Origin of the sequence: Nonomuraea rosea, from assembly GCF_039539705.1 — a bacterium.
GTDB lineage: Bacteria > Actinomycetota > Actinomycetes > Streptosporangiales > Streptosporangiaceae > Nonomuraea > Nonomuraea rosea.
Genome location: NZ_BAABDQ010000046.1, coordinates 1 through 115,343, shown reverse-complemented (window position 1 = coordinate 115,343; position 115,343 = coordinate 1). Strand labels below are relative to the sequence as shown.

Below are 115,343 nucleotides of genomic sequence, written 5' to 3'. Positions count from 1 at the left end.
GCATCGACCCCCACAACGTCGGAGAGCAGCGGGGATCTCATCAGCAGCGCACTGTCACCCACCCGCCACAGGGCCACCCACCCCCCACCTCGCGTCCCAACTAGGAACCGGCCGTCGGGGCTGAACTCCACTCGTTCGGGAGCCGGAAGCAGCGGGGGTAGGGCCTCCTTGCCCGAGGAAACGTCGAACAGCCGGATGCCGTTGTTGGTGGAGATAGCCAGGCGCTTGCCGTCTGGACTGAACACGCCTTCCGTGGCGGTTCGCGGTAGCCAGGGGGCCCGGAGCGGCTTGCGTTTCTCGAGGTCCCAGATCTCCACGCGCCGCCCCGCGTTCGCCACATCGACGGGGGACTGCGGGGTGGTGTTCGCTTCATTGGCGTCCGCTGGGATGACCAGCGCCAGCCGGCCGTCCGGATTGATGGCGCTGACCGGCTCGTCGAGCACGCGTGTCCGGTCCGCGACGCTCCAGGCCTCGCTCCTGCCGTCGTAGAACCCGATGAGAAAGCGTCCGTCCGGGCTGAACTCCGCAGGTTCGAGGCCGGGGAATGTCACGCCGAGGTCGGTCAGGTGTCCGCCGTCGACGGTCCACAGGTGTGCGCCGGTCCCGTCGATGTCGTTCAGCGCCAGCGTACGGCCGTCGGGACTCCACATCAGCTCCGTAACATCCTGGCCCGTCCATCGGGTGCTCGCGACCTCTTTCTTCGTGGCCAGGTCGAGCACGCGCAGAGCGCCCGGTTCGGTTGCCGTACCAGCTGCGAACACGGCCAGCCTGGTGCCGTCCACGCTGAGCGCATGCACCAAAGCTGTGGTGTCGTACGGGATGGTGACGACGTCCACCAAAGGCAGCGCCATCGAGTCGATCAGCTCGCTCCTGGCCTCGGGGACCGGGGCGATCCGCCACGCCGCGGCGCTCAAGCGGCGGGCCAGCTTCGGGTCACTCATCCGCAGCGCGGCGGCGCGCCGGGCGACCAGCCGGGCGGTCGCCTCCTGCAGCCGGTCGTCGGCGAGGTCGGCCTGCCGGGTGGCGACGCCCGCCGCGATTATGGAGGCGATCAGCAAGACCACCAGGACGGCCGAGACGGCGACCCGGACCCGTGAGGTGCGCCGGGCCAGTGCCGCGCTCGCCTGCACGAAGTCCCGTTCCAGGGGTGTGAGGTCGTCGCGGTCGCCCGGCTCGAGGAAGAGTTTGTCGGCGACGGCCAGGCGGGTGCCCCGATACAGCAGCCCGGTCTCGCGGCCGTGCGCCTGCCAGGCTGTGGCCGCGTCGGTCAGCTGCCGGTGTGTGCGCAGCCGGTCGCGTCCTTCGTCCACCCAGCCACGCAGCCGCGGCCATGACTCGATCAGCGCCTCGTGCGCGAGTTGCACGCCGTCCTGGTGCAGCGTGAGCAGCCGGGCGGCGGCCAGCTGCTCGATGACCAGGGCGGTGTCCGGCTCCCCGTACGGGTCCAGCTCCGCCCGGGCGGCGGGCCGGCGGGTGTCCTGGGCCTGCTCGCCCGGCTGGATCAGCCTGAGCAGGATCCGCCGGGTGATCACCGCCTGGGCGGGCGTCAGGCCGGCGTAGAGCTCTTCGGCGCTCTGGCTGATCGCCCCCTGGATTCTGCCCACGCTCTGGTAGGCGTCCAGGGTCAGCATCTTGCCCGTCCGGCGACGCCAGACCTCCCGCAGCGCGTGCGACATCAGCGGCAGCGCCCCGGGCTCCTCAGCGACGTCGGCGATGATCGCGGCTGTCAGCGTCCGCTCCACCGTCATGCCCTCGGCCATGGCCGGCCGGACGATCGCCTCCCGCAGCTCCTCCTGGTGCATCGGCCCCACGAGCAGGTTGGCCTCGCGCAGCGCCGCGGTGAGCTCGCGGTGCTCGGCGCAGCGGCCGTAGAAGTCGGCGCGCACCGCGATCACCACCCGCATCCGACTCTGCGGCTGCCGCGCGCCGAGCAGCAGGTCGATGAACCGCACCCGCTCGCGCGGGTCACGGCAGAGCGTGAACACCTCCTCGAACTGGTCGACCACGATCAGCGTCTCGGAGTCCCCCTCGCCTGGGAGGAGCTGTTCGGCGTGCTCCATCGGGTGCTCCCCAGGCGTGAGGATCGCGGCCTTCGCGAAGGACCCACCCGAGGACGCCGTCTCCCCGCGTGCGGCAGGCACGAGCCCAGCCCGCAACAAGGACGACTTTCCGCCGCCGGAAGGGCCGAACACCGCGGCGAACCGATGCCGTCGAAGCAACTCGTGCAATTCCTCCACGAGCTGATCCCGGCCGAAGAAGCGATCGGCATCGCGGGTGCCGTAGAAGGCCAGGCCCAGGTACGGCCCGCCGGCACCGTCATCGGCCTCTCTCTCGCGGGCCAGTTCCTGGACCACCTGCTGCCAGCGGCGTTCCCAATCGGAGACGTCGCCGCCGCAGGTTTGCACGAACGCCAGGACGACGGGCAGGGAAGCCAGCCGTTCACCCGCCGCCGCCTGCGACAGCGTGGTGACCGAATAGCCCGCGCGTTCGGCCATCACCCGATAGGTGAGCCCGCCCGCTTCCTGACGCAGCTTGCGTAACTCGGCGGCGAAGCGTTGCACCGGTCCGGCTGCCGAATCCACCGGCCTTTCGCGACGACCTGCCACCGTTACAAGATTCCCTTCGCTCCAGGAGAGGAGCCACTCGCTGAGAAAAGCATTGTTTGCCTGCCTGATCAGGGGTGCCGAACAATGTCCGCCGCCATGATCCTGATGCCATCGGCCCCGGCGGGCAACGGGTCGCTCCTGGGAGCCGCCGGGCCGGCCACCTGGACGTGTGACCGGTCCGGCCTGCTTGCGGGGCCGGTGCTGTTTCTCATCCCCACTCGAGGAAGGACATCCATGCGTAGGAGTTCCAAGACCGCCGCCGTGGTGGTGAGCGCCGTGACCGTGCTGTCGCTGTTGCCCGCTGTGCCGGCACAAGCCGCCGTGGTCTCCGCCGGGCCCGGCCGGGCCTACGTCAACGGCGCCACCGGCATGTGCCTGGCCGTGGGCCGGGGCGAGGTGAAGGCCGGCAAGCGAGTGATCCAGTGGCCCTGCATCGGGAGCAAGTCGCAGCGCTGGATCTACCGGTCCGACCGGCGGCTCGTGAACGTCAAGACCGGGCTGTGCCTGGCCATCGGGCGAGGTGAGAAGAAGCCGGGCAAGAGCGCGATCCAGTGGCCGTGCACGGACGGCGGCCTGGCGCAGCAGTGGGACTACGACGGGCGGCGGCTGCGCAACAGGGCCACGGGCATGTGTCTCGCCATCGGGGGCGGCGAGAAGCGCAAAGGCAAGAACGCGATTCAATGGCCCTGCAAGACCACCTCCTCGCAGTCCTGGCTCCGGTGATGACCGTCCGCTCCGTACGTCCTGCTCAGGGCCGCACGACCAAGCAATGGAGAGCCAAGGGAGCTCGGAACAGGTAGGCGCACCGCCTCCCCGGCTGTGGCGGATCACCTGGCGAGATGGTCGCTGCGGGCCGGGATTACGGTGGAGATTGGGGCCCTGCCGAAAAGCAGCTGCTTCCCGCCGAGATCGTCCTTGGCACGCTCCGCGTGGGCCTGCCGGACGTGGAACGGCAGGGCTCGGCCCGTAGGGTCTGCATCGCCCTCACCGGGACCGCGAGCAGTCTGCGCTTGACCGTCAGCAATGACGGCGACGGGATGCCGGCGGAGGCGTCCGTGGCCCGGCTATGCGGCCGGCGGGCCGAAATCGCGGGGCCGGGCGGCCACACCACACGGCACTGGGCGTACGGGGAGAAGGCACCCCGATAAGCGCTCCCGTTCCCTGAGAAACGGCTCTCTTCGCCTGATCCAACACCCGGAAACCGAATACGAAAGGCGCACGTATGCATGCTGTTCATGCTCGTCTGCCACGGCGAGCCGTCACAGCGGTGGCGACCGTACTCATCCTGCTGATTTCACTGATGATGGCGGCCTCGTCGATTCATCCGGCCAGAGCCGACGCGGCCCCGGACAACCAGTTCGTGGCCGTATCTCCGGCCGTGCTCGCAGACACCCGCAATGGGACCGGCGGTGTCGGCTCCGCCAAGGTCCCGGGCAAAGGCCAGGTCACCTTTCAGGTGGCCGGCCAGGCGGAAATCCCGGCTTCCGGGGTGTCGGCGGTGGTCCTGAACATCACCGCGATAGGCGCGGAACAGGCCGGCTGGTTCACCGTTCACCCCTCCGATGCCCCGACCACCGTGTCAACGCTGACCTTCTACCCGGGCGAAAATGTCACGGGCGAGGACTTCACCCGCCTCACCAGCACCGGCATGGTCTCTGTCGTCAACAACAGTGACAGTCCGGTGCACATCGTGGTCGCGGTCCGCGGCTACTTCCTCAGCGCCGCGGACATTCAGGCGGGCAACGAGTACTACCCGGTCGGCGCCGAGTATGTGTACGACACCCGGCCCGGGCATGTCACGGGATCCCCGGTCCACGACGCCACCGCCATCCCGGCCGATTCGTCGGTGACGATCGACGTCGCCGGACAGGGGAGCGTCCCGGCCGCCGGTGCCACCGCGGTCGCGCTGAACGTCGTGGCCTGGTCCCAGGGGCAACAAGGCTGGTTGAGCCTGCACCCATCCGACCAGCCGGGCAACAACGTGGCGACGGTGGACTACGTCCCCGACGAGACCAACAGCAGTTTCACCGTGGCCCAGTTGACCCCTAGCGGCAAACTGATCCTCGACAACCGCGGCAGCGGCACGGTACACGTGGCACTCACCCTTCGCGGCTTTTTCGAGGCGACGGCGGAAGAGGACGGGGCGGGTTACGTCACCGTCCCGTCCAAGGTCATCGTCGAGACCATCACCGGGGCCGGCGTGCCAGATGGAAGCACTCAGGCCCTTGCCCCAGGCACGTCCGTCACCTTTGACGTCACGCAGGGCATCGACCTCGGCGACAAGACCGTGGCCTCCGCCGCCCTCACCATTCAAGCCCGACGCCCCACGGACAAGGGCTGGCTCACCGTCTATCCGGCCGAGGACGGCGACTCCGACATCTCCAGCGTCAACTACGACCAGGCGGAGAGCACTACCGGATTCGACCTGGTCATCCCAGACTCCCAAGGGCATGTGACCATCACCAACCGCGGCCCGGGCACCACCCACATCCAGGTCTCACTGCGGGGCTATTTCATCGACCCGCCGATGCCCGTTGAATACGACAACCCACCGGAGCTGCCCATCACGGAAACCATCCCCGAAGAAGACGAAGCGGCCACCGTAGGTGCACCCGGCCGCAAATTCAACGCCAAGGCGCGATTGGGGTTCGACCGACTCACACTTCCTGGCCTGTTCGAGGGAAAGGTGTGGTGGCATGGACGAGCACCTTATGAGATCTACATCAACGCCGAGGTATCCGACAACCGGAAGGACGGGCGATGCATAGGTGCGCTTGTCCGGATGGACGGCAAAGTCTACTCAAATTGGAAATACTGGGTGGCTTGCGGCAGCCAGAAACCCCCAAGAAAGCTAAAAGGATGGTTTCCGAGAACGGCTAACCGGATCGACTTCAAGGCGTGCCAGGTCAACCCGAAGACCCGGCGCTACGCCTGGTGCACCACCGAATGGAAATAGAACCGTAGGTTCTCGATAGGGGCAGAGGTGGCGGTGCCGCCGGGTGTGGTTGCGCAGCTTTGGCAGCCCTCAGGTGATCACCGCCACCGTCACGGTGGTGAGCAGCCCGCCGACATCGACCGCCACGCGACGGTCGAGGATCGATAAGGACTGCTGGAAAACTGGCCGAACACGCCGAGCTGATCGGCCCGCAGACCCTGCAGCGGCTGCTGCGCACCGTGCGCTGGGACGTCGATGTGGTCTCCGATGACGTCCGGGACTTCGTCGCCGACCGGCTCGGCCGGCGTACTGATCGTCGATGAGACCGGCTTCGTCAACAAGGGCACGCTGCTGACCTGCTGGCGTGCTGAAGCGTCGCTCCGCCACCAGGATCTTGTAGGCGCCGTCACGGTTCGGCATGATGCAGCTCCGTGATCCGACGATCAGCGTCCGTGCTGGCCCTGCTGCTCGCCCTCACCGCCTGCGAGCAGGCTCCCCAGGGGACAGCGCACCGTCCGGCGAAGGGCGTAGCGATCTGTGACAGGGCCACGCCGCGCGACTTCGACGGCGACGGCGCCGACGACGTAGCCGTTGGGCAGCGGGACGGCGGCAGCCTCCATCTGCTCACCCGCGACCGCCTCGTTCCGATCACCGTCCCCGGTGCGGTGCCGAAGGATCTCGGCCACGCGGTCGCGCTGGCCAGGGTGAACGACGACAGGTGCGCCGACCTCATTGTCGGCGCGCCGGCCACGCCGGTGAACGGCGTGCCCTCGGCGGGTGCCGTCTACATCGTGTACGGCGGCAACGCCGCACGCCCATTGAAGATCGAGGCTCCCCGTCCCACCTCGTACGGCAGTTTCGGTTGGTCGGTCGCCGGTTACGACGGCTTCCTCGCCATCGGCGCTCCGGCTGAGAGGGTCGACGGCTTGTGGGGCGGGGGCGCCGCCTACAGCGGCAAGCCGCAGCAGCTCCGCAGGATCATCCAGGAATCGCCCGGCATCCCTGGTAGCAGCGAAGAAGGCGACGAGTTCGGCTCCAGCGTCGCGATCGGCCCGCTGTGGGACGGCCGCGTCCAGCTCATCGTCGGCGCGCCGGGTGAGCGTACGGACGGCGCAGGCCGCCAGGCGATGGGAGAGCAGGACTCCCTCCACGCGCCGGGAGCGGTCACGATGATCTCCGATGTACGGGCGGACGAACTCGACGCCAGCAAGCACAATGGGCAAGGCACCTGCCGTGTCGGCCAGGAGGTCGCCTATGTGCCGGGAGCGGGACGTCGGCGTGCAGTTTCGCGCATCCTTGGACCTTTCCGGTTTCCACGATGCATTCGAGGTGAATGAGCGACCAAGTTCAACGCCCTGGCCGCTGACCTGGTCATGTATCAGGTCGGCAAGCGACCGCATTCTCCTCAGCCCGGCAGAGCGTCCTCGAGCTGCGCCAGCTCCTCTGCACTCAGCGTGAGCTCCGCGGCCTTGGCCGAGTCGGTGATGGAGAGCGGGCGGCTGGCTCCCGGTACTGGGATCACTGCCGGAGAGCGGGCGAGTAGCCAGGCCAGGGCGATCTGCTGGGGGCTGACGTCGCGCTCGGCTGCGATGCGGTGGAAGGCGGTGCCGACGGAGGTGGGGCCGGAGGGGCCGTCGAGGGAGCTGCGGGTGATGCCACCGAGTGGGCTCCAAGGCAGAAAGGCCAGACCCAGCTCTGTGCTCAGCCGCAGCTCGGGCTCGCTGTCACGGACGGCGGGCGAGTACTGGTTTTGCACAGAGACGAGTCCCTCACCGAGGATTTGATGCGCCTGGCGGATCTGGGCGGTGGTGACATTGGAGATTCCCGCGGCGCGGATCGTGCCGGCCTCCAGCAGTTCGCGCAGAGCGCCGACGGACTCCGCCCAGGGCACGGCCGGGTCCGGCTTGTGCAGCTGATACAGGCCGATCGCGTCGACGCCCAAGCGCTTGGCAGAGGCCTCGGCAGCCTGCTTGAGGTGGGCGGGAGTGGCGGTGATGGTCCAACTGCCGTCGCCGGGGCGGCCGCGGCCGCCCTTGGTGGCCACCAAGACGCCGGAGGTGTCGCCGCCGTAGCGGGCCAGGGCGCGGGCGATCAGCAGCTCGTTGTGTCCCGCCTCACCTGCGTACCAGTGGTAGCTGTCGGCGGTGTCGATGAGCGTGACGCCGGCGTCGAGGGCGGCGTGGACGGTGGCGATGGCCCGCGTCTCGTCCGGGCGCTGCTCGATGGACAGCGGCATGGCGCCCAGACCGATGGCGCTGACGGCGGTATGGGCGATGGTGCGGTACTGCATGGTGGCTCAGTTCCTCGCGGTGGGTGACGGCTCGGCGGTGAGGGTTTCGGCGACGGCCCCCGGCAGCCAGTCGGTGGTGTGGCTGAAGGAGAAGCCCAGTGCCTTCGCGCGGGCGTTGCTCATAACGTAGTGGCGGTCGAAGGAAAACGCCGAAGCCTCCTCGCCCGCAGCGACGGTCCTGTAGACGGGCTCCTGGCCGGCCTGCGTGGCGATGATCGCGGCAAGGTGGTGTACATCGAGTGGGCCATCGGAGCAGGCGTTGACCGGACCGGTGAAGTCGGCTGTGGCAGCCCACAGCAGCAGGTCCGCCAGCTCCTGGTAGTGGATGAAGACCGTGGGCAGCGCCTTGGCGTGCACAGCGATCTCATCGCCCTTGGTGATGCGCCCGACGTAGTGCGCCAGCCGGCCGGTGAACTCCTGCGCACCGCCGCCGAGTACATGGGCGCTGCGTACACTGGCGAACTCGAAGCGGCCGGCGCGGGCGAAGACGGCCTCCGCCTGCCGCTTGCCCTCGGCGTAGTGCGCCTCCAGATAAACGTCGTCGTGCCAGGGAAGGTCCATGGCCACCAGCCAGGTGGCCGGATCCACGATCTCCTCCGGCACCGGCATGCCTGCAGGCACCGCCGGCAGCGCGGCGGTCGCGGGGTCGTAGACCTCGATCGTGGAGGTCATGACGTAGCGCCGGGCGCCGGCAAAGGCGCGGGCGGCGATGGCGGCCTGCACCGGTGTGTAGCAGACCTGGTCCACCACGACGTCGAAGGTGCGGGCGTCGAGCGCGGCCATCAGGGCGGCCTCGTCGTTTCGGTCGACAACGAGGTGCTCGACGCCGGCGGGCGGCGGCGTGGAGCCGCGGTTGATCACAGTGACCCGGTGGCCCGCGGCCTGCAGGCGCTTCACCAGGAGCTTTCCGAAGTACCGGCTTCCGCCGATGACGCAGATCTTTTGCATCCCCTTATCCTGGAGCCCTATCGTCATCAGCAGAAGTCCTGGCTTACTGGATAGATATTAAGGAAAACTGTTGATCGATGTGCAGCGGCTCCGCGTCCTGCGGGCGGTGGCGGAGCACGGCAGCTTCAACCGGGCGGCCACGGCTCTCCGCCTCACTCCCTCGGCCGTCTCCCAGCAGGTGGCCGCCCTGGAGCGCGGCCTCGGCGCCCAGGTCGTCGCCCGCAGCACCCGCGGGGTCACCCTCACACGGGCCGGCCAGATCATGGTCGGCGCCGCCGAAACCGTCGCCGCAGAGCTCGAACACGCGCAACAGCAGGTCGCCCAGCTCAGCACCGGCCGTACCCAACTCACCGTCGCCACCTTCACCAGCGGCGGCAGGCTCCTGCTGCCCGCCGCTCTCGCCCGGCTCATGGCAGTCCATCCCCGCACCGTGCTCCACGTCAGAGAGGGCGAACCCGAGGACACCCTGCCGCTCGTCCGCCAGGGCGCCGTGGACCTCGCCCTTGCCTACCACTTCGACGGCCCGCTACCCGTTGGGCCGGGCCCCAGCTCCAGCCTGGAGTGGACACCGCTCCTGGAAGACCCTCTGCATGTCGTCCTGCCGCAAGGGCATCGACTCGCCCACCGCGACGCGCTCGACCTTGCCGAGCTGGCGGCTGAACCCTGGGTGCTCGGCTGCCTGAAGACCGAGACATACCTGCGCCGCTACGCCGAGCGTGCCGGCTTCGATCCGGACGTGCGCGGCACCACCACCGACTACTTCTTCGCCCGCTCGCTTGTCGCCGTAGGCGTGGGAATCTCCCTGATCCCCTCTATCGTGCTCGCCCCGGAGATCCCTGGCCTATGCGCCGTCCCGATCAAGTCGCCGACGCCGATCCGGCACATCGGCGTCGCCGCAATCAGCCGTAGCGACCGGCCCCACGTCACGACGCTCATCCACGCCCTTCGCGAGCAGGCGATACAGCAGCACAAGGGGCGTTGATCCCGCCATGGGTAGCCCCGGCCGAACGCCGACCGGACCGGCGTTTCACAAACCCTGACACAGCACCCGCTCGGCGACCGCCCCTTTTCAGCGCGCAGCGACTACCGCACGCCGGGTCGACGACGCGGTGCGCGGTGGCTCCACCATCGCCCGCGCCGACCTCGCCGACGCCGTGCTCCGCGTCCTGCCCGACTCAGGCACCCACCGCCACACCGTCGACGTGGTCTGCTGATCAGCGTGGTCGGCTGAGGGCGGCCTCGGCCAGATCCGTCCATTTCTCGGCCGAGGAGTGGGGCACGACCACCCAGTCCTTTATCGCCCTGCCCTGCCCCGAGGGGTCGAACAGGGACGCCCCAGGCAGATCGAGCGCGGCCGTGTGCTCGGGGGTATCCCTGACCAGCCGGAACACCATCGCGCCGTCGCGCTGCAGGCTCGCGAACACCTTCCCCGCCTGATCTTTGAGCGCGGGACTCCCCATCATCCTGGAGACCCGTACACCCAGGTCGGCCAGCTCGGCGCCGACCTGCTTGAAATCGTCTTTCGCGCTCATCGTCAGTCGGTCCCAAACTTCATGGCGGCGTGATCGAGCAGCTCGTCGTGGTCGGGGCTCTTCCCGCGTGACGCGATCGCCTCGGCCCTGCCCTCTGGCGGCACGGCGATCAGGCTAGTCGTCCTGACGGCACCGATCAAGGCCGGATGCGAGGCGCCGCCCAGGCCGGGTCTCGCCGCCGGTCCTCGACTCGGCACGATAGATAACCATCAGCGCCGGCCCAGGGCAAATGTGAAGATCAGAGGTCAAAGACGAGCTCAGAAACCCTCTATCCAGATGTGGAATGCAGCATCGGTCTCCCATCACGCCGCGGATGCGCCGCCAGAGTGTCCTGCCGCGAGGCGGCCGACTACTTGCCGACGATCAGCGAGATCCAGCGCTCGCCGGGTCATCCCCAGCCTCGCATCCGCTCCAGGTCGGCGCGGAGCTCCTTTTGGCAGGGCGAGGTGCCGAGGTGGCATTGCGAGTGCCGAAAATCACGTCCGACGGACTCTGCGCCTGCCGAAAACTGCATGTGAGTATTCGTGGAGGACGCCGCCGAGCCGGTCTCGTCGCCGTATGTTCAGGTCGGTGATTCGCTCGGGGTCTGTGATCGGGTCCGGGACGGGACGCAGCGGGGCGGCTTGGTCCAGGGCTTGGTGGGCTCGGTGCTGGTTGTACAAGTGTTCGTACTCGCGCAGGGCGTGCCGCGGGTGGTGTTCGTTCCATATGAGGCAGCGGTCGAGGAGTTCGCGGCGGCATGACGGCACCCACCGTTCCATGATCGAGTTCATCCGCGGCATCCGGATGCCGGCCTCGGTGAGGATCTCGTCCATGAGGGCGGGGAACTTCCCATCCCGATCTCGGATCAGGTAGCGCGCTCGACAGCCCGCATCGTCCAGGTCCATCGCCAGATTCCTTATCGCCTGGGTGACCCAGTTCGCGGTCGGGTGAGCGGTGGTGCCGAGCACACGAATGCGCCTGCTGGCGTGCTCGATGACGGCCGGCATGTACTGGCGTTGCCCCTTCAAGGTGATGGTCTCGATGAAATCGCAGGCCAGCGGGGCGTCGGCTTGGGAGCGCAGGAAGTCGGCCCACGTGCTGGATGCCCGTTCGGGCGCCGGATCGAGGCCTACCGGTCTGAGGGTCTCCCAGACGGTGGAGGGCGCGACCTTGATGCCGAGGGTGGTGAGCTCTCCATGGATCCGCCGGTAGCCCCAGCCGGGTTCTCCCGGACCAGGCGCAGGATGAGGGCGCGGATGGAGCGGACCGTGGGCGGGTGCCCAGGCCGTTTCGGCCGGCAGGTACGGGCATGACGCTGTCTCATCAGATCGCGGTGCCAGCGCAGGACGGTGTTCGGCCGGACGAGGAGTCGCAGCCGGCGCAGAACCTCGCGTGGCAACGATGCCAGGAGGGCGGTGAGGAAGGTCCTGTCCTCCGGGGTGAATCTCACCTTGGTGTCGGCGCCGAGTTGCCGTTCAAGAACCGTGATCTGATGACGCAGGGCCAGTATCTCGACGTCCTTGTCCCGATCGCTCATCGGTGGCAATCGCAGCGCAGCGAACGCGTTCGTGACGGTCAGGTAGGCCAGGCGAAGGAGCACAGCCGGTCATCATGCCGCAACCGCCTCCCTCTCCTGATGGCCGGAACTCGCGCATGCCACGCGAAGACCTGGGCGGATGCAATTATCGGCAGGCGCACTGATGCTGTCAGCACCGAACCGATCGGGAAGGTGCGACTGCGCCGGCTCCACTTCACGCTGCCGCGCTGACGGCAGGTGCGGGGAACGTGAACTGCCGACGGTGATCGAAGAGCTCGAGGCCCTGTTCCCGGACGCTCAAGCTGAGGACGGGCTGGTCGGTTGCGGCGGTAGGTGCAGGTCTCCGATCTCGACCGCCCACAGGAGGTCGGTGAGCTGTTCTAGTGCCTTCACCAGGTAACGGCGGTAGGTGCTGAGTGGCAGGTCGAGGATCTGGGCGGCGGCTTCTTGGGTGGGGGTGGCGCGCAGGTAGGTGCGGTGCAGGACGGCCTGGAGTTGTCCGCCTTTGGGTTGGTGGCCGAGGTAGGCGACGGCGTCTTCGATCGTGGCGCGTAGCCGGTCGGTACTCGGGCCGGCGGGGCCGGCGGCCAGTGCGGAGGCGATGAGCGGGTTCGCGGCGAGCTGGTCGGATCGGTGCAGGGTCTGCAGTGCCGCTTTGACCGCCGCGCCGAAGCGGGCGCGGTCCAGTGGCGGCGGGCGTATCAGCGTGGCCGGTGGTGGTCCGGTCTCCCCGGAGTGCGCGCGTTCGCAGAGCAGATCGAGCCAGTCGTCGACGGGCAGGCGGCGCCTGTCGACGCCGTAGGCGACGTGTCGCAGGCCGGCGACGTCGGCTTCGACCAGCGGCGCGAAGGCCAGGTAGCGGGCGAAGGGTGCGGCTTCTTCGGTGTCGATGACGATGTGGACCGACCAGGCGGGCGGGCTGGTCAGATCTTGGATGAAGCCGGAGACGTATGCGGCCAGCAGGGCGTACCGGTCGCGTTGGTGGTGGCGGGCTCCGCCGCAGAAGCGGACGATGCGGACACGTTCCCCGGGGCGCAGCGGTCCTTCCCGCGTGACATGGTCGAGTACGGCTCGCACGACCGGGTCCCGGTCCTCCAGCGCCGAGCCGCTGGGGCACAGCACGTGGCAGGCGAAACCGGCGATGCCGTCACCGGTACGCACCACGCTGAGAAGGCCGGGCTGCTCGGAAAGCCAGGCGCGGGCGAGCCGGGCACTGGCCGTCCCCTCGAACTGTTCGATGATCGTGCACACCTGGTCGTGTTCGTCGGGGCGGCCTGGGACGACGGTGACGGAGCCGCGCGTCCGCAGAGCGGAGATCCCGCTGCTGAGGGGGCTGTTTCGGGTCAGGAAGAGCAGCTGCTGGGCGTGCAGCTGCTGGTCAAGGCCGGTGCCGGCGCGCAGGCCGGCCACCGTGTGGGCGTGGATGGTCCGGCGATAGGAGCGGTACCGCTCGGGTGAGCGACGTTCGAACTCCGCGTCCAGTATGTCGCGGGCCAGGTCGTGGGCGAACAGCCCGCGCGGGCCGCTGGTGACGAACGGCCGCCGGGCCAGCCACTGCCACACTGCGGTGGCGTCGGCGCCCACCATCTGCGCGAGGAGGTCCTCGGTCGTCAGCCAGGCGATCGCGCAGGTGGCTATGCCGATCAGGTGCGCGTCGTCGGGCACATCGCGCAGGAACGACGCCAGCAGCGCCGAGATGAGATCCGGTGCGTCGGCGAGGGCGTCGGGCACCTGCCCGGCCGTGGCCAGGTCGGCCAGCAGGGCCATGGTCAGCGGATGCCCGCGACCGAGCATAACCAGATGCGGTCGCACCGGCGCTTCCACGTCGGCGTGGGCGAGCAGTTGCTCGCTTTCCGCCGCGTCGAAGTGGTCGAGGCGATGGACGGTCATCAGCTGCCGCCATCCGGGGTCGGTACGCCAGGGAGCGGCGGGCGGGTCGCGGCCGGCCAGCACCACGACGGTGTCGGCGCTCAGGCCGGGGATCAGCTCGTCGCGAAGCCAGGCGTCGATCGGGGCGAGCTCCTCGTAGCCGTCAACGAGCAGGACGGCGCCGGCGAGCAGCTCCGCGATCGGCCGGCCGTCAGGCTCGCGGCTGGGCTGGTGGTTCAGGGCGTGCCGGACGGCCCTCTGCGCTCCCTCCGGTGAGGGGTCGACATCGCGGCCGTCGAGCAGGACGACGCGACGGCCGGCCGCCCGGGCCCGGGCGCGGAATTCCAGCAGCAGTGTGCTCTTGCCGATGCCTCCCTGGCCGTGCACGAACAGCACTCGCCGTCCAGAGCGGCGGTGCAGGCGTCGTCGAAGCCGGTCAGCTCGCGCCGGCGTCCCACGAAGCGCTCGCGCCGCGCGGTGTCCAGCAGATCGCCGAGGTGCGTAGACACGCAGGCACCTCACCTCCAGCGGTTCGGGCAGCAGCGCAGCCGGGTCAGCCCCTAGTGTCCGCCGCCGGGCCGCGATTGGACAGCGATTAACGACCAACTGACCTGGAGAGTGAGCGCCTGTTCGACCGATCCTGGGCGTATCGCTTCACCGATCGGAAGGGCACGGGGATCAGGTATTGCGGCCGGCCTGCCGACCGCGATGCTGCTCGCCCACGACGGTCATGAGGTGACGCTGTGGAACGCGATCCGGCCCAACCGCCGCCGCTGACCAGCTAGTTCGCTCGACAACCCAGACAAGGGCCGCAGCGCCGTAGTGGGGTCATCGGGCACCGATCGACGGAGCCCGATCATTCACCAACCAAGGGGACAGATGAGTACACGGGGAAACGACAGACGCTCAAGAACCACCATCGTGCGCTGGTACGGCGTGCGTGCGCTGACCGCGGGAGCCGCGCTGACCGGCACGCTGCTGGCCATCACCGGGCCGGCACACGCCGTCACCGGCGTGAACGTGGCCGGCGGCGGCACAGTGCTGCAGATCATCGCGGGCAACGTGCCGGACAACATCACCGTATCCGTCGTCGGCGGCACGCTGCACGTCAGCAATTCCGCCGACACGGTTCCGGCGGCCGCGCCGTGCGTGGCGGTGACCGCCAACGAGGTGGCATGCCCGGCTGCCGGGATCCTCCGGATTGGGGCGGCCACGAGCAACGGCGACGACACGTTCATCAACGACACCGCCCTGCCATCGAGGGTGGACATGGGCTATGGCGACGACACGTTCTTAGGTGGATCGGCCACAGACGAGGTCCGCGGCAGGGACGGCAACGACAAACTCCTCGGCCGGGCAGGCAACGACAGACTCTTCGGCAACCCCGGCGACGACATCGTCGACGGCCAGGGAGGCAACGACCTCGCCAATGGCGGCACCGGCGTCGACGCGTGCACTGCCGAAGTCACGGTGCTCTGCCCCTAGCAGATCGGCGGCGCCGTACTGGTCATCGGGCACCGATCTACGGAGCCCGATCATCCATCCACAGGGGAACCGTCGAGTACACGGGGGAACGACAGACGCTCAAGAGCCGCCATCGTGCGCGACTCCGGGGTATCTCCGTGCACTGCCCGGCCCCATGTGAGAAGCGGGGGCATGATTGTCCCCCTTTACCCAGAATGAGGACCTGCTGTGGCACATCTCAACATCACGAACCTGCACTGCGTCAAGACCCGCGACGGCTTCGGAGGGGGCGGCGACGAGCTCGACATCTTCCTCAAGATCGACGGTGGGGCCGAGCGGCACGTGTCCGGCCCGCACCGCCTGGACAAGTCCAGGAACGATGAGAACGTCACGCTCAACATCCACGAACCGTTCCGCACGGAGGTCCTGGTCCGGCTTCGGGAGCGCAACGGCGCCCTCGGCGGCGCCAACGATCTCGACCTCGGGATCCAAGACATCGGCCCGGCCCTCCAGAGCGCCCGTGACCTTTCCTTCAGCGGCAACAACGGGCGGGTGGTCTACACCGCGAGGATCGGCGTCTCGGCCTGAACCCTGGCCGGGAGACACTGCCGCCCCGGCCGCCACCGGCGGCCGGGGCGGCTGGACGTGATCACGCTATCTGTCCCGCTCGGCCGGACCCCTTCGTCCGATCGCATCGAATCATGAGCCCCACACGAGCATGATCGCGGGAACCAACGCCCCAACCGTTGCCATGCCGATTCTCTTCAGGAAATGGCCCTTCCGTGAAGTAATCTGGCGGCATGATCGCGCAGACGCCCAGCTCGGCCGTTTCGGCTGTCCCGTCTCACTGGACTTGAGGCAGTCTCATCGATCACGAGGCATCCTGCCGTTGTCTCACCTATGTGAGTCATGATCGCAAAGGTGTTGGTCACCAACACGGGCAATCTTCGCGACGGATGAGGTGGGCGATGCCGCACGGGCCGTCGCGGACGGTGGGGGTTCGAGCTGCTGTCCATGGTGACCGGCGCCGCGGCGTCGTTTGCGGTGGGAGGTGACCCGACCGCGGGTTCGGATCGTCGCACCGGTGCGACCCGGATTGCTTGATGACGGGCGGTCGGACGCTGTCCAAGGCGTACGGCAGAATGCGCGGCATGGATCTCAACGAAGCGCTGCACTGCCTCGCGGAGACGGACGGGGACCGGTGCCGGCCCGAACTGTGCGGCGGCGGCTACCTTGCGATCGCGTACGGCGAAGGCCTCGAACTGGACGTCTCGCGCCTCCGCGCCCGAGGTGTGGAGGAGTTTGCGGCCCGGGGCGGCGCCGCGTCCCTCTACGATGCGCTAGACCTACTGGTCGACGACATCGTGGCGGCCAGCGGCGACACTGTTGAGGAGCTGCTTGACCGGCTGGACGACGACGGGCCAGCGAAGGACGACGAGACGCTGCTCGCCGGCATCGTCTCGCCGCGGCGCCGCCTCCTCGCGCTGCTTCTGCTCGGCTTCGGCGGCCCGATGGACATCGTCACGGAGCGGTTCGAGGAGGAGTTCTACCTCGGCGGCGCCTTGGCCGACCTCCCGGACGCCCGATTCGTCCTGCTCGCGAGCGCGGACCCCCCGAACCAGGACTTCGCCTTCGGCGTACTCGAACTAGGGCACGGCGAAGGCGAAGCGTCCACGGGTGAACAGCCATAGCGGACCAATGCGGAATGAAGCTGATTCGTCTCATGAGCGACGAGCCGGTTCCTGTGCCACTTCGTCTCATCCGTTCTGAGGCACCGCAGGTCAGGGGCAGGACATGCCTCAAGCCGAACGAGACGGGACATCGGCCGAGAGGCGGGGACGGCGCACCCGGGCACGGCGCGACTCGACCTGCTCGGTGGTGTGTGCATCGGCTGCTTAGGCCGCATTCGAAGCCTTGTTTCTTAACCGCGCACGTTCCCGCGGCGATGGTGCCACCGAAGCCGGACCCGTCCACCTCGATCATGCGTCCGGGCCCTGCAGGCTCCACTCGCCGTCTTCACGCCTCAGGCACAGGTCGCTGTCCCCGCCTGGTGGTCCGGGGCCCGGGACCACCAGAAAACCGTTCGCGGAACCCGGCTGGCGGCCCGCACACTGGGCGGCGTGGAGAGAACCGTGACCGCCCTGGTCACCTGTGGTGATGAGGATCTCGGCGTCGTCGGCCCGTTCCCGGTGGCGGTCCCGTGGTGGGCGATGGTCGAGCCGGTGGTCGAGTATCTCGAAGCCGTGCTGGGCGGGCCCGTCGTGGTCCTGCGTCTGGTGAGCGTCGAAGGCGGCCATCCGCCGCGCGGCGGCCACGTGACCTATCACGCCGAGTTCCTCGGCGATTCCCGGCGAGCTGCGTCGCGTGCCTGTAAGAGGCCTTCCCCGAGCGTCCCGGCTGACCTGCGGGACATCCAGGCAGGGCGCTCCGCGTGGGCCACGCCCCACGGCGTACGAGACGCCCTGGCCTGGGCCGATGACGCGCTCCGCGCCGCCGGACGACCCGCGCTCGGCCCGTCCAGGCAGGTCAAGACGTGGAACCTCGCGGGGCTGTTTCGCATCCCGGCGCTCGGCGGCCCGGTCTGGTTGAAGATCACGCCGGAGTTCGCCGCCGACGAAGGCAGCGTGATGGCGGCGTTCGCCGAGGCCGACCCGGCGATCGTGCCGACCGTGATCGCCGCCGACTCGGCCGGCCGCCGGGTCCTGCTCGATCACGTGCCGGGCGAGGACTGCTGGAACGCCTCACCCGATGTCATCCGTACGACCATCACCCGCTTCGTCGCCGCCCAGGCAGCGGCCACTCCTCCTGCAAGCCTGCCCCGCCGTACGCCGGAGGGCCTGGCCAAGCGCGTCGGCGAGGTGATCGACCGAACGGATCTCACGCCTGAGGAACGAGAGCAGGCCCACACGCTCGTCCACGCCCTGCCCGCTCTGGTCGCGGAACTCAACGCGTGCGGGTTACCCGAGACCGTGGTGCACGGCGACTTCCACACGGGCAACTGGCGCTCCAACGGCGGGACCACGGTCGTGCTCGACTTCGCCGACGCGCACGCCGGCCATCCCGTCCTGGACGGCCTGCGCGCCCGGATGTTCATGCCCGAGGCCGACTGGCACCTGCCGACCACGGCCTGGATCGACGCGTGGCACAAGCACGCGAGCGGCTCAGATCCGGCCCGAGCCCTCGAACTTGCCGAGCCCTACCAGCATCTGTTCCACGCGGCCCGCTACCAGGAATTCCTTGACGGCATCGAGCCCAGCGAGCACGTCTACCACGACGGAGATCCTGCCGGCGAACTCCGAGAAGCCCTCCGCGCTGCCCGTCCTTGAACGGCGTGAGCACGGTCGTCCCTGGACGGCTCTCACGCGCCTCAAACGATTTTGAAAAACCGGAACCCTGCTCGCTTGGGGCCCTGAAGGACTCTGCTGGTTAACTCGGATTGGTAGCTCCGGTTCATGATCTGATGGCGCCTGTCCTGATCATGAGCGGTGTGGCAGCAGTCGTCGGTGTCTTCGTCCTGGCTGCCGGGGGTGGATGGAGGCGGCGATGTCGATGCAGCCGATGCCGTGGCCGGAGCCGGCGCCCGAGGTGGCCGCGGCGATCCGGGCCATCTATCGAGGCAAGCGGCAGGTGCCGTTACCGGTCCGGGTGCGCGATGAGCTCGGCGAGGTGTTCGCTGATGAGTCATTCGCGGGCGCCTTCGGCAGGGAGGGCAGGCCGGGCTGGTCGCCGGGGCGGCTGGCGTTGATCACGGTGTTGCAGCGGGTGGAGAATCTCACCGACCGGCAGGCCGCTGAGGCGGTGGCCACCGATGTGACCTGGAAATACGCGCTCGGCCTGAGCCTGGACGATGCGGGTTTCGATGCCAGTGTGCTGAGTGAGTTCCGCTCCCGGCTGATCGCCCATGAGCTGGAGGAAAAGCCGCTGGATCTGCTGCTGTCGGCGTTGCAGGAGCGAGGGTTGCTGGCGGCGGGTGGCCGGCAGCGCACCGACTCCACACCCTGCACCCACGAGCGATCCAGGAAACCCTCGACGCCGCCCGCACCGAACAGACCACCCCCGCCTGGCGCGACCAATACGTCATCCGATGCGGCATCGAGGCCACCATCCACCAAGCCGTCACCGTCACCGGCCTGCGCCGCGCCCGCTACCGCGGCATCAAGAAAGTCCACCTCGAACACATCGTCTCCGCCATCGCCATCAACCTCATCCGCCTGGACGCCTGGTGGAACGGCCACCCCCGGGAACGGAAACGCACCAGCCACCTGGCCCGACTCGAACCAGCCCTGACCGCCTGAAACGAGTTAACCAGCAGAGTCCTTCAGGCGAATCTGACTCTGGTGTCGGCGCCGAGCTGCCGTTCAAGGACGGTGATCTGGTGGCGCAGGGCGAGAATTTCCACGTCCTTGTCCCGATCGCCCATCGGCAGCAATCGCAGCGCGGCGAAGGTGTTCGTGACAGTGAGACAGGCCAGTCGAAGGAGCACGGCCGATCATCATGCCGCACTTGGTCCCTCTCCTGGTGGCCGGAATCGCGTCACACCGCGCCCAGGCCTGAAGGCCATGGCCTGGGCGGATGACATTATCGGCAGGCGCACACACGCTGAGCTCCCGCCTGAGCTTGGACGCCGCTCTCAGCACCAGCTCCGCCGTCTCCCGGGCAGCTTTGTGGGCCACCTCAGGCAGCACCGAGACGTAGGAGTCGGTCGGTCAGCATTCGCGCCAGTGCAGTATGTCTCCTAAGCCAACGCGAGTCAGGTCGCGCGCCAGCGCAGTAGGTCTCCTGCGCTGATGAGCCGGCCGGCATGGGCGGTGATGGGGCCGTCGGCCGTGCCGTACTCCTTCCAGAGCGAATCGGGGGGCAGTCTGGTCAGCAACCGTCCGGTTATGTCCACGCCCCACAGGCGGCCGTTCGCGGCTGCCAGCCAGATCACGCCGCCGGCTGGGCCGCAGGACTCCCACTGGCTTGCGCCGAAGTCCAGCCGCCACATGACGTCGTCGGCCACCACATAGAACGCGCAATCAGCCGTGGCCAGGGCCATCGCGCCGGTGGGTGCTTCGCCCATCACCTGCCACGTTCCGTTGTCCCGAAATTTCAGCATGCCGTTGGGCGTCACGCCGAACAAACCCTGCGGCACCCCGGCCATGGCTTCGCGCGGTGCGGCCAGCGCACAGACGCCGCCACCGGAGCCTGTCGCGCGCCAGGGCAGGTTCTGCCCGCACAGCTCGCGCTCGACCAGCTCACCTTCCTCGTTCACCCCGTAGAGCGTCCGGCCCAGCACGGCCATGGCCCGTACGCCGCCTGGACCGATGACCTCCCAATCGGGTCGTGGTTCCGACAGCCGATCCAGGACGTTGCGCGTGATGCGGGTCACGACGGGGTCGCTCAGGGTGTTGCCCCAGTTCACTGTGGCGGCCGTGAACACCGTGCCGAGTCCGCTGGTGAATACCCCCATCGTGGCCATGCCGCCTTGGCCGTACCGGTTCCAGTGCCGTAGGTCGGCGGTGGCCAGTACGACGAAGGAGGCGGGTGTGCCGTCGCGTCCCGTCACCCGGGGCACCCCGTCGATCTCCTCGAACTCGGCGGCGTCGGTCTCGTAACCCAGGCAGCCCTGGCCGAACGGGGAGCCGTCAGCCAGCCCGGTGCCCTCGAACACCCAGTGGTCGGCGAACCGTGCCATGTAGGACTCGCGCAACATCAGCTTCATGTACGGTCCCCACGCGCCGGCCCCGGCACGGAAGCTGACGCCGGTCAGCGTGTTCTCCGGTCTGCCCACGGTCGACCACTCCGCGGTCGCCAGGCGGCGGTCGCTCACCGGGTCCGCGTGCGGATCGCGATAGCAGATCATCGTGCGGCCCTCCAGCCGGATCTGCCACCACGCGGTGTTGCCGGCGAAGAAGGCCACGTTTCCCCCGCGACGGACGAACTCCTCGACGGTGTCGCGCATTCCGGCAGACCAGTATTCGTCGTGGCCGTTGACCACCAGCAGGCGGTGGCCCGACAGGAACTCCAGCCCGTCGTGCAGGTCGAGGTTGGAGCAGTAGGCGACGTCGTAGCCCGCTGGGCGCAGCCAGCGCATCAGGCCCTCTTCCCAGCGTTCCGGCGGCGGCCCGCCGCCCGGCCGGTCGAAGCTGACGCAGCTCGCCCGGGTGGGAGACTCGGTCCAGTAAATGCTCTGGCCGGGCTCCCCTGCCCGGTTGTAGGCCTGCCATGTCGTGAACGGCACGCTCACCAGGATCGGAGAGGTCGGTACGGCCTGCCGTACTACGAAATAGACCTCGTTGTCCGGGCACGGGGTTTCGCCGGGGAGCCCGTACGGCCAGGCCACCTCCTCGCCGAACACCGCCCGGTAGAGCGAGCTGGGCCAGGAGTCGGGGATCGGCAACTGCCAGTCGGGGGTGGCGTGGCCGGTGAAGACCACCCGGTCATCCGTCGCGTCCCGCACCACCACCGGCACGGGGCCGGAAACCTGGAATTTCAGCGTTTCGCCCTGGGCACAGGAGGTGGCGGTCGCATACGCGCTGACGCTCACCTGACGGCCTCGATGAGGGTGCTCTCCAGCGAAAGAAGGAACCGCTCCATCTCGGGTTTGGGCAGGAACCGGGTGTCGGCGGTCACGGAGATGTTCAGCGGATCCGTGATGTGCACGCAGAAGCGGCAGTTGAGCATGTCCTGACTGAGCGGCCAGGACAGGGTGGACAGGGGCCGCGCGACTGCGATCTCCTCAGGGGAGACGTCGATGGGTTCCGGGTGGCTGGATCGCATGTCGTTGAAGCAGGCCAGGGGCTGTACCCAGGATCCGTTCGCCCGGTCGGCCGGGTCGTGATAGGCGCTGCTGTACGCCCGCAGCGCCGCGGGGCCCGCCGCACGGAACCTCTCACCGAGGTCCTCATGGATGTCGAGGGTGAACAGTCCTTCTTGAGACAGGGTGCTGACCATGCGGGCCGTATCGGATCTGAACCTGTTGTGCACGATGGGCAGGATAGCGACCTTCGCGCGGCCGGTGACCTGCCCGACGAGCGCGGCCACCGCTGTCAGCGCGACCGTGGAGGTGCTGGTCCTGTGGCGGTGGGCCAAGGCGCGTAAGGCCAGGTCCAAGGCGGGGGACGCCAGGTCGGCCCGCCAGATCGGCGGGCTGGCGGGAGCGCCGGGTGGGTTGTCGAACATGACGACCGGTTCGCACGCCTCCCAGTGCTCGGCCGCCGTACGGGCGACCTGTCTGCCCTCGGGACTGATCTGCCAGCGGGCCAGGTCCAGCGGCTGCGGCGGGAGTGGCCCGGAGACTCTGCCGCGAACCAGTAGCATCCGAAGATCCCGCAGCGCGATGTCGCCGCCCAGGCCATCGGTGGCCATGTGGCAGAAGACCAGCACGATGCGGGTGACCTCGCCGCCGTCGGTGACCAGGCCGACGCGAAGCGGCCACTCCTTCTCGTAGTCGAAGGCCGGAGCCTCCAGTTCTTCCGGCGCTGCGCCCGGCCAGATCTCGGGTTCCGCGTGTTCTTCCACGATCTGGTACGGCTCGCCGTCGAAGCCCAGCCGGGTGCGCAGCGCGGCATGCCTCGTCACCAGATCCTCGACGGCCTGGATGGCGCGGGCGGTACTCAGCGGCCTGGCCCGTTCTGGAACCTCAAGGATCTTGGTGAAGTTGAAGTAGTGGTCATCCGGCCTGGTGCGTTCTACGGCTTGCCATATCGCCTTCTGGCCCCAGGTCAATGGTCCGTTCATGATCGCTCCTTCCGATCAGGTCGTCGGGGGTCGCGTCCGGGACGTGGGTGTCGAACCTGGACAGAACCCTCATGCGCAGCGCTCCGGCGACCAGCAGGGCGATGAAGAGGCCGAAGGCGAGGTAGATGAGGGCGATACCACGGCCGGGTCCCGTCCCGATGATCTGGCCGACCGTTGTGGCGAGTGCCCCGCCGGGCAGCAGAAGGGGGTCGAAGGCCCTTTCCGCCAGCGGAGTCAGCACCCCGACGCCGAGCGGGATCGTGGACCAGGCCACCATCTGGTTGAGGGCGAACACCCGTCCATGGAACCGCTGAGGGACCTTGACCTGGATGATCGTGGCGTAGACGCCGTTGACCAGAGCGAGGCCGAGCGACACGCCGAATGCGCCGATCCCGATGAGGACCAGGTCACGGGTGAGGCCGATCAGGACGCAGCACACGGCGATGATCAGGGTGAGCAGCAGCATGCCGGTCATGCGTCTGCGGCGCGGCCCGCCCCACACGCTCATGGCCAGGCCGCCGGTGGCCGCTCCTGCACCGCCGCACAGGGCGATGACACCGACATCCTGCAGCGTGGCGAACGACAGGACCAGTGGCGGATAGAGCATGAAGACCGGGGAGAGCACCAATGCCAGCAGGGCGAAGAACACCACCATGGCGCGGAAGTTCTCGTTGCCGATCGAGATGCGGAAGCCTTCTTTGATCTCTGTGACCACGGGTTCCCTGCGCCGGCGGGCGAGAGTGGCGGGGAAGGCGGTGACGGCCAGAATGGCGGCTGCGATCACATATCCCGAAATATCGGCGATGAGGATGCCTTGTAGGCCGATGGTGGACATCAGGCCCACGGCTGCCAGGGGTGCGACGAACTGGGCGACACCCGCCGCCATCTGGGCGACACCATTGGCGTGTCCCAAGTAGCGCTTGGGCACCAGCTGCGGGATGGCCGAGTTGTAGCCGACCCGTTGGAAGGCCAGTGCGATCGACAGCAGGGTGAGCAGGGGGTACAACGCCTCCACCGTAAGATTTCCGGTGAACAGCAGCCCGGCCGCAGTGGACTGGATCACCAGCCCGGCCAGGGTCGCGGCCAGCATCACGCCCCTGCGGCTCGACCGGTCCACCACTGCGCCTACCAGGGGAGCGGCCAGCACGCCTGGGATGACCGCCAGCACGGTGAGAAGCGCCATCTGAACCAGCTGCCCGGTTTGCAGATAGATCCAGATCGGCAGCGCGAACTCCGTGATGGTCCCGCCGGCGATCGTGGCCATCTGCCCCAACGCCACCACCAAGAACCGCCCCACACTCGGGTCCGGCAGGTCCGACCCTTGGCGGCTCCCCGGGCCCAAGTGGGTGCCGGGGGGCGCGGTGAGGATGGCGGCCAGCTCAGCCGTCCGGTACTTCTGGAAGTAGTGGCCGGCTTCGGGAATCACCGCCAGGCCGGTCCGATCGGTCAGGAACCCCCACTCCTGGTAGCGCTCCTCGTAGTAATCCGTCGTCGGATCCCGGTCGCCCACCACGGAGATGATCGGCGCGCTCAGCGGACGGGCACCTGACTCGAGCAACTCGGTGAAGTACGTCTCCGCCTGCCGCCCGTCGTGGCGCATGTTCCTGATGACGAACGCCTGTTGTTCCTCATCCAGGTCACTCAGGTCGGCGCCCATCCCGGTCAGCCAGTTCAGCTGTCCCCGGTCGCTGCGCCAGCGGTCACTCCCGGTCAGGCGTGCCCATACCCCCAGGAACCCCCGCGTGGGTTTGGCGAAGGGGAACACCCCGCCCAGGTAGACCGCCTCAACGGGCCGACCGGCGCTGTCCAGCAGGCGCGCGATCTCCACGATCAGCGCGCCGCCCACTCCGCAGTGGCCGTAGAGGAAGAGTGGGCCGGAGATCTTCTCCAGGATCTCGCTCACGCAGCTCTGTGCCACCTCGGCCAGCGGGCGTGGCTCTTCGGCCAGGCCGAGGTCGTGCCCGGGGACCGCCACCGAATACAGCGCCGTGTCGTCGGGTAGCCCATCGGCCAGCGGCTGGTAGACGACCGCGCTCGCGCCGCCGTACGGAACGCAGACGAAGGTCCTGTCCACCGCGCGGGGTGGTGTAAGCCGATACAGCAGTCCGCGCGGCCCTCCGCCGCCTCCTGCGATCCCGGCCAGCCCACGGACCGTGGGGTGCTGGAAGAGATCCATGACGCTGACGGGCACACCAAGCTCCCGCGCAAGCCGGGCGATCACCCGCATCGCCAGCAGTGAGTGCCCGCCCAGGTCGAAGAAGTCGTCCAGCACGCCCACGCTGGACACGCCGAGCACCTCGGCCCACGTCGCCGCGATGACCTCTTCCACGCGGTTGACGGGCTTCTCGTACGGCGCCGCCTGATCGGGCCGATCCCCGGAGGGCTCAGGCAGCGCGGCCCGATCTACCTTGCCGTGCGTCTTGAGCGGCAAGCGGTCCAGCCAGACATACCGGGTGGGCACCATGTAGTCGGGGAGGCGGGCGCCCAGCAGCTCGCGTAGTTCGCGGGCCGGCCTTTGCTCTCCGACCAGGTAGGCGACGAGCTCCTTGGCGCCAAGCTCGCCGCGCGCGTCGACCACCGCGTGCGAGATGCCCGGCACCTTGGCCAGGGCCTCGTCGATCTCGCCGAGTTCGACCCGGTAGCCGCGGATCTTGACTTGGAGATCCCGGCGGCCCAGGAACTCCAGGTCGCCTGAGGGCAGCCAGCGGGCCAGGTCGCCCGTGCGGTAGACGCGCTCGCCGTCGTGCTCGACGAACTTCTCGGCGGTGAGGTCCGGCCGCTTGAGGTATTCGCGTGCCAGGCGGTCGCCGCCTACACACAGTTCGCCCGCCACGCCGATGGGCACGGGTCGCAGGTTCTGGTCCAGGACCATGATGCGGGCGTGCCCGAGCGGGCGGCCGATGGGCGTGATCGGGCCGCTTACGTCGTCGTTGGGTTTGACCGTGTAGGTGGTGACCCCGACGGTCGACTCGGTGGGCCCGTAGTGATTGACGATCTCGCACCCGCCCAGCATGGCCAGATCGCGGGCGTAGGCCCAGCTCAACGCCTCTCCGCCGAAGATCAGCAGGCGCCGGGGGAGGAGGCGCTCGGGGGTCACGTCGGAGGCGAGGGCGCCGAAGTGCGATGGAGTGATCTTGAGGTAGTCCAGCCCGTGATCGGTGAGCTCTGGGCCGGAGATCCGCGGGGGATACAGGTGGAGGGTGCCGCCCGTCATGAGCGCCAGGTAGAAGACGGTGATCCCGAAGTCGAAGGACAAGGATTGCAGCAGGCCGAAGCTGCGGCCGTCCTCGACACGGAAGCGCTCCTGGACGTCCGCGAGGTAATTGAGCACCTGCCGATGCTGGATGGCCACGCCCTTCGGCTGTCCGGTCGACCCGGACGTGTAGATCACGTAGGCGAGATCGTCGGGCCCGGCTGTCCGCTGCGGTGCGGATGGTGCCACCTCTTGCGGGATGCCAAGGACCGGGCCGGAGAAGCCGCCCACCGGTCCCGTTGCGACCAGCGCCTTGGCAGCGGAATCGGCCAGCAGATAGGCCAGCCGCTCGGCGGGTTGTTCTGGGTCGATGGGGACATAGGCCGCGCCCGCCTTGAGCACGCCGAGCACCGCCATGGCCAGCTCCGGCGACTGCTCCAGGCAGACCGCGACCCGGTCATCACGGCCGATGCCCAGTTCCCGCAGCCGGTGCGCGAGCGCGTTGGCCCGGCCGTCCAGTTCCTCGTAGCTCACCCGGCGGGAGCCGTACACGAGTGCGGTCTTCCCCGGCCTGACGGTGATCAGCTCGTGCAGGGTGCGTGCGGCGGGTGGGACGGGTTTGCCGCGGCCCCACTGATCGAGCAGCGCGAGTTCGGCGTCGTCGGCCAGCCGCAGGTCGGACAGGCGGATCCTGGGGTCGGCGGCGACCTGGCGGAGAACGCTGGTGAAGTGCGCACAGAACCGCTCAGCGGTGGCGCGTTCAAACAGGTCGGTGCTGTAGATGAGGAAGACCCGCAGGCCGCGCGGTCCGGCCGCGACCTCCATGGCCAGGTCGAACTTCGCCCTGGCGGTGCCCGGGTCGTACGGCTCGGCCCGCACTCCTTCGAAGTCCAGCCCGCCTGCCACGTCTTCACCCATGACGAACTCGACCTGGAACAACGGCGTCCGGCTCAGGTCCCGTGGCACGTCCAGGGCGTTCACCAGCCGGTCGAACGGCACGTCCTGGTGACGGTAGGCGGCAAGACACGTGCCGCGCACGCGGCGAAGTACGTCGGTGAAGGCAGGGTCATCGGTCAGGTCGGTACGCAGCGCAAGCGTGTTGATGTGGAAGCCGATCACCGGCTCCAGTTCCTCGCTGGTCCGGGTGGATGCCGGTGTGCCGATGCAGATGTTCTCCTGCCCGGTGTACCGGGACAACTGGGCGGCAAAGGCCGCGAGCAGCGTCATGAACAACGAGCAGCGCTGCCGCCTGGCCAGCGCGGCGATGTCACCGGCGAGCCCGGCGGGCACAAGCATCTCCACCCGGTCTCCGGCGGAGCTCTTGATCTTCGGCCGTGGCCGGTCGGTGGGCAGTTCCAGCGGCATGACTCCGGCTAATCGGTCGAGGAGTTCCTGCGGCGGATCGGTCGGCTGAACGTATGAAATTTCCGGCAAAGGGGGAAGGAGGGCTTCTGTGCCACGGACGGTGGCGTTGTAACAGGCGGAGAGCTCGCGCATGAGGATGCCGAGCGACCACCCGTCGGCGGCGATGTGGTGCATGACCACGATCAGGATGTGGTCCTCGGCGCCCAGACGCAGCAGGCTCGCCCGGATGACCGGATCTTCGGCAAGGTCGAAGGGGCGGGAGGTGCGGTCGGCGACCGTCTCGGCCGTCGGCGCTTCCACCACTTCGAGGGGAATGCGGGGAAACGGGTCGACCACGGCTACGGGCTCGCCGTCGTCGTCGGTGTAGCGGGTGCGCAGCACCTCGTGGCGGGCCACGACCGCGTTGAGCGCATTCTGGAGGGCGTCGTGGTCGAGCGGCCCGATCAGCCGCTCGGTGATGAACATGTTGTAGGCCGCGTTGCCCGGATCGAGCCTGCTGAGGAACCACAGACGGCTCTGGCCCGACGTCAGCCCCTTGAGGCTGGTGGTCATCGTCCGGCCGCCCCCTAACTGGAAACCTTGTTTCCTATTTTGGTCAGGGTCAGTGTGGCATTTGCGGAACCTAGTGCGCAAGGCGCCCAAATTCCCTAGTTTTACGGGCTTGCGGCCACGTTTGTGATCATGCAACACTGAACCAAACCCAAATAGTAAAGATTCTTTCTGATTATGACGACTCTCCTCCAGCTCCTCGACACCCGGGCGGCCTCCGAGCCGGATCGGGTGGCCTTGATCGTTCCGGGTGCCGAGCCGCTGACCCATGGACAATGGGCAGAACGGTCGCGCCGGGCGGCGTCCGGGCTGGTGGACAGGGGCGTCAAGCTAGGGGATCGGGTCGGCCTGGTGTTCGGGGCCGCTGATTGGCCGGACTACGCGGTGGCCTTCATGGCTGTGCTCAGGGCGGGTGCGGCAGCCGTACCACTGTCTGCTCGTTTGGCCCCTGCCGACCTGCGGTTCAAGCTGCACCACTGCGACACCGCCGGTGTCATACACACCGGCGGCGCTCCGGACGCTCCAGGCTGGACGGCCAGGCTTGATGACCTGTGGGGGTCCGCCGAACTGCCGGATCCCAAGCCGGCGGATCTCGCGCAGATCCTCTACACCTCAGGCACCACGGGGAGCCCCAAAGGGGTGACCGCCACGCATGCGAATCTGGTCTGGGGACGCGGCGGGCGGCGCCGGCCCTTCGCTCACTCCCGGCATCTGGTCCACGGCTTCCCCATCGGGACGAACGCCGGCCAGCAGATGTTGACCAATGCGCTCGACGCGCACCCGGCCGTGGTCACCTTGCCGTGGTTCACACCCGACCGATTCGCCGCACTGATCGAGACTCACCGTGCCGGTACGGTCTTCCTCGTTCCCGCGATGGCCATCGAACTGCTCAGCGCCCGCGTCCACGAGGAACACGACCTGTCCAGCGTGCTCCTTCTCGGGTCGGCCGCCGCGCCGCTGCCCGGCCGCGTGGCCGCCGACCTGTGCCGGGTCTTCCCGAAGGCGACGATCGCCAACTACTACACCTCGACCGAAGCGGCGCCTGCCCAGACCGTCATGATCTACGACCCAGAGCGGCCAGGGAGCCTGGGACGTGCGGCGGCGGGATCCGCCGTGAAGATCGCCACTGCCGACGGCGAACCGCTGCCGTCCGACACCACCGGCGAGGTGTGGATGCGCTCGCCCGTCTCCCGCTCCTACTACGGCGACCAGGGGTCGAAGGTGTTCCAGCGCGGCTGGGTGCGGATGGGCGACCTGGGATACCTGGATGAGGAGGGCTACCTCTACCTCGTCGACCGGGAGAGCGACGTGATCAAATCGGGGGGATTCAAGGTCTCCACCATCCAGGTCGAGGAGGCCGTCTACGCCTGCCCCGGCGTCGTCGAGGCCGCTGCGGTCGCGATCCCGCACGCCACGCTCGGTAAGGCGGTCATGGTCGCGGTCGTCGGCAGCGTCACGCAGAAGGACCTACGGATCTTCCTCAAAGACCGGCTGGCGGCGCACGAGCTGCCTGTCAAGGTGATCACCGTCGACTCCATTCCCCGCAATCACAACGGCAAGGTCGACAAGCTCGCACTGCGTGAGGCTGTCACGTGAGCGAGGTCAGCTTCATCCAGCACGGCATCTGGATCAACGAGCAGTTGGGGGCGGGTACCGCCTACCGGATGCCCATCGTGATCACCTTCGCCGCGGCGCCCGAGCCCGCAGCCCTGGCCAAGGCCATCGACCAGCTGGTCGAGCGGCACCCGATGCTGGGCTCGGCGATCGAGGAACGAGACGGCGTGCTCCACCTGGTGCCCGCGGCCCGCAGACCCGCACTGGGCGCGTCGTACGAGCTCGACATCGACACCGGGCCGCTGATCACCTTCACGCTCAACGGACGGACACTGACGATCGTCGCCCACCATGTGATCTTCGATGGTGCGTCCAAGGAGATCCTGGTCGACGACCTGGCCGCATTCCTCGACGGCACTCCGCCGCCGCCTCTTGCCGCGCACGACCACGCGGCCGGCCTCCGGCAGCGGGTCGCTGCCCGGCTTGAGGCCGCCAAGGAGTTCTGGGCGAGCAGGTGGCGGGAGCCGCAGGAGATAGTCGTCGCAGGGAAGACGGTGCGCGGCCGGAGGTTCAGCGCAGGCCACGAGCACAGGTTCTCGCTGGAGGTGCCCAGGGTGCCGGGGCTGACGCGGTTCGAGGTGTTTGTGGCGGCACTGCACACGCTGCTTCGTGAGTACGGCAACGCCGAGATCGTCACCGCCATCGACCTGTCGACGCGCTCCGTCGCCGAGGAGGGACACATCGGTCCCTTCGTCAACGAGGTGCCGCTGTTCTCCTCGCTTGATGGACCTTTCGAGAATCTCGCGGCCGGGCTGCGGACCGAGCTGCGGCAGCTGTACCGCTTCCGCGAGGTGCCGCTGGCCAGGGCCGTCCCGCGCATCAGGCCGCACGCCTCGCTGGCGCCGATCTCGGTCAGCTACCGCCACGGGGGACGGCAGCCGCCGTGGGGAAACGTGGAGTGGCTGGCGTTCAACGGCGCTGTACGCGGAGCCTTGCAGCTCCAGCTCCTGGATGCGCCGAACGGGCTGCTGGCCGGCCTCCGCTACAGCCAGGAGGCAGAGGATGTGGCGGAGATCTTCTCCAGGGATCTGGCTGACGTCCTGGGGCGCGTCGCGGCCGGTTCTCCCAGGGAGCTGCCCGCATTTCCCGAAATATCCGACAAGTCAACGGGTGGGTTCTGTGCTGGACAACGCTGTCGTAGATCCGCGAACTGAGGAGATCCGGTCCATTTGGGAGGAGGTCCTGGAAATCTCGCCGATCGCCTTGGACGACGACATTTTCGACCTTGGCGCCCACTCCCTGACCATCACGCAGATCATCGCGCGCATGCGCAAGCGCCTGGGCGTGGAGGTGAACATCGAAGACTTCTTCGACAACCCCACCATCCGCGGCGTGCTCGAGGTTCTGAAGTGACCGAGCTGCTGGATCGCAGCGTCGATGAGGACCTGGAGCTGATGCTCACGATCAGGGCCTTCGAGCGCAAACTCCTGGAGCTGTACGGCCAGGGCCTACTCAACGGCACCACCCACACCTGCCTGGGCCAGGAGTACGTGCCGGTCGCCTTGGAAGCCCTCCTGCTTGCCGACGACTACGTCTTCAGCAACCACCGAGGCCATGGCCACTATCTGGCTCGGTTCGGCGATCTCGAGGGGCTGCTGGCCGAGATCATGGGCCGCCAGGGCGCGGTCTGCGGTGGCGTCGGCGGCAGTCAGCACATCAAGCGGGGCCGCTACCTGTCCACGGGAGTCCAGGGGGAGTCGCTCCCGGTGGCCGCGGGGGTGGCGCTGCACCTGAAAAGAACCGAGCCAGGCCGCCTGGCCTGCGTCTACATCGGCGACGGAACGCTCGGCGAAGGCGCGGTCTACGAGGCTCTCAACATCGCCGCCCTCTGGCGGCTACCGCTCCTGGTGATCGTGGAGAACAACGGCATCGCCCAGACCACCCCCGCGGGCATGCACCTGGCAGGCAGCGTCGCGGGACGGGCCGCCGCCTTCGGGATCGCATATCAGCGCGTAGACACCGTCGACGTGGCCGCGATCCGTGACCGACTTGCCATGCCGGTGGCCGCAGTCCGAACCGGATCGCCGCTGGTCGTCGAGTTCGTCACCCATCGCCTGGGCCCGCACAGCAAGGGCGACGACACCCGGCCGCCCGAGGTCCTGCGCGCGGTCGAAGACTGGCAGGCGGCGGTGGATCCGGCGCAATCGGAACGCCTGGAGCGCCGGGCACGCGCCCGGGTGGAGCAGGTCGTCGCCGAAGTGATCATGCGGGGACCGGCATGAGAGTGGCCGAGAACCTCAACGCGGCCCTGCACTCGCTGCTGGCCGCCCGGCCCGACCTCTACGTGCTCGGTGAGGACATCCTCGACCCGTACGGCGGTGCCTTCAAGATCACAAAGGGATTGTCCAGTAAGTTTCCCGACCGGGTGCTCGCCACCCCCATCAGCGAAAACGCCATCACCGGCGTGGCGGCAGGGCTGGCCCTGGCGGGCGACGAGGCGATCGTCGAGATGATGTTCGGCGACTTCATCGCTCTAGCCTTCGACCAGCTCGTGAACTTCGCCAGCAAGTCCGTCACCATGTACGGCTCGCGCCTGCCCTTACGCATGGTGGTACGCTGCCCGGTCGGCGGTGGCCGCGGATATGGCCCCACCCACAGCCAGAGTCCGCAGAAACACTTCATCGGGATCCCGAACCTGGCGCTGTACGAGGTTTCGCCGTTCCGCGACAACCTCGAGGTGTTCGCCGAGATGCTGGGCCGCGGTGAACCATGCATCCTGTTCGAGGGCAAGGTGCTCTACACCCGGCAAATGCACGCGGTGCCCGAGCCGTTCACCGAACGCCTCGATGACGGGGTGGCAACCGTCTTTGTCGAGAAAAATCCGGATTTCGTGCTTATCGCTCCGGGTGGGATGGCCTATCAAGCCCTCGAGGCGATGCAGACGTTACTCATGGAGGACGATCTGCTCGGCACCTTGATCGTGCCCTCCCGGCTTTATCCGTTCGAGGTGGACGTGCCGGACGTGCCGTACCTCTTCGTGGTGGAAGAGAGCACCGCCGGGGGAACGTGGGGGGCAGAGGTGGCCCTTGGCCTGAACCAGGAACGCTGGGGCCGGCTGGCCCAGCCGGTCACGGTGATCCACTCGCAGGACAGCATCATCCCGGCGGCGGTCCACCTGGAAGACCAGGTCCTGGCGAACGAGGCGGCCATCCGGCGCGTGATCAAGGAGACCCTCCGTGGCTGAGCTTCGCATGCCCAAGCTGAACTCCAATGACGCCGCATATCTGGTGGTGGAGTGGCTGGTCCCCGACGGAACAGAGGTCAAGGCCGACGACGTGGTGGTGTCGGTGGAGACCTCCAAGGCCGTCGAAGAACTCACCGCGGACGCCGACGGCCCCCTTCACCAGATCGCCGCTCCTGGCACCTGGTGCAAACCCAACGAACTCATCGCCAATATCGGCCCCGCGCCGTCCCTATCCCCTGCGCGCCCGTCCGAGAAGGCCTTGTCCAGCACTGGGACTTCGCTCATTACCGCACCCGCGCAGGCCCTTATGGACGAGCTGGGTATCTCTCGTGAACAGGTCGAAACACTCGGTCGCAAGGTGATCCGCAGGACGGACATCGAGCAGTTGAAGCCGCACGGCATCAAGCTGTCCAAGGTCCAGCAGGCTGTGGCCAGGGCTGTGGAGCTGTCTCACCAGGCGATCCCGGCGGCGTACACCGTCGTTGGGATGAACCTGTGCCCCGCGCTGGAGAGAGCGGCCGCGGCAACTCGCGAAATCCGCCGCCCGGTCGGTGTCGCAGAGCTCTTCGTCCAGGCCGTGGCCACGATGCACGCCGACTTCCCGCTGTTCTTCTCCCACATCGATGGCGATCAAGCCATACCCGCCACAAGCCCGAACGTCGGCATCACGGTGGACGTGGGCGAGGGCCTGTACGTCCCGGTCCTGCATGACCCGGGCGACCTGAAGGAGATCGCCACCACCCTGATGAAGTACCGGGTGGCCGCCGCGTCCGGTTCGTTCAAGGAAGCCGACCTCAGCGGCGCCAACTTCGTGATCACCCTCCACACCGAAGGCGAAGTGGTATTGGCGATCCCCTTTGTTTTCCCCGGCACCACTTGCGCGCTGGCCGTCGCCTCTCCCGGCGAGTCCACCTACGTCGGACTCGCCTATGACCATCGCCTGATCAACGGCCGGGAGGTCGCCCTCTTCCTCGCCGAGCTCCGCCGCCGCATGGAAGCGCTGTAGAGCGGCCTCGCCGTCGTTGGCCATACCTGGCCGTGGCTCCGCATCTCAGCCCCATGGAGTTGTCCGTCACCCTGGAGATCTCGTGGCCGCCCAGCAGGAGTCACCTGGCCATTTGCCGGGAATGACATGTCCGTCCACCTGGGTATCCACATGACCGCTCGCGCTCCATGTCCGAAACGGTGCTGGCACTGACCCCCGAAGCCTTGGCGAGCTGCTTCAGGGTGAGACGTGTCGCGCCGGCGCAGTAACTCCGCGAAGCTGGACGGGGTGGTGCTGGCTCGCTCCTTGTCCGCGCCCTGGTGCAGGCCTTTCCGAGCTTACAGCTCAAGCAATGACCTGCAGCGGGTCGAAGGCGATCGAGGTGGCGAACCCGTCGGCCGTCCACCGGATCGTGAGCGTGTCGCCGTCCGCGTGAAAGGCGACGGCGGAGCTTGGCACGGGTTCGGTGGTAAGCGACACCAGAGAGGCAAGAATGCGTGTGCCGGTGATGTCGGCAGCAAGCCGTGGGACCCGGGCCGATCGTGTGAAGGCGGTCCCGTAAGGCGCGGGAATGTTGTCCCGCTCAGCCCAGCCGTACAGGGACTGGATGTCTGAGAAGTCACTTGCCCAACCCGTCTCCGTCACGCGGGTTCCGGTCGGAGCACCGACGATTCGGTGGACGCGCACTTCGAGCGGTCCGCGGACGATCGTGACGCTCTCCACGCGCAGGCCGGGCAGCATGGGCGAGCCCGTAGGGAAGACCGGCCGGTGCCAGGAGGCGGCCCAGCCCCAGCCATCGCCGAGCGGATGGATTCGCCTCCTGACGCTGGTCGAGCCGGAGAACTCGATGCCCAGATGGTTGTCCGCGACATTGCCGAGCGCGGTGGGACCCGTCCGGGTGGAGTAGGCCAGTCGGCCGTAGTGCGGGTCGTCGCCGTCGGCGGTTTCGGCTTCGTGCGGGCGGACGTGGTCGCTGCCATGGTTGTGCAGCCGCACGATCCCATCGGCCCGCGTGCTCTGGATGAGCAGGCCGGGACCCGGTAGGGCCAGCACCCGATCGCCGATCTCGTTCGGGACGGGTTCCTCAGGGGCGGTCCAGAGCGGATGGCCAGCGGGGGCGAGGAGCGCGACGAAGGCCTTCGAGGCCCAGTACGGCGAGGCGGGCCCGGAGTAGAACTGCAGCGTTGGCTCATGAGGGCCGTGCCAGCCGGGAACGAGCAGGCCGTCGCTGTCAACGGCGCCGCGGTCGAGAAAGTACCGCAGGCAGCCGTTGATCAGGCGGCGGGAGGCGCCGGGTGAGAGCGGGGTGTGCCCGGTGACGGCACCCAGTGCCACGGCGCCGGCGGCGGCGAACCGGTAGGTCAGCGAGCGGCCGAAGTGGATCGGTGCGCCGTCGCCTCCGAAGAGCAGGGCGTAGCTCTCCAGGTGCTCCCGCAGACGCTCCCCGAAGACGTCCGGGCTGTCGAGCATCGGGTAGAGGTGCAGAGCCCAGCCGTTGTAGTGGTCGAAGGCGCGACCGTCGCCGTCGGAGTACCAGCCCTGCCCCTGATACCAGTGGTCGAGCAGATCGAGCGCCCGCTGCCGGGCACGGGCCGTCTCCTCGTCACCCCGGCCCACGGACTCCAGGAAGCCCGCCACGGTCAAGGGGAACAGGTACCAGTTGTTGGGCGAGGGCAGGTGTCGCAAGGCTCCGCGCAGCCACGTCTCGGCTTGGTCCTGCACGTCAGGGTCGAGCCGGTCCCACAGCCAGGGCCGGGTCAGCCGAAGGCCGAGTGCCACCGAGGCCGACTCGACCATCGGCTGGCCCTGGCCGTAGTAGTCGCCGATGGCGGGCCAGAGGCGGGGCCCGGCGGCCAGGCCGGAGGCGTAGCGGTCGAGCCAGCCGTGCGGATCATCACCCTCCGCACCAGCCACCCGGAAGGCGGCGGCGAGGAAGGTGCGAGCGTAGCCTTCGAGCCCGTCTGAGAGCACGCCGTTGGCGGAAGGCTTGCCGGGCAGATGGAGGAAGGCCTGGTCCGGGCTCGCCCATCGCCAAGCCGCCCGGAGCAGGTCGTCGGCGACCCTCTCCCAAGCGTCACGGTTCATGCCAGGAAGGCCAGCTTCTCGCGGAGGACCGGGTGCGTGAAGCCCTCGCCCGCGGCCCATCGGCCGATCTCGGCCACGGCCAGGTCGCCCAGCCGCTGCCACTCGTTCTCGGTGACGTCCAGCACCGCGTGGATCCTGCCTGTCAGGACGGCCTCGATCCCGCGGACCTCCTCGACCGAGTCCCGCACGGATGGGGTGAGTACGGCTGCCGCCGCGACGTCGGACATGGCGAAGGCAGCACACGGCTTGGTGCGCATGGGTTCTCCGAAAAGGGTCAGGCCGAGTCGCGGATGACCAGCTCGGTGGGGAGGATCAACGAGGTGGGGCGCTCGTCCCGGATGAGGGCGAGCAACATGCGGGTCATCTCGCGGCCGAGCGCCTCGATCGGCTGGCGGACGGTGGTGAGCGCGGGCTGGGTGTACTGGGCGGTGACGATGTCGTTGAAGCCGACACCACGGCGACCTGTTCCGGCACGTCGATGCCGCGCTCCTTCAGCAGCACGAGCGCCCCGGCGGCCATGATGTCGGAGGCGACCATGACCGCGTCGAGGTCGGGGTGTTCCGCCAGCAGATGGGCCATGGCGGCCCGGCCGCCGTCCTCGGTGAAGTCGCTGTGGACCACACGCTGGTCGGACAGGCCCGCGAGCGCCATCGCCTCGCGATATCCCAGGTAACGCGCGACACCGGCGTGCATGTCCTGCGGTCCGGTGATCGTGGCGAAACGGGTGCGGCCGGCGGAGATGAGGTACTCCACCGCCTGGCGGGCGCCGCCCCGGTTGTCGGCATCCACGTACCACGGGGGATCGACGTCGAGTGAGCGGCCGCCGTGCACGACAGGTACGCCGCTGCCCTCGGCGATTTTGGTGAGGGGGTCGTTCTCGCGGAGCGCGAGCAGCATGACGCCGGCGGCCGCACGCGACTGAAGGATTTTGGACAGTCTGCTCCGGCCCCGCTCCGAGGCGGCGAGGACGAGCATCAGCTCCAGGTCCGACTCCTCGATGACGGCGTTGACCCCGGAGATGACCTGGGCGAAGAAGAGGTTGGCGAACAGCGCGGGATCGTCGCTGGAGATGGCGAGCACGACGGCGCCGCTGCGCTGGCTGGCCAGGGAGCGGGCGGCGACGTTGGGGACATACCCGAACTCCTCGATGGCCCGCTCCACCACGTCCCTTGCTTTGCGGGACACGTGGGGCGCGTTGTTGATCACTCGCGAGACGGTCCCGACGGATACGCCGGCGAGCTTGGCCACCTCGCTGAGCGTGGGCTGGCGGTTCGTCATCGTGCGGTGTGCTCGCTCTCGACAATCTCTCGAAGAATACGCTGGGCGTACCACTTGGCACTGTCCTTGGGGGTGCGCACCTGGGTCTCGTAGTCGACGTGGACGATGCCGAAGCGCTGGCTGTAGCCGAAGGCCCACTCGAAGTTGTCCAGCAGCGACCACGCGAAGTATCCCTGCAACGGCACACCCCGGTCGATGGCCTTCTCGCAGGCCCGCAAGTGTGCGTCCAGGTAGGCGATCCGTGCCTCGTCGTGAACCGGTTCGTCGTAGGCGGCGCCGTTCTCGGTGATGTAGATCGGCAGTGGCGGATAGTCCCGCGTGAGCTGTACCAGCAACTCGAGCAGCCCGTTCTCGTCGACTTCCCAGCCGATCGACGTCTTGGCCAGGCCCCGGTCGATGAAACGCACAGACTCTGACCCAATAAAAGGGGAAATTTCTGGACGCACGATCCCGGGCTCCACCACCGCAGGTGTGTAGTAGTTGACCCCAAGGAAGTCCAGCGGCGCGGCGATCGTCTCCAGGTCCCCGTCAAGCACGTGCCCGAAGCCGGTGATCTCCGCCAGATCGGTCACCACATCGGCGGGATAGGTACCGCGGAAGAGCGGATCCAGAAGAATCCGGTTCTGCAGCCCGTCGATCCGCCGTGCGGCGTCGGCGTCCTTCGATATCACGTGCGTGGGATTGAGCACGATCCCGACCGTCCCAGACCTGGTGGGCCGCGATTTCACCGCCGAGGAACCCAGAGCCAAGCTGGTCGGCGATATGAGATCAAGACTGGAGAAGGGCCTGAAGGGAGTCAGAACTGAGCCCAAGGCGCTGACCTGGCTCCTTCATGACGGCGCCCCGTCGGTCAGCTCGCTCGCTGGTATTCGTTGATCAGCCCGCCGAGGACTTGGCGGCGCTTGACCAACCGGTAGACAAGCGATAACAACACCTCGAGATGGTCGCAGTCGCCGCCCTGATGACGCAGCAAAACCCCAGCTCACAGCACGCAACCGTATTTCCGAGCGGGGCACCTGTCGGACCATATTGGTAGCCAGAGATCTGACAGAACCACAACTCTGATTCGTTCTAACGAGTGATGCGTAGGGCCCACTCGACCGAGTCGGGGGCCTGAATCCGTACCGTCAAGGTTTTCCTCTGGCCCAAATCTAGACGGTTCATGATGGGGCTTATCATGTCGTCGAGGCAGGTGAAGGGCATGTTGATGCCTGGCTCCAGAATGATTTCCGCCTTGCCTTGCCCTCGACACCTGAACAGGACCCACAATTCATCCCGGCCGGGTGGGATATCCCCGACCACCATGGACCCTGTCCGGGGGCCCGCCTTGAGGACGGTGTTCGTGCCGGCGTCCATGCCCGGCAGGCGCAGTGGCGCACGTTTGGGCGGCGGTGTGGTCGCGGGGGTTTTGGTCGGAGCGGCCGACGGGGTGGCGTCTCGCTGCTGCGTCACTGGATTGGCCGGAGGTGAGGCTGCGCAGGCCACTGTTATGGAGACGAGGACGTAGGAAACCAGGAGAGACGCTGCCCGTCGGCTTGTCATGTTGAGATCACCTTTGCTTGATGTACCAGCCGACGCGCCACGGACTCCACGCGGTCACGTTTCTCGGCCTCTGGCCGCATACCTGGTAGACGCCTTTTGTCTTCTTTCGCCAGACGCCGTACGTGGCGGTGGTCGTCTTGCGCGCCGGGGTGGGGACCGCGATGCTGTTGCCTAAGGAGGCGGTCATGCTGGCAGTCAGGTTGACGCCTGTGGCCACTTCGGCACCTGCGATGAGTCTGTCCACCTTCAGGCTGCCGGAGACGTTCCAAGAGACCGAGACAGTCCCGGAGATGGTGGCGGTGAAGGTCGACGTCGCAGTGCGGGAGGTTCCGTTGTGATTGGACTGCGTTGGGCCGACCGCTTTGTGGCTGTTGCTGTACGTGGAGACCCGGTAAGAGACGTCTCCGCGGCGGCAGGCCATGGTCAGCGTAGGAGGGGTGGTTTCCGCGCGGAATACCTCCGTCTCGTTTTCGTAGCCGACGACAATGTCAGGGTCGCCTGGAAGGGGCTGTGGATCATCGGCGAAGGCCGGCGTCGCGCCCAGCACCGCGAACGGCGCGATGAGCACGGATGCCGAGAGCGTGCGTTTCAACGACATTGCAGGTAGGCTCCCTTTGCATCGAATGGTGCTCCACGGGCGGGGATCGTTGGTTGCGGCACCCGTCCGTGCAGCTCGTAGATCTTTCCCCGGCTCGCTGCCGGGTATTAGCCGACAGTTACTCATGCTGGCGCATGGCAGGCAACCTCTTGTGTTGTGCCGACTCGCCTGCTAGGGGACATTCGCAGGGCCGTATTTCGGCTACATGCGCAGCTCGGAGGCGCGATTAACGGTCGTTTGCAGATTTATCAATTGCTATTCTTGTTGGGTTATGGGCGTACATGTATCGGCTATCTATAACGAAACTGCTCACTGTTGCCGGAATTGATAGGCAGCATCCCGTTTCTGGTTGGGTGAGCGCAGAGGGCGGCATCGACTAGCTGATCTACAGCGTCGCCCCGCCGCACGGCACTGACCCCGCCGCCGGCACTTCTAATTCGACGGTCGCAGGTTCGAATCCTGCAGGGCGCGCTTCTCCACCTGCGGAAACTCCAGTCGCGGTCGCGACCGGTGGCGGCATGGGGCAAATGTGAGGCAAAGCTGAGTCAGCCGCCGAGCGGCCGCCCCCAGCGCGGACGCGGCGCTGATCACCAGCCGAGCCGTTTCCGGGCGGCTTGGTGGGCCACTTCCGGCAGTACCGAGACGTAGGTGTGCCACTCGAATATTGAGTTACGTGGTCTGAGCTCCGGTTAAGCGGTGTGGCGGCATTCGTTGATCGTGCCTGTGGCGACGGGTTTTTCGGCGGATGGGTCGTTGAGGTCGGTCACGTCGTGGGGGGGCTGCGTTGCGATATCCGCGGGACGCTGTTGCCGGGACTGGTGTGGCCGGTGCCCGTTGTAGCTGCGCCATGAGGCGCTCTGTCGTATCCCCGGTTCAGCCGGGAGGGACTCGGAGGGAGGTTCCTGGGCCTGATGGCTTTGCGTCTGCCGAAAATTCCATCCATGCAGGTCAAGCGGCATGTGAGTACTCGTGGAGGACGCCGCCGAGTCGGTCTCTCCTACGTAGGTTCAGGTCGGTGATTCGCTCGGGATCCGTGATCGCGTCCGCAGCGGGGCGGCTTGGTTCAGGGCTTGGTGGGCCCGGTGCTGGTTGTAGAACCGTTCGTACTCGCGCAGGACGTGTCGCAGGTGCCGTTCGTTCCATACGAGGCAGCGGTCGAGAAGCTCGTGGCGACACGACTGCACCCACCGCTCCATGATCGAGTTCATCCGCGGCATCCGGATACCAGTGAGCACCGTCTTGATGCCGGCCTCGGCGAGAATCGCATCCATGAGGGCTGGGAACTTTCCATCCCTGTCTCGGAGCAGAAAGCGCGCCCGGCAGCCCGCATCGTCCAGGTCCATCACCAGATTCTCCATCGCCTGGGTGACCCAGCTCGCGCTCGGGTGCGCGGTGGTGCCGAGCACGCGGACGCGCCTGGTGGCGTGTTCGATGACGGCCAGGATGTACTGGCGCTGCCCGTTCAAGGTGATTGTCTCGAAGAAATCGGCGGCCAGCAGGGCGTCGGCTTGCGAGCGCAGGAAGTCGGCCCAGGTGATGGAAGCCCGCTCGGGCGCCGGATCAAGACCTTCCTGCTTGAGGATCTCCCACACCGTGGACGGCGCGACCTTGATACCGGGTGTGGAGAGTTCACCGTGCATCCGCCGGTAACCCCAGCCGGGGTTCTCCTGGACCAGACGCAGGATGAGAGCGCGGATGGACTGGACGGTGGGTGGACGGCCAGGCCGCTTCGGTCGGCAGGTTCGGGCGTGACGTCGTTTCATCAGATCGCGGTGCCAGAGCAGGACCGTGTCCGGGCGGACGCGGAGCCGCAGCCGGCGCAGGACCTCGCGCGGCAGTGAAATCAGGAGCGCGGCGAGAAAGGCCCGGTCCTCGGGAGCGAATCTGACTCTGGTGTCGGCGCCAAGTTGGCGTTCGAGGACACTGATCTGGTGGCGCAGGGCGAAGATCTCGATGTCCTTGTCGCGATCGCCCATGGGCAGCAACCGCAGCGCGGCGAACGTGTTCGTGACGGTGAGGTAGGCCAGGTGAAGGAGCGCAGCCGATCATCATGCCGTACTCGTTTGCCCTTCCTGGTGGCTGGAGCTCGCGTCGCCACGCGAAGCCATCGCAGAGTTATGACCTGGGCGGATGTGGTTATCGGCAGGCGCAGAGCTGGTCGCGGGCGGTCAGCGAGGCGTTGAGCGCGGCGATCACCTGGGCGCGCGGGTGCGGGGATTTCGTCCAGGCCGTCCAGAACGGGCAGGATGTGGCCGCGTTCGGCGAGCGCGGCGGCGGCGCCGGCACCGAGCTGCGGGGCGGCCAGCGCCGGGTAGTCGGTGGCCAGGCGGACGGCGAGCCAGTCCTGCAGGCGGGGATGGGCGTCGGTGTCCCAGCCGGAGACCGGCAGCAGCACCGGCACCGGCACGATCTCGCCTTCGGAGGCGCTGGTCTGGTCGGTCGCGCGGGTGGACAGCAACTGCAGCAGCAGCTGGATCGCCAAGGTGGTCTTGCCCATGCCCGCGCCGCCGGTGATGATCAGCCGCCGCCGGGTCAGGGTGCGAAAGTCGCGCGCGAGGGTGGCGATGTCGTCGCTGCGGCCGGTGAAGGTGAATGCGGTGGCGGCGCTGATCAGCCGAGGGGTGCTCATCACCGCCTGGTTGGCGGTGAGGTGCCAGCGGACCGGGATGGGTTCGGGGTCGTCGAGCAGCCGGTTGCGGGCCTCGTCCTGCCATTGGCGGCGCACCAGATCGGCCAGCACATCGACGGCTTGTGTCACGTCGGCGGGATGGCCGGCGGCGGTGTTGCGGCGCCTGGCCCAGGTCACGACGGCGGCCGCGGCGACCGCTGCGGCGATCGCGACCGCAGCCAGATCAGCCACATTGACCTTGTCGGTCCGGTCCAGAGCGCGCCCCACCAACACCACCGTCGCGACCAGCGCGACGATGGCCAGCAGCGCGGCTGGATTCCACCAGGGGATGGGACGTCGGCTCACACCGACATGATCGCCGCCGTCCCTGCGGCGACCAGGACGTTCTGGCCGGCCAGGCCTGGGTCGATTGCGTCAGGAGACCTTGGACGAGGCTGCCGCCCAGGTGTTGCAGGAGGCCGGGTCGGCGGTGCGGAAACCGGCCTTGACCCATCGCTTGCGGTTGGCGGCCTTGCCGTACTCGGCGGAGTCGCGGTAGAAGGACGATGCGACCCTCTCCCAGTCCCGCGCGGTCTTGCCCGGCAGCGGCCAGACGCTCTTGGTGAAGGCCGCGCCCAGGCATTCGACCTGCTGGTACTTGCGCCGCCCCTGCTCGAGGTGCTCGGCCTTGCTGCCGGCTCTGAGGTCCTCGCCGGCGTCGTAGAGACCGGCCTGCTTCTGCACGTGGTAACCGTACGTGACGGCGATCGTGTTGAAGAGATCGAGGGTGGGAAGCCCGAGGAGCCAGTACTTGCCGATCTTGAAGGACAGGGTGCGGTCCCAGTCGCAGTACCACACCGAGGACGGCTGGATCGTCTCGCCGTCCTCGGACGCGCAGTAGTTCTTGGGCAGGCGGGTCACGTACCGCACCTTGACCGGCTCATAGGGCAGGCCGGCCTTCTTCAGGTGCTGTCCCCACGTGTTCTCCAGGCAGCGCAGGGCCTCGTTGATGTAGGTACGGGCCTCGGCGGGCGTCATGGGCTCGTCCGGCAGGTCGTTACAGGTCGTGGTGGGCAGCGGCCCGGCCTGGTATAACGCGTTCTTGACGAGCACGGGGTTCTTCACGGGATACGCCGAGGCGTGCGCGGCCGCCGTGACGGTCAAGGGGGTGAGGAGGGCGCAGGCGAGTGCCGCGATCTTGAGGGGCTTCACGATGGGTGAGAATAGGGCTTGCGGGGTTGGAGCGCCATATCGGTACCGGCCTGGAGCTGGAGCCATTGATCCGCGACGCACGCCGCCCGCCGGACGAAACGGCTAAGCGCTCACCGGCGGACCATCGGCTCAGGATCGTTCTCGTGCAGGCTTTCCACATCTGACCCATGCGGATCTGCCGCGATCCGGGCGCTAGCCCACGTCCACCGATTGCTCATCGTGAGTAGCGGACCTGGGTCGCCGGGCAGGCCGCCATCGCAGCGTCCCGAATGCTTCGCGCTCCCGACCTCTGCACATCTGGTGTATCCGACTCTGCACCGGAATCCGTACGCCGGCACCGGGCTGAGTTCGGTCAACTTGCCCTACCTGAAAGAAGAGATCATCATCTTCTGACCTGCTGGAAGGGTCCGACACCCTAGATAACCATCGGCACGGCGGTCATTCTCAGCCGGCAGAGTTGAACTGTAGGGTGCGCGTTCAGATGTTCCTTTCCGCAGGTCGGCGTCCCCTGGGTGACCCTTGGGCCGCCATCCGCGGACTCGCCGGTCTCGGCCGAATCGCTGGCGGTCGACCTGGAGCTGGCCAAAGCCGAGCTCAGGACCTTGCGCGCGGAGCGCGACCGGCTCAAGGCCGGCATGGCCCAGCTACGGGCAGTCGAGGCTGAGCGTGATCGGTTGCGAGAGGCGCTCACAGAGTTCGAAAGGAAGCCGGCCGCTCTGAAGAACCGCTCACCTTCAAGGAAATGACACGAAACCCACGGAACGCGGATTCAGAAGGACGCCCAGCTCACGGACTCGCCATGTGACAACAGAACGCGGTTCCTACACGCCCACTCCACTTCGGCCAGCGACGGGGTGAACAAGCTCCCGAGCAGACACGGCCCGCGCGAACCTCGGGTAGGCTGCCCGATCGATCGACGTCCCCCGAACCTCCATAAGCTGTCACCAATCAGCGCGAACCCTCAGATCCTACGACCGGTGATCAAGCCCGCGGCCCGTTCCTGCCAGTGGACCGCCACCCGCACCTGGGCCGCCCGGCACTGGACGATCAGGGGCGGGCGCGAGCTCTCCTTGTCCGGCACGCTGGCCTCCATGGCCAACGGCCTGCCGTACGCGATCGCCATGCAGCACGGCTTCCCCGGCCGCCAGGTCATCGCCTACGTCGGCGACGGCGGCTTCTCGATGCTGATGGCCGAGTTCCTCACCCCCGTGCAGCAGGACCTGCCTGTCAAGGTGATCATCATCAACAACAACTCGCTCGGCCAGATCCTGTGGGAGCAGATGGTGCTCGGCCATCCGGAACACAGCGTGCGCTACGCCGCCCCCGAGGCCGACTTCTCCGCCTGGGCCAGGTCGTGCGGCGGCTTCGGGGCCAAGGTCAATGAGTCCGGCGACGTAGCCGGGGCGATCGCGCGGGCGCTGACCCACGACGGCCCGGCGCTGGTGGACGTGGACGTCAACCCGAACGAGCCGCCCATGGCCGGCAAGGTCTCCTACGACCAGGCCAAGAGCTTCGCGCAGGCTTTCCTCAAGGGCCAGCCGCACAAGGCATCCATCGCCACCACCCTGTTCAAGGACCGCATCCAGAAACTCGGCGACTAGCCCTTCACGGCGATGCCGCAACATGCGAATATACGTTCGAAGAATGAAGATCGTCTTTCGGAACGGAGTACATGTGCGTCCATCAGCCTCTGAACGCATCGGCCGATTAGTCGCCTCGGCCGGGTCCTTGCTCCTGACGGCGAGCCTGCTCGCCGCCCCAGCCCCCGCCGCCGCGGCCGCCGATCTCGTCGCCGACCTCGGGGTCGCGGGCAAGGGCGGGGACCTGGTGGCCGGCCACGGCAAGGTCTTCGTCGCCGCCGACGACCGGATCGTGGTCACGCACCTCGACGGCGAGGCCGTCACCACGATCGGCGGCCTGTCCGGAGTCACCGCCCTGTCCGCGCCGGACGGCGCCAGGAAGGTGTACGCGACGCTGAGCGGCACGCATGAGGTGATCGAGATCGACACCGCCACGGTCGCCGTCACCCGGCGCATCGATCTGTCCGCGTATCCGTGCCCGTCCACGCTGGCGCAGGCCCACAACCGGTTGTGGATCGGATACGGCTGCGGCGGGGCGGGTGAGGGAGGGGTCGTCGCGCTCGAGGTGCGAGCCACCCCCATCCTCGTCAAGGTCGGGCCGGCCACGACCCAGCCTCCGCTGGTCGCGGTCGCCGGCGCCTTCCTCGCCGTGTCGGAGCCGGGAGTCAGCCCCGCCACCGTCAGGCTGTACGACGTCAACCGCGACCCGGGCAACCCGCTCGGCGAGATCCTCGGCGACGCGGACGGGCTGCCGCCCCTGGAGGACCTGGCCCTCGCCTACCAAGGGTCGGCGGTGCTGCCGGTGCCGTCCGGCGCCCACCGCTTCGACGCCTGGGACACCACGACCTTCGACCGGGCCCACGCCTACGATGAGAAGGGGCCGGCCGGGCACGACCTGGCCGCCACCGTCGCGGCCAGCGAGAACGGCTACTACGTCGTGGGCGGCTGGAACTCCGCCGCGGGTGACGCGGCGGAGCTCGTGGTCTACGACGCGACCACGAGAGAGGTGATCTACACGGCCGGCCACCAGGGAAAGGCGCTGGTGCCGGGCAGCATCGGCTTCTACGGCATCTACACCTTCGCGGTGCTGAAGGAGCCCGGCACCGGGCGCATGCACCTCTGGCGGCTGCCGTCCGCGCCCTACCACTCCTCGGCCCTGACCCTGATGGCGCCCGCCGAGGCGAACGCGCTCAAGCCGCTGACCATCAGCGGACGGGTCACGCTCAGCACTGGGGCGACCCCCGGCGTGCAGACGCTGGAACTGTACAGCTGGCTCCCCGACGGCACCGACCGGCCCTTCCGGGAGGTCACCACAGCGGCGGACGGGACCTACGAGTTCACCGACACCCCACCGGGCCTCGGGGCGTTCAGGTATCGCCTGTCCTGGCCGGGCAACTCCTGGTACTACGGGGCCTACGCGACGGCGACCGTCACGGTGGCCAGGTACGAACCGGCGCTCACCGTGACCGGGCCCGCGACGGGCGCCGTCGGCGAGCTGCTGGAGTTCAGCGGCACCTTTGCCGCCGAGGGCGTCGTCTACCCGCGCACGACGGTCACCGTCAGCCGCAGGGCCGTCGCGCCGGACGGCACCGTCACCACCAAGGATCAGAAACTGGCCGCCGCCACCGACGGGACGTTCGCCTTCACCGACACGCCGGCCACGGCCGGGAAGCACACCTACACCGTCACGCTGGTCGGGAGCTCGACCGTCAAGGGAACGAGCACCAATCACGTGGTCACCGTCGTCGATCCGGCGGGATAGCGTCCCAGGGAGCCAAGGCCTACCTCTCGTAGGCCCCGGCGATGCCGGCCGCGGCGGCGCGCAGGGGCTCCAGGCGGTCAAGCCGGCGGGCCAACTCCGCCCAGCAGGGCCTCGAGATTTTGGCCGGGGCCCCCGGCCGGACGGCGGGGCTGGGCCGCCTGGCGGCTTGCGCGAGGCACGGCCCGGGCATCGGCCCGGCGGCCGAGCGCGGCTCGGCGTTTGGCCTCCTGCCTACCAAGCCGGATACCTCCAGCCGACCGGTCGCGACCTGCCCGCGATGGAGATCGAACGCTTCGTCTACGCGACGAAGCCCTGACCCGAGCAACCCCGCCGATCCCCGGTCACCCCGGTGCCGTTCATGCGCCACGTGCGCGGCCAGTTGCTGAAGGCGGGAGTGGCCGCCCGCGACATCCACTACGAGGCCTTCGGCCCCGACCTCTGGCTGGCCGCCACCCAGAAGATTCGGCCCCTGCCTGTCCGGCCTACTTGAGCAGCCATTGCTCGACCGCCGCACTCATCCTGCCGCCCGCCTCCAGCGCCGCGGCCTTGGCGGCGGCCGGGTTGGTGTGGGCCGCCTGCCCGAGGATCACGCCGAGCGCCAGGCGGCCCCGTACGCGGGAGGCCCACATCAGGTTGCCGCCCGCGGCGGTACCGGAGCCGGTCTTGATGCCGATGACGCCGTGCTTGTTCAGCAGCGTGTTGGTGTTGGGCAGCCTTCTCGCGTCGCCAGGGACGGCCGTGGCGTCCTGCGCCACCACCTCGCGCAGTACCGGGTCGCGCATTGCCTCCTTGGCCAGCTTGAGCTGGTCGGCCGCGGTGCTGACCGTGCTGTCCTCGTTGCCGCTGGCGCCCGTGTACGTGGTGCCGGCCATGCCCAGGCGGCCGGCGGCGGCGTTCATCAGCTCGACGAAGCGCTCCTGCGAACCGGAGTCCCAGCGGGCCAGCAGCCGGGCCACGTTGTTGCCCGAAGGCACCATCATCAGCTCCAGCAGACGGCGCAGCCGTATCCGCCGGCCCTCCGTGACCGGGGCGGTGGACTCCAGCCGCGCGTAGGACTCGTCGGCGGCCGTGCGGTCCACCGTGACCAGGGGGCCGTCGTCGCCGGGCCGGAGCGGGTGGCGGCGCAGGATCACGTAAGCGGTCATGACCTTCGTCACGCTGGCGATGGGCACCGGGTCAGGGCCGCCACTGACGCCCAGGCTGCCCACGCCCTCCACCTCGACCGCCGACTGGCCCTCGGCCGGCCACGGCAGGGACACTCCGGGCACGGTCGCCCCGGAGACGGACGGCACGGTCCCGCAGCCGTACAAGGTGCTCGCCAGCAGCAGGAGTATGAAAGAACGTCGCATGCCGACCACGGTGGGCCACCCGCGTGTCCGTCCGGCCGTGGCCGGGTCTCCACCCGCGCTCGGCCGCGTATCACCTGTGCATCAGCCCGACGGCCGGTGGGGGAGGCGGAGGACGGCGACGGCGCCGGGAGCGCCGTCGGTGGCGTTGGCCAAGGTCAGGCCGGCGCCTATGACCTGGGCCTGCCCGAGCGCGATCGTCAGCCCGAGTCCGTGACCGCGGCCGCGTTCTGCGGCACCCGTGCGGAAGCGTTCCGGGCCGTCGGCGAGGAGCTCAGGAGGGAAGCCCGGTCCCCGGTCGCGGACTTCGATCACGTGGTCCCGGACCGTGATCTCCACGGGGGGAGCACCGTGGCGGTGGGCGTTGAGCACGAGGTTGGCGAGGATCCGGTCCAGGCGTCGCGGGTCCGTCTCGGCCACCGGATCCCCCGAAGCCAGCACCCGCGCCTCGACCCCCACCCGGGCCGCTGACTCCTCGGCCACCTCGGCCAGCGGCACCCGTACCCGCTCGGCGACCTCGGCGCCCGCGTCCAGCCTGGAGACCTCCAGCAGGTCCTCCACCAGCGAGCGCAGCACCCGCACCCGGCCGCGTACCAGATCGGCCGCCTCGCCCTCCTCCAGCAGCTCGACCACGGTGACCAGGCCCATCAGCGGGGTACGCAGATCGTGCGCGACGTCGGCCGTGAAGCGCTGCTCGGCCAGCAGCCGCCGCTGCAGGCTGGCGGCCATGGAGTCGAGCCCGGCGCCGATCTCGGCGATCTCGTCCCGGCCGCGCGCATCGGTGCGCGCGGCCAGGTTGCCGTCGGCGATCTGGCGGGCGGTCCTGGCCATGCGCCGCAGCCGCCGGTTCGGGAGCTCGGCCGCCAGCACCGACAGCGGCACCACCCCGGCCAGGGCCAGCAGCCCGGCTTTGACCATGTCGCGGTCCAGCGCGTACAGGCTGCGCAGCTCCGAGCCCATCGAGATCTGCACGCTCACCGCCTGGCGGCCGTCGCCGCCGTACGGCTGGGCGGCCCACACCCACGGCTCGTCCCGGTGATCGACCCCGTACCAGATCACCCGCCGGCCGGGCCGCAGCTGGGCGGCCAGGGCGTCGGGGAGCTCCTCGACGGGCACCACGTCGTCGGGCACGCCGGACCGGTCGGCGGGGGCCAGCGACTGGTCGAGGGCCATGTCGGCGCGGGTCTCGCCCGTGTCCAGGGCACGCTGCCAGGTCGCCTGGTGCACCAGGAGCCCGACCACGACGGCGACGACGGAGGAGGCGAGTGTGACGAGGGCGGCGATCTTCCATCGCAGCGAGGCAGGATTCATGTGGCGCTCAATTTGTAGCCGAACCCGCGCACCGTCTCGATGCGCTCGGTGCCGATCTTCTTGCGCAGGCGCTGTACGCACAGGTCGACCACGCGGCTGTCGCCGTCCCATCCGTAGTCCCACACGGTGCGCAGCAGCGTCGCCCGTTCCAGCACGATGCCGGGATGGGTGGCGAACTCCAGCAGCAGCCGCAGCTCGGTCGGGCTGAGCTCGACGCGTCGCCCGGCCCGCCATACCTCCAGCGCGCCGGTGTCGATGCTCAGGTCGCCGAAGGTGAGCTTCGTGGTGGCCTGCCCGGTCGCCGGCTGGGCGATGGTGGCCCGGCGCAGCAGCGAGCGGATCCTGGCCACCAGTACCGGCAGGTCGACCGGTTTGACCACGTAGTCGTCGGCGCCGCCCTCCAGTCCGGCGACGATGTCCAGGCCGTCCCCGCGGGCCGACATCAGGAGGATGGGCACCTGACTGGTCTCCCGGATCCTGCGGCACAGGCTGATCCCGTCGAGGCCGGGCAGCATCACATCCAGCAGCAGCAGGTCGTGGCCGCCCGCCTGGGCCGCCTCCAGGCCGCTCAGCCCGTCGGCAGCGGCGGTCATCCGATAGCCGTAGCGTTCCAGGGCCAGGCTGACCGACGCGCGGATGACGGCGTCGTCCTCGACGAGCAGCAGGGATGTCATGAAATCGAACCATACCTAGCGAAGTGCATTGACCGGCTCCATGCGAGCGGCCCTCAGCGCCGGGTACAGGCCCGCGAGCAGCCCGACGACGGCACCAGCGGCAGGCGCCATGACGGCCAGCCGTACGTCCATGACCGGAGTCCATTGCTTGACGGCGCAGATCATGACGATCACCACGATCCCTCCTGAAGCTCCGATGACGCCGCCGGCCAGCCCGGTGAGGCTGGACTCCAGCAGGAACTGTGCGGCGATGTGGCGGCGGGCTGCGCCGAGGGCGCGGCGCAGGCCGATCTCGGCGACGCGCTCCATCACGGTCACCAGCGTGACGTTGGCGATGCCGACCGCGCCGACGACCAGGGAGACCAGCCCGAGGATCAGGAAGAGGGCGTTGACGTCGCCTTCCACCGCGTCGCGTGCTCTGGTGGGGCTGGGCGGCGCGATGACCTGGAGGAGGGCCTCGTTGCCGGGGCTGAGCGCGGCCGGCGCCTGCTCGGCGATCAGCTCCGCGGCGCCGAGGCCGGTGTCGACCAGGACCCGGGTCACGGTGCCCAGGCCGTAGCGCTCACCGACGGCCGGCGGCAACAGGACCGCGCTCGCGAGGCTCTTCTCGCGTTTCAGCTCGCCGAGCACGCCGATCACGGTGTAGGCCTGGGTGCCGATGAAGACGGCCGGGGCCCGGGTCAGCCGGGTGATGCCCAGCAGCTTGGCCGCGTGCTGGCCCAGCACGACGACCTTGTCCCCGCGGGCGATGTGCCCGGCGTCGAAGTAGCGGCCCTCGATCATCCTGCCCTTGACCACGGCGGGCAGGCCGGGGCCGCTGGAGAGCACGGTCAGGGTCTGGTCGGTGATCCGGGCCGGGTCCACGATGTCGTTGGAGCGGACGCTGAGGTTGGCGCTCTGTTTCGACTCGGCGAGCGCGGCGGCGGAGACCACCCCGCGCAGCCGGGTCACCCGGCTGACGTCGGCCCAATCGACCAGGGGGAACGGGTGCTCCGGGACTTCGACCGTGACGGACGTGGCGATGAGCTCGTCGAAGCGGCCGACGATCTGGTTGCCCGCCGTCGCGGCGACGCCCAGGGTGACCACGAGCGTGGTGATGCCCAGCACGGTGCCCAGCGTGGTCAGCGCCGAGCGCACCGGGCGGGCCAGCAGGCCCGCCACCGCCTCGTTCAGCAGGTCGCGCGGATGCACATCTACTCCTCCGTGAGGACGCCGTCGGTGATGCGCACCCGGCGTCCGGCCCGGTCGCTCACCTCGCTCTCGTGAGTGATGACCACGATGGTCATCCCCTGAGCGCGCAGCTCGTCGAACAGGTCGAGCACGGCGCCGGTGTTCTGGCTGTCGAGGTTGCCGGTGGGCTCGTCGCACAGCAGGAGCGACGGCTCGCCCAGGAGGGCGCGGGCGATGGCGGCGCGCTGCCGCTCACCGCCGGACAGCCGGCCGGGCGGGAAGTCCACCCGATGCGGCAGCCGGACCCGCTCCAGGGCCCGCATCGCGCGCTCACGCCGCCCCGCGCGTGGTGCCGCGCCGTAGACCTCGGCGAGCATGACGTTCTCCAGGACGCTGCGGTGCGGCAGCAGGTGGAAGGACTGGAAGACGAAGCCGATCCGGCTGCCGCGGATGGTGGTCCGCGCGCCGTCGTTCAGTGCGGTGGTCTCGATGCCGTCGAGCCGGTAGCCGCCGCTGGTCGGCCTGTCGAGCAGGCCGAGCGTGTTGAGCAGGGTGGACTTCCCGGACCCCGAAGGGCCAATGACGGCAACATAATCCGATTTTTCGACTCTTAGGTTGATAGCGGAGAGCGCCCTGACGGGAGGATCCGCGGGAAACTCCTTGGTCAGGTCGTCGAGCACGATGACCGGCTCAGGCACTGTTGATCACCACCTGGTCGCCCGGTTCGAGGTCCCCGGTCACCTCCACGGCACCGTCGGCGGACAGTCCGGTGCGCACCTCGACCTCCTCGGCCCGGTCGGGAGCCACCTCCACCTGCACCCGGGCCTTGCCGTCCGCCGCGGTGACGACCGCCGCCGCGGGGACCACGAGCACCTCCTGATCGGTGGCGCCGATGGTCACGCGAACCGTGACGGGCGCGCCGGAGAGCCGCTTGAGGCCCTTCATCGAGACAGGGGTGATCGTCACCGGCACGGCGCCCTGCGAGACGCGCCCGCCGAGGGAGGTCACCGTGCCGCGAACGGTCTTCCCGGCCTCGGTTTCGATGCTCGCCTCCAGACCCGTCTTCAGCCGCCCGGCCTCGGCCACGTCCACCGAGCCGGCGACCACGAAGCTGGAGCTGGTCACCGTGGCGATCGCCGCGTCCACCAGGTCGCCCGCCTTGACGGCCGGCTTGTGCAGGCGGGCGGGCAGCCTGGGCAGGAAGACGACCTCTCCCGGCGGGACGGTCGTGCCGTACGTACGGGACAGCTCGGCCAGCAGCGCCCGCGCCGCGGCCAGGTCGCTCCGGGCGTTGGCCACCTTCAGCTCGACGGGGGAGAGCTGCCGGGCCTGCCTGAGCGCCTGCTCGGCGGTGACGACGGCCTCGCGCGCCACCCGGACGTTCTTCCCCAGCTCGGCCAGCCGCTTCGCCCGCGCGATCCCGGCCTCCTCCCGTACGCGCTGCACCGCCGACCTGGCGGCGGCCAGATCCCCTTCGGCGTTGGCGACCCGGAGTTCGAGCAGGCGGGTGTCGGCAGGGGGCCCGGCCGTGGCGCCGGTGGCAGGGCTGGGGGTGGCGCTGGGCACCGGAGCGGGCGTCGCGGTGGCCTGGGCGAGCTCCTGCCGGGCCGCCAGCAGCTTCTCCTCGGCCGCCCGTACGGCGCTCTGTGCGGCCTCGGCCTTGGCCTCGTCCTCGGTGGTGAACTCCTGCGCCCGTGCGCTCCTCAGCGCCTGTTCGGCCTCCTTCAGATCCTGCCGGGCGCCGGCGAGCCTGACCTTCAACGGGAGCACATCCTTTCCCTGGTCAAGGGCCTTGCGCTCGGTCGCGAGCACTTCCTGCGCGGTCCGTACGGCCCGGCGCAGGTCGTCGCGCTGCCGCCGCAGCTCCAAGGTGGGCCGCTGCGCCTCATAGCCCCGCCTGGCGTAGAAGCGCGACACCGCCGCGATGGTGGCCCGGTCGAACACGCCGGTCACGGGCGCGGGGTGGCCGAGCCTGCGCAGCGCCTTCTGCAACTGCTTGACGTCGGCCCCCTCGGCGCCGGGGACGATGCCGCGGTGCATCGGGACCGTGCCGGAGAAGACGAACACCGGGCGCCCGTTCACCTCCATCAGCACCGAGCCCTCCGCGAGGGTGCCGCGGCGGGGAGCGCGGGTGGCGCGCTGAGCGGTTTCGCCGCCGCCCGCCACCCCTTCGCCGCCCACCACCCCGGCCAGCGACACCGGGTGCGGTGAGCCGTACTCCAGCGTGCCGCTGACCACGACGGTGGCGACCAGTTTGCGTCGCTCGACCGCGGCGGTGACCAGCGATGGTTCGGGCGGTTTGCGGGCCGCCGCCTCGTCCGCGGGGGAGCGCAGCAGGGTGCCCACCCCCCAGCCGGTCCCCGCGACCGCCAGGATCACGGCCAGCACGAGCAGCAGCTTGCCACGTGGAGTACGCATCACCGCTCTTGGAACCCGTACTTCACCCTGGCCTCGTTGGTGAGCCGCTTCTGCAAGGGGAGGAAGGCGGCGTAGAAGTCCTTGCCGCACTCCAGGTCGGCCAGCGCTGACGTGATCTCCTTGGCGAGGTACGGCCTGACCGCTTCCGCCGTGACGGTGCCCGGCTTGCCGAGCCGGTCGGCCTGCTCGCCCCACACCTCCATGCCCCGGATGCTCAGCGCGAGCGGCTTCGCGGAGGTCACCCGCTCGCCCTCGGACTTCAGGCACTCGGCGAACGGCGCCGCCAGCTCCAGCAGCTTGGGATCGCCGTCGAGCAGCTTGTCGATGTTCTCGATCTCGGTGCTCATCTGGTCCTGATAGTCGGCGACCGAGGTGACCTTCAGTCCGTCCACCTGCCGCAGGGCGGTGACCCGGCACTCGTTCAGTGCCTTGAGGTAAGCATCCCGCCTGCCACCGGAGAGAGCGTCGATCGCCGCCTGGTTCGGGTCCGGCGCCTGCGTCTCCGGCGGCTTCGGATAGACGATGGCGGAGAAGACACCGAAGCCGTTCTTAGCGCGGTCCGCTTTCATGGCGGCGTAGTCAGCGGGGTTCGCGCTGGACCTCTTGGGGCTGCTGACCGAGGGGGTGTAGACGAAACCCCGCTGCTTCATGCAGGTGGCGACGACGGTCTCGCGCTCGCGGGCCCTGTCCACGGTGGCACCGGCGGCGCCGGTCGCCGGGGTCGCCGGGGTCGCCGGGGTCGCTGGGGTCGCGGCCTCCCCGCAGCCGGTCAGCGCCGCCAGAGCGAGCAGACCGCACATCAGCACACGCATCAAGGACTCCTTCTCGGTGGGACCGCGCCGCCTTCAGCACGTCGTGGCCACTCTGGAGCCCCTTTCCCGCCGTCCTGTATTCGCCGGGTATCGCGGGGCACTCAACCGTGTATCCGCTGGGTATCAACGCCGCGGCGCTACGCCCGCAGCCGGCCGGCCCGGGACTCCAGGTAGCGTTGCTCGGCGATGCCGGCGGTGGCCTTCGCGGCGCGCCGGTAGTGCTCGTACGCGCCTGCCGTGTCGCCGGCCTTCGTCCAGCAGATGCGCCCGTACGGACAGCAGCCGGTGATGCCCGGCCATCCGCTCGTCACCGTCCAACGTGGACAGCAGGGCCAGCCCCGCCGGGCGGGCCCCCTGTCTCGGCGAGGGCGATCGCCCGGTTCAAGGTGACCATCGGGTTGGGCGCGATCCGTTCGAGGATCAGGTAGAGGGCGTGCACCTGCGGCCAGTCGGTCTCCTCCGCCGTGGCCGCGTCGGCGTGCGTGGCGGCGATGGCGGCCTGCAACTGGTACGGCCCCAGCACCGGGCGGCCCAGCGACGTCTTGACCAGCTGGGTGCCCTCGTGGCGCGGTCCTGCTCGTCCAGCGGCACCAGGTCGCCGGCCGCCGTCGTCCGGGCCTCACGGCGGGAGTGGGTCAGCAGCATCAGCGCCAGCAGCTCGGTCACCTCGCCGTCCTCGGGCAGCTGCGCGTGCACCATCCTGGTCAGCCGGATGGTGTGCCGCTCGAATATTGAGTTACGTGGTCTGAGTTGCGGTTAAGCGACGTGGTGGTATTCGTTGATCGTGCCTGTGGCGACGGGTCTTCGGCGGATGGATCGCAGGTCGTTGGGGTCGGTCGCGTCGTGGAAGGGCTGCATCATAGCGTCCGGGGGTCGTTGGTGCCGGGATTGGTGCGGCCGGTGCCCGTTGTAGTGGATCAGATACTCCTGGAGGACGAGGGCCAGGTGGTGTTCATTGAGGATCAGGATGCGGTCCTGGAGTTCGCGGCGCAGGGTGCCGATGACCCGCTCGCAGATGGCGTTCATCCTCGGCGTCCGTGACATGGTGGTGATGTCCCGTAGCCCTTCGGCGGTGAAGACCTTCCGGAAGGCGGAGGTGAAGAGCGGGTCGCGGTCGTGGATCAAGAACCGCAGCCCGGCGATACGATCATCCAGGTCCATGACCAGGTTGCGGGCTTGCTGCACCGTCCATGCTCCGGTCGGATGCGCGGTCACTCCGGCCAGGTGCAGTCGCCGGGTGCCGTGCTCGATGAAGACCAGCACATACAGCCGTCTGAGCAGCACGGTCTCGACGACCAGGAAGTCGCACGCAATGATCGCGTGGGCTTGTGCGGTCAGGAACTGCCGCCAGGTCGGCCCGGCCCGGCGGGGCGCCGGATCGATACCGGATGCGTGCAGGATCTCCCACACCGGGGAGGCCGCGATGTTGTAGCCCAGGCGGGCTAACTCGCCTTGGATTCTCCTGTGGCCCCAGGTCGGGTTCTCTTGCGCCATCCGCACGATTAGCGTCTTGACCGGCTGGCGGGTGCGAGGCCGTCCTGGGTGCCGCCTGTCGGTGAAGGTCCACTTAGGCGCCACCAGGTGACGATGTCAGCGCAAGATTGTCGCTGGGGTGACCGGGAAGACTTCCGTCCACCGGCGGCGGTGGATCAGCCGCGACAATGCCGCCAAGAGCCGGTCGGTGTGGTCCCACCGCGGTCGGCCACCGAGCTGGCGTCGAAGCACCCGATTCTCATGACGGAGCACCAGCAATTCAACGTCCTTGGACAGATCAGTGCGGACCAGTACCGCCAGCAGGGCGAACAAGCCTCTCACCAACCGGTAGACGAGCGACAACACCACCTTGCGATGGTCGCAGCCGCCGCTCTGATGGCGCAGCAAAACCCCAGCTCACAGCACGAAACCGTGTTTTCGAGCGGGACAGCCTGGAATCGGCCGCACGCGAAGATCAGAGGGAGCGGTCCCCACAGGACGTCCGGCGCGAGCCGTCCTTGGCCGCGCCCATACGGCTGCCCGCAGCGGCAGCGTGGTGCCACGCCCGGGTGCTGCGCCTGATCGCCGACAACCTGTACCGCTTCATAACTCATCGCGTGGTGCTTGATCTGGGGCTTTGAACCCTGCGCCTGCCGAAAACTCCATCCATGCAGTTCAAGCGGCATGTGAGTATTCGTGGAGGACGCCGCCGAGCCGGTCTCGTCGGCGTACATTCAGGTCGATGATTCGCTCTGGATCGGTGATCGGGTCTGGGACGGGACGCAGCGGAGCCGCTTGATTCAGGGCTTGGTGGGCTCGGTGCTGGTTGTAGAAGCGTTCGTACGCGCGTAAGGCGTGCTGAAGATGGCGTTCGTTCCAGACGAGGCAGCGGTCGAGAAGCTCGTGGCGGCACGATTGCACCCACCGCTCCATGATGGAGTTCATCCGCGGCATCCGAACGCCGGTGAGCACCGTCGTGATGTCGGCCTCGGCAAGGACCTCGTCCATGAGGGCCGGGAACTTCCCATCCCGGTCTCGGAGCAGAAAGCCCGCCCGGCAGCCTGCATCGTCCAGGTCCATCACCAGGTTCCTGATCGCTTGGACGACCCAGTTTGCGGTCGGGCGCGCGGTGGTGCCGAGGACCTGGATGCGCCTGGCGGCGTGCTCGATGACCGCCAGGACGTACTGGCGTTGCCCGCTGAGAGTGACGGTCTCGATGAAATCACAGGCCAGCAGGGCGTCGGCTTGCGAGCGCAGGAAGTCGCCCCACGCGGTGGACGCCCGCTCGGGCGCCGGATCAAGACCTGCCTGCTTGAGGGTCTCCCAGGCCGTGGACGGCGCGACCTTGATGCCGAGTGTGGCGAGCTCACCATGGACCCGTCGATAGCCCCAGTTGGGGTTCTCCCGAACCAGGCGCAGGACGAGAGCGCGGATGGAGCGGATCGTGAGCGGGCGGCCAGGCCGCTTCGGCTGGCAGGCTCGGGCGTGACGTCGTCGCATCAGATCGCGGTGCCAGCGCAGGACGGTGTCCGGCCGGATGAGGAGCCGCAGCCGGCGCAGGACCTCGCGGGGCAGCGACGTCAGGAGCGCGGCAAGGAAGGCCCGGTCCTCGGGCGCGAATCGCACTCTGGTATCAGCGCCGAGTTGGCGTTCAAGGACGGTGATCTGGTGACGCAGGACGAGAATCTCCACGTCACCATGGGGAGCAACCGCAGTGCGGCGAAGGTGTTCGTGACGGTGAGGTAGGCCAGGCGAAGGAGCACAGCGGATCATAGTGCCGTACGCGCTTTCATCTCCCGGGTGACCGGAGCTCGCGTACGCCAAGCGAAGCCCTCGCAGAGTCATGACCTGGGCGGTGTAATTATCGGCAGGCGCAAAGTTCTACCGGACCGCGCTGAATGCCTTCCTCAAGCGCATCAACACCTACCTGGTGCGCTGGGCACGACGGAAGTTCAAACGGCTGCGGTCGTTCAAGAAGGCCCACCGGTGGTGGACAGGGCTCCTGCACCGGCAGCCGACCCTGTTCGCGCACTGGGCCTACATGACCGAGTTCTGACGGACTGGATGAGACGAGCGGAGTGACGAGAGATCGTCACGCTCCGTTCTGTGGGAGCCCGGAGGTGAGACTCCTCCGGGCCACCCGGCGGCCGCCGTACCCCCATCCCGGCCTGCGGGAATGCGCTTACCGTACGAAAGGGTTCCGTTGCAGGTCCACCTCGAGCAAAGGAACGAGGAAGGCGGTTTTGCGGTCGTGGGGTTGCAGCGATCCGGCCGTGCCGCATAGGAAGATATGAGGTGCCAGATTTCTGGGTGGCGACATCGAAAGGCAGTGCCAGAGATGACAGAGTACCGGCGGCTGATAGTTCACTACGCAGGTCGCTTTGACGGCTTATATGCGAGCCGTTCGAAGGAAACCCGGAAACCTGTATTTCCGCTCGCGCCCCTGGTAGAGCAATTCACCTGCACCTGGCCATGCACCTGCCTCGTGCGATACGCAAGAGTACGGCGAGCGGCAGTGATCCGTTCGGCAGTTTTGGCATCCGAGCCCTAATGAAGTCGGGGAGTTCCACATGGATGACCTAGAAATGGTGCGCCGGCTCAGACAACTAGCCCAGCTGCATTCCCGTGGTTCTCTCACGGACGAGGAGTTCGCGCTCGCGAAAGAACGCCTTCTTTCCCGAGCCGAAGGCCCTGTCCACATTCCAGGGCCGAGGAGTACGGGAGTCCGCCTGGCTGCCACCACATTTCTCGCCGGAGGAGTTCTCGCGCTGTTCGCCTTCTTCGCCATGCCCATGGGATCCCTGCCTCTCCTGGGGTCGGTCACCGGCCCGGACTTGGCAGGCATGGCCTCCGAGGAGGGTGGCTCCGAGGTGGGTGCGTTGGCCCTGCTCTGGCTGGTTCCGATGGCGGCCGCCACAACTGCTGTTCTGGGTGCGTGGCTACTCAGGTCCAACGTGGTACCCAGTTCCCGCACCGTGGCATCCAGCGTTGTTCTCGCTTCCGCGGCCCTGGTCGTGGCCATCTACGTCATCGCCCTCGGCTGGGTCCAATACAACCTGGACCAAACAGCGACCTCGATCCTGGGGTACAGCGCCATAGACCTCGCGGGAGCCGGCTTCTGGCTCGTCCTCTGCGCCATGGCCGTCGCCGGAGGCATCGCGATTGCAGACCTGGTCCAGTCCTCTTCCGCGGTCGGCAGAAGTACCGCTCCGAAGCCCGCACCGGCTCCACCGCGGGGACCACCACCTACATATTCTGCGGTTGCTCCCGCCATTCAGGCGAACACCGCGACCGCGCCGCCAGACGGCACTGGCACCCGCCCTGACACGCAATCCTCCGCTCAACCCCAACCAGGCGGACCACAGAAACGTCCGTCCCTCAGGAACATCCTCCTGCTGGGCGTTGCGCTGCTGTTCCTGATCGCGCTGACCGCGAACCTTTGGAATGGCCGGAATAACGAATCCACGAACGACACGGCGGAGACTCAGGCTCCGATGCCGACCTCTTCTGAGACCCTGCTCTCGCAGGGCCAGGCAGCCAGCGCTTCGTCGATCGAGGAATCTTCGCTAGGGCCTGAAAAGGCGTTCGACGGCGACACCTCTAGCATCCGCTGGGGATCTTTCGAGGGCGCCGATCCTCAATGGCTCCAGATCGACCTCGGGTCGGTCAGGGAGATCTCCCGTGTGAAGCTCTTCTGGGAGACCGCCTTCGCGCAGAGCTACCAGATCCAGGTGTCGGACGATGCGGCGAATTGGACGACCGTCTTCGAGACCACCACGGGAGACGGCGGCGAGGATGACCTCACCACGAGCCCCGCGAGCGGCCGCTACGTCCGGATGTACGGGACCGAGCGCGGCACGGAGTATGGATACTCGCTCTACGAGATGCAGGTGTTCGGCACGTGATCATGCATGCCATCGGACACCGTTCCCGCATGTTCGCGCGGTCGATTCTGGCTTTGGTGTTGCTCCTGGCGCTCGGCATCGGCATGCCTGGCCTCGAAGCCGGGAGAGTCTCGGTAACCTCCACTGACTTGACCGCAGGGTGGTCGCTCAGGTCGGCCGATGGCATCTCGGACAGCGGAGCCGTCATGTCCCAGGTCGGCTACAACACTGCCGGTTGGCATCCGATCTCGCTGCCCTCCACTGTGCTGGCTGGCCTGGTCGCCAACAATGTCCACCAGGACATCTTCTTCGGCACCAACCTCAAGAAAGTTCCTGACCTGACGCGCCAGAGGTGGTGGTTCAGGGGTGAGTTCTCCGCCGTCGCCACCTCGCCAGGACAGGTGTACTGGCTTCGTTTCCAAGGGATCAGCTATCGCGCGCGGATCTGGCTGAACGGGACGCTGCTCGACGCCAACGCCGTCGGCTCCATGGTGGCCCGCGAGTACGAGGTCACCAGCCTGATCCATCCCGGAGAAGCCAATGCGCTGGCCATCCACGTCACACCCCCCGCCCATGACTGCAAGGACCTCTCCTTCTGCACCGTCGACTGGAACCCCGAGGCGCCCGATATGAACGCCGGGCTCTGGGGCAAATCCGTCATCGGCACGACAGGCCCCGTCGCGCTGAGAGACCCGTACGTCAAAACGGTGCTTCCCCTGCCCGCGACCACGACCGCTGATCTGACCGTCTACGTCGACGCGGTCAACGCGGCGAGATTCCCGGTCACCACCACCGTCAGCGGCTCTGTCACCAAATCAGGCCACTCCCCGATCTATTTCAGCAAGGAGGTGACCCTGAACGCCGGTGAACGACGGGAGGTCTCCTTCAACCCGGCGACTCACCCACAGCTTCACCTTGCCAAGCCCTCCCTGTGGTGGCCCCACCAATTCGGAAAGCCCGATCTCTACAAGCTCTCGCTGGCGGCCACGGCTTCTGGATCGACGTCGGACCGCACAGCGATCGACTTCGGCGTCCGCCAGTTCACCAGCCACCGCGCTATGGTCAACGGAACCTCGTTCGCCTCCTACAAGATCAATGGAAGGCCTGTCCTGTTCCGCGGTGGGGGTTACGTATGGGACCTGCTCCAACGCTGGGACACCAAGACCAACACAGCCCACATCCGATACGTCAAGGACATGGGCCTCAACACGATCCGCTTGGAAGGCACTCTCGGCAACGAGGAACTCTATGACCTGGCCGACAAGGCCGGGATCATGATCATGTCTGGCTTCGCTTGCTGCAGCGCCTGGGAGAACGACGGTGGATGGTCCGCCGAGCAGCAGCGAGTGGCCTACGCCTCCATGGAAAGCCAGATGCGGGCCATGCGTCATCATGCCGCCAGCTTTCTGTGGACGTATGGGAGTGACCGGCCGCCAAGCCCAGCACGTCTCACCGGCTACAAGCGCATCGCCACCATGCTTCATTGGCAGAACCCCACCCTGGTCAACGTCGCTACGTGGGCGAAAGCCAGTGCTGGTATGAAGATGGACGGACCATACGTGTGGGCGCCGCCGGCCCTGTGGTGGGACACCGGCAAGGCGGGCAGCGCATTCGGCACCACGGCGGAGGAAGGCACAGAAGCCCCACCACCACTCGAAAGCCTGGAACGATTCATCGCTCCTGGTGACGTGTGGCCGATCGGCCCGGTCTGGAATTACCACGCGGGCAAGCCGGGCAGCGCCTTCGACGACATCAAGCCATTCACCGACGGTGTCAACAAGAGATATGGCGTGGCCACCGGCGCTGCCGACTATGCCAGGAAAGCGGAGCTGCAGAACTACGAGACCGCCAGATCGTTCTTCGAGGCATGGAGCGCACGCCAGCACACCCAAACCTTCGGGACCATCTTCTGGATGCTGAACAACGCCTGGCCGTCGGTTCACTGGAACCTCTACGACTACTACTTCAAACCAGGCGGCGGCTACTTCGGCACGAAGAAGGCGACTGAGCCGATTCATATCAGCTACGACTACCTGACCAGGAACATACATGTAGTCAACTCGACTTTGATGGCACGCAAGAATCTGACTGCGACGGCGACCGTATACACCGTCCCCAGCTTGACCCAGAAGTACACGACCTCGGCTCGCGTCACCTCCGTGGCCAGCACCTCGACGAAGGTGATACGGCTACCGGCCCTTGCCGGACTGCCAAAAACATACTTGGTGCGACTTCAACTCAAAGACGCGAACGGCGCAACGCTCAGCAACAACCTGTACTGGTACTCCACCAGCCCTGACATGCTCGGCGACAGCAGCACGCCCAGCAATACCGCAGTCGACCGCTACGCGAATCTCACAGGCCTCAACCGCTTGGCCCCGAACACCCAGCTCGACGCACGGGCATCCCGGGCTGTCTCCGGCGGGCGAGAAACCGTCACCATTCTTCTTACGAACACCAGCGCGACCAACCTTGCCTTCTTCGTACGACCGGAAATCACGGCTGCCAACGCTGGCAGGGAGGTTGTGCCGGTCATCTACAGCGACAATTATCTCTCACTCTGGCCAGGCGAATCCGCAACGATCACGGCTGCTTATGAGACGGTCGATCTGCACGGCCAGGTGCCGCACCTGCGAATCCGGGGCTACAACGTGCCTACCGCCTCGATACCAGTGCGCTGATACGTCCGCGAACCGAGCCCACGTGCGTACCCCGCTTGCCGCGTCATCGTTGGAGCGGGCCGCCGGGGTGCATGCTCTGCGCCAAGAGCCAGGGCGTTCGGGCTCGTTGACGCCCACGGTTGTGAGCCGCCTGCCCGCGGAGTATCACAGGGGTGCCATATCTACGTCAGGTTCGAGCGGTTGACCTTGCTCGGGCCTGCCCCGGCTGCTTAGCGTAAAAGCTGCCTGCCCTTGGCGGCGAAAACACATGACGGTGGTCAGCTTTGCGGTTTTGCGCGGCGCGCTACTCGTTCTCATACCAGCAAGCGGTGAGCGGACTCGCAGAGGAGCGGGCAGCATGGTCGTACGGCGATTTTTCGAGGTGATGGTCTCGGTGACTGCGATATTTTCTGGGATAGTCGCCTGCGGCTCGGGAAGTATGACTCCGGAGCCACCGGCCTCCGGAGTTGAAGAATCTTCGGCCTCGGCGCGGCATGCGGATGAGAGCGAGGAAAAGTATCTGCGTGAACTCACCCCGGTAGCAGGGAACCCTATGGTAGAAGCTGCCGATGTGAACGGCCGACCTTATCTGAACAGCGTCATATTGAATGCCAGCAGCGTGGGGGCGGATGCTGTCGAGTACAATCTGTCACGCGATTGGCAGAACCTCAAGGTCACGGTAGGTATGCGGGATGACGCCCCGGCCAATGCCAAAGCGCGGTTCGAGATCTTTGGTGATGGAAATCAGCTCTACCGAAAAGATCTTACCTTTGGCGAGTCGGAAGAGATCGACATCGGCGTAAAAGGGGTGCTGCGTCTTAAACTCCAGACCGCATTGCTGTCCGGTGACGATGCTTGCTACGTCGTTTGGGGAGATGCCCTCTTGAAGCGCAAATAACGTGACATCGGTTATGCGGCGTGGTGGTATTCGTTGATCGTGCCTGTGGCGACGGGTTTTCGGCGGACGGATCGTAGGTCGTTGAGGTCGGTCTACGCCTCGGCCATCGACCGCGTCACCGCACTGCTCGGCCGCGGGATCCTCGCCGGGTGCTGCTCAGTCGCGGTGAGATGCAGCGGTGGAGCCTGTCCACGGTCGCGGCGCGGGTGGTCCGGCAGCCGCCCGACGGGACCGCCTTCGACCTGCGTTCCGCCGCGCTCTGGCAGAGCAGGGGCAAGTTCGGCTGCCTGATGATCGTGGTCACTGTGCTCATGCTGCTAGTGGTCGGCGCCATCGGCGCGACGCTGCCGGCGGACCGGGGGACGGACTCCCCGAACTAGATCGTCTTTATGGTGGGCGTGGTGCTGGTGGTGCTCGCCGGCGTCGCCGGATACGTCTGGATCGACGTCCGGGCCAGGGCCATGGGCGTGCTGACCGTCACCGATCGGCACCTCAACGAGCATCCGTGGTCCAGGGTCCGTTCGGTCGCGCTGTCGTAGAAGGGCGAAGCTGCGGTCGTGAACGGGGTCCGCCGGCACCGGTCGGCCCGGCTCGATCTGTCCTTCTACTACGAGCCGGACGAGCGTCACCTCCGGCTGCCCGACGACGCCACTCTGCACGGCGCGATCGCGGCGGCGCCGGCGGCGCACAGCCCCGAGGGCGTCTTCCGCGGCGGGGATTCGCGAACTGGTGCCACAACATCCGGTCAGGTTGGCAGTTGACGTCCGGTCGTGCCCGCCTGGCGAGGAGGCGCAGGTCGTGAGCGGGCGGCGCATGCGGGCGGAGCGCCGCACCCGTCCGCTGAGGTGCTGTGAGCGGAGTGGCGGAACTACACACAGTTGACTAACGCGACTTAAGCGGAATACTGGTCACCCGATTGGGCCGTCGTTCTAGTGAGACGAGGATTCCGATGTCGTCGTTCGGCCTCGCGATGCCTCAGGCAGAGCCGTATCAGGCACAGCCATACCGGGCAGAGCCACGCCAGGCGGAGCCGCACCAGGCGAAGCCGCACCGGGCAGAGCCGCACCAGGCTTCCAGCGACGCCGACGACGCGGAAAGGCACGCGCCAGATCGGCGCGGCACCGACCGGCCACCGGACGGGACCGGCACTCACCGCTAGCACGTGCCTTTCGCGGCGGTCGACAGATCCCGACGACTCCCCCGACCCCAGGACTTTCATGCCGCCAGACTCCTTCAGCGTCCCGACGGTGATCGGCATCGCCGTCTTCGTGCTCGCCCTCGCGGGCGCCCTGATCCTCTACCTGCGCGTACGCGGCCAGCTCGCCCAGGCCCGCGGGCAACTCGCGCAGAACCGTCAGGTACAGGACCACCTGACCCGAGAGTCCAGTGCCTGGAGCCAGCGCCTGCTTCAGGCGGAGCGCAAGGTCCAGGAGAACGCGGACCAGGTGCGCGACGCCCGCGCCCAGCACGACCTCGTACGCGCCGAGACCGACCATCTGATCAACAAGCGGATCCCCGCCCTGCTGTCCCACCTGCGGGCCCCGCATGTGATCGTGCCCGGCATGCAGAACCAGGCGCTCGCCGGCACGGACATCGACCGGCAGCACCGCGCCGTCCTCGACACCCTCACCCGTGGCATCCGCGAGGAGGCCGAACGCATCGACGAGAGCGCCCAGGCCGTCATCAGAGGCGCCATGTCCCGCGTGCAGAGCCAGGCCCTGCGCGCCCAGGACCTGCTCGCCGGCGTGCAGCAGCGTTACAGCGGCGACGAGCACACGGCGCTGCTGCGCGAGGTGCTGGGACTCGACATGTTCAACGAGCTGATCATCCGCCGGATGCAGGTCACCGGCATCGCCTGCGGCGCCACCCCCGGCCTGTCGCGTGACGACACCTACCTGGTGGACCTGGTGGTGGGCGCCGTCTCGCGGGTGGAGAACTTCGAGCTGCGCGTCGAGGGCCCGGCCAACCACCTGCGCCGCCGGATCGGGGTCGCCGCCCGCGCCGCGGAGTCGATCCTGTTCATCACCGCCGAGCTGCTGGCCAACGCGGTGCACCACTCCCACGGCACGCTCAAGGTGACCATCGCCGTGCACGAGACCAACAGCGGCGCCGCCATCGTCATCGACGACGCCGGCGTCGGCCTCAACGAGGATCAGTACGCCCGCGCGAGCCGCCTGCTCAGCGGCAACCATCCGGTCCGCCTGGTCGACCTGGGCAACCCGCCCCGCACCGGCTGGGCGGCGATCGGCCGCCAGGTCGCGCACTACGGCATGCAGGTCACGGTCAAGAAGAGCGCCTTCGGCGGGGTGCAGGCCGTGCTGAACATCCCCACCGCGCTGCTGGTGGAGATGCCGGAGGACAGCCGGCCGTCGGTGCTCGCGCCCGAGCCGGTGCGCGCGGCCGCCCCGACCGCCGCCACGGCCATCCGCCGGGATCCCATTCCCGCCGCCATGGCCGCCCGGCCGGAGCCCGTGTCCGTTCCCACCGCCCGTCGGGAGCCGACGGCGGCCCCCCGGCCCGAGCCGGTCGCCCCTGCCCCCCGGCCCGAGCCGGTCGCCTCAGCCGCACAGCCCGAGCCGGCCACCTCTTCCGCACGGCCTCAGCCCGTCACGGCGCCCCTGCAGCGGTCGGCGGAGGAACTGGCGCCGCTGCCACAGCGCCGCCGCCAGCAGCCGCCTGACACCAGCCCTCCGCCGGCCACCACGGGCAGCGGTTCCGGCGGTACGGGCGGCAGGTTGCTCACCACCCCGGAAGAGGCCCAGAAACGATGGGGCGACTTCCAGGTCGGAGCCGAAGCGGGCCGCCGCGAAGCGCTCCCCACCGAGCAGCACGACGCAACCGAAGGGAAATGACCGTTCCATGGACGCTCACAGCGCTTCAGGCCGGGTCCAGGCCAAGGGTCGCCCGTTGCCCCTCGACGTGTCCTGGGTCCTTTCACCCCTGCTCGCGCTGCCCGGTGTCGCCAGCGGCGTGGTGCTGAGCCGTGACGGGCTGATCCTCGGCGGCTCGGCCAACGTGACCACCGAGAGCGGCGAGCGGGCCGCCGCCATGACCAGCTCCGTGCTCGGGGCCGCGCGAGCCCTGTGCGCGGGCCTCAGCAACGGCGCCGACGACGAGGTGGTGGACATCGTCATCTCCGCCGGCAACGGCTACTACTACGTCGCCCCGGCCGGCGACCGCGCCGCCATCGTGGTCGCCGCCACCGGCGGCGTCAACATCGGCACGCTGGCCTACGAGGTGCAGCTCCAGGTGCAGAAACTGATCAAGGCTCTCGACGAGGCCAGCGCGGCCAGGACGCCAGGCGTCCGGGCATGACCTCCGGACGACAACGGCGGCGGGTCGTCCCTGACTACATGGCCGCCGCGCGACTGACCGTACCCGAGCACATCCAGGTCGAGCGCACGACCCTGGTCTACATCGCGCCCGACGCCGCCACCAACGGGCTCGACCCCCCGGGGTCTCATCTGCTGACTCTGCTGCGGGACGGGCCGCTGTCGGTGTACGAGTGCGCCGCGCACCTGGGCCTGCCGTACTGCGTGGTGCGGTTGCTGGTCGCCGGGCTGGTCGGAAGCGGAACGCTGCTGACCCGCGATCCGCCAGCCACCGACCTGCCCGACATTGAGATCTTGGAGTTGGTGCTCAGTGGCCTCCGCGCTCTCTGAAAGCCGTATCAGTACCGAACACATACCGGTCAAGCTGGTCATCGCCGGGCCGTTCGGCGTGGGCAAGACGACCCTGGTGGACGCTCTCTCGGAGATCAAGCCCCTCAACACCGAGGAGGTGCTCACCCAGGCGGGCACGCTGGTGGACGACCTCACCGGGGTGAACGAGAAGACGACCACGACCACCGCGATCGACTTCGGCCGCCTCACCATGCCCGGGGTGGTGCTGTACCTGTTCGGCGCGCCGGGGCAGACCCGGTTCCAGGTCTTGTGGAACGAGCTGGTCCGTGGCGCGCTGGGGGTCCTGGTGCTGGCCGACACCCGCAGGATCGACGACAGCTTCGCCGTCCTCGACCTGGTGGAGAGTGCCGGCCTGCGTTACGCGGTAGCCGTCAACCACTTCCCTGACTCGCCGGACTACCCGCCGGACGCCCTGCGCCAGGCGCTGGACCTCCAGCCGAGCACGCCGCTGGTGGTGTGCGACGCACGTGACCCCGTCTCCGCCCGTGCCTCGCTGATCGCGCTGGTGGAGCACATCAGAGAGCTGGTGCTGTCATGACTCTGCGCTACATGCCCGACGCGGGCCGCCTCTACGGGCCGGAGTACGCCAGGGACCCGCAGGCCGTCTACGCGGAGCTGCGCCGGCGGCACGGCGCGGTCGCGCCCGTGGAGATCGCCCCCGGCATCGAGGCCCACCTGGTGATCGGCTACCAGGCCGCGCTCGACGTGCTCACCAACGTCGGCGGCGTCTGGATCAAGAACGGCAGTGCCTGGCAGGCGCGGGTCCCCGACACCCCCGAGGCCGCGGGACCCGTCGCCATGCTCGGCTACCGGCCGAACGCACTGATGTCGGACGGGGCCGAGCACGCCCGGTTCCGTAAGGTGATCTCCGACTGCTTCGATCTGGTCCAGCCGCACAAGCTGCGCCAGATGGTGATCGAGGTGTCGGACTCGTTGATCAGCCAGTTCGCCGCGAAGGGCGAGGCGGACCTGGTCTCCGAGTTCGCCCAGCCCATCCCGGCCCGCATCTTCAACTCGCTCTTCGGCCGGCCCGACTCCGACAGCGCCGGCCTGATCAAGGCCATGGCGGACCTGATGGAGGCCGACGGCGAGAGGGGCAAGCGGGGCAGCGACGCGTTCAGCCGCTACATCGGCGAGCTGGTCCAGTCCAAGCACGCCCAGCGGGGCGACGACCTGACGTCCTGGTTCATCGACCATCCGGCCGGGCTCCAGCCCAACGAGCTGGCCGAGACCCTCGTGCTCGTGATGGCCGCCGCGTACGAGCCCACGGCCAACCTGATCTCCAACACGATCTCCCGGATGGTCAGCGACGACCGCTACTACAGCTCGCTGACCAACGGCGCGCTCGGCACGTACGACGCCCTGATGGAAGCCCTGCGCGCCGAGCCCGCCATGTCGAACTACGGGCCCTATTTCGTCCGTCAGCCCGTGCACTTCCACGGCACCTGGATCCAGCCGGCCGAACTGGTCCTCGTCTCCTACGCCGCGGCCAACACCGAGCCCACCAACGTGCCCGAGGAGCTGCGTTCCGACGGCGGCGCGTACCTGGGCTTCGGCGCCGGGCCGCACCGCTGCCCGGCCAGCGACCCGGCCATGATCATCGCGATGACCGCGATCGAGCGCCTGACCTCTCACCTGTGTGACCTGGAACTGACCGTGCCGCGCGAGGAGCTCTCGTGGCGGCCGGGCCCGTTCCACCGCGCGCTGGCACATCTGCCGGTGCGTTTCACTCCCATTCGACCTGATCAGCCAGGAGAATCCCCTTGGGCAGTTCAGCCCCCGTCGTCCTCGACCCCTTCGGCACCGACCTCCCAGGGGAGGTCCGGCGACTACGCGACCTCGGCCCCCTGGTCCTCGTAGAGCTCGCCGGAGGCATCCCGGCCTGGGCGGTCACCCGGCACGACCTGCTCAAGCAGCTCATCCTCGATCCACGAGTGAGCAAGGACAAGCGGCACTGGGGGCAGCTGGAGCGGGCGTTCGCCACGCCGGGCTGGTCCTGGATCATCACCTGGATCGGCGTGTCCAACATGCTGAGCGCGTACGGCGACGAACACCGCCGGCTGCGCAAGCTGATCGCCCCCAGCTTCACCGCGCGCCGCAGCAAGGCCATGCAGCCGATCGTCGAGCAGATCGTCGCGGAGCTGCTGGACGCGATGGCCGCGCAGCCGCCCGGTCAGCCCGTCGACCTGCGCGCCGCCTACGCCCACCCGCTGCCGATGCGGGTGATCTGCGAGCTGTTCGGCGTTCCCGCGCACATGCGGGAGGAGATGGCCCAGGTCATGGAGGCCATCATGGACACCACCGCCACCCCGGAGCAGGCGGCGGCCACGGCCGCCAAGATCGCCACGGTGCTGCCCGCCCTGGTCGCCTACAAGCGCGAGCACCAGGGCGACGACCTGACCACCGAGCTGATCAACGTCCGTGACAGCGGTGACTCGCTCAGCGAGACCGAGCTGTGCGACACCCTGCTGCTGCTGATCGCGGCCGGGCACGAGACCACGGTCAACCTGATCGGCAATGCCGTGCACGCCCTGCTCACCCATCCGGACCACCTCCGCCGGGTGCTGGCCGGGGAGATCTCCTGGGACGCGGTGATCGAGGAGACGCTGCGCTGGGCGCCGTCGATCGCCAACCTGCCGCTGCGCTTCGCCATCGAGCCGATCGAGATCGGCGGCGTCCGGATCGAGGCGGGCGACGCGATCATCACCAGCTACCTGGCGGCCGGGCACGACCCCGACCAGCACGGCGAGGACGCCGACCGGTTCGACCCGACCAGGCAGAGCGCCGAGCACCTGGCCTTCGGCATCGGCGTGCACCGCTGCATCGGGGCTCCGCTCGCCCGCCAGGAGGCGCTGGCCGCCCTGCCCGCCCTGTTCGCCCGGTTCTCTGACCTTCAGCTGGCCGTGGACGCGAGTGAGGTGGGACACGTGCCGTCGTTCATCGCGCACGGGTGGAGCAGCCTGCCGCTCACGCTGCACCGCTGACCGTCATCCGCGACGCGCGTCTCCTCCGCGTGACTTCGGGGCGGAGGAGGTGGCGCGAACGGGGTCCTACCGGCCGCTCCGCACCCGCAGGATCATGAGCGCTCCGACGAGCGAGAGCAGGCCGCCGGCCACGAACAGGGCCGGATAGCCGCCGAGGGTGGGCGACGACCAGCGAGCCGCCGAACGGGGCCACGACCTGGGGCGCGTTCAACGCGATGTAGAAGACGCCGAGGTCGCGCCCGCTGTCCTCGGCCGCGGGCAGGACCAGCGTGACCAGTGCCTGTTCGACGGAGAGATAGGCGCCGAAGCCCACCCCGCCGATGACGGCGCCGGCCAGCTGGACGGGCCAGGCCGGTGAGACCAGCGGCAGCGCGAAGCCGGACTGGGCCGATCGGGCGCTCTTGGCGGCGTTGGTCCGCTGCCTGCCGACGGTGCCGCGAGCTCATCGGCTGGTCACCCCGGGTACCTTGTTGGCCTGGCATCGGCGTTTGATCAAACGCTCGTGGACCTACCCACACCGCGCTGGCCGTCCTGCGATGAGCAAGGAGGTCCGGGAGCCGGTTCTACGCCTGGCACGCGAGAACCCGAGGTGGGGGTATCGGCGGGTCCACGGCGAACTGGTCAGCCTCGGCGTGATAGCCATCACGCACCTCTGGTCCGAGGCCGCGCGGCGCCGGCGCCGTGGCAATGATCTCGCCTTCGTGGTCCAGCAGCGCCACCTCGAAGTCGCTGACCAGCCACATGCGCTCGTCTCCGGCCGGCATGGCGTATGCGCCGTAAGCCGTTACGCACGTGCCGGGCCCTCTTCCGGGGAGTGAGCCACCCAACGTGGGAGCCGCGGCCCGCCCAGCGGGCGGTGACGAGAACTCCGCCTGCCGTGGCATAGCCCGTCAGCTCGGTTTCGTCGGCACCGCCGGAATGAGGGCCTAGCCTCGTGTACTCCAGGATTGGTTTCCGAGCCCGTGCCTCAGTTATTGGCCAGGGTGCGGTCAAGGAGGGGGAGCAGGCGGTCCCAGTGGAGCTGCAGCCCGGAAGGGTTGAAGGCGTCGGTGTCGGACATGGTGAAGCCGTGGACGGTGCCGGGGTAGATCTCGGAGGTGTAGTCGACACCCGCAGCGTCCAGGGCCTGGTTGAGCTCGCCGAGGGCCTCGGGCGTGATGTCGGTTTCGGCGTGGCCGAAGTGGACCTGGGCGGTGAGCTTGGAGAGGCCGTCGAGCCCGACGGCACCCACGGGGCCGTGGAATCCGGCAACGGCCGCCACCTGGCCGGGGTGGGCCACGGCGGTGCGCACCGCCAGAAGGCCGCCGATGCAGTAGCCGGTCACCACGACCGGTCCGGCGCCAACCTCGGGCTGGGTGGTGAGGAACCTGAGGTAGGCGTCGGCGTCGCGCAAGACACGTTCGGTGGTGTGCGCCTCGATCAAGGGCATCAGCCGGGCCATGACCGCGGGCCGGACCGCCTCTCCGATGTGCTCGGGAAGCTCGATCACCGGTGCCGGACCGTGCCGGTAGAAGAGGTTGGGGACGAGTACGTAGTACCCGTGCCCGGCCAGTTCGTGGGCCATCTCCCGCAGCACGGGCCGGATGCCGAAGCCGTCCGCGTACATCAGCACCCCTGGGTGCCGGCCGCCACCGTCGGGGAAGGCGGCGAAAGCATCGGCCCGGCCGTCGGTGGTGGGAATCTGCAGAGTCTTGGTGGGCATGACTTCTCCTGTCGTGGTTGATGTGTCGAGCCTGTGATCAACACGACGGAGGCGGAGCCCGCGCGGCAGAGCAAGATCCTCGGTCGAACAGCGGGCCGGCACCGGCCCGTGCGGCGCTCAGGAGAGCACCGGGTCACCAATCCGTGTGTGGCGCAATGCCGTCCCGGTCATCATCGCCGCACAGCCTAGCCTGCCGGATAATGGCGACGCATCCTGGGCGGGGTCTGTCTGGACCTGGCCACGTTGGAGGAGCTCGATCGTCAGGGGGAGCGCTTCCGGTGGCCCGACGGGCGCGGAGACCTTGACTGAGGTGCCGATGTGGCCAAGATGATGGATTGTGATCAATGGATCGCTTGAAGTGATGTCCTGCTCAAGCGGCTGTATGTGCTGGTCTTCATCGAGCACCGCACCCCGAGACTGCACCTGGCCGGAGTAACCGCACACCCGGCCGGAGCATGGACGGCTCAGCAAGCCCGCAACCTGGCCATGGACCTGGGTGACCGCATCGCCGGGCTGCGGCTCCTGATCCACGATCGAGACCCGCTCTTCACCTTCGCATTCCGGGAGGTCTTCCAAGCCGAAGGGCTGCGGATCATCACCACGCTGCCGCGCCGCGTTATCAGGGAACGCGCAGGTTGGGGCTGCGTTCGAGGCCGAGCACGTCGCCGAGCAGGTGGTCCATCATGTGCTCGAACAGCGGCATCGGGTCGTCGAAGGCGAACCCCTGGTGCCCGTACACGGCCATGCAGAGCAGCCCGTAGATCTGCCGCCAGCAGATGACCATGAGCAGGACCACGCCGATCGGGAAATCCAGGCCCACGTGGGTCCGGTAGGTGCGCAACTGCTCCGCCAGGACGGGATCGATGTCCTCGTCCGCGTCGATGACCAGCCGCCCGTCGCGCCACAGCCGGGCGAAGGGCACCCCGAAGAAGCCGCCCAGTTCGCGCGCGATGACTTGCGGGATGCCCTCCTCCGAATCGGCGATCTTCACGTAGGCGGCGCCCATGAGCAGGTCGAACTCGACCTTGTTGGCCATCGACCAATCGAGCACGGCCCGGGTGGCGGCGTGCAGCTGCGCGCTGAGGTCATCGGGGTCCTGGCGGTGCAGGGCCTTGGAGACGGTGTCCATGAACTCGGCCGTGAGGTCGTCGTAGACGGCGCGCACGAGCCCGGCCCGGCCGTCGAAGTAGCGGTACAGGGCCGGGGACGTCACGCCGACGGCGCGGGCCACGGCGGCGACGGTCAGCCCATCGACGCCCTGCTCCGCCGCGATTCTCCGGGCGGCGGCCTTGGCGTCCCCTTTGAGCTCGGCCCGCAGTCGTTCCCGCCGTGTCAACGCTGTCACATGCCCATCTTCGCGAATCGCGGCCGTCGCCGCGACTTGCGGTGAAGGGCCAACATATGGTTAATGGTATTCACTCTTTTAAGGACCATTATCGAATGGAGTTCTCCGATGGGCACCCCCCGAGGCGGCTGGACGGCGGCGGCCATCACGATCCTCCTTGCCACCAGCGGCTGTTCAACCCCGTTCGGTCCAGTCGCCGCCCCTGCTACGCCGCCCCCCACGAGCATCACTCCAGCCCCGGACCCCCGGAAGGTGGCGCTGGCCGAGGCGGCCAAGAGTCTGCCCGCGCTGCTCGCCGCGCAAGGGCCGGTGGTCTGCTCGCGGGCCGGCGAGCACTGGCGGGTGACGGCGTACGACGACGCCTTCCGTACCCCTGCCGTGAGTTTCTCCAGCGCCACGCTGCAACCTCTCCTGACCGAGATCGCCGCGAAGGCGGGCGGCGAGGAGGCAGCGGCGACCGTCAGGAGCCTCTGCGGTGACACGGGCGATCCCGGCGTCAGCCCGGTCTCGCCGGACGGCCGCCGGATCGCCGTGCAGGTGGACGGCGCCTCCGACGGCGATCCGAAACACGTTGGCTGGCTCGATCTCGGTACGGGCGCGTTCACCGACCTCACCGAGCAGTCGAACAAGAAGGGATACGTGACGGAGACGTTCTCCGACGACCGACCCGGATTCGCACCCGACGGCTCACTCTGGTTCCGCCGCGGCCTGCGGTACTACTCGGCCGACCCGAAAGGCACGCTGACCTCGCGCCGGCTCAGCATCGCCTGCATCAAGAACGAGAGCGACGAGATCTACTACCGCGTCATCCGATCGATCGCCGTCGTGTGCCCCGGCGTCGTCCACCCCTCCGGCAAGTTCGCCGCCGACCCCACCACGGTGGCCAAGGGCTGGTCGACGGTGAGAGGCGCCGAACTCGACCTCATCGGCCGGACCATCGACGGGCACGACGACGAGCCGATGCACAAGCCGTTCGGCATGGAGATCGTCGTGCGCGACGACGGCAGGCTGCGCGGCTGCCTGCCCCTCGCCTGGCTCGGCACCACCGAACTGCTCTGCCAAGGAGGAGGCAACGACTTCTACACCGCCCGGGTCTCTCCCGAACTCGCTCGGGACGACATCGAGTACGTGCAAAACGTGGAGATCAAAGCGGTCAAGGAAGTCGCCCCCGCGACCGAGTCGTCGATCATCTCGGCGGCCCTGTCCAAGGACCGCCGCTCCCTGATCCTCGCCTCCGACCCGGACGGTGACATCGACACGGCCAAGCTCTACCGCGTCGGCCTCGAGCCGACCTCGGCCCCCGTAGAAGTCGGCCCGATCCCGCAGGAGTCGAAGGACGACTTCACGCTGCTGAACAACTTCCAGCACCCGATGGACCCGCGCTGACACGCGCCCCCGTTCAGGACCGGACGACGCGACCCCTCGTGTTCCGCAGTTTTAGATGATCATGTTTCGGCTGCGGCCCAGGCTGCGAGAACGGCCTGGGCTTCTTCGGGTGTGGCCTGGCAGGGGGCTTGGGGCCGAAAACGTTCGGCGATGATGACGCGGGCGGAGCTTGATCACCACGCGCCTGCCTGCAACGCCGCACCGCCGAAGGACCGTCCAAGAAAGAGATCATCCGCGTGGTGTTCGGCGACGCGTTCGGCGCTGGGCAGGAAGGGCGCCTCAGTATGTGCCATGTCCGCGTGCGGGGGCGGTCGCCTGGTGATCTGGGAAGGGGTGCGATGGATTCTGGTCTTCCGGTAGCGCCGCCCGATGTCGCCATACGGGTCATGACGACAACCGATCTCGGCTTCGCGTGGACCGCGATGAGGACGAGCTGGGGCATGAGCGGGACCGGCACGGGCGTCGAGCGGATGCTTAGGAGTGAGCGGGAGAGGCAGCCGACGGTCTGGCTTGACGCCGGTGATCTCACTGTGGGCCCTGGGGCGCAACTTCTCGGTGAACGGCCCTGGCAGGAGGTGGCCGGCCTGCCGCTGGTCGCCGCCGCTGCGGGGAATCACGACTTTGACGAGGGCGTGACCGCTTTGACCGAGGCCGCTCGGCGGCTTCCCTTCCCCCTGCTGTGCGCGAACGCCGACGCCGGTCTTCCCGGTCATGTCCTGTACACCTTCGCTGACCTGCCCGTCGTCCCGTTCGGACCAGCGCCTGGCAGACCTTGAAGCCGATCGGCTGATCGAACGCAGCGCCCCGGTGCGGGTCGGCTATCGGCTGACCGACAAGAGGGCGCCGCGTTCGAAAGGTGCTGCCTCGACCGGTGGGCTCTGGAATGGATCACCCCCTTCCCGCCGAGCGCTGAGCCCCGGCGCGTGGCGGGCCGGTCCGCCCCGGCCCTGCAGCGGTCAGGTTCCGTATACCTGCAGCTCATAGAGCGAGTAGCCGTACGGAGTGGCCCGGGTCGTGCCGTACATGCGCAGGTATCGACCGGTGCCGTTGACGGTGAGGGTCTGAACGCCACCGGTGCCCGTGGTCGTGGAGTGGATGGCCGTCCAGGTGATCCCGTCAGCCGAGGTCTGGATCTGGTAGGCGCGGGCGTAGGCGGCCTCCCAGTTCAGGACGACCTTGGTGACGGCGTAGGAGCTGCCGAGATCGACCCGGATCCACTGCGGGTCGCTGAACGCGCTGGACCAGCGGGTGGCGGTGTTGCCGTCGACCGCGGCCGAGGCCGGGAAGGCAGCCGACTCCGTGCTGGAAGCGGTCATCGGTCTGTTCAGCGCCAGGTTGGGGGCCGGCGGTTGCGTGCCTGATTCCTTGATCCGGACGTTGCGGAAGGCGACCTGGTCGGCGCTGCCGTGGTTCTGCAGGCCGATGTATCCGTCCAGGCTGCGGCTGGGATCGGTGTTGGTGAAGTCGTTGACCAGGGAGCCGTTGAGGTACACGCGGATACGCTGGCCCTCGACGAGGACCTCGAAGGTGTTCCATTCGCCCGGCGGGTTGAGCGCGGCGTCGCGGGCGGCGATGTCGGCGGGCTTGAACCCGTAGATGGAGCCTGTGGTGCGGTCCGGTGTGTCGCTGGCGTCGATCTGGATCTCATAGCCCTGGTTCACCGCGACGTTCGGGTCACTGCCGGGGTTGGGAAAGCCGACGAAGATGCCGGAGTTGCTGTCCCCCGTGAGCTTCCAGTCGGCCTTGAGCGAGTACGAGGTGTATTGCTTGGCGTTGTACCAGAACAGACCCATGCCGCCGGAGGAGGTCAGAGTGGCGTCCGAGTTGCTGAAGCTGCCGGGACCGGACTGTGCCCAGCCGGTGGTCGAACCGTTGTAGAGGGTGGTGTAGCCGGTCTCGGGCCGGCAGTCGGCCTTGGCCCGAGCGGCCGCGTACCGGATGCCGCCGAGGACCTGGGAGCGGAAGGCGGGCTCGGCGAAGGACTGCTGGGTGTGGCCGAAGCCGGTGTAGAACGACCGCCCGGCGTCGATGGTCTTGCACCAGGTGATCGGGTGGTCGCCCCCCATCGAGCCACCGGAGTAGGACGACTCGTCGAGGGTGGCCAGGACGCGGGCCGTGCTCCGTACGTTGGACTGGTAGTTGTACAGCTCGTCGGTCCGGGTCCAGGTCTGCGGCAGGTGCGCTGTGGCAGGGTGAGCCCGGTTCTCGGTCTTGGAGTTGACCTGCTGGATCGCCGGGTGGCTGGCGAACCAGGCGCCGACGAGCTGGCCGTAGAAAGGCCAGCCGTATTCGGTGTCGGCGGCGGCGTGCACGCCCACGTAGCCGCCGCCGCTTCGGATGTAGGACTCGAACGCACTCTGCTGGCTCGTGTTGAGCACATCACCGGTGGTGCTGAGGAAGACGACCGCCTCGTATTGGGCGAGGTTGGCCGTGGTGAAGGCGCCCGCGTCCTCGGTCGCCGTGACCGTGAAGGAGTTGGCCGCGCCGAGATCGCGGATGGCCTGGATGCCGGTCGGGATCGAGTCGTGCCGGAATCCCGCGGTCTTGGAGAAGACCAGGACATCGTAGGGGACGTCGGCGGCTGCGGCCGGCGAGGCAGGGAAGGTGCAGGCGGCCACGGCGATGGCGGCGCTCACACCTGCTAAGAGTCTGCGCATGGATCCTCCAGTTGCTGCGGTGCGGCGTGCTGCTCAGTTGCTGCCGTAGACCTCGAAGGAGAACAGGGAGTACCCGTAGACCGTGCTACGAGCGGTGCCATAGATCCGAACGAAACGGGTGGAGGCGCTCAGGCCGGTGTTGTCGTCCTCACCGCCGTTGCCACCTGTCACCGACCGTACGGTGGTCCAGGTGGTGCCGTTCGGCGACGTCTGAATCTGGTACGCCGAGCCGTAGGCGGCCTCCCATTGGAGCCGGACCCGGTTGACGGTGTAGGTGGCGCCCAGGTCGACCTGAATCCACTGCGGGTCGGTGAACGCGCTGGACCACCGCGTCGTCGCCGAGCCGTCGACCGCCGCCGAGGCCGGATAGGCGGCCGACTCCGTGCTGGAAGCGATCGCCGCCTTGTTCAACGCCAGATTGGCGGCCGGCGGCTGCGTGCCGCCGTTGAGGGTGAAGGAGTCGATGTCGAACAGCGAACCCGAGCCGCCGGTGAAGACCAGGAACAGGTTGGACATGCTTGACGGCGGTGTGACGGTGCCAGTGACATTGGTCCAGGTCTCCCAGCCTCCGGTGGGTGCGACCGTGGCCGAGCCGAGCACCGTGCCGGTCGCCGAGCCGGCGCGCAGCGTCAGCGTCCCGCCCGTCCCTCCGGAGGCGATCCGGGCGGTGAAGGAGGTGACTCCGGTCAGGCTGTACGGTGTGAAGGAGATCCAGTCGCCGTTCTCGATATAGCCGACCGCGTTGCCGCCGTTGGCCGAGGCCTTGGCCACGATCGTCACGCCTTGCTGGGCGCTGTAGTGCTCGGCCTGGCGGATGCGTGGTTGCAGGACGGCCTGCGGCGCGTGCACGGACGCGGTCGAGCCGACCGGGGTGTACTCGGCGTCGAGCACCCCGAAGATGTTGGCGTTGGCGTCGTGCTCACCGTCGGCGGTGGTCTGGATGGTGCCCGAACATCCGGTCGCACTGGTGATCGCGTGGCCGTGGCTGTCGTGTCCGAGGATATAGGTGAGCTTGACCCTGCTGCAGTCGATGGTGGGGGCGTTCGGGTCGGAGACGGTGATCTGGAACGGTATCGCGTCTCCGAAGCCGAACACCCTTCCGTTGACCGGCAGGTTGAGGGTGACCGTTGGCTGGCCGAGGTTGATCACCACGCTTGCCGTGGCGCTGCGGCCGGTGTTGTCGTGCACTGTCAGCGTCGCCGTGAACTGGCCGTTCGAGGTGTAGGCGAAAGTCGGGTTGGCGGCGGTGGAGTCGGTACTGCCATTGGTGGTGAAGTCCCACGCGTAGGTGATCGGGTCGCCGTCCGGGTCGCTGGAGCCGGCCGAGCTGAATTGCACGGTGAGCGGTGCGTTTCCGGCTTGCGGGCTGGCGGTGGCCACCGCGATCGGGGCCTGGCCGGTGCCATCGTTGTACTCGATGCGATACAAGGCCGAGTTGGCGTCACCGCCGAACCAGCCGGTGCCGTAGTCGAGCACGTACAACGCGCCGTCCGGTCCGAACTCCAGGTCCATCACCTGCGTGCCGGTGAAGCCGGAGAAGGCCTCGATCGGGCCCACGCCACCGGAGCCGGTCACCGTGGCCGTCTTGATCCAGCGGCGCCCGAACTCACCGAGGAAAACCTTGCCGTTCATCGACTGCGGGAACTTCACGTCCGAGGCGAGCGCCGCATCGTAGTTGTAGACCGGGCCACCCATCGGTGACAGACTGCCGCAGCACAGGTCGGACCGGTCCTGCCCGTAGCCGTACGGCAGCCAGGCTGTCCTCGAGGCCGGGAGCTGGGTGATGCCGGTGTTGCGGGGCGAGTTGTTGATCGGCCCGCCGGTGCAGTTGAAGGCGGAGCCAGAGGGCCCGTTCGGGAAGGTGAAATCGACGTAGGGGACGTTGAACTGCGAGCAGTAGGGCCAGCCGTAGAAACCGGGCTGCAGGATCCGCTCGAACGCCACCGACCCGGCCGGGCCGCGCGTTGAGCTGGCGGTGCCTGCGTCGGGCCCGTAATCGCCCAGGTAGACGGCGCCGGTCGCTCTGTCCACGCTCATCCGGAACGGGTTGCGGAAGCCCATCGCGTAGATCTCGGGCCGGGTGCCGGCGGTCCCGGCCGGGAACATGTTGCCGGCCGGGACGGTGTAGCCGCCGGTGGTGCCCGGCTTGATGCGCAGCACCTTGCCCCGCAGGTCGTTGCTGTTGCCGGCGGTGCGCTGCGCGTCGTAGGCCGGGTTACGGTCGGATCGCTCGTCGATCGGCGTGTAGCCGCTGGAATCGAACGGGTTGGAGTCGTCACCGGTGGACAGGTAGAGGTTGCCGGCCGCGTCGAAGTCGATGTCGCCTCCGACGTGGCAGCACATACCGCGTGAGGTGGGGACGTCCAGGATGGTGGCTGCGGAGGCCGCGTTGATCGTGAAGTCCGCGTTGACGGTGTAGCGGGCCAGCCTGTTGACCCCGTTGAACGGGGCGAACTGCGCCGCGGTGCCGGTAGCAGGGGCGTCACCGGCCGGGGTGCTCAGCGGCGGGGCGTAGTAGACGTACACCCACCGGTTGGCGGCGAAGTTCGGGTCGGCCTGGATGCTCTGCAGGCCCTCCTCGTCGTGGGTGTACACCGGAATGGTGAGCGCCACCTTGGTGTTGCCGAGCGGGTCGGTGTAGCGGATCGTGCCCTCACGCGAGGTGTGCAGGACGCCCCGGTTGGGCAGGACGGTCAGGCCCATCGGCTCGCCGGTCTCGGCCGCGCCCTTGGCCAGGGTTATCTGCGTGTAGCCGGCCGCCACCGCCGGGGACGGAGAGATGAGGCCGAGGGCGGCCACCGTGATCGCGACGCATAACACTATTCTTCGTAACATGCTCGGTGATCCACTTCCTGTCGAAGGACTTGCCGGACAGGCGTTCGCCGATCACGCCGACGACGGCGGTTCGGCCCGACGATCAGTTCGGCGGCCGGTGAGCCTGCTGCACGTACCGTTCATGCCGATCGCCCGCAGTGGGCGCGGCCCAAGGTCGTCGCCGTCCCCGGCCGCTGGGGTGCCGGCTCGCACACGCCGGAACTTGGCGAAGGCCGAGGCACGTCGCAGGCGTGGTGGAGGAGACGTCCCGCTCATCGGGCGAGCGGAGTCGGTACCCGATGGGTGCCGTACCGACAGCTCCGCCGGCCTCCGTTCAGCGGGGTCAGCTCGACAGTGTGGTCGGCGTCCGCCCTGCCGACCCTGATCGCCCCTGGGGTGGTAGATCGGCGGCGCCGGCATGGTGCGGCGCTTTCGTCTTCACGCGAGTCGTCACAAGGGCGCGGTGGGCGTGGTCGGTGATGCCATGACGACCTCCAGGCCGTGAGAGAGGGGGGTGTGGGGATCGGTCAGCAGCCGTCCGAGCGACCCGCAGGAGAGGTCGAGCCGGTTACCGATCTCGGTGTGAGGCAGCGGCCGTTCATCGCCCGAGAGGCGGAGCATGCGGTGTCGGGAGTCCAAATCGCTGCGCCTCCTGCCGCTTTCGGGGCACCTATGCAGGCTCGTTGTGCCGCAACATTAAAATGTTACGTCGAGATTGTCCAGATATTTCTGTTGGGTGTCCGGAACTTCCGCCTTGGTGAGCGGAACGGCACTTTCATCGATCAGACTGCAACTGAATTTGTTCTGTGCCTTGGCCGCGCCGCCGGCTTCGTCCGGCTGCACGTTGTAGAGGTGGAAGCTGCGATGCCGGAACGCCGGCAGATGTTTGTCGACGATGGCCCCCAGAATCGCAGCGCTCATCGCAACGACCCACTCGGGCGATGCCTCGGCCAGGAGGGCCGCGAGCGCGCAGCGCCGCGCAGGCCACGCTGTGGCCGACGGTGATGAACGCGTCGGTGGCGCTGAACAACCGCGTTACGCCCCCGTTTGGTGGTGTTTACAAGCTCTCCAAGTGCGAGGCCTAGACTTCACCGTATGATCCGGCCGCAGCGGGGGACATCGCGTGACGTGCGGCGCACCAACAGGGCCGTGCTGCTGCGCAGGCTCTTCTTCGACGGCGAGCGCAGCAGGTTCGAGCTCGCCCAGGCGACCGGCCTGAGCCCCGCCACGGTGAGCAACGTCGTCACCGGTCTGCTGTCCGACGGGATCGCCGTCGAGGTGGGCAGGGTCGAGTCGGACGGCGGCCGGCCGCGCGTCCAGCTCCGTGTCAACGCCGACCACGCCTACGCGGTCGGCGTCGAGGTGGGGGAGACCCGCGTCGGCGTGGAGCTGTTCGACCTGTCCATGACGCCACGGGCCAAGGCCGAGACCCCGCTGCGCCCAGGGCAGCACACTGCCGACCTGGTGGCCGGCCACATCCGCGAAGGCGTCGCCGCGGTGATCGCGCAGGCGGGGGTGGACCCCGGCCGCGTCCTCGGCGTCGGCGTCGGCGTCCCCGGCATGGTGCGGGGCTCGGTCGTCGACTCGCCGACGTTCGGCTGGAGCGGGGTGCGGCTGGCCGACATGCTCCCCGGCCCGCCCGTGTTCGTCGACAACGGCGCCATGACGCTGGGCCTGGCCGAGCATTGGTTCGGCGCGGGGCGAGACAGCGACTACATGATCATGGTGTTGATCGGCAGCGGGGTCGGCGCCTGCATCATCACTGACGGCATCACCGTCCGAGGAGCGTCCGGTGGGGCGGGAGAGTGGGGCCATACCACGGTGGTGGCCGGCGGCCGCCCCTGCCGTTGCGGTGCGCGCGGTTGTCTGGAGGCTTACGTCGGCGCCGAGTCGGTCCTTGCCAGGGCGGGGATCGACCTGGCGGGCACCGAGGAGGAGGGCGCCTTCGCGGAGCTGCTGGCCGACCCGGGCGCGCGTCCCCTGTTCGACGAGGTCGTCGGCCACCTGGGCGCGGGGCTGGCAAGCCTGATCAACCTGCTCAATCCTGAGCGCATCGTGCTGGGCGGCTGGGCGGGGCTGCTGCTCGCCCGCGACCACCTGCCCGCGATCCTGACGGCCACAGAGCGCTCCGCGCTGCGCTGTTCCTACGACCGCGTCGCGATCGAGGCTGCTCACCTGGGGCCGGAGGGCGTCAAGCTCGGCGCCGCCACCCTGGTGGTGGATCAGTTCCTGGGCGGCTGACTGGCTCTTGCCACCTGATTCAAGGTTCGCGTGATTGCTCCGTCAACCCTTAAATTAAGTATTGACGCTCCTGTGGGGCCACCGTAAGGTCACCGTAAGGTCACGACCGTGAATTTCTCTTAGCCATGGTGCTCACCAACGCCGACGGCTAGCCGCTGGCGTACACCCCCCCACAGAAGGTGACACCCCATGAAAAGACGAGGAATCATCCTTGCCTTAGTGACGGCGTTAGCCGTGACGGGCCTCGCTTCCCCGGCCTCGGCCGCCACCGGCCAGATCACCGGCTACGGCGGTAAGTGCGTCGACGTCGCAGGCGCCAACAGCGCCAACGGCACCCAGATCCAACTGTGGACCTGCAACGGCACCACCGCCCAGTCGTGGACCACGCAGTCCGACAGCACGATCCGCGTACTCGGCAAGTGCCTGGACGTGGCGGGCGCGAGCAGCGCCGACGGCGCCAAGGTGCAGATCTACGACTGCAACGGCACCGCCGCGCAGCAGTGGACGGCCGCCTCCGACGGCACCCTGCGAGCGCTCGGCAAGTGCCTGGACGCCACCAACGTCAGCTCGGCCGACGGCACGCCTTTGCAGATCTGGAGCTGCGGCACCGGCGCCAACCAGAAGTGGACGCTGCCCTCCGGCGGCGGCACCCCCAGCCCCGGCAAGCTGCCCGGAGCCCCGTACCTCTACATGGGGTGGGGGAGCCCGCCCAACCCGGGCACGGTCATGGACGCGACCGGCGTGAAGTCCTTCACGATGGCCTTCATCCTGTCCGGCGGCGGTTGCACGCCTCGCTGGGACGGCTCGCGTGCGCTGACCGGCGGCTCCGACCAGCAGGCGATCAACACGATCAAGTCCAAGGGCGGTAGCGTCCAGATCTCCTTCGGCGGCTGGTCGGGCAACAAGCTCGGCCCCAACTGCGCTACGCCTGAGGCGTACGCGGGCGCAGTGCAGCAGGTCATCAACGCCCTGGGACCCGCGGTCGTCGACTTCGACATCGAGAACACCGACGAGTACGAGAACTACACCGTCCAGGACCGCATACTCAACGGGCTCAAGATCGTCAAGGCGAACAACCCGAGCGTCAAGGTGGTCGTCACCTTCGGCACCTCCACCAGTGGCCCGGTCGGCGCGGGCATCCGGCTGATCAACCGGTCGAAGGAGCTCGGTGTCCCGATCGACAACTACACGATCATGCCGTTCGACTTCGGCGGCGGGTCCAACATGTACCAGAGCACGGTCAACGCGGCCGAAGGGCTGAAGAACGCCCTGAAGTCGGCGTTCGGCTGGTCGGACGCCACGGCGTACGCGCACATGGGCATCTCCGGCATGAACGGCCTGTCCGACCAGTCGGAGGTCACCTCGGTCGCCACTTGGACCCAGATCCGCGACTACGCCAACTCCCATGGCCTGACCAGGCTCGCCTTCTGGTCGGTCAACCGCGATCGCCCCTGCTCCGGAGGCTTGTCCGAAACCTGCAGCGGCGTCTCCCAGAACGCCTGGGACTTCACCCGGCTGACGGCGGGGTTCTGATGCGTGCGCTGGTCGTCCTTGTGCTGATCGCGGCCGGGTTCGTCCTCATGCCGGTCGCGCAGGCAGCCGTCCCCACCGGCTTGACCACCGTGGTCGCCAAGCACAGCGGCAAGTGCGTCGACGCCCGCGCCGCTGCCACCGCCAACGGCACCGCTGTTCAGCAGTACGCGTGCAACGGCAGCGGCGCGCAGCTCTGGCAGTTCCAGGCCACCAGTGGCGGCTACTACCGGGTCAACAGCTCGCTCAACGCCGCGCAGGCCTGGGACGTGACCGGTGTCTCGGCCGCCGACAGCGCGCTGGTCCAGCTGTGGGCCTACGGCGGCGGCAACAACCAGCAGTGGCTGCCGGTGGAGGAATCCGGAGGCACGTACCACCTGGTCAACAGGAACAGCGGCAAGTGCCTCGACGTGACGGGCGCCTCCACGGCTGACAGCGTGCAACTGCAGCAGTACACCTGCAACAGCACGACGGCGCAGTCGTTCACCCTGTCGGGCGGCGGCGGTGGCGGACCCAATCCCGACCTGGGGCCGAACGTGCGCGTCTTCGACCCGTCGATGCCCGCGTCCACGATCCAGTCGCAGCTCAACTCGGTGTTCAGCCAGCAGCAGTCCAACCAGTTCGGGTCCAACCGGTACGCGCTGCTGTTCAAGCCGGGCACCTACAACGTGGACGTCAACGTCGGCTTCTACACCCAGGTCCTCGGCCTGGGACAGACACCGGACGCGGTGACGATCAACGGGGGCGTGCACGCCGAGGCCGACTGGTTCGGCGGCAACGCCACGCAGAACTTCTGGCGATCCGCCGAGAACCTCTCGGTCACCCCGGCGGGCGGCACGGACCGGTGGGCGGTCTCGCAGGCGGCGCCGTACCGGCGCATGCATGTGCGCGGAAACCTGCAATTGGACGACGGCGGCTGGTCGAGCGGCGGGTGGATCTCCGACTCGCGGATCGACGGTCAGGTCAGGTCCGGGTCGCAACAGCAGTGGATCTCCCGCAACTCGGCCTTCGGATCCTGGAGCGGGTCGAACTGGAACATGACCTTCGTCGGGGTGTCCGGCGCGCCGGGCAACACCTTCCCCAGCCCGCCGTACACGACGGTGGGGCAGACGCCGGTGGTACGGGAGAAGCCGTTCCTCTACATCGACGCCGCGGGCGCCTACCAGGTGTTCGTGCCCGCGCTGAAGTCGAACTCCGCCGGGGTGTCGTGGCCGGGCGCGGGCACGTCGCTGCCGATCAGTCAGTTCTTCGTCGTCAAGCCGGGCAACACCGCTGGTGACATCAACGCGGCACTGGCCGCGGGCAAGGACCTGCTGGTCACGCCGGGCGTCTATCACCTGAACGACACGATCAGGGTCACCAGGGCCGACACCGTGGTGCTCGGTCTCGGGTTGGCGACGTTCGTACCCGACAACGGCATTACGGCGATGACCGTCGCCGACGTGGACGGCGTCAAGATCGCCGGGCTGCTGATCGACGCCGGGACCGTGAACTCGGCGACGCTCATGCAGGTCGGCCCGGCGGGCTCGGCGGCCTCACACGCGGCCAACCCCACCTCGCTGCACGACGTCTTCTTCCGCGTCGGCGGCGCCGGGGTGGGCAAGGCGTCACAGAGCTTGGTGATCAACAGCGACAACGTGATCGGCGATCACACCTGGATCTGGCGGGCCGACCACGGCAGCGGCGTCGGGTGGAACACCAACACGACCGTCAACGGGCTCATCGTCAACGGCGACAACGTGACGTTCTACGGGCTGTTCGTCGAGCACTACCACCAGTACCAGGTCATCTGGAACGGCAACGGCGGGCGGACCTACTTCTTCCAGAACGAGATGCCCTACGATCCGCCCAACCAGGCGTCCTGGATGAACGGCTCCACCCGTGGCTGGGCCGCCTACAAGGTCGCCGGTTCGGTCACCTCGCACGAGGCCTGGGGGCTGGGCAGCTACTGCTACTTCAGCGCCAACCCCGCGGTGGTGGCCGAGCGGGCCTTCGAGGTGCCGAACACGCCGGGGGTCCGCTTCCACCACATGGTGACGGTCTCTCTGGGCGGCACCGGAACCATCGCTCGCGTCATCAATTCCACCGGAGGCCCAAGCAACTCCTCCACAAACGTCGCAAACCTCACCGAATACCCATAACCCACCAACGCGTCCTCCCCTTTGCCGAAAGGGGAGGACGCGCCCGCGCCGGCTGACATGCAGGGCAGCCAAGACGTCGCCAACCGGCCGCCACGGGCCGCCGGCTCGAAGACGAAGGGCGCTTGACCTGCAGATCGACCTGAGACGGAGGCTCCGGCAAGATCGGTTCTTGTGGCTCCCCGTGTGTTCGTTCCACAGGAGGCAGCGGTCGAGGAGTTCGCGGCGGCATGACTGCACCCACTGCTCTGTGATCGAGTTCATCCGCTGCACAGGATGTACTGGCGCTGCCCGTTCAAGGTGATGGGCTCCACGAAATCGCAGGCCGGCAGAGCGTCGGCTTGCGAGCGCAGGAAGTCGGCCGTTCGGGTGCTGGATCGAGGCCTTTTCTCCTTGAGGATCTCCCAGACCGCGGACGGTTCGATCTCGATGCCGAGCGTGGCGAGCTGTCCGTGGACCCGCCGATAGCCCCAGCTGGGGTTCTTCTGAACCAGTCGCAGGACGAGAGCCGGTCATCATGCCGCACCTCCCCCTCCTGATGGCGGAATTCGTCGCATGCCACGCGAAGCCCTAGCAGGGGTATGACCTGGACGGATAATTTTCGGCAGGCGCACGCTTCCCGCGCCGGATACAGCGCCCGTGTCAGTACTCGGCACTCAGTACTTCAGCTTGTTGAAGGCGATGGTCTGAGCGGCGGGCGGAGACTTGATGGTGAGCTTCATGCCCCAGTCCGAGTAGCGGACATCGCTCACGAAGCCGAGCCAGCTCCGGCCATTGGTGACGCCCTTCCACTTATCTCCTGCAGGCTCCCGCCACTTGGACCAGGCACGGCGTACGAGGCCGTCCTGGCCGATCCACAGCCGCCAATCGATGGTCCAGTCGGCGCGTTCATCCTTCAGAAAGCCGTCGCGCAGCTCCGGCCGGACATTCCATAGCTGACGGAACGAGATCGATCCTTCACGAAGGGTCGTGGGTGATCCGTCGTAGGTATCCAAGGCCTTGGTGGTCGTCGTGGTCGCCAGGACGGCCGCGAGCACGTCCGGCTTGTCCAAACGCAGGTATCCCGTCTCCAGGCGCAGGACGCAGGGATACTTGAAGGTGACCCACTTCTTGCCGTTCGGCAGCTTGTCTTTCGGGTCGTGCTCCCAAATGCGTTTGCCGATACAGATATCCCGAACGCCTGCCACACCCACCTGAAGGTCCCACAGGTCGGTCGCCGTCACTTTGCCGTCACCGAATCCGACGACACCCTTCGTCGGCTTGAAGCGCTCCCAGCCTGAGCTTGGGCTCGAGTTGAACGTGCTGTATTCGGTGATCCGTACGCCGTGTCCTTTGACCAGCTGTCGCTGGATAGCCGCGACCGGGTCGCCGTCCGTGGCCGCGCCGCTGGCAGGGGCGCCGTAGAGTGCTAACCCGGTCACGCTGAGCGTCACGGCCGTCGTCCATCGCCTCATCAAGTGATGATTCTCCTCGCAATGGGCCCTGTACTTCCGTCGACACGGGCCGAAGGGGCGATCTTCGCATGCGTTGGTCTCGCCGTGAAAGCCGCAGGTTAGTTTAGGTGGCCGGCTGTCGTTCGGGTTTACCTTCGGGCGACCAGCTGGAGCCGGGCTGCGATCTTGATCAGGCTGACATCGGTGGCGGCAGAGCCGCTGCGACCGGCAGCTTCATACGCAGCCAGGGCATGGCATATACGTGCCCGAGCCAGTGGGAGGGCCGGGCGCCGCGTGCCGCGTGGCCCAGGTGTCGGCCGGCCGTGCAGGTGCAGGCTGAACAGCGAGCCTCGCCCGGTCTGCTGCAGACCGACGTCATCACAGGTGCTGAATCACCCACAGGCCGAAGCTGTGGCAGCCGGCCGGGTCGATCTGTGCCAGGGATGAGGTGGCCGGTGGTGAGCCGGGCGCGTCGAGCGCCTCGACGGTGAGGCCGTTCTGGTGGCTGCGGGCGGTGTCCTGTCCGGCCCGGCCGCCGCCCTCCGTCTGATGTCCTTGGAGGAGATCGGCAACGGGCCCTCGAAACACCAAGCGGGTCAACAGGTGCGCTGCATACGGCGGCCACCGCCGGTGCATGTTGCCGAGCGTCTCCTGCTGGTAGTCGAAGAACTCAAAACCTGCGAACTGTCGAGCTTGAGAGGTACGTGCGGCTGAGCGTGGTCATGGTCACGCGCTCGGGATGTAGCCCCGTTCCGCGATGCCCGCCAGCATCCGGGTGAAGTACGCCTGGTCGAGCGCGGGCTCCGGCAGCGGTGCCGCCGAGGTGGTGCGGTGCGCGCGCGAATACGGAGGCAGGTAGCGGGGCTCGGGGACCACCATGTAGGCGATGCCCGCCCAGCACGCCAGGACCAGCCCGGCGGCGGGCAGGTGGGCATGGCGTAGCAGCTCCTGCTTCCAGTCGGCCGGATCGACGGCCGGCAGGTCGTAGCCGGCCGCCCGCACCTGGTCGAAGACGAAGCCGACCGGGATCGGCTCCAGGTAGTTGGGGTGGAAGACCCGCCCGGCCACGTCGGGCGACCGGGACAGTTCGACGATCATCGCGGCGGTGTGGTCGACGGGTGCTCCCGGCATGGTGGCCGGGCTGTCCGGGGCCGCGCCCACCTCGACGGCGGCGCGGACCAGCCGGGTCCACAGGTCGGTGTCGGAGAACTGCCAGTCGCGGCTGTGCCCGAGGATGGCGCCCGGCCGGTAGATGGTGATGGGCAGGCCTTCGGCGGCGGCCAGGCGTACTTGTTCTTCGCCGCGGAACTTCGCCTGGCCGTAACCGAACCTGCCGCTCATTTCCAGGATCGGCTCCGTGGCCTCATTCACCTCCGTGCAGCCCAGCTCGCGGGCCGCGGCGAAGACCGCGACGGAGGAGACGTGATGGAGCGCCTTGGTCCTGCGATGGCGGGCGAACCGGATGACCTCCTGCGTCGCGGTCACGTTGCCCGGGATGAGGTGCTCGCACGGGGCGGCCAGGTTCACCGTCGCCGCGCAGTGGTAGACCGTCTCCACCCGTTCGGCCAGCCTGGTGTAGATGGCGGCGGACAGGCCCATGCGCGGCTGGCTCAGGTCGCCGCGCACCACCATCAGCCGTTCCTGGTCGAACGGCCCGCCCAGCCTGGTGAGATGGGCGCGCAACCGTTCGGCCGCGCCCTGGTCGGTACGGCCCCGCACTACGCAGCAGACTCGCTCCGACCGCAGCAGCAGCGCGCACAGGTGGCCGCCGAGAAATCCGGTGGCCCCCGTCACCAGGACGCTCATCGGGCACGCATCCGGGTGAGGACCTGCCTGGCCAGCTCGTCGGCGCTGGTACCCGGCCCGATGGCCATGATCGGGATGTCGCAGCCGAGATGGCGCCAGATCGCCCCCTGCAGCTCGGCTCGCATCAGGGAGTCGATGCCGAGCTCGTCCAGCGGTCGCTGCGGCGCTATGTCGGCGGGTTCCGCTTGCAGCACTCCGGCCAGCAGCCGGGTGACGGCGTCGGCGACCAGCGACTCGGCCTCGTCACCGGCCAGCACCAGCGCGCGCAGGTCCGCGGCCGGCGCGGCCGGGCCGGCCGAGCGCACGGCGGAGAACCGGGGCCCGTCCAGCGAGGGGAACAGCAGGCGGGCACTGTCCCAGTCGACCGAGCCGACCAGGGCGACCTCCAGGTCCTGGGCGAGGAGCTCGCCGATCACCGGCAGCGCCCTGTCCGGCTTCATCGGCGTGGTCCACCGGGAGACGAACGCCTCGGCCTCGCTGGTGCGCGCCAGGTAGCCGACCTCGCCGACCGCTCCCCAGGCGACCGCCAGACCGCTCGCGCCACGCGCCCGCCTCGCCCTGACCAGGGCCTCGCAGAACAAATTGCCGGCCGCGTAGTTGGACTGCCTGACGTTGCCGACCGTCGCCGTCACCGAGGAGAACAGCACGAACAGCTCCGCCGACGGTGCCAGCCGGTCGAGCACCAGCGCCCCGCGAAGCTTCGGCTCCAGCGCGGCCAGCAGCAGCTGCGGCGTCAATTCCGTCAGCGGCGCGTCCTGGAGCACCATCGCCGCGTGCACTACGCCCTTGACCTCGGGGCCGGCTATCGCACGCATCGCCTCCAGGTCGGTGACGTCGGCCTGGTGCGCGGTCACCTCCACGCCCAGAGCGGTCAGCGACGCCACGGTCTGGCGCGCCTCCGGCCCGTCCAGGCCGCGCCTGCTGGTGAGCGCGATCCGCTTGGCGCCCTGCCGCGCCAGCCAGTGGGCCGCCCGCGCGCCGAACCCGCCCAGGCCGCCGGTGATCAGATAGACCGCGTCCGGATCCAGCCCGCGCGCTTCCGTGGCCGGGGCCGACGGCTCGAACTCGATGACGAGCTTGCCGATGTGCCGGGAATGCCGCATCTGATCGAAGGCTTCGCTGACGCGCTCTTCCGGGAAGCTCCGGTACGGCAGAGCCCGATAGGTGCCCGCCGCGACCAGGCGCGCGATCTCCCCGAACTGCCGATGCGCCACGTCGGGCACCCGTTCTGCGATCTGCTTGAGATCGACGGTGACGAACGAGATGTTGCCGCGTAGCAGGCTCAGCGCCAGCCGGCCGTCGGAGAAGAGATCGTGCTTGCCCAGCTCGACGAAGCGGCCGCGGGGACGCAGCAGCTCCACCCCGCGGGCCAGGCCGTCACCCGCGAGCGAGTTCAGCACCACGTCCACACCCCGGCCCGCGGTGATGGCCCTGACCTCGGCGGCGAAGCGCAGGCCGCGTGAGTCCAGGACGTGGTCCACGCCCAGCATCCTGAGCAGATCGCGCTTGCCGGGAGTGCTCGCGGTCGCGATCACCCGGGCTCCGGCCAGCTTGGCGTGCTGGATCGCGGCCAGGCCCACGCCGCCGGAGGCACCGTGCACCAGCACCGTCTCGTCCGGCGCGAGCCGTACGGCATCGTCTGCGAGAGCGAGGCGGACGGTCAGGAAGGCCACGGGCAGCGTGGCGGCCGCGCCGTACCCCATGGTGTCCGGAATGCGGGCCAGCGCGTCACGTTCCAGCACCACGTGCGAGGCGAGCGGGTGTTCGGCGGCGGCGAAGACGCGGTCGCCGGGAGCGAGATCCTGGACCTGCGCGCCGACCGCGGTCACCACTCCGGCGCAGTCGAAGCCGTAGACCCGTTCGTGGCTGGGCCCGCCCGCCGCGTCGGCGGGCAGCCTGCCCAGCGCCCACAGCACGTTGCGGTAGTTGACGCCCGCCGCCCGGACCTCGATCGTCACCTGGCCGGGGCCCGGGACGGGTATCGCCATGGGCGCCCAGTCCAGGCGATAGGCCGGCCCCTGGTTGCGCAGCCGCAGGACGCGGGGCTCGGCGCCGCGCGCGGCGGGCTCCGGCGCCGGGCGCAACCGCGGCACGAACCGGCCGTGAGTAGTCAGCACCACCTCGTCCTCTTCGTCCTGCGCGAGCAGCTCGGCCACGAGCCGCTCGGCGTCGCGCGCGCCGCGCTCCAGGGAGATCTTCCGTACGGCGAGCCCGGCCATCTCGTTGACCAGGCAGCGGGCGACTCCCCACAGGGCGGCGTCGCCGGGGAAGTCCGGCCGTTCCGGAGCGGGGAACGTCCCCGACGGGCGGGTGACGAGCCAGAGCGCGGAGTCAGGCTCCAGGGCGGCGGCGATCGCGCCGAAGGCCGCGGTGGCCGAGACGACCCGCTGCGCGCAGTCCGCCGGGTCGGCGTCTGCTGTGGCGTGGTCGCCGTCGAGGAGGTAGACGACGTGGCGGGCGTTTCCCGGGCCGGGGGAGACGCCGGCCTGGGCTCCCGCTCGGGTCAGCTCGCCCGCCACCGCTTCGGCCAGCGCCTGGTCGCGGCCCGACTCGGTGACGATCAGCCAGTCCCCGGTCGCGACGGGCATCGGGGGAGCCGCTTCGGCTCTCGGCTCGCGGGTGGCCAGGAAGAGCGCGGTGTCGATGCCGGCCGGTTCCTCCTCAGCGCGCAGCTCGGCAGGTTCTGCGAGCCGGCACCGTGGCAGCAGGCGCAGCCAGTCGGCTGCCGGGATCAATGGGCCGCCGGGACGCAGGGTGGTGTCGGTGGCCGACCACCAGCCGTCCAGCAGGCCGAAGATCATGGTCGTCGGGCCCGCGTCGAGGGTCTCACCCAGCAGCAGGAAACCGTGATCGTCCAGCAGGCGGGCGATCCGGCCGAGCGTCGCCTCCAGGTCCGTGGTGGCGTGCACCACGTTGGCCGCGATGACGACGTCAAAGCTCGCCTCCAGCTCCGCGGAGTCCTCCTCCAGGTCCAGCACCCGGTAGTCGACGAAGTCGAAGGCCTTGAAGCGGGCGGCGGCCGAGGTGAGGAAGGCGGGGGACAGGTCGGTGAAGGTGTAGCGGGTTCGCTCGGGCGGCAGCTGGGGCAGGAGGGCGGCGGTCATCCCGCCGGTCCCGGCACCCACCTCCAGGACGCGGAGCGGCCGGCCGGCGGGCCAGGCGGCGACCAGCTCCCCGAGCACGGATCTGGCCAGCAGATTGGTGGGGCGCAGCACCGGGCCGCTGTCGTAGAAGTGTTCAGCGGCCTGGAGCCCGCCCTGCGGGAAGACGACTTCGACGGCGTCCTTGGCGCCCCGCAGCACCTCGGTCAGTTGCCGCCCGCATCGGCCGAGGAGCTGCAGCTCGGCCGCGTATTCCGGAAATTCGAACAGGGCGTCGGCGAAGAGCGGGCCGGGATCGGGGCGGCCGGTCGCCCGCCAGGTCCCCTCGCCCGCCGGCTCGCACAGCTCGCCGGCCTGGGCGCACAGGGTGCGGGCGAGCCGGATGTACGTCGGCCGCATCCCGGCTGTGACCAGGTCGTCGAGGCTCCACCTCTCGCCGGCCAGGTCACGCATCGCCTGGACGGTGAAGTGGGCGGCCAGCCGCCCGTAGGCGGTCATGAACCGCACGTGCCGGTCGCGGCGGGCCAGCAGCCGCTCGCGCAGGCCGAGGCGGTGCGGCTCCACCGCGGCGAGCAGATCCGTCATGGCGATGCCCGCGCCGGTCGCGGTACCGGGCCGCGGGGCCGCGCGCAGGACGGTCACATGCCGTGCGGGGGCTTCCTCGCCGGGCAGGCGGCGCACCCGGCAGCCGGTCAGCTCCATCACGACCACCCCCGAGGTGTCGGTGATGGTGAAGTCCACGACCGCCTCACGCGGGTCGGTCTGCGGCCGGAGCCGGGCGTGGACGAGGCCCGTGCCCGGTGGCTGCCGCCACAGCCTGACGCGTTCGAAGGAGACCGGGACGTAGGCGGTGGGTTCGTCGCCGTGTTGCCACAGGATGGCCAGCCCGGTCTGCAGGGCGGCGTCGACGAGTGCGGGATGCGCCCGGTAGGCGCCGGCCGGTTCGGTGAAGTGGTACTGCCCGAGCGATTGCGCGCCCGAGATTCGCACACTCCGCACTCCGCGGAACGCCGGACCGTAGTCGAAGCCGGCCCGGGTCGCGAGGGCGTAGTACTCTCCCGCTCCGAGCTCCACCGCCGAGTCCGCGACCGGGTCCGCGACCGGGTCCGCGATCGGGTCCGCGGCTGGGCCCGGTTTCTGCGGCACGGCTGCCGCGTCGGCCTGGCGCACCTGGCATCGGGCGTGCACCTGCCACTCCTCCTGCGCGCCGGTCCTGGAGGCGATCCGCACCCTTCCGTCCTCGGAGATCGAGACCTGGACGTGAGGGGCCTCCTCCTCGGGGATGGTCAGCGGGCGCAGCACCTCCATGTCCACCACTTCGACCGGGCCGTCGAGCGTCTCCGCACCGGCCGCAAGGGCCATTTCGACGAATCCGACCGCGGGGATCACCACGGCTCCGGCCACCCGGTGATCGTTCACCCATGGCACCCTGGCCAGGTCCATCGGGGCGCTCCAGGTCGGGTCCAGCGCCTGCGTACGCGCCCCGAGCAGCGGGTGCTCCAGGCGAGGCGCCCACCAGTCGGGCCGGCCGTTCCAGTGGCGTTCGCGTTGCCAGGGGTAGGCGGGCAGGTCGAGCACCCGTCCGGGACGAGGGAAGAACGCCGTCCAGTCGGCTTCCGCGCCGGCGGCGAGCAGGGCGGCGACAGCCGTACGGACCGCCGGCGAGCCCGGCTTGTCGCGCCGGAGCGTGGGCAGGACGGTGATCTGCCGGCCGGCCCGCTTCAGGTAGGTCTGCAGAACGGAGTGCGGGCTGACCTCCAGGAAGATGCGGAAGCCCGCGCCTGCCAGGTGGGCGGCCGCCTGGCCGAAGAGCACCGGCTGACGGACGTTGCGCCACCAGTACGCGGCGTCCAGGGGGCCGTCGAGGGGCCGGCCGGTGACCGTCGAGATCATCGGGATGGCCGGGGACACGGGCGTCAGCTCGGCCAGTGCCTTGGTCAGGCCGGCCTGGACGGGGTCCATGGCCCGGCTGTGGAAGGCGAAGTCCACGGCGAGGCGGCGGAAGAAGACGCCCTTGCCCGTCAGCTCAGCCTCCAGCCGCTTCAGCGCCTCACCGGGGCCCGCGACCGTCACGTCGCGGTCGCTGTTGATCGCGGCGATCTCGAGGTCGTAGGGCTCGATGGCTTCTGCGGCCTGGTCGGGGGGCAGGCCCACCGCGGCCATGCCGCCCTGGCCCATGGTCGGCTGCTGGGCCCGGCCGCGTTCGGCGCAGAGCAGGACGGCGTTCTCCAGGTCGAGGGCTCCGGAGGCGCAGGCGGCGGCGATCTCTCCCACGCTGTGCCCAAAAACGACATCAGGCACCAGTCCCTGCTTTTTCAGGACTTGGAGGATGCCCATCTGCATGGCGAAGATCGCGGGCTGGCCGACTTCGGCGGTCGCCAGCCGGGAACGGCTCGCCGGGGCGGCCATCTCGGCTTCCAGCGACCACGTCACGTGCCTGGTCAGCAGCTTGTCGATGTGCTTGATCGTGGCGCGGAAATCCGGATCCGCTGCCATGAGATCGTCGGCCATGCCCGGCCACGGGGTGCCCGCGCCGCCGAAGGCTACGGCGATCCTGCCGTCCTGTCCGGCCGCCGCCGGCTGGGCTTCCCGCAGCAGCCCGGCGGCCTCCGCGGGGCCGGTGGCGAGCACCGATATCCGGTGTTCGCGCAGGCCGCGGCGGTGGGTGAGGGTGCAGGCCAGGTCGTAGAACTGCTCGGGCCGCATCGTCTCGCACTGGTCGGCCACGCGCAGCGCCAGCTCCGTCGCGGCGGCCGGGGTCCGTCCGGAAACGATCAGAGGTACGGCTCGGGCCACCGGCCCCGCCGTACCGGCTATGTCTGACGGCACCGCACCCTCTGGCGGTGCTGCCTGTTGCGGTGGTGCAGCCAGCAGGGCGTGGGCGTTGACACCGCCGAAGCCGAAGGAACTCACCCCGGCGAGCGCCCGCTCCACCTGCGCGGTGTGCCGTTGTTCGCGGACCGGCGACAGGCTCAGCCCCGCCCAGTCGATGGCCGGATTGAGCACGTCGGCGTGCAGCGAGGGCGGGATCTGCCCGTGCCGCAGCACCAGAAGCGCCTTCATCAGCCCCGCCATGCCCGCCGCCGACTCCAGATGGCCCATGTTCGACTTGATCGAACCGATCGGGAGCGCGTTGCCCGGCGAGCGGCGTGACCCGACAGCCCGGCCGATCGCCTCGCATTCGACGGGATCGCCGACCGGCGTGCCGGTGCCGTGCGCCTCCCAGTAGACCAGGTCGTCCACGTCGACGTCCGCGTAGATCGTCTGGAGGAGCCGCGCCTGGCTCTCGACGCCCGGGTGGGTCAGGCCGAGCGTGCGGCCGTCGGCGTTGGTGCCGGTGTCCAGCAGGACGGCGTGGATCCGGTCCCCGTCGGCCTGCGCGTCGGCGAGCGTCTTGAGCACGACCATCCCCGCGCCCTCACCACGCACGTAACCGTCGGCGCCGGCGGAGAAGGCCTGGCACCTGCCGCGGGCCGAGAGCATGGAGGCCTGGGACAACCCGACGAACGAGGTCGGATCGAGCAGTACGTTGACGCCTCCGGCCAGGGCGATCCTGCACTCCCCTGTGCGTACGGCCTGGGCCGCCTCATGCATGGCGACCAGCGCGGAGGAGCAGGCGGTGTCGATACCCATGCTGGGACCGCGCAGATCCAGGCAGTAGGAGACCCGGTTGGCGGTGTTGCCGAAGGTCCAGCCGGCCACGGAGTAGGCGTTGAGGCTGGCGGGATCGCGGCACTGGAGGTTGCCATAGTCGCCGTTGAACACGCCCACGAACACCGCGGTGTCGGACCCCGCGAGGCCGGCCGGGTCGATGGCGGCGTCGTCGAGAGCCTCGACGGCGAGCTCCAGCATCAGCCGCTGCTGCGGATCGAGCCGGTCGGCCTCCTTCGGCGCGATCCCGAAGTAGCCGGCGTCGAACCCGGCCAGGTCATCCAGGAACGCCCCGTGTGCGGTGTAGCTCTTGCCGTACCGCCTGGTCGTGCGATCGAGGAACCACGCCGGATCGAACCGATCGGAAGGCACCTCCGTCACCAGATCACTCCCGGCAACCAGCGCCTGCCACAAGCTCTCCAGATCGTCGATGCCGCCCGGCAGGCGGCAGCCGACTCCCACGATCGCCAACGGTTCCCGCATGACCCCTCGTTTCTCAGCTGGAGACCGCCTGCCCTGGCGTGATGGGCGGGCCGCTATCGCTCTGCCTCAGACCGGGCCGAAGAGCCAGTTGCCGGTCAAGTCAGGGTCTTCGCCGAGATAGAACTGCCGACCGGCCTCCACCAGCTCCTCGATGCTGAGCGCGCCGCTACGGTCAGTGTCGATCTTCCGGAAGGCGAGCTCCGCATCCTCCGGGCTGGTGCCGAAAGCGGACTGGAACCGCTGGAACTCCTCCAGATCCAGCACGCGATTGCCGTTGACGTCCGTGACGTCGAGGGTCGCCTGGATGGCCGGCCGCAGCGCCCGCTCGTAACCGTCGGGGTCCTCGATGAAGGCCGCGTTCATTCCGAGCTGGTACTCCTCGCGGCTGATCTTGCGGTCGCCGTCCAGGTCGATCTTGGTGAGCAGAACTTCCCAGAAGTCGGTATAGGTGCCGAACAGGCGATTGCCCAGGTCGCTGTCGGGGCTGACGCCGAAGGCGGCCAGCACCCTGACCCCTAGGGCGATGAGGTCGTCGAGTTCGAGGTCTCCGTTGTGGTTGACGTCCATGTGGTCGAACGCCTTGTCGAGCTTGCGTTCCTGCAACGCTGTGAGCACGCCCTGCTCCCTCCGGCCGGGTACGGCCGTTAGCCGATCAACTACAAGGAATCATCAAACAATTACTCTCTGTAGTCAAGGTCTTGAACTCGGTGCGTACGGGCTCGCGAAGCGCCGGAGGAAGCCGGGGGATCTCCGCCCCATCCCCGGCGAGCATGGCCCGCTGACGTCCACGGGATTCCTGGCCGATCGGACCGGTGCGTATCGGCGGCCGGGCGCCGAAGGGCCCATGCCTCGGCGATCCGACCACCGTTGATTACAGAGAGTAATTGACCATCGCTTTGCGTGATGTTAGTTTGCTCGTGCCGCAGGAAAGCCGCTTCCCACTGGCCGGAGGTGCCATGACTTTCGCCGTACCTGACATCCTCACCCGGAAGTTCGACAAGCGATTCGCCCTGTTCGACGCCGACGGTGACGGCGTGCTGACCAAGGACGACTTCGAGGCCGCCGCCGTGCGCTTCCTGGCGGCGTTCGGGGTTCCCGCCGGCTCCGCCAAGGGCCGCGACGTGCTGGCCGCGTACGCGAGCATGTGGAATGCCCTGATCCACAGCGCCGATAACGACAGCGACGGACAGCTGTCCCGCGCCGAGTTCGTCGCATACCTCGCCGGCGACGAGTTTCGCACGAACGGTTATGCCGTGACGGCCGGCCGCATTGCCGAGTCCATCCTCGCAGTCTGCGACACCGACGGCGACGGCCGGATCTCCTACGAGGAGTTCGCCACCATCCCCGGCATCTCCGCGCTGCCCGATGACGAGCGCCGCGAGGCGTTCGGCCGGCTCGATACCAATGCCAGCGGTCATCTCGAGCTCGGCGAGATCCACGCCGCGCAGCGCGACTTCTACAACAGCACCGATCCGGACGCGCCCGGCAACCTGATCTTCGGCCGGCTCTGAGGAGACATCGTGGACCACTCCGCGCAGCCTGACGGCCACTGCCGCGTCATCCGCTCCGCCGTGATGTACGAGGGCAAACAACACCTCCAGTTCTTCGCCGGCATCGCCGCCGAGACCGTGGGGGCCCGCAACATCTGCATGCACCTGCAGACCATCCCGCCCGCCGGAAGTGGCCGGGCGCACAAACACGACCACCACGAGACGGCCATCTACGTCATCAAGGGCGCCGTGGGCGCCCGGTACGGCGAGGACCTGGAGCATTACCTCGAAGCCCGCCAGGGCGAGTTCATCTACATCCCGGCCAGTACCCCGCACATGCCGGTCAACCTCAGCGACAGCGAGCCGGCCGAGGTCGTCCTGGCCCGCACCGATCCGCGTGAGCAAGAGAGCACGGTGCTCCTGCCCGACCTGGAACACCAGCGGCTTGTCCAAGCTCCACCGGCTCCGGCCGACTAGCGCCTATTCGGAGTCCAGATCAGTCCAGATCAGGGGAATTGCTCGCGCTGCGGCCGGTGGTCCGGATCGGTCATCGCCATAACGCACGCAGACCCCCATGGTCTTTGATCGGGCCTCACTCGCCGTTGGGCGAGTGAGGCCCGATCCCGGATCTGCGGCAGCAGTTCGACAGATGGAGAACGAAGACCATCACCAAAGTAGTGGCCGACGACAGCGATCACAGCACGCTCTGCCATTGCGACCAAGACGCGACGATGCCGTCGCAGGTTAAGGGCCGCCTGTCGTTCTTCGACCGGTTCGCCTCCCAGGCGGGCGAATTCGTATCCGGCGCTTGGTTCTTCGTTTTGTGCGTGCTGCTGGTGCTCCTCTGGGCGCCGTCGTACTTCGTCTTCGGCAGCCTGGACACCTGGCAACTGGTCATCCAGCCGGCAAGCCAAGCGCCTGCATCAAGACACCCGGGAGTTGCGAGCCGCAGGAGGGCTGGAAGACAAGGAAAGCGCCTGATCCTGTACTGCCGCAAATCTCGCCACCACATCTTGAACGGCAGCGAGGTCAGCGAGCGATCAGCGGAAGTCACCCTCTCATTCGCAGGCCCGAGAAAATCGAGGAGCCCCAGGTCGGGCAGGATGATGGGTCGTGGGGTGCGCGCGGATTCCAAGGCGAAGGGCTCTGTGGTCTGGCCGCCGCGGGTGGACGGGGCACGGTAGGTCGTCAGGTGCATGATCGACGCGCCCGGCTGCCGCGAGGGACTTGGCCAGGGACGCGTCACCGCGGGTCGAGCTGCTGCTGGCGGACGGCATGATCAGCGGGTTCGGGACCCTCCACGGGCAGCCGCTTCGGCGCGGGCGGGCTGGCCGGCACGCGGGCGTCGTGATCACAGGAGAGGCGGCCACGAACATGGTCTTACAGGATATCCAGGTCGATCGGTTCCAGCGGTTGCGTGGCTGGCCCGTGCAGGACGGCTCCGTCGGTTCCGAAGCGCGATCCGTGACACGGGCATTCCCAGGTCTGTTCGGCCTGGTTGAAGGCCACGATGCAGCCAAGGTGGGTGCACGTGGCGGAGATCGCGTGCACGACGCCGGCCGTGTCGCGGTAGAGCGCGCACCGTCGCCCGCCGATACGGACGATGGCGCCTGATCCTGGAGCGACGTCGTCGATCGAATCGGCGTGGGAGGAGCGTAGCCGGTCTCCGATGAAGTGGCGTGCGGCCTTGGCCTGGAGTTTGGCGATGGGGCCGGCCTCGCGCAGCGGGTGTAGCCGCCGAGGGTCGTACAGTCCGGCCCACGGCAGGTCGTGGCCGGTGATGAGAGCGGAGATGAGTTTCCCGGACATGATGCCGTTGCTCATGCCCCAGCCGCTGAATCCGGTGGCGACGTAGGCGTGCTCGGCTCCGGGGTGAAGGTGCCCCACGTAGGGCAGGTGGTCGGTGGTGGCGTTGTCCTGGGCCGCCCATCGGTGGCTGATCTGTGTGCCGGCGAAGCGTTCGCGGGTCCAGGCCGCCAGTCGCCGGAAACGTTCGCCGGCGTCGCCGGAGCCGGGCTCGGCGATCTCCCCTGTGACGATGAGCAGGCGCTGACCATCGCGATAGGGGGTGGTGCGGATCGATCGGGTGTTGTGCTCCGTGGTGACGTACATGCCGCCAGGATCTTGCTCGGGTGGAATGGGCGCCGCGACCACGAGCTCACGCTTGGTCTGCAGACGGGAGAACAGCAGCGCCCGGTCGAAGATCGGATAGTGGGTGGCCACCACGACATCGGCGGCGGTGACCGTGGTGCCGTTCTCGCACGCCAGCCGGCACGGCCGCCCCTCCTCCAACCCCATCACCCGGGTACGTTCGTACACCCGTGCGCCGTCGTGGGTCATCTGCCGCACCAGGCCGAGGAGGAATTTACGGGGATGGAACTGGGCCTGGTTCTCCACCCGGAGGGCGGCCGCGACATCGAAGGGCAGACCCGTCTCCGTCACCGAGCAGGCCCGTAGTCCGGCCTGCCGGGCCGCATCCACCTCGGCGGTGATCTGCTCGGTCGCCTCGCTGGACTCGACATAGGTGTAGGCGGGCAGGCGCTCCAGGTCGCAGTCGATCCCCAGGTCGGCCACGATGCGGCACGCGTGCTCGACCGCGTCTTGCTGCGAGTCCGCATACAGCCTGGCGGCCTGTTCCCCGTGCGACGTGCGCAACCGGGCGTAGATGAGCGTGTGCTGAGCAGACAGCTTGGCGGTGGTGTTACCGGTGACGGCGGCGGCGATGCGGTCCGCCTCCAGCACGACGACCGAGCGGCCGGCCTGCGATAGCTCCCACGCAACGCACAGTCCGGCGATCCCGCCGCCGATGACGGCGACATCGGCGGTGATGTCCTGCGCAAGCGATGGAAACGAGGTCGTGGCCGTCGACTCGACCCAGTACGACTCGGGCACTCCTGGAAGCGATGCCATGACCGACGCCCTTCCCCCGCGCCCGCTGAATAGACGCACCACGAGCCTTGAGGAGGCCACGGCAGGGCCGCGGACCAGGCGCGGAGTTGCTCGTGGAGGAGATAGGACGTCTCCGCAGAGGGTAGAGACGATGGTATTCCGGCTCGCCGATCCGACGATCGATGCGAATGATGGCCGGCCGGACCAGGTGGCTGAGGGGACGTGACCGGCCGCAGGGGAAGGAGGAAGAGGCAGTGGCCGCCCACGACATCGATGACTTGGGCAGGACGGCTGAAGACCTGCTGAGGGAGCTGGCCACGCCGCACCTCCCGGAGGCGCGCCGTGAACGGCTGTGTGAGCGCCTGGTACGGATGTATCTGCCGCTCGCCGCCGACATCGCCCGCTGTTACCGCGGGCGCGGCGAACCCTTGGACGACCTCCTTCAAGCCGCTTGCCTGGGTCTGATGAAGGCCATCGCGGGCTTCGACGCCGGTCTCGGTCACGAATTTCGGGGATATGCGGCCATCACCATGTCGGGAGAGGTCAAACGGCACTTCCGGGACCATACGTGGGCGGTCAAGGTGCCGGGGCGCTACCAGGTGCGCCGGTCAGAGCTCAACCGGCTCGTCGCAGACCTCAGCCAGGTTCATGGACGCTCGCCGACCGTCGCCGACCTCGCCGCCGGGATGGGATTGTCCCGGGAGGAGGTCCTCCTCACGCTCGATGCGGCGGCGGCGTACAGCGCGTTGTCCCTGGATGCTCCCATCGGCGCCGACGAGGACGACCCCCTCGCCGCGCTGCTCGACAAATATGCGCTCAAGCCGCTCCTTGCCGCGCTGCCCGCCAGGGAGCGCACCATTGTGCTGTTGCGCTTCTACGGCAATCTGACACAGGAGCAGATCGCCGCTGAGCTGGGCATCTCGCAGATGCACGTCTCCCGCCTTCTGCGCGCCGTCCTTGATCGGCTGCGCGCCGAACTCGTCAGTTGATCCGCTCCTCCCAGCGGCGTGCCGGGCGTTGTCGAGGAAGGGCCGGAAAGCGTGTTCCTCGGCCAGCCGGTCGAAGATGCGCCTGGCGGTGTGCCGCTGCTTGGGTGGCGCGTCCAGATCCGTCCGCAGCTCTGATCGATCAGCGGCTTGTACTGGTCCAGCTGGGACGGCAGCCCTGAAGGTGTGGCGGTCATCGCCGGTGTCCTCGGCCGGCAGCCGTTCCGTACGTGCTGCGGTGTGCGTGCGGGGCCGGGATGTGGGTACGCGTGGGCGAAAGACCAGCAGCGATGAAGGGCGGCTTCCGTGACGAGCCGGTTCGCACAGTGGACTCTGGACGCGCACGACACCCGGAAGATGGCGGCGTTCTGGTCGGCGGCGCTCGGTTACGAGATCGAGCATGACGGCGAGGCGCCACACCTGTGGCCACCGTCGGACGCGCCGCGCAATTCGATGACGGTCTGGCTGCAGCCGACGGACGCGCCCAAGAGCGGCAAGAACCGCAATCACCCCGACCTGTACGTCCCCGACGGCGGCGATGTGGCAGCCGAGGTCGAGCGGCTGGTCGGGTTGGGCGCCACCCGCGTGGACGTCGGCCAGCGGGGGGACGAGGGGTTCGTCGTGCTGGCCGACCCTGAGGGCAACGAGTTCTGCCTGCTCCATCGGCGCCATCCGCAGGGAGCGTGAGAGTCCTCGCAGCCTGCTCAGGCGCTCTCGCCCTGGATCGCGAACAGGTGCCGGGCGTGTCCGGCCGAGTGGTGAAGCCGGTCCAGCAGGATGCCCTCGCGTAAGGCCCAGGGGCAGATGCGTACGACCGGCAGGTCAAGGGCGGCCATCGTGGCGTCGGCGACGATGGCCCCGGCGAAGATCTGCCGGGCGCGGGCGGCGGAGACGCCGGGAAGCCGCGCGCGCTGCACGGCAGTCCTGCCGGCCAGGAGTTCGATGGCTTGGCGCAGGTCGCCGCGGCGGAGCTCGCGGGCCACGTGGAGCCCGTCCTTGGTCTTCGGCGCCCCGCACAGACGGGCGAGTTGGTAGAACGTCCTGGACGTCGCTATCGCCGTGCCCTGATCGATGCGGTGCCTGGCGGAGATCTCGCCGACGCCCTGGGCGAGCACGGATGTGACGTGCTTGTGCAGACGCCGGCGATGCTTCTTCTTGACCCGTTCGGGGTCGGGCAGGCGGTGGCGGGTCAGCCGTCCGGCGCCCAGGGGGAGGGAGAGCGCCAGGTCGGGGGTTTCGCCGCTGCCGTAGGCGAGCTCCATGGATCCGCCGCCGATGTCGGCCAGCAGGATGGGCCCGGCGGACCAGCCGTGCCAGTGCCGGGCGGCCAGAAACGTCAGCCGGGCCTCCTGCTCCGCGTCCATGTAGTCGACGCGAACGCCGGTGCCGGCCTGGATCTCCGCCAGGATCGGATCACGATTGACGGCGTCACGTAGGGCGGCGGTACCGAAAGGCAGCAGTTCGTGCACACGGTGATGCGCGGCGACGGCGGCCGCCTCGCTGACGGCCGCGATCAGCCGGTCGATCGCCGCCTGCCCGATGACCCCCTCCCGGCTGGTCTCCTCGGCCAGACGGATGCGGCGCTTCAGCGTGGCCACCGGTTGCGGCGGGTAGCCCGACGCGAGATCGGCGATGCACAGATGGGCGGTGTTGGAGCCGATGTCGAGTACACCTAGTCGCATGGCCGGGGGCTACCCGTCTGTGACGCGAGCAATCTGAGGGATCGTGGTCGAACAATCGCCGTGCTCAGCTTTCGACACCCGTGGCCGTGTGCGGCGCGCCGACCGGCTTCGACTCGGGTGAGCCGCGCTGGCGCAGGTAGATCGACAGCACCACCATGGACAGCACGGCCAGAAGTTCCGACTGCCAGTTCTGCAGGCTGCGGTTCCAGAAATCGGCCGAGGTGACATACGTTCCCCAGGCGACCGGGTCGCGCAGGTCTTGGAGGCGTTCGGAGTTGTAGGCGGCCTGCCCCGCGGCCGACTGGGCCAGCCACGACCCCCGCTGGACGAGCCAGACGGTGAGCATGATGAACAAGAAGAACTGCAGGTACTCCGACTGCCAGTTCTCCGACACGTCGACCGCGAACGATGAGGAGGCCACGTAGTCGAAGATCGAGATGGCTTTGGAGGTCTCCACCAGCACCGTTTGTAGGTCAGTGCTGACACCACCCGGACCAGGAGAGCACCCTAGTGTTGGTGGGAGTTGACACCACCCTGGCGGGCGCGCAAGCGGAGCGAGCCCGAGCAGATTGAGCGGAGGTGGGCGCATGTCGGCGACGAAGCTCCTGGTACTCGGTATCGTGCACCTCTCCGGCGGCGCGCATGTGCTACCAGGTGCGGTCCGAACTGCAGAGCTGGCGTGCGGAGATTTGGGCCAAGATCAAGCCCGGCTCGATTTATCACGCGCTGAAGAAGGCGGCGGCTGATGGCCTCCTCACCGAACACGCCGAGCCGGGCAACTCCGGGCCGGAGCGCGTTTTGTACCGCGCGACAGCTCGGGGACGTGACGAGATAAGTCGAACTGGTCCGCGACGGTCTGCGGCGCACCCACGACCCGGCCATGCTCGACGCGGCCATCGCCATGTTGCCCATGCTGACCAGGACAGATGCCATCGCGCACATTAACGAGCGGGTCGCGCGCCTGGAAGCGGAGCTCGTAGAGCAGGCCAAGGGGTGGGAGAACCCCAATCGGGACACCCCCGAGCACGTCCGCGATCAGGCCGAACTGTGGGCGGGACACGCACGCACCGAACTGGAGTGGGCGAAGAGCCTGAGCAAACGACTGTCTGAGGGCGCCTACACCATGGCCGATGATCCGGGTTCGTGGCGTACGGTCCACGATCCCCTCAAGATGCGCTTCTAATCAACCTTGACTAGACGTTTCCTCCTCGCGTACTCTGGCCAAGTAATCAAACTGGACTAGCTCAACCAATCCGTTCGCAACACCGAGAGAAGGAATCGAACCCATGGGAAGCTCGCGATCGAGACAAGCAAATTGAGCGGAGGTGGGCGTATGTCGGCGACGAAGCTCCTGGTACTCGGTATCGTGCACCTCTCCGGCGGCGCGCATGGCTACCAGGTGCGGTCCGAACTGCAGAGCTGGGGTGCGGAGATTTGGGCCAAGATCAAGCCCGGCTCGATTTATCACGCGCTGAAGAAGGCGGCGGCTGATGGCCTCCTCACCGAACACGCCGAGCCGGGCAACTCCGGGCCGGAGCGCGTTTTGTACCGCGCGACAGCTCGGGGACGTGACGAGATAGTCGAACTGGTCCGCGACGGTCTGCGGCGCACCCATGACCCCACCATGCTCGACGCGGCCATCGCCATGTTGCCCATGCTGACCAGGACAGATGCCATAGCGCACATTAACGAGCGGGTAGCGCGCCTGGAAGCGGAGCTCGTAGGGCAGGCCAAGGGGTGGGAGAACCCGAACCCCGACATTCCCGAACACGTCCGCGATCAGGCCGAACTGTGGGCGGGACACGCACGCACCGAACTGGAGTGGGCGAAGAGCCTGAGCAAACGACTGTCTGAGGGCGCCTACACCATGGCCGATGATCCGGGTTCGTGGCGAACGGTCCACGATCCCCTCAAGATGCGCTTCTAATCAACCTTGACTAGACGTTCCTCTTCGTGCACTCTGGCCAAGTAGTCAAACTTGACTAGCTCAACCAATCCGTTCGCAACACCGAGAGAAGGACTCGAACCCATGGGAAAGCTCGCGATCGAGACGAGAGGGTTGAAGAAGAGCTTCGGCAAGACCCACGCGGTCGCCGATGTGGACCTGGCCGTGAGCGCCGGGGGCGTGTACGGCGTGCTCGGCCCGAACGGGGCGGGCAAGACCACCACGATCCGCATGCTGGCCACGCTCCTGCGCCCCGACGCCGGAGAGGCGCAAGTGCTCGGCTACGACGTCGTGCGTGATGCGCGTTCGGTACGGACCCGGGTGAGCCTTACCGGGCAGTTCGCGTCGGTCGATGAGGATCTCACCGGGGTGGAGAACCTGTTGCTGCTCGCCAGGCTGCTCGGCTACTCGCGCCCGCGGGGCAGGCGGCGAGCGGCTGACCTGCTCGACGCGTTTGGCCTCGCCAATGCCGCCGACCGGCAGGTGAAGAAGTACTCCGGCGGGATGCGCCGGCGCATCGACATCGCAGCGAGCCTGGTCGTCCCCCCGGAACTGATCTTCCTCGACGAGCCGACCACCGGGCTCGACCCGCGCAGCAGGAACCAGGTGTGGGAGATCGTCAGGGGTTTGGTCGCCGAAGGCACGACCGTGTTGTTGACCACGCAGTACCTCGACGAGGCCGACCAGCTGGCCGACCGCATCGCGGTGATCGACCACGGGAAGGTCATCGCCGAGGGCTCCAGCGGCCAGCTCAAGGCATCGGTCGGCGCCGGCTCGCTGCACGTACGCCTCCGTAGTCCCGAGCAGCGGGCCGAGGCCGAGCGGGTCCTCGCCGCCGCTCTCGACGTGCCGGCCGAGCCGTCCGCCGACCCGGTCGCGCTGTCCGCGCGGATCTCCGACCCCGAGCGGGTCGCCCGCGCCCTGGCCGAGCTATCCCGCGGCGGCATCGACGTCACCGAGTTCGCGCTCGGTCAGCCGAGCCTGGACGAGGTGTTTCTCGCCCTGACCGGTCACCCGTCCGAGGAGACACCCAAGGAGGATGCCGCATGAATGCCACGTCCGCGGAGCAGGCGTCGCCGCCGGTCACCGAGGACGCGCTGCGCGGTGTGCTCTTGGCCGGTGAGCGCCCGCCCCGACCCGGTCCGGTGAGCACCTCGTTGACATTCGGCTGGCGCGCCCTCCTGAAGATCAAGCACGTGCCCGAGCAACTCGTCGACGTGACCATGTTCCCGATCATGTTCACGTTGATGTTCACCTACCTGTTCGGTGGCGCGCTCGCCGGGTCGACGCAGGAATACCTGCAGTTCCTATTGCCGGGCATCCTGGTGCAGGCGAACGTCATGATCACCATGAACACTGGTATTACGCTGAACACCGACATTCAGAAAGGCGTTTTCGACAGGTTCAGGTCGCTCCCGGTGTGGCGACCGTCCCCGCTGGTCGGCGCCCTGCTCGGCGATCTGGTGCGCTACTCGATCGGGTCGGCGATCGTCATCATGCTCGGCCTGGTCCTAGGGTTCCGGCCGGAGGGTGGCGCCGTCGGCGTGGTGCTGTCGGTCGCGCTGCTGCTGGTGTTCTCGTTCTGCCTGTCGTGGCTGTGGACGATGCTCAGCCTGATCCTGCGCACGCCGAACTCGGTGGCGGGAGTCAGCATGATGGTGATGTTCCCACTGACGTTCGTGAGCAACATCTTCGTGGACCCGAAGACGATGCCCGGGTGGATGCAGGCGGTCGTCGAGGTCAACCCGATCACCCACCTGGCGACCGTGGTACGCGGCCTGATGGACGGCTCGGTGCCCGCCGGGGAAATCGGCTGGGTGCTCGTCTCGTCCGTACTTCTCGTCGCGGTCTTCGGTCCCATCACCATGGTCCTCTACCGCAAGAAGAAGTAGATCCCGCTACCGCGAGCACTTGGTCGACATCAACTCCGACAACCCGGCCCACTCGGCCAACGCCATCACCGGTACCAGGCCCGGACACGACAAGGAGAGACGCATGAGCACCATCCCCAAGAACAACTCGGAAACCGTTGCGCACACGCCCGGGCGGGCGAGCAGCATCGGCGTCTGGATTCTGCAAGTCGTCCTGGCGGCGATAATCGCCGGCGGCGGAATCTCGAAGCTCGCCGGCGACCCGGTCATGGTGGACATGTTCGCCGACATCGGGGCTGGCCAGTGGCTCCGGTACCTGGTCGGAGCGCTGGAGGTCGCGGGAGGGGTTGGACTTCTGATCCCGGCTCTGGCGGGCCTGGCCAGTCTCGGGTTGGCGGCATTGCTGACCGGTGCTGTCATCACCGATCAGTTCGTGCTCGAGCAGAGCCCTTGGCTGCCGCTCGCCTGTCTCGTCGTGGCGGCCGTGATCGCAAGGGCGCGGTGGTCGCGCACCGAGGCCGTCGTCGGCACGCTGCTCAGGCGCTGAGACAAACCTCTCGAACGGAGATGTGAGATGAACGAGATGGCCTTTCGCGTGACATCAAACGATGGCACCACCATCGCCTACGACCGGAAGGGAAGCGGCCCGGCTGTCGTCCTGGTAGGCGGCGGACTGGACGACGGAGCCGAGAACGCTCCCTTGGTACCTGCTCTCGCCGAGCACTTCACGGTTTACAACTATGCCCGTCGGGGACGCGGCGCGAGCGGCTTCACCGAGCCCTACGCCGTGGAAAGGGAGATCGAGGACCTGGATGCGTTGATCGCGGAGGCGGGCGGCTCGGCACACCTGTTCGGGGCGTCCTCTGGTGGCGCGCTGGCGCTGGAAGCCGCCGCGGCCGGGTCAGCCATCGACACGATCGCCGTGTGGGAGGTGCCCTACGTGGTCGGGGACGACATACGCCCGCGATTCGAGGAGTACATCGCGGACACCCGACGCGCCTTCGACGCCGGGCGAGACGAGGAGGTTCTCGAACTGTTCATGCGCGTGACCGGCGCCTCCGACGACAACATCGCGGCCAGGAAAGCGGCAGGCAAGCAGACGGCGCATTGGGCGGATTCGGTCGCCCTCGCGCCCACGCTGGTCCACGACAGCGTCTTCCTCAACCGCTACCAATTGCCGGCCGATCGACTGGCAACGGTCACCCAACCGGTCCTGGTCACCACCGGAGGACCGATCACGGTCCCCTACATGGCAGGCCTGCCCTCGGACTTCTTCGACCGCGCGGCCGATGAGCTCGCAGACCTACTACCCCACGCTCAACGGGAGACCCTCGAGGGGCCGGATCACGTCGTCGACCCACAGACCGTCGGCCCGCTGTTGCTACGGTTCTTCAGCAGCGAACGCTGAGGGGCCCGCGAGGTGCTGCAGGAAGACCGATTAGGCACCGCGCAAGCAGATCTTCGTCGCGCCAGGGACACGGGGCGGACAGGTGGTGTCGAGGTTGATGTCGTCGGCGGCATCACAGGCCTGATCCTGGGCGTGCTCGTCACCACGCAAGGCCGGGCCGTCGTACTGACCTGGGCTTCAGTGGGACTCGACCTGGCCTACTCGCTGCTCATCGGCTCCGTCGTCGGTCGTACCCCGCACTCCGGGCCGACTCAGTACCGCCCACCGAAGCCCTGCGCAGCACATGACCAGGCACCTCGGTAGGGCCAGTGATTCCGGGCTGTGGTCGCATGCGGTCACCGTTCCCGGGCGGTGGCCCGGTGCCGAAAGTCGTGCCCACGGCGTGCTCACGTCAGGAGTGCCACCGATGACGCAGCCGCGTTCCCGGGTCGACCTGTACGCGGCGATCCGACGGGATGCCCGATCTGGGATGTCCAACCGCGCGCTGCAGCGCAAGCACGGCGTCGGCTTCCGAACCGTGACAGCGGCGCTGGAATCTGCATGGCCGAAGGAGAGAAAGCAACCGCCCAAACGCGGCTCACGGCTTGACGCGTACCGAGTGGTGATCGACGACTGGCTGCGCTCGGACCTCGACGCGCCGCGGAAGCAAGCGACACACGGCGAAGCGGATCTTCGATCGACTGCTTGACGAACATGACGGGGCCGGGGTGGTGTCGTACTGGATGGTCCGCGAGTACGTCGCCACCCGACGCCGTGAGATTCGCGACGAGGTCGGACGGGAACCTGCCAACGCGTTCATCCCGCAAGAGCACCTCCCGGGCCGCGAGGCCGAGGTTGACTTCGGCGACGTCGCCATCCGCCTGCGCGGCGAGCTCGTAACCTGCGCGCTGTTCAGCCTTCGGCTCTCCTACTCGGGCAAGGCCGTGCACGGGGTCAGTGCCTCGGCTGGGCAGGAAGCCTTCTTCGAGGGTCACGTCCACGCCTTCAACGTGCTCGGCGGGGTGCCGACCGGGAAGATCCGCTACGACAACCTCAAGGCCGCCGTCGCGAGCGTGATCGGGTTCTCCCGCCAGCGGGTCGAGGCCGACAGGTGGACCGCCGTCCGTTCCCACTACGGCATCGAAGCCTTCTATTGCCAGCCCGGAATCCAAGGTGCGCACGAGAAGGGCGGCGTCGAGGGGCAGATCGGCTGGTTCCGACGCAACCACCTCGTCCCCATCCCAGAAGTCGACTCCCTCGCCGAGCTCAACGCTATGGTCGACGCCTGGGACGAAGCCGACGACGCCCGGCGGATCGGGTCCCGCGCCCGCACGGTCGGGGAACACTTCGCCACCGAGCAGCCACTCCTCGCGCCCCTTCCGACCGAGCCGTTCGAGACCGGCCGCTGGTTCACCCCGCGCGTGGACCGGTACGCCCAGGTCACGGTCCGGATGAACAAGTACTCCGTGCCCGCGCGCATGGTCGGCCGTCAAGCCCGGGTGCTCCTGAACGCCAGCGACCTGGTCGTGTTCGACGGCAGGACCGAGATCGCCCGCCACGAACGGCTCATGACCAAGGGCTCGACCCGGGTCGACCTGGACCACTATCTCGAGGTCCTCCTCCGCAAACCGGGCGCGCTACCCGGTGCGAAAGCGCTGGAGCAGGCCAGGGCATCCGGGCGGTTCACGCCCGTTCACGACGCCTGGTGGGCCGCGGCCTGCAAGGCCCACGGTGACGCCGACGGCACCCGTGCCCTCATTGAGGTCCTGATGCTGCACCGGCACCTTCCACACGACCACGTCGTCGCCGGACTCGCGACGGCGCTGCGTGCAGGCGCGCTCACCGCGGACGCTGTCGCGTTGGAAGCGCGCAAGTACGACGACACAGCAGATGGCGGAGCCGACGATACGACAGCGGACCACCAGTCCCTGATGAGCGGCGACAGGGCACGCGGAGAAGGCGAGATCCCTGCCGTGCGATCGCTGACCGAGCGCCGGCTCCGCGCCCACATCCCGGCCGACACTCGGCCGCTGCCGAGCATGGAGAAGTACGACCAGCTGTTGGCCAGCCGACGTGACACCCCGAACGAAGGAGCCGCACCGTGACCACCAAGCGTCGTGGAATGACCGAAGAAGCAGCCGACGCCGCGATCGACCAAGCGTGCCGGATGCTGCGAATGCCCACCATCCGCAACTCCTTCACCGACTACGCCGACCGGGCAGGGCGTGAGCAGATGTCTTACCGCGGGTTCCTCGCCGAACTATTGCTCGCCGAGTGCGACGATCGCGCCCGACGCCGGTCCGAACGCCGGATCAAGGCCGCCAAGTTCCCCCGCGAGAAGTCCCTGCGGGCCTTCGACTTCGACGCCAACCCCAACATCGATCCCGCCGTGATCCACACCCTCGCCAAGTGCGAATGGGTCCAGAAGGGACAGCCGCTGTGTCTGATCGGGGACTCCGGCACCGGCAAGTCCCATCTGCTGATCGCACTCGGCACCGAGGCCGCCATGGCCGGCTACCGGGTCAAGTACACCCTGGCGACCCAGCTTGCCAACGAGCTCGTCGAGGCCGCCGACGAGATGACGCTGGCGAAGACCATCGCCCGCTACGGCCGCGTCGACCTGCTGTGCATCGACGAACTCGGCTACATGCAACTCGACCGCCGCGGCGCGGAACTCCTCTTCCAGGTCCTCACCGAGCGTGAGGAGAAGGCCTCGGTCGCGATCGCGTCCAATGAGTCCTTCGGCAAAGCGCATATGTTCGCGTGAACGTGTGTCAGGTGACGCCGAAACTGCACAGGTTCGGGCCTCTTCTCCGGCGCGTCATGAGCGTTGATCGGACTCTGTTGTGTGGCGATCGGTCCGCATCTGGGTTGCATCTGGGAGGGTCACGACGAAGTGCGGCTTCCAACAGTCCGACTCCTGGGTGCCGATCTCGGTCTTGCAGCCCGAGCAGATGAGGTTGGGGCCGTCCAGTCCCGAAGGACCACAACATCCGCTCCAACGCCGAGAATCGGCGTGTCGTTCTGCTCCATTGACATCCTGGGGGTGCAGGACAAAGCCGTCATTCCAGCTCGTCGTATGGGTGCCCATGGCGACCAGGGGTTTGCCCGGAACGTCTCGGTCGACCGGCGGAGCTCCCTGCTCCTCGATCGCGGTAGTGAGGCGGTGGCCGCAGCGGGCGCAGACGAGGAAGGACATGTCCCCCATTGTGCTGGTACGTCATGGCCTCAGCAGCGAAGTTTTAGGTCATCGTTTCGGGCATGCGGTCAGAGTCGACCTGATCGGCGAGATAGATCATGACACCTTCGGGGTGCATCCCGAAGGCTGCGGCGACGAGTTTGGCGTCCATGGTGTTGACCAGGTCGATCAGGCGGGTGGAGCGGAGCATCCGCGGCGAGATACCGGCCGGGTCGAGAACGTGGCTGACATAGGCGACGGAGGCTGGACTCCGGCCCGCCTTGGTGCCCTTGGTGACCATCAGATGAGGGTTGCTGGTGTGCTGGTTCTCGCGGTGGGCCACACACCTTTGGACGGTGGTCCAGCTGGCCGGGTCCAGGGGAACCGGGTGGGGACGTTGCCCAATGCGGATGGTGCGGTTGGCCCGGTCGATGTCGTCCAGGCGCAAGTGGCGGACCTCGCTGCTGGAGGCGCCGTGCAGCAGGGCGAGGACGCCCAGCAGAGCCTCGTGCGGGTGGACGGCCGGGTCGGTGGTCCACCTTCGGAAGAGTCGTCGCTGCTGGTCGAGGGTGAGGGTCTTGCCGACGAAGCCCTTGGTCGCCTTCGCCGACAGTCCGCTGGTGGGGTCGACCAGGATCATTTTGTGGCTCTTGGCGAAGCGGAAGAATTGCCGGGCGATCTGCAGCCTGCGGGGCCGATTCTTGGGCTGGGCGGCCAGGAACGTCTCGATGTCGTGCACGTCGACCAGGGCCCAGTCCTGCTTGCCGCGCGCGCTGACGTGCTGGGCCAGATCGCGCAGGGTGGACAGCTTGATGTCGAGGGTGACGTCGGCGCGGGGCAGCGTCCCGGCCCGGCGGGCGCGCTCGCGGGAGCGCAGCAGGAAGGTGTTGAAGGCCTCCGCCGCGGGCCGCAACGGTGCGGGGACGGCGTCGATCCGGCGGCGACGGCGTCCGGCGGCGAGCCGTTCGGCATGGTCGGTGGCCAGCGCCAGACCGCGTTCGACGAAGAAGACTTCCAGTCCTCGTGCCAGCGGTCCCATCGAGCGGCCGGGCCGGCGGGCCCGCTCCAGCAGGGCTTGGGGATGGTTGGGATGTTCGTCGCCCAAGAGCCGTCCCAGCTGGCCGATCAACGTGCACGCCCGGGCCGGAGAATGACCGGCGGCCAGATGGCCGATGAGCTCACCGAGCCAAGGCGGCGGGTCGGTCACCCGGGCGATGAGGTTCTCCCCAGCGACGAAGGGCCGTTCGGGGCGGCGCTGCCAACAAGCAGAGCACAGGTCGTGACCGGCATGCGGGCGCAACTGGCCGCAGCTGTCGCAGACGCGCGGCGGGTCCTTCGCCTGGCGGGAGCGTGAGCATGACCCGCACCAGCCGGTGGCGTCGCGCAGATAGCCCGGGCGCCCGCAGCGTGGACACGGCTGCTGAGCTGCCCGCTGTCGCGCCTTGCGGGCGCAGTCCCGGCACAGCGTCGCATCCGGTGAGCGGACCGGATGCCCGCACTCGAGGCAGACGCGTGAGCATGTGATGCACCGGCCGGTATCGGCCTGCAGCACTCTTTGCTTGCCACAGGCCGGGCAGGACGCCTTGGCAGCCGCCTGCTTCAGCCGGTTCACACAGCGGCAGCAGTGCTGGCGGCCAATGATGCCGACCGGGCCGCCGCAGTCTGCGCAGTCGCGTTGCCGTTTCCCCACCGCCGCCCTCCGTGCTCGGTCACAGCGGTGGCATGGACCGGCCACCGCTGGAGGCGGCTTTCGGTTCGGCCGCCGGCTGCGGCGGCCGAACGTGCTGCTCGATCGGGGTGGTGTCCACCTCGAACAGGTCGTTGGGGCTACACTCCAGCGCGGTGCACAACGCGGCGAGGGTGGACAGCTTCACCTGCGTGGGCTCCTTGGTCAGCAGAGCCGACACCGACGCCGCCGACAGCTCCAGCCCGGCCTTGTCGGCCAGCAGCCGCCGCAGCTGGGCGCCGGTCCACACCTCGCGTTGCGCGGCGGCCATCCGCAGTTTCCATCGGATCTTCACGCTGTCGGCTCTCCTTGCCCGGTCAACTCGCCCAGGGTGCTGGCTACCGCCCGGCGATAGGCATCTTCGATGAAGGTGGCCGATGGCCGGACATAGCGCATCGTCGAGCTGACCGTCCAGTGCCCGAGCAACTGCTGGATGGCCACCAGATCCACACCACGTTCGTAGTTGTGGGTGGCGCACGCTCGGCGCAGCGCATGCGGGCTGAACCACTCGGTCTGCGGCCGGCCCTCCAACTGCATGAGATAGCGCAGCCGGTTACGGATGGTGCCGCGATGCAACGCCCCGCCGGACTCATCGGCAAACAGCACCGCCGAGTCGGGAAAACGACCACGCACGTCATTAAGGAACCAGCGCAACACCAGGTCCAGCCCGTCCAGCATGGGCACCCACCGCGGCCGCGGCCCGGAGGTGTGAGCGCCCTTGCCGAAGCGGACATGCAGCTTGCCGAACGGACCCCGGTTGAAGTGCACGTCCGGCCGGTCCAGCAACGCGGCCTCCTCCGACCTCAGCCCAGCGTGATACAGGGTGCGAAACATCGCATAGTCCCGTGCCGCCGGCGCGTACTTGCGGGCGGTGGCGATGCGGTCCTTGAGGAAGTCGAAGAAGCCGCTCACCCGCTCCGGCGTCGGTGGCGGCAGCTCGGCCGGCGAGTCATCGCCCACATGCCGGGAGGCGTTGAACTCATCCACCGGGCAGACCAGCCGCACCCCGAACGCGGCCTCGATCTCGACGGCCTTCCGCACCTGCAGAAACCGGTGAAACCCCTTGAAGATCTGCACATACTCGCGCCGGGTGGAGGCGGCGCGACCGGCCACGGCGAGGTCGCCGACCACCCGGTCGATGTCCTCAGGGGTGACCTCCCAAGCCGGACGGCCGAGCGCGGCCAGGGTCCGCTCCAGCAGCCCGGTGTCGTTCTCGATGGTCACCGGGCTGAACCCACGAGCGGCCCACGACGCCACGAACGCCTCGACGCACCGCGCCTGATACTCCATCGGGTCACTGGCCAGAGGCTCCTGCGGGAATGCCCCGCCCTCCAGCACCCGCAGTCGAGACCGCGCCACGGCACACCTTCCTCACACCGGAAAAATGAAGGCAGCACCTAACATACGCCTCTCACACCTCACGAATCAGAGAAACGAGAAACAACCCAGTAGCCCCAGCTAGCAGCCGCAATCCTCCGACAGGAACATGTGCCAACCCCAGATGGATGGACCAAGACCTTCACCGACCCCCGGCTATGCGCGGCCATCGTCGACCGACTCACCTTCGGCAGCACCATCCTCGAGACCGGCACCGACTCCTACCGTCTGGCCCAAGCCACAAAGCAGCGGACAACCTGACACCCGTCGGGCGCGGAAGCGGTGTCGACGCAAACCAACATCCGCGGCACCGACACGTGTCCGGCGGTGTCAGAACTCGCCAACAAGCGGTGTCGGACGAAACCTCCGCGGCCATCGAGACGGGCTCCGCTCCCTGCGCCAGCTGCTGATCGTTGTACTGCAGCATTCCAGCGACCGCCTGGCCGCCCAACGCCAGCAGGAACATGATGAGGAAGGCCAGCGCCAGCGAATTCTCCTTGAGCCACTTCACAGCCTGGACCACCCCACGACGAAGAACCCCGCCAGGCCGACCGCGATCAGCATCGTGGTCAGCACATCACCCGCATCAGTCGTCCACCTCGCAGTCATAGGGCAGGTCACGGACCGGCTCGCACCCGGCGGCCCTGAGAGGGCGATTCGCGAGTTCATGCCCGTGATGTCGTAGGGTGATTGAGTGAATCTGTAACGTTATGCCTGCCTGGTGGGCGTGGGTGTGCTGGGATGGCGGCGTGAGTGAGCGCAAGCCATACGC

General features: G+C 68.3%; 102 protein-coding genes and 5 pseudogenes (1 of these 107 running past the window's edge). 55 read left to right on the top strand and 52 right to left on the bottom strand.

Annotation, left to right across the window (positions count from 1 at the left end; all coding sequences use genetic code 11):
- Positions 1-2,582 carry the 5' portion of an nSTAND1 domain-containing NTPase gene (locus ABEA43_RS56800; protein WP_345575803.1) on the bottom strand. 1,129 nt of this gene lie to the left of the window's left edge, so the window shows 2,582 of its 3,711 coding nt (coding positions 1-2,582); it begins with the start codon at positions 2,580-2,582; the stop codon falls past the left edge of the window.
- Between the two features lie 258 nt (positions 2,583-2,840).
- Between ABEA43_RS56800 and ABEA43_RS56795 the strand changes: the two genes are divergently transcribed.
- The 4 genes and pseudogenes from ABEA43_RS56795 (at position 2,841) to ABEA43_RS56780 (ending at position 6,878) form a co-directional block, all read left to right on the top strand.
- A complete protein-coding gene (locus ABEA43_RS56795) occupies positions 2,841-3,329 on the top strand; it encodes an RICIN domain-containing protein (RefSeq protein ID WP_345575801.1) in 489 nt (162 codons plus the stop codon).
- A 544-nt stretch (positions 3,330-3,873) separates the two neighbouring features.
- Positions 3,874-5,562, top strand: a complete 1,689-nt coding sequence (locus tag ABEA43_RS56790; protein WP_345575799.1) for a hypothetical protein — start codon at positions 3,874-3,876, stop codon at positions 5,560-5,562.
- A gap of 145 nt (positions 5,563-5,707) precedes the next feature.
- Positions 5,708-5,886: pseudogene (locus tag ABEA43_RS56785) on the top strand (IS701 family transposase); the annotation flags it as partial.
- Positions 5,887-5,993: 107 nt separating this feature from the next.
- Positions 5,994-6,878 carry a VCBS repeat-containing protein gene (locus ABEA43_RS56780; RefSeq protein WP_345575797.1) on the top strand — a complete coding sequence of 295 codons (885 nt, stop codon included), beginning with the start codon at positions 5,994-5,996 and terminating at the stop codon, positions 6,876-6,878.
- 68 nt (positions 6,879-6,946) lie between these two features.
- Here ABEA43_RS56780 and ABEA43_RS56775 read toward each other — a convergent pair whose 3' ends face one another.
- Together ABEA43_RS56775 and ABEA43_RS56770 are read right to left on the bottom strand one after the other, a co-directional pair.
- Entirely contained in the window at positions 6,947-7,831 is an 885-nt protein-coding gene (locus ABEA43_RS56775; RefSeq protein ID WP_345575795.1) for an aldo/keto reductase, read from the bottom strand.
- A gap of 6 nt (positions 7,832-7,837) precedes the next feature.
- Positions 7,838-8,779, bottom strand: coding sequence for an NAD-dependent epimerase/dehydratase family protein (locus ABEA43_RS56770; RefSeq protein WP_345575792.1), 942 nt, complete (start codon positions 8,777-8,779; stop codon positions 7,838-7,840).
- A 79-nt stretch (positions 8,780-8,858) separates the two neighbouring features.
- On the opposite strand from ABEA43_RS56770, the gene ABEA43_RS56765 reads away from it, so the two are divergent.
- On the top strand, positions 8,859-9,761 hold the full coding sequence (locus tag ABEA43_RS56765; protein ID WP_345575823.1) for a LysR family transcriptional regulator: 903 nt from the start codon (positions 8,859-8,861) through the stop codon (positions 9,759-9,761).
- A 232-nt stretch (positions 9,762-9,993) separates the two neighbouring features.
- Here the strand turns inward: ABEA43_RS56765 and ABEA43_RS56760 are convergent, their stop codons facing one another.
- Positions 9,994-10,311: a hypothetical protein gene (locus ABEA43_RS56760; RefSeq protein ID WP_345575790.1), complete on the bottom strand. Its 318-nt coding sequence runs from the start codon at positions 10,309-10,311 to the stop codon at positions 9,994-9,996.
- A gap of 476 nt (positions 10,312-10,787) precedes the next feature.
- Positions 10,788-11,300 carry an integrase core domain-containing protein gene (locus tag ABEA43_RS56755; protein WP_345575788.1) on the bottom strand — a complete coding sequence of 171 codons (513 nt, stop codon included), beginning with the start codon at positions 11,298-11,300 and terminating at the stop codon, positions 10,788-10,790.
- A 302-nt stretch (positions 11,301-11,602) separates the two neighbouring features.
- Here ABEA43_RS56755 and ABEA43_RS56750 point away from each other — a divergent pair, with 302 nt between their 5' ends.
- Positions 11,603-12,061: a hypothetical protein gene (locus tag ABEA43_RS56750; protein WP_345575785.1), complete on the top strand. Its 459-nt coding sequence runs from the start codon at positions 11,603-11,605 to the stop codon at positions 12,059-12,061.
- Positions 12,062-12,127: 66 nt separating this feature from the next.
- Here the strand turns inward: ABEA43_RS56750 and ABEA43_RS56745 are convergent, their stop codons facing one another.
- Complete coding sequence (locus tag ABEA43_RS56745) at positions 12,128-14,095, bottom strand: hypothetical protein (protein WP_345575783.1); 1,968 nt, start codon at positions 14,093-14,095, stop codon at positions 12,128-12,130.
- 525 nt (positions 14,096-14,620) lie between these two features.
- Here ABEA43_RS56745 and ABEA43_RS56740 point away from each other — a divergent pair.
- The 6 genes and pseudogenes from ABEA43_RS56740 (at position 14,621) to ABEA43_RS68445 (ending at position 19,458) form a co-directional block, all read left to right on the top strand.
- Positions 14,621-15,184, top strand: a complete 564-nt coding sequence (locus tag ABEA43_RS56740) for a calcium-binding protein (protein ID WP_345575781.1) — start codon at positions 14,621-14,623, stop codon at positions 15,182-15,184.
- A gap of 207 nt (positions 15,185-15,391) precedes the next feature.
- On the top strand, positions 15,392-15,751 hold the full coding sequence (locus ABEA43_RS56735; protein WP_345575779.1) for a hypothetical protein: 360 nt from the start codon (positions 15,392-15,394) through the stop codon (positions 15,749-15,751).
- 563 nt (positions 15,752-16,314) lie between these two features.
- A complete protein-coding gene (locus ABEA43_RS56730; protein ID WP_345575777.1) occupies positions 16,315-16,854 on the top strand; it encodes a hypothetical protein in 540 nt (179 codons plus the stop codon).
- A gap of 429 nt (positions 16,855-17,283) precedes the next feature.
- Positions 17,284-18,489, top strand: a complete 1,206-nt coding sequence (locus ABEA43_RS56725) for a phosphotransferase family protein (RefSeq protein ID WP_345575775.1) — start codon at positions 17,284-17,286, stop codon at positions 18,487-18,489.
- A gap of 205 nt (positions 18,490-18,694) precedes the next feature.
- A pseudogene (locus ABEA43_RS68450) lies at positions 18,695-19,042 on the top strand (transposase); the annotation flags it as partial.
- A 119-nt stretch (positions 19,043-19,161) separates the two neighbouring features.
- Positions 19,162-19,458, top strand: a complete 297-nt coding sequence (locus ABEA43_RS68445) for a transposase (protein ID WP_425570632.1) — start codon at positions 19,162-19,164, stop codon at positions 19,456-19,458.
- Positions 19,459-19,481: 23 nt separating this feature from the next.
- On the opposite strand, the gene ABEA43_RS56715 is transcribed toward ABEA43_RS68445, so the two are convergent.
- The 4 genes from ABEA43_RS56715 to ABEA43_RS56700 form a co-directional block, all read right to left on the bottom strand.
- The gene (locus tag ABEA43_RS56715; RefSeq protein ID WP_345575771.1) at positions 19,482-19,646 is read right to left on the bottom strand and encodes a hypothetical protein; all 165 of its coding nucleotides are present in this window, start codon (positions 19,644-19,646) and stop codon (positions 19,482-19,484) included.
- 267 nt (positions 19,647-19,913) lie between these two features.
- Positions 19,914-21,692, bottom strand: coding sequence for a N,N-dimethylformamidase beta subunit family domain-containing protein (locus ABEA43_RS56710; RefSeq protein WP_345575769.1), 1,779 nt, complete (start codon positions 21,690-21,692; stop codon positions 19,914-19,916).
- Positions 21,689-22,885, bottom strand: coding sequence for a condensation domain-containing protein (locus ABEA43_RS56705; RefSeq protein WP_345575766.1), 1,197 nt, complete (start codon positions 22,883-22,885; stop codon positions 21,689-21,691). Before ABEA43_RS56705 ends, ABEA43_RS56710 begins: the two co-directional genes overlap by 4 nt.
- A complete protein-coding gene (locus tag ABEA43_RS56700) occupies positions 22,818-28,085 on the bottom strand; it encodes a non-ribosomal peptide synthetase/MFS transporter (protein WP_345575764.1) in 5,268 nt (1,755 codons plus the stop codon). Before ABEA43_RS56700 ends, ABEA43_RS56705 begins: the two co-directional genes overlap by 68 nt.
- An 84-nt stretch (positions 28,086-28,169) precedes the next feature.
- Here ABEA43_RS56700 and ABEA43_RS56695 point away from each other — a divergent pair, with 84 nt between their 5' ends.
- From ABEA43_RS56695 to ABEA43_RS56670, 6 genes are read left to right on the top strand one after another with little or no spacing between them, the layout of a single operon-like run.
- Positions 28,170-29,588, top strand: coding sequence for a class I adenylate-forming enzyme family protein (locus tag ABEA43_RS56695; RefSeq protein WP_345575762.1), 1,419 nt, complete (start codon positions 28,170-28,172; stop codon positions 29,586-29,588).
- Positions 29,585-30,760 (top strand): condensation domain-containing protein, encoded by a 1,176-nt coding sequence (locus tag ABEA43_RS56690; protein ID WP_345575760.1) that lies wholly within the window; start codon positions 29,585-29,587, stop codon positions 30,758-30,760. The genes ABEA43_RS56695 and ABEA43_RS56690 overlap by 4 nt, the downstream gene beginning before the upstream one ends.
- Positions 30,726-30,959 carry a phosphopantetheine-binding protein gene (locus ABEA43_RS56685; protein WP_345575758.1) on the top strand — a complete coding sequence of 78 codons (234 nt, stop codon included), beginning with the start codon at positions 30,726-30,728 and terminating at the stop codon, positions 30,957-30,959. Before ABEA43_RS56690 ends, ABEA43_RS56685 begins: the two co-directional genes overlap by 35 nt.
- Positions 30,956-31,828 carry a thiamine pyrophosphate-dependent dehydrogenase E1 component subunit alpha gene (locus ABEA43_RS56680; RefSeq protein ID WP_345575756.1) on the top strand — a complete coding sequence of 291 codons (873 nt, stop codon included), beginning with the start codon at positions 30,956-30,958 and terminating at the stop codon, positions 31,826-31,828. Before ABEA43_RS56685 ends, ABEA43_RS56680 begins: the two co-directional genes overlap by 4 nt.
- A complete protein-coding gene (locus tag ABEA43_RS56675; protein ID WP_345575754.1) occupies positions 31,825-32,790 on the top strand; it encodes an alpha-ketoacid dehydrogenase subunit beta in 966 nt (321 codons plus the stop codon). The genes ABEA43_RS56680 and ABEA43_RS56675 overlap by 4 nt, the downstream gene beginning before the upstream one ends.
- Positions 32,783-33,796 carry a 2-oxo acid dehydrogenase subunit E2 gene (locus ABEA43_RS56670; protein WP_345575752.1) on the top strand — a complete coding sequence of 338 codons (1,014 nt, stop codon included), beginning with the start codon at positions 32,783-32,785 and terminating at the stop codon, positions 33,794-33,796. The genes ABEA43_RS56675 and ABEA43_RS56670 overlap by 8 nt, the downstream gene beginning before the upstream one ends.
- 324 nt (positions 33,797-34,120) lie before the next feature.
- Here the strand turns inward: ABEA43_RS56670 and ABEA43_RS56665 are convergent, their stop codons facing one another.
- The 8 genes and pseudogenes from ABEA43_RS56665 to ABEA43_RS56625 form a co-directional block, all read right to left on the bottom strand.
- Positions 34,121-35,860, bottom strand: a complete 1,740-nt coding sequence (locus tag ABEA43_RS56665) for a DUF2264 domain-containing protein (RefSeq protein WP_345575750.1) — start codon at positions 35,858-35,860, stop codon at positions 34,121-34,123.
- Positions 35,857-36,117: a hypothetical protein gene (locus ABEA43_RS56660; protein WP_345575748.1), complete on the bottom strand. Its 261-nt coding sequence runs from the start codon at positions 36,115-36,117 to the stop codon at positions 35,857-35,859. Before ABEA43_RS56660 ends, ABEA43_RS56665 begins: the two co-directional genes overlap by 4 nt.
- A 17-nt stretch (positions 36,118-36,134) precedes the next feature.
- Positions 36,135-37,138, bottom strand: a pseudogene (locus ABEA43_RS56650) (LacI family DNA-binding transcriptional regulator).
- The gene (locus ABEA43_RS56645) at positions 37,135-37,827 is read right to left on the bottom strand and encodes a glycoside hydrolase family 1 protein (protein ID WP_486348733.1); all 693 of its coding nucleotides are present in this window, start codon (positions 37,825-37,827) and stop codon (positions 37,135-37,137) included. Before ABEA43_RS56645 ends, ABEA43_RS56650 begins: the two are co-directional and overlap by 4 nt.
- A gap of 860 nt (positions 37,828-38,687) precedes the next feature.
- The gene (locus tag ABEA43_RS56640) at positions 38,688-39,278 is read right to left on the bottom strand and encodes a hypothetical protein (protein ID WP_345575744.1); all 591 of its coding nucleotides are present in this window, start codon (positions 39,276-39,278) and stop codon (positions 38,688-38,690) included.
- Positions 39,279-40,285: 1,007 nt separating this feature from the next.
- Positions 40,286-41,041, bottom strand: coding sequence for an integrase core domain-containing protein (locus tag ABEA43_RS68440; protein ID WP_425570631.1), 756 nt, complete (start codon positions 41,039-41,041; stop codon positions 40,286-40,288).
- An 80-nt stretch (positions 41,042-41,121) separates the two neighbouring features.
- Complete coding sequence (locus ABEA43_RS56630) at positions 41,122-42,252, bottom strand: NACHT domain-containing protein (RefSeq protein WP_345575742.1); 1,131 nt, start codon at positions 42,250-42,252, stop codon at positions 41,122-41,124.
- A 69-nt stretch (positions 42,253-42,321) separates the two neighbouring features.
- Positions 42,322-43,098, bottom strand: a complete 777-nt coding sequence (locus ABEA43_RS56625) for a neutral zinc metallopeptidase (RefSeq protein WP_345575740.1) — start codon at positions 43,096-43,098, stop codon at positions 42,322-42,324.
- Between the two features lie 512 nt (positions 43,099-43,610).
- On the opposite strand from ABEA43_RS56625, the gene ABEA43_RS56620 reads away from it, so the two are divergent.
- The 4 genes from ABEA43_RS56620 to ABEA43_RS56605 all read left to right on the top strand — a co-directional run bounded on the left by ABEA43_RS56620 (position 43,611) and on the right by ABEA43_RS56605 (position 46,930).
- Positions 43,611-43,844, top strand: coding sequence for a hypothetical protein (locus ABEA43_RS56620; protein WP_345575738.1), 234 nt, complete (start codon positions 43,611-43,613; stop codon positions 43,842-43,844).
- Positions 43,845-44,075: 231 nt separating this feature from the next.
- A complete protein-coding gene (locus ABEA43_RS56615) occupies positions 44,076-44,699 on the top strand; it encodes a thiamine pyrophosphate-dependent enzyme (RefSeq protein ID WP_345575736.1) in 624 nt (207 codons plus the stop codon).
- A 73-nt stretch (positions 44,700-44,772) separates the two neighbouring features.
- Positions 44,773-46,440 (top strand): hypothetical protein, encoded by a 1,668-nt coding sequence (locus tag ABEA43_RS56610; protein ID WP_345575735.1) that lies wholly within the window; start codon positions 44,773-44,775, stop codon positions 46,438-46,440.
- A 349-nt stretch (positions 46,441-46,789) separates the two neighbouring features.
- Positions 46,790-46,930, top strand: coding sequence for a hypothetical protein (locus tag ABEA43_RS56605; RefSeq protein ID WP_345575734.1), 141 nt, complete (start codon positions 46,790-46,792; stop codon positions 46,928-46,930).
- On the opposite strand, the gene ABEA43_RS56600 is transcribed toward ABEA43_RS56605, so the two are convergent.
- From ABEA43_RS56600 to ABEA43_RS56540, 13 genes are all read right to left on the bottom strand, one after another.
- Positions 46,923-47,789 (bottom strand): D-alanyl-D-alanine carboxypeptidase family protein, encoded by an 867-nt coding sequence (locus ABEA43_RS56600; RefSeq protein WP_345575732.1) that lies wholly within the window; start codon positions 47,787-47,789, stop codon positions 46,923-46,925. The genes ABEA43_RS56605 and ABEA43_RS56600 overlap by 8 nt on opposite strands.
- An 81-nt stretch (positions 47,790-47,870) precedes the next feature.
- A complete protein-coding gene (locus ABEA43_RS56595; RefSeq protein WP_345575730.1) occupies positions 47,871-49,097 on the bottom strand; it encodes a sensor histidine kinase in 1,227 nt (408 codons plus the stop codon).
- Positions 49,094-49,771 (bottom strand): two-component system response regulator CseB, encoded by a 678-nt coding sequence (cseB, locus tag ABEA43_RS56590; RefSeq protein ID WP_345575727.1) that lies wholly within the window; start codon positions 49,769-49,771, stop codon positions 49,094-49,096. The genes ABEA43_RS56595 and cseB overlap by 4 nt, the downstream gene beginning before the upstream one ends.
- 15 nt (positions 49,772-49,786) lie before the next feature.
- Entirely contained in the window at positions 49,787-50,962 is a 1,176-nt protein-coding gene (locus ABEA43_RS56585) for an ABC transporter permease (RefSeq protein ID WP_345575724.1), read from the bottom strand.
- Between the two features lie 2 nt (positions 50,963-50,964).
- Positions 50,965-51,639: an ABC transporter ATP-binding protein gene (locus ABEA43_RS56580; protein WP_345575722.1), complete on the bottom strand. Its 675-nt coding sequence runs from the start codon at positions 51,637-51,639 to the stop codon at positions 50,965-50,967.
- Positions 51,632-53,359 (bottom strand): peptidoglycan-binding protein, encoded by a 1,728-nt coding sequence (locus tag ABEA43_RS56575; RefSeq protein WP_345575720.1) that lies wholly within the window; start codon positions 53,357-53,359, stop codon positions 51,632-51,634. The genes ABEA43_RS56580 and ABEA43_RS56575 overlap by 8 nt, the downstream gene beginning before the upstream one ends.
- Complete coding sequence (locus ABEA43_RS56570) at positions 53,359-54,171, bottom strand: hypothetical protein (RefSeq protein ID WP_345575718.1); 813 nt, start codon at positions 54,169-54,171, stop codon at positions 53,359-53,361. Before ABEA43_RS56570 ends, ABEA43_RS56575 begins: the two co-directional genes overlap by 1 nt.
- Before the next feature lie 137 nt (positions 54,172-54,308).
- Entirely contained in the window at positions 54,309-54,482 is a 174-nt protein-coding gene (locus tag ABEA43_RS56565; protein ID WP_345575716.1) for a hypothetical protein, read from the bottom strand.
- Positions 54,479-54,694 carry a hypothetical protein gene (locus tag ABEA43_RS56560; protein ID WP_345575825.1) on the bottom strand — a complete coding sequence of 72 codons (216 nt, stop codon included), beginning with the start codon at positions 54,692-54,694 and terminating at the stop codon, positions 54,479-54,481. The genes ABEA43_RS56565 and ABEA43_RS56560 overlap by 4 nt, the downstream gene beginning before the upstream one ends.
- Positions 54,592-54,870: a DUF6596 domain-containing protein gene (locus ABEA43_RS56555; protein WP_345575714.1), complete on the bottom strand. Its 279-nt coding sequence runs from the start codon at positions 54,868-54,870 to the stop codon at positions 54,592-54,594. Before ABEA43_RS56555 ends, ABEA43_RS56560 begins: the two co-directional genes overlap by 103 nt.
- Positions 54,871-54,927: 57 nt before the next feature.
- Positions 54,928-55,665 carry an integrase core domain-containing protein gene (locus ABEA43_RS56550; protein WP_345575711.1) on the bottom strand — a complete coding sequence of 246 codons (738 nt, stop codon included), beginning with the start codon at positions 55,663-55,665 and terminating at the stop codon, positions 54,928-54,930.
- A 96-nt stretch (positions 55,666-55,761) separates the two neighbouring features.
- Complete coding sequence (locus tag ABEA43_RS56545) at positions 55,762-56,052, bottom strand: hypothetical protein (protein ID WP_345575710.1); 291 nt, start codon at positions 56,050-56,052, stop codon at positions 55,762-55,764.
- 267 nt (positions 56,053-56,319) lie between these two features.
- Entirely contained in the window at positions 56,320-57,468 is a 1,149-nt protein-coding gene (locus tag ABEA43_RS56540; RefSeq protein ID WP_345575707.1) for an integrase core domain-containing protein, read from the bottom strand.
- Between the two features lie 106 nt (positions 57,469-57,574).
- Between ABEA43_RS56540 and ABEA43_RS56535 the strand changes: the two genes are divergently transcribed.
- The 14 genes from ABEA43_RS56535 (at position 57,575) to ABEA43_RS56470 (ending at position 70,111) form a co-directional block, all read left to right on the top strand.
- A complete protein-coding gene (locus ABEA43_RS56535) occupies positions 57,575-57,700 on the top strand; it encodes a hypothetical protein (RefSeq protein WP_345575705.1) in 126 nt (41 codons plus the stop codon).
- Positions 57,701-58,214: 514 nt separating this feature from the next.
- Positions 58,215-59,549, top strand: coding sequence for a discoidin domain-containing protein (locus ABEA43_RS56530; protein WP_345575703.1), 1,335 nt, complete (start codon positions 58,215-58,217; stop codon positions 59,547-59,549).
- A 2-nt stretch (positions 59,550-59,551) separates the two neighbouring features.
- The gene (locus ABEA43_RS56525) at positions 59,552-62,209 is read left to right on the top strand and encodes a glycoside hydrolase family 2 protein (protein ID WP_345575814.1); all 2,658 of its coding nucleotides are present in this window, start codon (positions 59,552-59,554) and stop codon (positions 62,207-62,209) included.
- A gap of 337 nt (positions 62,210-62,546) precedes the next feature.
- Positions 62,547-63,086, top strand: a complete 540-nt coding sequence (locus ABEA43_RS56520; RefSeq protein WP_345575701.1) for an NPCBM/NEW2 domain-containing protein — start codon at positions 62,547-62,549, stop codon at positions 63,084-63,086.
- A gap of 149 nt (positions 63,087-63,235) precedes the next feature.
- The gene (locus tag ABEA43_RS56515; protein ID WP_345575699.1) at positions 63,236-63,466 is read left to right on the top strand and encodes a hypothetical protein; all 231 of its coding nucleotides are present in this window, start codon (positions 63,236-63,238) and stop codon (positions 63,464-63,466) included.
- A 9-nt stretch (positions 63,467-63,475) separates the two neighbouring features.
- Positions 63,476-63,625, top strand: coding sequence for a hypothetical protein (locus tag ABEA43_RS56510; RefSeq protein WP_345575697.1), 150 nt, complete (start codon positions 63,476-63,478; stop codon positions 63,623-63,625).
- A gap of 18 nt (positions 63,626-63,643) precedes the next feature.
- Entirely contained in the window at positions 63,644-63,847 is a 204-nt protein-coding gene (locus tag ABEA43_RS56505) for a hypothetical protein (RefSeq protein WP_345575695.1), read from the top strand.
- A gap of 456 nt (positions 63,848-64,303) precedes the next feature.
- Positions 64,304-65,938 (top strand): histidine kinase, encoded by a 1,635-nt coding sequence (locus ABEA43_RS56500; RefSeq protein ID WP_345575693.1) that lies wholly within the window; start codon positions 64,304-64,306, stop codon positions 65,936-65,938.
- Positions 65,939-65,945: 7 nt separating this feature from the next.
- Positions 65,946-66,401 (top strand): roadblock/LC7 domain-containing protein, encoded by a 456-nt coding sequence (locus ABEA43_RS56495; protein WP_345575691.1) that lies wholly within the window; start codon positions 65,946-65,948, stop codon positions 66,399-66,401.
- Positions 66,398-66,748: a DUF742 domain-containing protein gene (locus tag ABEA43_RS56490; RefSeq protein ID WP_345575688.1), complete on the top strand. Its 351-nt coding sequence runs from the start codon at positions 66,398-66,400 to the stop codon at positions 66,746-66,748. Before ABEA43_RS56495 ends, ABEA43_RS56490 begins: the two co-directional genes overlap by 4 nt.
- On the top strand, positions 66,729-67,307 hold the full coding sequence (locus ABEA43_RS56485; protein ID WP_345575686.1) for a GTP-binding protein: 579 nt from the start codon (positions 66,729-66,731) through the stop codon (positions 67,305-67,307). The genes ABEA43_RS56490 and ABEA43_RS56485 overlap by 20 nt, the downstream gene beginning before the upstream one ends.
- Positions 67,304-68,629 (top strand): cytochrome P450 family protein, encoded by a 1,326-nt coding sequence (locus tag ABEA43_RS56480; protein WP_345575684.1) that lies wholly within the window; start codon positions 67,304-67,306, stop codon positions 68,627-68,629. The genes ABEA43_RS56485 and ABEA43_RS56480 overlap by 4 nt, the downstream gene beginning before the upstream one ends.
- On the top strand, positions 68,533-69,753 hold the full coding sequence (locus ABEA43_RS56475) for a cytochrome P450 family protein (RefSeq protein ID WP_345575682.1): 1,221 nt from the start codon (positions 68,533-68,535) through the stop codon (positions 69,751-69,753). Before ABEA43_RS56480 ends, ABEA43_RS56475 begins: the two co-directional genes overlap by 97 nt.
- 157 nt (positions 69,754-69,910) lie before the next feature.
- Complete coding sequence (locus tag ABEA43_RS56470; protein WP_345575680.1) at positions 69,911-70,111, top strand: hypothetical protein; 201 nt, start codon at positions 69,911-69,913, stop codon at positions 70,109-70,111.
- 205 nt (positions 70,112-70,316) lie between these two features.
- On the opposite strand, the gene ABEA43_RS56465 is transcribed toward ABEA43_RS56470, so the two are convergent.
- The 4 genes from ABEA43_RS56465 to ABEA43_RS56450 all read right to left on the bottom strand — a co-directional run bounded on the left by ABEA43_RS56465 (position 70,317) and on the right by ABEA43_RS56450 (position 72,800).
- The gene (locus tag ABEA43_RS56465) at positions 70,317-70,496 is read right to left on the bottom strand and encodes a hypothetical protein (protein ID WP_345575678.1); all 180 of its coding nucleotides are present in this window, start codon (positions 70,494-70,496) and stop codon (positions 70,317-70,319) included.
- Positions 70,497-70,720: 224 nt separating this feature from the next.
- A complete protein-coding gene (locus ABEA43_RS56460; RefSeq protein WP_345575676.1) occupies positions 70,721-71,455 on the bottom strand; it encodes a dienelactone hydrolase family protein in 735 nt (244 codons plus the stop codon).
- A 117-nt stretch (positions 71,456-71,572) separates the two neighbouring features.
- On the bottom strand, positions 71,573-72,031 hold the full coding sequence (locus ABEA43_RS56455; protein WP_345575674.1) for a hypothetical protein: 459 nt from the start codon (positions 72,029-72,031) through the stop codon (positions 71,573-71,575).
- Between the two features lie 43 nt (positions 72,032-72,074).
- Positions 72,075-72,800 (bottom strand): TetR/AcrR family transcriptional regulator, encoded by a 726-nt coding sequence (locus tag ABEA43_RS56450; protein WP_345575672.1) that lies wholly within the window; start codon positions 72,798-72,800, stop codon positions 72,075-72,077.
- Positions 72,801-72,908: 108 nt separating this feature from the next.
- Between ABEA43_RS56450 and ABEA43_RS56445 the strand changes: the two genes are divergently transcribed.
- A complete protein-coding gene (locus ABEA43_RS56445) occupies positions 72,909-74,186 on the top strand; it encodes a hypothetical protein (RefSeq protein WP_345575670.1) in 1,278 nt (425 codons plus the stop codon).
- A gap of 173 nt (positions 74,187-74,359) precedes the next feature.
- On the opposite strand, the gene ABEA43_RS56440 is transcribed toward ABEA43_RS56445, so the two are convergent.
- The 4 genes from ABEA43_RS56440 to ABEA43_RS56425 all read right to left on the bottom strand — a co-directional run bounded on the left by ABEA43_RS56440 (position 74,360) and on the right by ABEA43_RS56425 (position 80,578).
- On the bottom strand, positions 74,360-74,899 hold the full coding sequence (locus ABEA43_RS56440) for a hypothetical protein (protein ID WP_345575668.1): 540 nt from the start codon (positions 74,897-74,899) through the stop codon (positions 74,360-74,362).
- 243 nt (positions 74,900-75,142) lie between these two features.
- Complete coding sequence (locus tag ABEA43_RS56435) at positions 75,143-76,843, bottom strand: ThuA domain-containing protein (protein ID WP_345575666.1); 1,701 nt, start codon at positions 76,841-76,843, stop codon at positions 75,143-75,145.
- Positions 76,844-76,876: 33 nt separating this feature from the next.
- Entirely contained in the window at positions 76,877-79,678 is a 2,802-nt protein-coding gene (locus ABEA43_RS56430) for a carbohydrate-binding protein (protein ID WP_345575664.1), read from the bottom strand.
- Positions 79,679-80,353: 675 nt separating this feature from the next.
- A complete protein-coding gene (locus ABEA43_RS56425; protein ID WP_345575662.1) occupies positions 80,354-80,578 on the bottom strand; it encodes a hypothetical protein in 225 nt (74 codons plus the stop codon).
- 174 nt (positions 80,579-80,752) lie between these two features.
- On the opposite strand from ABEA43_RS56425, the gene ABEA43_RS56420 reads away from it, so the two are divergent.
- The 3 genes from ABEA43_RS56420 to ABEA43_RS56410 all read left to right on the top strand — a co-directional run bounded on the left by ABEA43_RS56420 (position 80,753) and on the right by ABEA43_RS56410 (position 85,569).
- Positions 80,753-81,898, top strand: a complete 1,146-nt coding sequence (locus ABEA43_RS56420; protein WP_345575660.1) for an ROK family transcriptional regulator — start codon at positions 80,753-80,755, stop codon at positions 81,896-81,898.
- A gap of 219 nt (positions 81,899-82,117) precedes the next feature.
- Complete coding sequence (locus tag ABEA43_RS56415) at positions 82,118-83,431, top strand: ricin-type beta-trefoil lectin domain protein (protein WP_345575658.1); 1,314 nt, start codon at positions 82,118-82,120, stop codon at positions 83,429-83,431.
- A complete protein-coding gene (locus ABEA43_RS56410; protein ID WP_345575656.1) occupies positions 83,431-85,569 on the top strand; it encodes an RICIN domain-containing protein in 2,139 nt (712 codons plus the stop codon). The genes ABEA43_RS56415 and ABEA43_RS56410 overlap by 1 nt, the downstream gene beginning before the upstream one ends.
- A gap of 653 nt (positions 85,570-86,222) precedes the next feature.
- Here ABEA43_RS56410 and ABEA43_RS56405 read toward each other — a convergent pair.
- From ABEA43_RS56405 to ABEA43_RS56385, 5 genes are all read right to left on the bottom strand, one after another.
- Positions 86,223-86,999 carry a hypothetical protein gene (locus ABEA43_RS56405; protein ID WP_345575654.1) on the bottom strand — a complete coding sequence of 259 codons (777 nt, stop codon included), beginning with the start codon at positions 86,997-86,999 and terminating at the stop codon, positions 86,223-86,225.
- A gap of 378 nt (positions 87,000-87,377) precedes the next feature.
- A complete protein-coding gene (locus tag ABEA43_RS56400) occupies positions 87,378-87,590 on the bottom strand; it encodes a hypothetical protein (protein WP_345575652.1) in 213 nt (70 codons plus the stop codon).
- 135 nt (positions 87,591-87,725) lie between these two features.
- A complete protein-coding gene (locus ABEA43_RS56395; protein WP_345575650.1) occupies positions 87,726-88,805 on the bottom strand; it encodes an SDR family oxidoreductase in 1,080 nt (359 codons plus the stop codon).
- Entirely contained in the window at positions 88,802-96,040 is a 7,239-nt protein-coding gene (locus tag ABEA43_RS56390) for an SDR family NAD(P)-dependent oxidoreductase (RefSeq protein WP_345575648.1), read from the bottom strand. The genes ABEA43_RS56395 and ABEA43_RS56390 overlap by 4 nt, the downstream gene beginning before the upstream one ends.
- A gap of 66 nt (positions 96,041-96,106) precedes the next feature.
- The gene (locus ABEA43_RS56385) at positions 96,107-96,655 is read right to left on the bottom strand and encodes an EF-hand domain-containing protein (protein ID WP_345575646.1); all 549 of its coding nucleotides are present in this window, start codon (positions 96,653-96,655) and stop codon (positions 96,107-96,109) included.
- 269 nt (positions 96,656-96,924) lie between these two features.
- On the opposite strand from ABEA43_RS56385, the gene ABEA43_RS56380 reads away from it, so the two are divergent.
- From ABEA43_RS56380 to ABEA43_RS56370, 3 genes are all read left to right on the top strand, one after another.
- Positions 96,925-97,551 (top strand): EF-hand domain-containing protein, encoded by a 627-nt coding sequence (locus ABEA43_RS56380; RefSeq protein WP_345575644.1) that lies wholly within the window; start codon positions 96,925-96,927, stop codon positions 97,549-97,551.
- Between the two features lie 9 nt (positions 97,552-97,560).
- Positions 97,561-98,007 carry a cupin domain-containing protein gene (locus ABEA43_RS56375; RefSeq protein WP_345575642.1) on the top strand — a complete coding sequence of 149 codons (447 nt, stop codon included), beginning with the start codon at positions 97,561-97,563 and terminating at the stop codon, positions 98,005-98,007.
- Between the two features lie 200 nt (positions 98,008-98,207).
- Positions 98,208-98,714 carry a low affinity iron permease family protein gene (locus ABEA43_RS56370; RefSeq protein ID WP_345575640.1) on the top strand — a complete coding sequence of 169 codons (507 nt, stop codon included), beginning with the start codon at positions 98,208-98,210 and terminating at the stop codon, positions 98,712-98,714.
- A gap of 196 nt (positions 98,715-98,910) precedes the next feature.
- Here the strand turns inward: ABEA43_RS56370 and ABEA43_RS56365 are convergent, their stop codons facing one another.
- Entirely contained in the window at positions 98,911-100,440 is a 1,530-nt protein-coding gene (locus tag ABEA43_RS56365) for an FAD-dependent oxidoreductase (RefSeq protein WP_345575638.1), read from the bottom strand.
- A 233-nt stretch (positions 100,441-100,673) separates the two neighbouring features.
- On the opposite strand from ABEA43_RS56365, the gene ABEA43_RS56360 reads away from it, so the two are divergent.
- Both ABEA43_RS56360 and ABEA43_RS56355 read left to right on the top strand, forming a co-directional pair.
- Positions 100,674-101,408, top strand: coding sequence for a sigma-70 family RNA polymerase sigma factor (locus ABEA43_RS56360; RefSeq protein ID WP_345575636.1), 735 nt, complete (start codon positions 100,674-100,676; stop codon positions 101,406-101,408).
- 303 nt (positions 101,409-101,711) lie between these two features.
- The gene (locus ABEA43_RS56355; protein WP_345575634.1) at positions 101,712-102,092 is read left to right on the top strand and encodes a VOC family protein; all 381 of its coding nucleotides are present in this window, start codon (positions 101,712-101,714) and stop codon (positions 102,090-102,092) included.
- A 17-nt stretch (positions 102,093-102,109) separates the two neighbouring features.
- Here ABEA43_RS56355 and ABEA43_RS56350 read toward each other — a convergent pair whose 3' ends face one another.
- Complete coding sequence (locus ABEA43_RS56350) at positions 102,110-103,087, bottom strand: Ppx/GppA family phosphatase (protein ID WP_345575632.1); 978 nt, start codon at positions 103,085-103,087, stop codon at positions 102,110-102,112.
- Between the two features lie 64 nt (positions 103,088-103,151).
- Positions 103,152-103,676: a DUF6766 family protein gene (locus ABEA43_RS56345; RefSeq protein WP_345575630.1), complete on the bottom strand. Its 525-nt coding sequence runs from the start codon at positions 103,674-103,676 to the stop codon at positions 103,152-103,154.
- Positions 103,677-103,729: 53 nt separating this feature from the next.
- Here ABEA43_RS56345 and ABEA43_RS68435 point away from each other — a divergent pair, with 53 nt between their 5' ends.
- From ABEA43_RS68435 to istB, 9 genes and pseudogenes are all read left to right on the top strand, one after another.
- On the top strand, positions 103,730-104,032 hold the full coding sequence (locus ABEA43_RS68435; protein ID WP_425570628.1) for a PadR family transcriptional regulator: 303 nt from the start codon (positions 103,730-103,732) through the stop codon (positions 104,030-104,032).
- The gene (locus ABEA43_RS56340) at positions 103,968-104,270 is read left to right on the top strand and encodes a hypothetical protein (protein ID WP_345575628.1); all 303 of its coding nucleotides are present in this window, start codon (positions 103,968-103,970) and stop codon (positions 104,268-104,270) included. Before ABEA43_RS68435 ends, ABEA43_RS56340 begins: the two co-directional genes overlap by 65 nt.
- Before the next feature lie 150 nt (positions 104,271-104,420).
- Positions 104,421-105,014 (top strand): PadR family transcriptional regulator, encoded by a 594-nt coding sequence (locus ABEA43_RS56335; protein WP_345575626.1) that lies wholly within the window; start codon positions 104,421-104,423, stop codon positions 105,012-105,014.
- A gap of 102 nt (positions 105,015-105,116) precedes the next feature.
- The gene (locus ABEA43_RS56330) at positions 105,117-106,082 is read left to right on the top strand and encodes an ATP-binding cassette domain-containing protein (RefSeq protein WP_345575624.1); all 966 of its coding nucleotides are present in this window, start codon (positions 105,117-105,119) and stop codon (positions 106,080-106,082) included.
- The gene (locus ABEA43_RS56325; RefSeq protein WP_142099961.1) at positions 106,079-106,924 is read left to right on the top strand and encodes an ABC transporter permease; all 846 of its coding nucleotides are present in this window, start codon (positions 106,079-106,081) and stop codon (positions 106,922-106,924) included. The genes ABEA43_RS56330 and ABEA43_RS56325 overlap by 4 nt, the downstream gene beginning before the upstream one ends.
- Before the next feature lie 103 nt (positions 106,925-107,027).
- Positions 107,028-107,450 (top strand): DoxX family protein, encoded by a 423-nt coding sequence (locus tag ABEA43_RS56320; RefSeq protein WP_106247755.1) that lies wholly within the window; start codon positions 107,028-107,030, stop codon positions 107,448-107,450.
- A 27-nt stretch (positions 107,451-107,477) separates the two neighbouring features.
- Complete coding sequence (locus ABEA43_RS56315; protein WP_125812281.1) at positions 107,478-108,311, top strand: alpha/beta fold hydrolase; 834 nt, start codon at positions 107,478-107,480, stop codon at positions 108,309-108,311.
- 406 nt (positions 108,312-108,717) lie between these two features.
- Positions 108,718-110,395 (top strand): annotated as a pseudogene (gene istA, locus ABEA43_RS56310) (IS21 family transposase).
- A complete protein-coding gene (istB, locus tag ABEA43_RS56305) occupies positions 110,392-111,057 on the top strand; it encodes an IS21-like element helper ATPase IstB (protein WP_345575614.1) in 666 nt (221 codons plus the stop codon). Before istA ends, istB begins: the two are co-directional and overlap by 4 nt.
- A gap of 54 nt (positions 111,058-111,111) precedes the next feature.
- Here the strand turns inward: istB and ABEA43_RS56300 are convergent, their stop codons facing one another.
- Genes ABEA43_RS56300 through ABEA43_RS56285 form a run of 4 tightly spaced genes read right to left on the bottom strand, consistent with a single transcriptional unit; the run spans position 111,112 to position 114,484 of the window.
- On the bottom strand, positions 111,112-111,489 hold the full coding sequence (locus tag ABEA43_RS56300) for a hypothetical protein (protein ID WP_345575612.1): 378 nt from the start codon (positions 111,487-111,489) through the stop codon (positions 111,112-111,114).
- Positions 111,490-111,532: 43 nt separating this feature from the next.
- Complete coding sequence (locus ABEA43_RS56295) at positions 111,533-113,158, bottom strand: hypothetical protein (RefSeq protein WP_345575610.1); 1,626 nt, start codon at positions 113,156-113,158, stop codon at positions 111,533-111,535.
- Between the two features lie 19 nt (positions 113,159-113,177).
- Positions 113,178-113,489: a helix-turn-helix domain-containing protein gene (locus ABEA43_RS56290; RefSeq protein WP_345575608.1), complete on the bottom strand. Its 312-nt coding sequence runs from the start codon at positions 113,487-113,489 to the stop codon at positions 113,178-113,180.
- Positions 113,486-114,484 carry a tyrosine-type recombinase/integrase gene (locus ABEA43_RS56285; RefSeq protein ID WP_345575605.1) on the bottom strand — a complete coding sequence of 333 codons (999 nt, stop codon included), beginning with the start codon at positions 114,482-114,484 and terminating at the stop codon, positions 113,486-113,488. Before ABEA43_RS56285 ends, ABEA43_RS56290 begins: the two co-directional genes overlap by 4 nt.
- Positions 114,485-114,697: 213 nt before the next feature.
- On the opposite strand from ABEA43_RS56285, the pseudogene ABEA43_RS56280 reads away from it, so the two are divergent.
- Positions 114,698-114,802 (top strand): annotated as a pseudogene (locus tag ABEA43_RS56280) (ATP-binding protein); the annotation flags it as partial.
- Here the strand turns inward: ABEA43_RS56280 and ABEA43_RS56275 are convergent.
- Positions 114,753-115,082, bottom strand: a complete 330-nt coding sequence (locus ABEA43_RS56275) for a DUF6766 family protein (protein ID WP_345575603.1) — start codon at positions 115,080-115,082, stop codon at positions 114,753-114,755. The pseudogene ABEA43_RS56280 and the gene ABEA43_RS56275 overlap by 50 nt on opposite strands.
- Positions 115,083-115,343 lie beyond the last annotated feature (261 nt).

Excerpts from the sequence above, each read along its gene's own strand:
- ABEA43_RS56695 (WP_345575762.1), top strand. The coding sequence starts at position 28,170 with ATGACGACTCTCCTCCAGCTCCTCGACACCCGGGCGGCCTCCGAGCCG.
- ABEA43_RS56755 (WP_345575788.1), bottom strand. The coding sequence starts at position 11,300 with ATGCCGGCCGTCATCGAGCACGCCAGCAGGCGCATTCGTGTGCTCGGC.
- ABEA43_RS56530 (WP_345575703.1), top strand. The coding sequence starts at position 58,215 with ATGGATGACCTAGAAATGGTGCGCCGGCTCAGACAACTAGCCCAGCTG.
- ABEA43_RS56660 (WP_345575748.1), bottom strand. The coding sequence starts at position 36,117 with ATGCGCACCAAGCCGTGTGCTGCCTTCGCCATGTCCGACGTCGCGGCG.
- ABEA43_RS56520 (WP_345575701.1), top strand. The coding sequence starts at position 62,547 with ATGGTCGTACGGCGATTTTTCGAGGTGATGGTCTCGGTGACTGCGATA.
- ABEA43_RS56600 (WP_345575732.1), bottom strand. The coding sequence starts at position 47,789 with ATGCGACGTTCTTTCATACTCCTGCTGCTGGCGAGCACCTTGTACGGC.
- ABEA43_RS56330 (WP_345575624.1), top strand. The coding sequence starts at position 105,117 with ATGGGAAAGCTCGCGATCGAGACGAGAGGGTTGAAGAAGAGCTTCGGC.
- ABEA43_RS56420 (WP_345575660.1), top strand. The coding sequence starts at position 80,753 with ATGATCCGGCCGCAGCGGGGGACATCGCGTGACGTGCGGCGCACCAAC.
- ABEA43_RS56730 (WP_345575777.1), top strand. The coding sequence starts at position 16,315 with ATGGATCTCAACGAAGCGCTGCACTGCCTCGCGGAGACGGACGGGGAC.
- cseB (WP_345575727.1), bottom strand. The coding sequence starts at position 49,771 with ATGACATCCCTGCTGCTCGTCGAGGACGACGCCGTCATCCGCGCGTCG.
- ABEA43_RS56445 (WP_345575670.1), top strand. The coding sequence starts at position 72,909 with ATGGGCACCCCCCGAGGCGGCTGGACGGCGGCGGCCATCACGATCCTC.
- ABEA43_RS56665 (WP_345575750.1), bottom strand. The coding sequence starts at position 35,860 with ATGAACCGTGACGCTTGGGAGAGGGTCGCCGACGACCTGCTCCGGGCG.
- ABEA43_RS56410 (WP_345575656.1), top strand. The coding sequence starts at position 83,431 with ATGCGTGCGCTGGTCGTCCTTGTGCTGATCGCGGCCGGGTTCGTCCTC.
- ABEA43_RS56325 (WP_142099961.1), top strand. The coding sequence starts at position 106,079 with ATGAATGCCACGTCCGCGGAGCAGGCGTCGCCGCCGGTCACCGAGGAC.
- ABEA43_RS56750 (WP_345575785.1), top strand. The coding sequence starts at position 11,603 with ATGACGCTGTCTCATCAGATCGCGGTGCCAGCGCAGGACGGTGTTCGG.
- ABEA43_RS56640 (WP_345575744.1), bottom strand. The coding sequence starts at position 39,278 with ATGTCGTTGAAACGCACGCTCTCGGCATCCGTGCTCATCGCGCCGTTC.
- ABEA43_RS56395 (WP_345575650.1), bottom strand. The coding sequence starts at position 88,805 with ATGAGCGTCCTGGTGACGGGGGCCACCGGATTTCTCGGCGGCCACCTG.
- ABEA43_RS56300 (WP_345575612.1), bottom strand. The coding sequence starts at position 111,489 with ATGTCCTTCCTCGTCTGCGCCCGCTGCGGCCACCGCCTCACTACCGCG.
- ABEA43_RS56570 (WP_345575718.1), bottom strand. The coding sequence starts at position 54,171 with ATGCGTGTGCTGATGTGCGGTCTGCTCGCTCTGGCGGCGCTGACCGGC.
- ABEA43_RS56440 (WP_345575668.1), bottom strand. The coding sequence starts at position 74,899 with ATGACCGGGAAGACCGGCGTCGGCGTTCGCGCACAGCAGGGGGAAGGG.
- ABEA43_RS56425 (WP_345575662.1), bottom strand. The coding sequence starts at position 80,578 with ATGAGCGCTGCGATTCTGGGGGCCATCGTCGACAAACATCTGCCGGCG.
- ABEA43_RS68435 (WP_425570628.1), top strand. The coding sequence starts at position 103,730 with ATGTGCTACCAGGTGCGGTCCGAACTGCAGAGCTGGCGTGCGGAGATT.
- ABEA43_RS56430 (WP_345575664.1), bottom strand. The coding sequence starts at position 79,678 with ATGTTACGAAGAATAGTGTTATGCGTCGCGATCACGGTGGCCGCCCTC.
- ABEA43_RS56435 (WP_345575666.1), bottom strand. The coding sequence starts at position 76,843 with ATGCGCAGACTCTTAGCAGGTGTGAGCGCCGCCATCGCCGTGGCCGCC.
- ABEA43_RS56480 (WP_345575684.1), top strand. The coding sequence starts at position 67,304 with ATGACTCTGCGCTACATGCCCGACGCGGGCCGCCTCTACGGGCCGGAG.
- ABEA43_RS56320 (WP_106247755.1), top strand. The coding sequence starts at position 107,028 with ATGAGCACCATCCCCAAGAACAACTCGGAAACCGTTGCGCACACGCCC.
- ABEA43_RS56795 (WP_345575801.1), top strand. The coding sequence starts at position 2,841 with ATGCGTAGGAGTTCCAAGACCGCCGCCGTGGTGGTGAGCGCCGTGACC.
- ABEA43_RS56550 (WP_345575711.1), bottom strand. The coding sequence starts at position 55,665 with ATGGCGCAAGAGAACCCGACCTGGGGCCACAGGAGAATCCAAGGCGAG.
- ABEA43_RS56335 (WP_345575626.1), top strand. The coding sequence starts at position 104,421 with ATGTCGGCGACGAAGCTCCTGGTACTCGGTATCGTGCACCTCTCCGGC.
- ABEA43_RS56760 (WP_345575790.1), bottom strand. The coding sequence starts at position 10,311 with ATGAGCGCGAAAGACGATTTCAAGCAGGTCGGCGCCGAGCTGGCCGAC.
- ABEA43_RS56315 (WP_125812281.1), top strand. The coding sequence starts at position 107,478 with ATGAACGAGATGGCCTTTCGCGTGACATCAAACGATGGCACCACCATC.
- ABEA43_RS56595 (WP_345575730.1), bottom strand. The coding sequence starts at position 49,097 with ATGAATCCTGCCTCGCTGCGATGGAAGATCGCCGCCCTCGTCACACTC.
- ABEA43_RS56705 (WP_345575766.1), bottom strand. The coding sequence starts at position 22,885 with ATGAACGGACCATTGACCTGGGGCCAGAAGGCGATATGGCAAGCCGTA.
- ABEA43_RS56495 (WP_345575691.1), top strand. The coding sequence starts at position 65,946 with ATGGACGCTCACAGCGCTTCAGGCCGGGTCCAGGCCAAGGGTCGCCCG.
- ABEA43_RS56525 (WP_345575814.1), top strand. The coding sequence starts at position 59,552 with ATGCATGCCATCGGACACCGTTCCCGCATGTTCGCGCGGTCGATTCTG.
- ABEA43_RS56770 (WP_345575792.1), bottom strand. The coding sequence starts at position 8,779 with ATGCAAAAGATCTGCGTCATCGGCGGAAGCCGGTACTTCGGAAAGCTC.
- ABEA43_RS56675 (WP_345575754.1), top strand. The coding sequence starts at position 31,825 with ATGAGAGTGGCCGAGAACCTCAACGCGGCCCTGCACTCGCTGCTGGCC.
- ABEA43_RS56575 (WP_345575720.1), bottom strand. The coding sequence starts at position 53,359 with ATGCGTACTCCACGTGGCAAGCTGCTGCTCGTGCTGGCCGTGATCCTG.
- ABEA43_RS56510 (WP_345575697.1), top strand. The coding sequence starts at position 63,476 with ATGGTGGGCGTGGTGCTGGTGGTGCTCGCCGGCGTCGCCGGATACGTC.
- ABEA43_RS56365 (WP_345575638.1), bottom strand. The coding sequence starts at position 100,440 with ATGGCATCGCTTCCAGGAGTGCCCGAGTCGTACTGGGTCGAGTCGACG.
- ABEA43_RS56340 (WP_345575628.1), top strand. The coding sequence starts at position 103,968 with ATGCTCGACGCGGCCATCGCCATGTTGCCCATGCTGACCAGGACAGAT.
- ABEA43_RS56285 (WP_345575605.1), bottom strand. The coding sequence starts at position 114,484 with ATGGAGTATCAGGCGCGGTGCGTCGAGGCGTTCGTGGCGTCGTGGGCC.
- ABEA43_RS56490 (WP_345575688.1), top strand. The coding sequence starts at position 66,398 with ATGACCTCCGGACGACAACGGCGGCGGGTCGTCCCTGACTACATGGCC.
- ABEA43_RS56465 (WP_345575678.1), bottom strand. The coding sequence starts at position 70,496 with ATGTGGCTGGTCAGCGACTTCGAGGTGGCGCTGCTGGACCACGAAGGC.
- ABEA43_RS56555 (WP_345575714.1), bottom strand. The coding sequence starts at position 54,870 with ATGGTGCACGCGCAGCTGCCCGAGGACGGCGAGGTGACCGAGCTGCTG.
- ABEA43_RS56500 (WP_345575693.1), top strand. The coding sequence starts at position 64,304 with ATGCCGCCAGACTCCTTCAGCGTCCCGACGGTGATCGGCATCGCCGTC.
- ABEA43_RS68440 (WP_425570631.1), bottom strand. The coding sequence starts at position 41,041 with ATGAAACGACGTCACGCCCGAACCTGCCGACCGAAGCGGCCTGGCCGT.
- ABEA43_RS56775 (WP_345575795.1), bottom strand. The coding sequence starts at position 7,831 with ATGCAGTACCGCACCATCGCCCATACCGCCGTCAGCGCCATCGGTCTG.
- ABEA43_RS56350 (WP_345575632.1), bottom strand. The coding sequence starts at position 103,087 with ATGCGACTAGGTGTACTCGACATCGGCTCCAACACCGCCCATCTGTGC.
- ABEA43_RS56390 (WP_345575648.1), bottom strand. The coding sequence starts at position 96,040 with ATGCGGGAACCGTTGGCGATCGTGGGAGTCGGCTGCCGCCTGCCGGGC.
- ABEA43_RS56460 (WP_345575676.1), bottom strand. The coding sequence starts at position 71,455 with ATGCCCACCAAGACTCTGCAGATTCCCACCACCGACGGCCGGGCCGAT.
- ABEA43_RS56345 (WP_345575630.1), bottom strand. The coding sequence starts at position 103,676 with ATGCGCCCACCTCCGCTCAATCTGCTCGGGCTCGCTCCGCTTGCGCGC.